105 protein-coding genes, 8 pseudogenes and 1 riboswitch (2 of these 114 only partly in view) are annotated in these 115343 nt (G+C 54.6%); of the genes and pseudogenes, 51 read left to right on the top strand and 62 right to left on the bottom strand.

From position 1 onward, the window contains the following. Positions 1-382 carry the 3' portion of an alpha/beta hydrolase gene (locus tag ABKW30_RS10595; RefSeq protein ID WP_348599007.1) on the top strand. Its footprint begins 359 nt before the window's first position, so only the last 382 of its 741 coding nucleotides appear in the window; its start codon lies off the left edge, out of view; its stop codon occupies positions 380-382. 321 nt (positions 383-703) lie between these two features. On the opposite strand, the gene ABKW30_RS10590 is transcribed toward ABKW30_RS10595, so the two are convergent. The 5 genes from ABKW30_RS10590 to ABKW30_RS10570 all read right to left on the bottom strand — a co-directional run bounded on the left by ABKW30_RS10590 (position 704) and on the right by ABKW30_RS10570 (position 6090). Beyond that, the gene (locus tag ABKW30_RS10590) at positions 704-919 is read right to left on the bottom strand and encodes a DUF3311 domain-containing protein (RefSeq protein WP_348598854.1); all 216 of its coding nucleotides are present in this window, start codon (positions 917-919) and stop codon (positions 704-706) included. 109 nt (positions 920-1028) lie between these two features. Next, positions 1029-2318: an epoxide hydrolase family protein gene (locus tag ABKW30_RS10585; protein ID WP_348598853.1), complete on the bottom strand. Its 1290-nt coding sequence runs from the start codon at positions 2316-2318 to the stop codon at positions 1029-1031. Between the two features lie 565 nt (positions 2319-2883). Then, positions 2884-3063 carry a twin-arginine translocase TatA/TatE family subunit gene (locus ABKW30_RS10580; RefSeq protein WP_348598852.1) on the bottom strand — a complete coding sequence of 60 codons (180 nt, stop codon included), beginning with the start codon at positions 3061-3063 and terminating at the stop codon, positions 2884-2886. Positions 3064-3211: 148 nt separating this feature from the next. After that, complete coding sequence (locus ABKW30_RS10575; RefSeq protein WP_348598851.1) at positions 3212-4252, bottom strand: alpha/beta hydrolase; 1041 nt, start codon at positions 4250-4252, stop codon at positions 3212-3214. Between the two features lie 371 nt (positions 4253-4623). Continuing rightward, positions 4624-6090, bottom strand: a complete 1467-nt coding sequence (locus ABKW30_RS10570; RefSeq protein ID WP_348598850.1) for a sodium:solute symporter family protein — start codon at positions 6088-6090, stop codon at positions 4624-4626. A gap of 1255 nt (positions 6091-7345) precedes the next feature. Here ABKW30_RS10570 and ABKW30_RS10565 point away from each other — a divergent pair. From ABKW30_RS10565 to ABKW30_RS10555, 3 genes are all read left to right on the top strand, one after another. Then, positions 7346-8065 (top strand): response regulator, encoded by a 720-nt coding sequence (locus ABKW30_RS10565; protein WP_348598849.1) that lies wholly within the window; start codon positions 7346-7348, stop codon positions 8063-8065. An 80-nt stretch (positions 8066-8145) separates the two neighbouring features. Continuing rightward, positions 8146-9105, top strand: coding sequence for a cytochrome c peroxidase (locus tag ABKW30_RS10560; RefSeq protein WP_348598848.1), 960 nt, complete (start codon positions 8146-8148; stop codon positions 9103-9105). Between the two features lie 13 nt (positions 9106-9118). Beyond that, positions 9119-11620, top strand: a complete 2502-nt coding sequence (locus ABKW30_RS10555) for a two-component system VirA-like sensor kinase (protein ID WP_348598847.1) — start codon at positions 9119-9121, stop codon at positions 11618-11620. Between the two features lie 286 nt (positions 11621-11906). Here the strand turns inward: ABKW30_RS10555 and ABKW30_RS10550 are convergent, their stop codons facing one another. The 3 genes from ABKW30_RS10550 to ABKW30_RS10540 form a co-directional block, all read right to left on the bottom strand. Then, positions 11907-13226, bottom strand: a complete 1320-nt coding sequence (locus tag ABKW30_RS10550) for an MFS transporter (protein WP_348598846.1) — start codon at positions 13224-13226, stop codon at positions 11907-11909. A gap of 61 nt (positions 13227-13287) precedes the next feature. Further along, positions 13288-14118, bottom strand: a complete 831-nt coding sequence (locus tag ABKW30_RS10545; RefSeq protein WP_348598845.1) for a HAMP domain-containing sensor histidine kinase — start codon at positions 14116-14118, stop codon at positions 13288-13290. A 799-nt stretch (positions 14119-14917) separates the two neighbouring features. After that, positions 14918-16135, bottom strand: a complete 1218-nt coding sequence (locus ABKW30_RS10540) for an acyl-CoA dehydrogenase family protein (protein WP_348598844.1) — start codon at positions 16133-16135, stop codon at positions 14918-14920. Between the two features lie 578 nt (positions 16136-16713). On the opposite strand from ABKW30_RS10540, the gene ABKW30_RS10535 reads away from it, so the two are divergent. The 3 genes and pseudogenes from ABKW30_RS10535 to ABKW30_RS10525 all read left to right on the top strand — a co-directional run bounded on the left by ABKW30_RS10535 (position 16714) and on the right by ABKW30_RS10525 (position 19311). After that, complete coding sequence (locus ABKW30_RS10535) at positions 16714-17454, top strand: response regulator (RefSeq protein ID WP_348598843.1); 741 nt, start codon at positions 16714-16716, stop codon at positions 17452-17454. Next, a complete protein-coding gene (locus tag ABKW30_RS10530) occupies positions 17451-18773 on the top strand; it encodes a HAMP domain-containing sensor histidine kinase (protein ID WP_348598842.1) in 1323 nt (440 codons plus the stop codon). Before ABKW30_RS10535 ends, ABKW30_RS10530 begins: the two co-directional genes overlap by 4 nt. A gap of 161 nt (positions 18774-18934) precedes the next feature. Beyond that, positions 18935-19311: pseudogene (locus tag ABKW30_RS10525) on the top strand (peroxiredoxin). A gap of 287 nt (positions 19312-19598) precedes the next feature. Here ABKW30_RS10525 and ABKW30_RS10520 read toward each other — a convergent pair. Beyond that, positions 19599-20612: a 2-dehydropantoate 2-reductase gene (locus ABKW30_RS10520; RefSeq protein ID WP_348598841.1), complete on the bottom strand. Its 1014-nt coding sequence runs from the start codon at positions 20610-20612 to the stop codon at positions 19599-19601. Positions 20613-21232: 620 nt separating this feature from the next. Here ABKW30_RS10520 and ABKW30_RS10515 point away from each other — a divergent pair. The 6 genes from ABKW30_RS10515 to ABKW30_RS10490 all read left to right on the top strand — a co-directional run bounded on the left by ABKW30_RS10515 (position 21233) and on the right by ABKW30_RS10490 (position 26920). Further along, entirely contained in the window at positions 21233-21421 is a 189-nt protein-coding gene (locus ABKW30_RS10515) for a cupin domain-containing protein (RefSeq protein WP_348598840.1), read from the top strand. A 103-nt stretch (positions 21422-21524) separates the two neighbouring features. Further along, positions 21525-22424 (top strand): AraC family transcriptional regulator, encoded by a 900-nt coding sequence (locus ABKW30_RS10510; RefSeq protein ID WP_348598839.1) that lies wholly within the window; start codon positions 21525-21527, stop codon positions 22422-22424. 148 nt (positions 22425-22572) lie between these two features. Next, positions 22573-24042, top strand: a complete 1470-nt coding sequence (locus ABKW30_RS10505; RefSeq protein WP_348598838.1) for an aldehyde dehydrogenase — start codon at positions 22573-22575, stop codon at positions 24040-24042. A gap of 588 nt (positions 24043-24630) precedes the next feature. Further along, complete coding sequence (locus ABKW30_RS10500; RefSeq protein WP_348598837.1) at positions 24631-25068, top strand: nuclear transport factor 2 family protein; 438 nt, start codon at positions 24631-24633, stop codon at positions 25066-25068. A 64-nt stretch (positions 25069-25132) separates the two neighbouring features. Further along, positions 25133-26596 carry an aldehyde dehydrogenase family protein gene (locus ABKW30_RS10495; RefSeq protein WP_348598836.1) on the top strand — a complete coding sequence of 488 codons (1464 nt, stop codon included), beginning with the start codon at positions 25133-25135 and terminating at the stop codon, positions 26594-26596. Between the two features lie 42 nt (positions 26597-26638). Continuing rightward, a complete protein-coding gene (locus ABKW30_RS10490; protein WP_348598835.1) occupies positions 26639-26920 on the top strand; it encodes a hypothetical protein in 282 nt (93 codons plus the stop codon). Here the strand turns inward: ABKW30_RS10490 and ABKW30_RS10485 are convergent. The 7 genes from ABKW30_RS10485 to ABKW30_RS10455 all read right to left on the bottom strand — a co-directional run bounded on the left by ABKW30_RS10485 (position 26901) and on the right by ABKW30_RS10455 (position 34116). Next, positions 26901-27410: a cytochrome P460 family protein gene (locus ABKW30_RS10485; protein WP_348598834.1), complete on the bottom strand. Its 510-nt coding sequence runs from the start codon at positions 27408-27410 to the stop codon at positions 26901-26903. The genes ABKW30_RS10490 and ABKW30_RS10485 overlap by 20 nt on opposite strands. 354 nt (positions 27411-27764) lie before the next feature. Further along, on the bottom strand, positions 27765-30959 hold the full coding sequence (locus ABKW30_RS10480) for a multidrug efflux RND transporter permease subunit (RefSeq protein WP_348598833.1): 3195 nt from the start codon (positions 30957-30959) through the stop codon (positions 27765-27767). Positions 30960-31074: 115 nt separating this feature from the next. Beyond that, positions 31075-32259, bottom strand: a complete 1185-nt coding sequence (locus ABKW30_RS10475; protein WP_348598832.1) for an efflux RND transporter periplasmic adaptor subunit — start codon at positions 32257-32259, stop codon at positions 31075-31077. 584 nt (positions 32260-32843) lie between these two features. Beyond that, positions 32844-33143 (bottom strand): hypothetical protein, encoded by a 300-nt coding sequence (locus ABKW30_RS10470; protein WP_348598831.1) that lies wholly within the window; start codon positions 33141-33143, stop codon positions 32844-32846. Next, positions 33140-33361: an ATP-binding cassette domain-containing protein gene (locus ABKW30_RS10465; protein WP_348598830.1), complete on the bottom strand. Its 222-nt coding sequence runs from the start codon at positions 33359-33361 to the stop codon at positions 33140-33142. Before ABKW30_RS10465 ends, ABKW30_RS10470 begins: the two co-directional genes overlap by 4 nt. A 37-nt stretch (positions 33362-33398) precedes the next feature. After that, a complete protein-coding gene (locus tag ABKW30_RS10460) occupies positions 33399-33623 on the bottom strand; it encodes an ATP-binding cassette domain-containing protein (RefSeq protein WP_348598829.1) in 225 nt (74 codons plus the stop codon). Positions 33624-33633: 10 nt separating this feature from the next. Then, positions 33634-34116, bottom strand: coding sequence for a MarR family transcriptional regulator (locus tag ABKW30_RS10455; protein WP_348598828.1), 483 nt, complete (start codon positions 34114-34116; stop codon positions 33634-33636). Between the two features lie 127 nt (positions 34117-34243). On the opposite strand from ABKW30_RS10455, the gene ABKW30_RS10450 reads away from it, so the two are divergent. Further along, on the top strand, positions 34244-35590 hold the full coding sequence (locus ABKW30_RS10450; RefSeq protein ID WP_348598827.1) for an MFS transporter: 1347 nt from the start codon (positions 34244-34246) through the stop codon (positions 35588-35590). A 34-nt stretch (positions 35591-35624) separates the two neighbouring features. Continuing rightward, positions 35625-36137, top strand: a complete 513-nt coding sequence (locus ABKW30_RS10445; protein WP_348598826.1) for a PHB depolymerase family esterase — start codon at positions 35625-35627, stop codon at positions 36135-36137. Positions 36138-36229: 92 nt separating this feature from the next. Here the strand turns inward: ABKW30_RS10445 and ABKW30_RS10440 are convergent, their stop codons facing one another. From ABKW30_RS10440 to ABKW30_RS10410, 7 genes are all read right to left on the bottom strand, one after another. After that, a complete protein-coding gene (locus tag ABKW30_RS10440) occupies positions 36230-36403 on the bottom strand; it encodes a hypothetical protein (protein ID WP_348598825.1) in 174 nt (57 codons plus the stop codon). A 96-nt stretch (positions 36404-36499) separates the two neighbouring features. After that, a complete protein-coding gene (locus tag ABKW30_RS10435) occupies positions 36500-37903 on the bottom strand; it encodes a trehalose-6-phosphate synthase (RefSeq protein ID WP_348598824.1) in 1404 nt (467 codons plus the stop codon). A gap of 37 nt (positions 37904-37940) precedes the next feature. Continuing rightward, positions 37941-38243, bottom strand: a complete 303-nt coding sequence (locus ABKW30_RS10430; RefSeq protein WP_348598823.1) for a hypothetical protein — start codon at positions 38241-38243, stop codon at positions 37941-37943. 1959 nt (positions 38244-40202) lie between these two features. Beyond that, positions 40203-40382 (bottom strand): hypothetical protein, encoded by a 180-nt coding sequence (locus ABKW30_RS10425; RefSeq protein ID WP_348598822.1) that lies wholly within the window; start codon positions 40380-40382, stop codon positions 40203-40205. Positions 40383-41157: 775 nt separating this feature from the next. Continuing rightward, on the bottom strand, positions 41158-41454 hold the full coding sequence (locus ABKW30_RS10420) for an addiction module antidote protein (protein WP_348598820.1): 297 nt from the start codon (positions 41452-41454) through the stop codon (positions 41158-41160). Position 41455: 1 nt separating this feature from the next. After that, positions 41456-41746, bottom strand: a complete 291-nt coding sequence (locus ABKW30_RS10415; protein WP_348598819.1) for a type II toxin-antitoxin system RelE/ParE family toxin — start codon at positions 41744-41746, stop codon at positions 41456-41458. A 135-nt stretch (positions 41747-41881) separates the two neighbouring features. Next, positions 41882-42151 carry a hypothetical protein gene (locus ABKW30_RS10410; protein WP_348598818.1) on the bottom strand — a complete coding sequence of 90 codons (270 nt, stop codon included), beginning with the start codon at positions 42149-42151 and terminating at the stop codon, positions 41882-41884. A 494-nt stretch (positions 42152-42645) separates the two neighbouring features. Between ABKW30_RS10410 and ABKW30_RS10405 the strand changes: the two genes are divergently transcribed. The 5 genes from ABKW30_RS10405 (at position 42646) to ABKW30_RS10385 (ending at position 47941) form a co-directional block, all read left to right on the top strand. Further along, positions 42646-43989, top strand: coding sequence for an extracellular solute-binding protein (locus ABKW30_RS10405; RefSeq protein ID WP_348598817.1), 1344 nt, complete (start codon positions 42646-42648; stop codon positions 43987-43989). An 84-nt stretch (positions 43990-44073) separates the two neighbouring features. Continuing rightward, positions 44074-44970: a sugar ABC transporter permease gene (locus tag ABKW30_RS10400; protein ID WP_348598816.1), complete on the top strand. Its 897-nt coding sequence runs from the start codon at positions 44074-44076 to the stop codon at positions 44968-44970. A 9-nt stretch (positions 44971-44979) separates the two neighbouring features. Continuing rightward, entirely contained in the window at positions 44980-45867 is an 888-nt protein-coding gene (ugpE, locus tag ABKW30_RS10395) for a sn-glycerol-3-phosphate ABC transporter permease UgpE (RefSeq protein ID WP_348598815.1), read from the top strand. A 10-nt stretch (positions 45868-45877) separates the two neighbouring features. Then, positions 45878-46999 (top strand): sn-glycerol-3-phosphate ABC transporter ATP-binding protein UgpC, encoded by a 1122-nt coding sequence (gene ugpC, locus ABKW30_RS10390; protein WP_348598814.1) that lies wholly within the window; start codon positions 45878-45880, stop codon positions 46997-46999. 21 nt (positions 47000-47020) lie between these two features. Beyond that, complete coding sequence (locus ABKW30_RS10385) at positions 47021-47941, top strand: sugar phosphate isomerase/epimerase (protein WP_348598813.1); 921 nt, start codon at positions 47021-47023, stop codon at positions 47939-47941. A 1201-nt stretch (positions 47942-49142) separates the two neighbouring features. Here the strand turns inward: ABKW30_RS10385 and ABKW30_RS10380 are convergent. Together ABKW30_RS10380 and ABKW30_RS10375 are read right to left on the bottom strand one after the other, a co-directional pair. Further along, positions 49143-49539 (bottom strand): annotated as a pseudogene (locus tag ABKW30_RS10380) (type II toxin-antitoxin system VapC family toxin). Continuing rightward, positions 49539-49775, bottom strand: a pseudogene (locus ABKW30_RS10375) (AbrB/MazE/SpoVT family DNA-binding domain-containing protein); the annotation flags it as partial. The pseudogenes ABKW30_RS10375 and ABKW30_RS10380, both read right to left, overlap by 1 nt. A 282-nt stretch (positions 49776-50057) precedes the next feature. Here ABKW30_RS10375 and dcm point away from each other — a divergent pair. The 6 genes from dcm to ABKW30_RS10345 all read left to right on the top strand — a co-directional run bounded on the left by dcm (position 50058) and on the right by ABKW30_RS10345 (position 55454). Beyond that, positions 50058-51320, top strand: a complete 1263-nt coding sequence (dcm, locus tag ABKW30_RS10370; protein ID WP_348598812.1) for a DNA (cytosine-5-)-methyltransferase — start codon at positions 50058-50060, stop codon at positions 51318-51320. Next, positions 51313-51768 carry a very short patch repair endonuclease gene (locus ABKW30_RS10365; protein WP_348598811.1) on the top strand — a complete coding sequence of 152 codons (456 nt, stop codon included), beginning with the start codon at positions 51313-51315 and terminating at the stop codon, positions 51766-51768. The genes dcm and ABKW30_RS10365 overlap by 8 nt, the downstream gene beginning before the upstream one ends. Beyond that, complete coding sequence (locus ABKW30_RS10360) at positions 51769-52992, top strand: type II restriction endonuclease (protein ID WP_348598810.1); 1224 nt, start codon at positions 51769-51771, stop codon at positions 52990-52992. Between the two features lie 283 nt (positions 52993-53275). Further along, positions 53276-53378, top strand: a riboswitch (TPP riboswitch). 140 nt (positions 53379-53518) lie between these two features. Beyond that, positions 53519-54298, top strand: a complete 780-nt coding sequence (locus ABKW30_RS10355; protein WP_348598809.1) for an ABC transporter permease — start codon at positions 53519-53521, stop codon at positions 54296-54298. Beyond that, positions 54295-55236, top strand: a complete 942-nt coding sequence (locus ABKW30_RS10350; protein WP_348598808.1) for an ABC transporter substrate-binding protein — start codon at positions 54295-54297, stop codon at positions 55234-55236. Before ABKW30_RS10355 ends, ABKW30_RS10350 begins: the two co-directional genes overlap by 4 nt. A gap of 68 nt (positions 55237-55304) precedes the next feature. Further along, positions 55305-55454, top strand: a complete 150-nt coding sequence (locus tag ABKW30_RS10345; RefSeq protein WP_348598807.1) for a hypothetical protein — start codon at positions 55305-55307, stop codon at positions 55452-55454. Between the two features lie 473 nt (positions 55455-55927). Here ABKW30_RS10345 and ABKW30_RS10340 read toward each other — a convergent pair whose 3' ends face one another. Beyond that, a complete protein-coding gene (locus tag ABKW30_RS10340; protein WP_348598806.1) occupies positions 55928-56539 on the bottom strand; it encodes a helix-turn-helix domain-containing protein in 612 nt (203 codons plus the stop codon). A 151-nt stretch (positions 56540-56690) separates the two neighbouring features. On the opposite strand from ABKW30_RS10340, the gene ABKW30_RS10335 reads away from it, so the two are divergent. Beyond that, positions 56691-56966, top strand: a complete 276-nt coding sequence (locus tag ABKW30_RS10335) for an NAD(P)-binding domain-containing protein (protein WP_348598805.1) — start codon at positions 56691-56693, stop codon at positions 56964-56966. Here the strand turns inward: ABKW30_RS10335 and ABKW30_RS10330 are convergent. Next, positions 56953-57552: an NADPH-dependent F420 reductase gene (locus ABKW30_RS10330; protein WP_348598804.1), complete on the bottom strand. Its 600-nt coding sequence runs from the start codon at positions 57550-57552 to the stop codon at positions 56953-56955. The two genes, ABKW30_RS10335 and ABKW30_RS10330, sit on opposite strands and share 14 nt — an antisense overlap. Before the next feature lie 75 nt (positions 57553-57627). After that, positions 57628-58362 carry an SDR family oxidoreductase gene (locus ABKW30_RS10325; protein ID WP_348598802.1) on the bottom strand — a complete coding sequence of 245 codons (735 nt, stop codon included), beginning with the start codon at positions 58360-58362 and terminating at the stop codon, positions 57628-57630. 192 nt (positions 58363-58554) lie between these two features. On the opposite strand from ABKW30_RS10325, the gene ABKW30_RS10320 reads away from it, so the two are divergent. Beyond that, a complete protein-coding gene (locus ABKW30_RS10320; RefSeq protein WP_348599006.1) occupies positions 58555-59448 on the top strand; it encodes a LysR family transcriptional regulator in 894 nt (297 codons plus the stop codon). Between the two features lie 735 nt (positions 59449-60183). On the opposite strand, the gene ABKW30_RS10315 is transcribed toward ABKW30_RS10320, so the two are convergent. Then, positions 60184-61158 (bottom strand): alpha/beta hydrolase, encoded by a 975-nt coding sequence (locus ABKW30_RS10315; RefSeq protein WP_348598801.1) that lies wholly within the window; start codon positions 61156-61158, stop codon positions 60184-60186. Between the two features lie 78 nt (positions 61159-61236). Between ABKW30_RS10315 and ABKW30_RS10310 the strand changes: the two genes are divergently transcribed. The 4 genes from ABKW30_RS10310 to ABKW30_RS10295 all read left to right on the top strand — a co-directional run bounded on the left by ABKW30_RS10310 (position 61237) and on the right by ABKW30_RS10295 (position 63718). Next, the gene (locus ABKW30_RS10310; RefSeq protein ID WP_348598800.1) at positions 61237-61854 is read left to right on the top strand and encodes a TetR/AcrR family transcriptional regulator; all 618 of its coding nucleotides are present in this window, start codon (positions 61237-61239) and stop codon (positions 61852-61854) included. Positions 61855-61868: 14 nt separating this feature from the next. Further along, positions 61869-62363: a hypothetical protein gene (locus ABKW30_RS10305; protein WP_348598799.1), complete on the top strand. Its 495-nt coding sequence runs from the start codon at positions 61869-61871 to the stop codon at positions 62361-62363. A gap of 417 nt (positions 62364-62780) precedes the next feature. After that, positions 62781-63209: a BA14K family protein gene (locus ABKW30_RS10300; protein WP_348598798.1), complete on the top strand. Its 429-nt coding sequence runs from the start codon at positions 62781-62783 to the stop codon at positions 63207-63209. Positions 63210-63583: 374 nt separating this feature from the next. Further along, positions 63584-63718 (top strand): hypothetical protein, encoded by a 135-nt coding sequence (locus ABKW30_RS10295; protein ID WP_348598797.1) that lies wholly within the window; start codon positions 63584-63586, stop codon positions 63716-63718. A 12-nt stretch (positions 63719-63730) separates the two neighbouring features. Here ABKW30_RS10295 and ABKW30_RS10290 read toward each other — a convergent pair whose 3' ends face one another. Then, on the bottom strand, positions 63731-63976 hold the full coding sequence (locus ABKW30_RS10290; RefSeq protein ID WP_348598796.1) for a hypothetical protein: 246 nt from the start codon (positions 63974-63976) through the stop codon (positions 63731-63733). Between the two features lie 272 nt (positions 63977-64248). On the opposite strand from ABKW30_RS10290, the gene ABKW30_RS10285 reads away from it, so the two are divergent. After that, positions 64249-64419 (top strand): hypothetical protein, encoded by a 171-nt coding sequence (locus tag ABKW30_RS10285; protein WP_348598795.1) that lies wholly within the window; start codon positions 64249-64251, stop codon positions 64417-64419. A gap of 667 nt (positions 64420-65086) precedes the next feature. Here ABKW30_RS10285 and ABKW30_RS10280 read toward each other — a convergent pair. The 8 genes and pseudogenes from ABKW30_RS10280 to ABKW30_RS10245 all read right to left on the bottom strand — a co-directional run bounded on the left by ABKW30_RS10280 (position 65087) and on the right by ABKW30_RS10245 (position 73054). After that, entirely contained in the window at positions 65087-65419 is a 333-nt protein-coding gene (locus ABKW30_RS10280; protein ID WP_348598794.1) for a hypothetical protein, read from the bottom strand. A gap of 621 nt (positions 65420-66040) precedes the next feature. Next, a pseudogene (locus ABKW30_RS10275) lies at positions 66041-66199 on the bottom strand (IS6 family transposase); the annotation flags it as partial. A gap of 84 nt (positions 66200-66283) precedes the next feature. After that, on the bottom strand, positions 66284-67114 hold the full coding sequence (locus ABKW30_RS10270) for a carbohydrate ABC transporter permease (RefSeq protein WP_348598793.1): 831 nt from the start codon (positions 67112-67114) through the stop codon (positions 66284-66286). After that, on the bottom strand, positions 67111-67989 hold the full coding sequence (locus tag ABKW30_RS10265) for a sugar ABC transporter permease (protein ID WP_348599005.1): 879 nt from the start codon (positions 67987-67989) through the stop codon (positions 67111-67113). Before ABKW30_RS10265 ends, ABKW30_RS10270 begins: the two co-directional genes overlap by 4 nt. A 67-nt stretch (positions 67990-68056) precedes the next feature. Next, positions 68057-69325: an extracellular solute-binding protein gene (locus tag ABKW30_RS10260; protein ID WP_348598792.1), complete on the bottom strand. Its 1269-nt coding sequence runs from the start codon at positions 69323-69325 to the stop codon at positions 68057-68059. Between the two features lie 68 nt (positions 69326-69393). Further along, positions 69394-70464: a sn-glycerol-3-phosphate ABC transporter ATP-binding protein UgpC gene (ugpC, locus tag ABKW30_RS10255; protein WP_348598791.1), complete on the bottom strand. Its 1071-nt coding sequence runs from the start codon at positions 70462-70464 to the stop codon at positions 69394-69396. A 9-nt stretch (positions 70465-70473) separates the two neighbouring features. Then, positions 70474-71985: an alpha-N-arabinofuranosidase gene (locus tag ABKW30_RS10250; RefSeq protein ID WP_348598790.1), complete on the bottom strand. Its 1512-nt coding sequence runs from the start codon at positions 71983-71985 to the stop codon at positions 70474-70476. A gap of 142 nt (positions 71986-72127) precedes the next feature. Beyond that, the gene (locus ABKW30_RS10245; protein WP_348598789.1) at positions 72128-73054 is read right to left on the bottom strand and encodes an ArsR family transcriptional regulator; all 927 of its coding nucleotides are present in this window, start codon (positions 73052-73054) and stop codon (positions 72128-72130) included. Between the two features lie 282 nt (positions 73055-73336). Here ABKW30_RS10245 and ABKW30_RS10240 point away from each other — a divergent pair. Continuing rightward, positions 73337-73720: pseudogene (locus ABKW30_RS10240) on the top strand (IS6 family transposase); the annotation flags it as partial. A gap of 319 nt (positions 73721-74039) precedes the next feature. Then, positions 74040-74708: a DUF4166 domain-containing protein gene (locus ABKW30_RS10235; RefSeq protein ID WP_348598788.1), complete on the top strand. Its 669-nt coding sequence runs from the start codon at positions 74040-74042 to the stop codon at positions 74706-74708. On the opposite strand, the gene ABKW30_RS10230 is transcribed toward ABKW30_RS10235, so the two are convergent. From ABKW30_RS10230 to ABKW30_RS10220, 3 genes are read right to left on the bottom strand one after another with little or no spacing between them, the layout of a single operon-like run. Next, complete coding sequence (locus ABKW30_RS10230; RefSeq protein ID WP_348598787.1) at positions 74663-76366, bottom strand: DUF4166 domain-containing protein; 1704 nt, start codon at positions 76364-76366, stop codon at positions 74663-74665. The two genes, ABKW30_RS10235 and ABKW30_RS10230, sit on opposite strands and share 46 nt — an antisense overlap. After that, positions 76363-76767 (bottom strand): DCC1-like thiol-disulfide oxidoreductase family protein, encoded by a 405-nt coding sequence (locus ABKW30_RS10225; RefSeq protein WP_348598786.1) that lies wholly within the window; start codon positions 76765-76767, stop codon positions 76363-76365. The genes ABKW30_RS10230 and ABKW30_RS10225 overlap by 4 nt, the downstream gene beginning before the upstream one ends. A 50-nt stretch (positions 76768-76817) precedes the next feature. Further along, positions 76818-77162: a hypothetical protein gene (locus ABKW30_RS10220; RefSeq protein ID WP_348598785.1), complete on the bottom strand. Its 345-nt coding sequence runs from the start codon at positions 77160-77162 to the stop codon at positions 76818-76820. Between the two features lie 54 nt (positions 77163-77216). Here ABKW30_RS10220 and ABKW30_RS10215 point away from each other — a divergent pair, with 54 nt between their 5' ends. Next, positions 77217-78152: a helix-turn-helix domain-containing protein gene (locus tag ABKW30_RS10215; RefSeq protein WP_348598784.1), complete on the top strand. Its 936-nt coding sequence runs from the start codon at positions 77217-77219 to the stop codon at positions 78150-78152. A gap of 61 nt (positions 78153-78213) precedes the next feature. Next, positions 78214-78720: pseudogene (locus ABKW30_RS10210) on the top strand (DDE-type integrase/transposase/recombinase). On the opposite strand, the gene ABKW30_RS10205 reads toward ABKW30_RS10210, so the two are convergent. The 5 genes from ABKW30_RS10205 to ABKW30_RS10185 are packed head-to-tail and all read right to left on the bottom strand — an operon-like array spanning position 78611 to position 83520. Continuing rightward, on the bottom strand, positions 78611-79417 hold the full coding sequence (locus tag ABKW30_RS10205) for an ABC transporter ATP-binding protein (RefSeq protein WP_348598783.1): 807 nt from the start codon (positions 79415-79417) through the stop codon (positions 78611-78613). The pseudogene ABKW30_RS10210 and the gene ABKW30_RS10205 sit on opposite strands and share 110 nt — an antisense overlap. Continuing rightward, complete coding sequence (locus tag ABKW30_RS10200; RefSeq protein ID WP_348598782.1) at positions 79414-80220, bottom strand: ABC transporter permease; 807 nt, start codon at positions 80218-80220, stop codon at positions 79414-79416. The genes ABKW30_RS10205 and ABKW30_RS10200 overlap by 4 nt, the downstream gene beginning before the upstream one ends. Before the next feature lie 10 nt (positions 80221-80230). After that, on the bottom strand, positions 80231-81106 hold the full coding sequence (locus tag ABKW30_RS10195; RefSeq protein WP_348598781.1) for a sulfurtransferase: 876 nt from the start codon (positions 81104-81106) through the stop codon (positions 80231-80233). A gap of 1 nt (position 81107) precedes the next feature. Then, the gene (locus tag ABKW30_RS10190) at positions 81108-82463 is read right to left on the bottom strand and encodes an NtaA/DmoA family FMN-dependent monooxygenase (RefSeq protein ID WP_348598780.1); all 1356 of its coding nucleotides are present in this window, start codon (positions 82461-82463) and stop codon (positions 81108-81110) included. 46 nt (positions 82464-82509) lie between these two features. Beyond that, positions 82510-83520, bottom strand: a complete 1011-nt coding sequence (locus tag ABKW30_RS10185) for an ABC transporter substrate-binding protein (RefSeq protein WP_348598779.1) — start codon at positions 83518-83520, stop codon at positions 82510-82512. A 226-nt stretch (positions 83521-83746) separates the two neighbouring features. Here ABKW30_RS10185 and ABKW30_RS10180 point away from each other — a divergent pair, with 226 nt between their 5' ends. After that, positions 83747-84499, top strand: coding sequence for an ABC transporter substrate-binding protein (locus ABKW30_RS10180; RefSeq protein ID WP_348598778.1), 753 nt, complete (start codon positions 83747-83749; stop codon positions 84497-84499). A 454-nt stretch (positions 84500-84953) separates the two neighbouring features. Here ABKW30_RS10180 and ABKW30_RS10175 read toward each other — a convergent pair. Then, a pseudogene (locus ABKW30_RS10175) lies at positions 84954-85410 on the bottom strand (glutathione-dependent disulfide-bond oxidoreductase); the annotation flags it as partial. 155 nt (positions 85411-85565) lie between these two features. Here ABKW30_RS10175 and ABKW30_RS10170 point away from each other — a divergent pair. The 8 genes and pseudogenes from ABKW30_RS10170 to ABKW30_RS10135 all read left to right on the top strand — a co-directional run. Beyond that, positions 85566-85769 (top strand): annotated as a pseudogene (locus tag ABKW30_RS10170) (IS110 family transposase); the annotation flags it as partial. A gap of 602 nt (positions 85770-86371) precedes the next feature. Beyond that, positions 86372-87439, top strand: a complete 1068-nt coding sequence (locus ABKW30_RS10165) for an ABC transporter ATP-binding protein (RefSeq protein ID WP_348598777.1) — start codon at positions 86372-86374, stop codon at positions 87437-87439. A 14-nt stretch (positions 87440-87453) separates the two neighbouring features. Continuing rightward, complete coding sequence (locus ABKW30_RS10160; RefSeq protein WP_348598776.1) at positions 87454-88500, top strand: extracellular solute-binding protein; 1047 nt, start codon at positions 87454-87456, stop codon at positions 88498-88500. A gap of 6 nt (positions 88501-88506) precedes the next feature. Then, positions 88507-90225, top strand: coding sequence for an iron ABC transporter permease (locus tag ABKW30_RS10155; protein WP_348598775.1), 1719 nt, complete (start codon positions 88507-88509; stop codon positions 90223-90225). Positions 90226-90374: 149 nt separating this feature from the next. Next, on the top strand, positions 90375-91133 hold the full coding sequence (locus ABKW30_RS10150) for an FCD domain-containing protein (RefSeq protein WP_348598774.1): 759 nt from the start codon (positions 90375-90377) through the stop codon (positions 91131-91133). A 124-nt stretch (positions 91134-91257) separates the two neighbouring features. After that, complete coding sequence (locus ABKW30_RS10145; protein ID WP_348598773.1) at positions 91258-92673, top strand: MmgE/PrpD family protein; 1416 nt, start codon at positions 91258-91260, stop codon at positions 92671-92673. Positions 92674-92683: 10 nt separating this feature from the next. After that, positions 92684-93781: an AbrB family transcriptional regulator gene (locus ABKW30_RS10140; RefSeq protein ID WP_348598772.1), complete on the top strand. Its 1098-nt coding sequence runs from the start codon at positions 92684-92686 to the stop codon at positions 93779-93781. Between the two features lie 11 nt (positions 93782-93792). Next, complete coding sequence (locus ABKW30_RS10135) at positions 93793-94863, top strand: isocitrate/isopropylmalate dehydrogenase family protein (RefSeq protein WP_348598771.1); 1071 nt, start codon at positions 93793-93795, stop codon at positions 94861-94863. Positions 94864-94923: 60 nt separating this feature from the next. Here the strand turns inward: ABKW30_RS10135 and ABKW30_RS10130 are convergent, their stop codons facing one another. Continuing rightward, complete coding sequence (locus ABKW30_RS10130; protein ID WP_348598770.1) at positions 94924-95883, bottom strand: alpha/beta hydrolase; 960 nt, start codon at positions 95881-95883, stop codon at positions 94924-94926. 163 nt (positions 95884-96046) lie between these two features. Between ABKW30_RS10130 and ABKW30_RS10125 the strand changes: the two genes are divergently transcribed. Genes ABKW30_RS10125 through ABKW30_RS10115 form a run of 3 tightly spaced genes read left to right on the top strand, consistent with a single transcriptional unit; the run spans position 96047 to position 99243 of the window. Further along, positions 96047-97123, top strand: coding sequence for a tartrate dehydrogenase (locus ABKW30_RS10125; RefSeq protein ID WP_348598769.1), 1077 nt, complete (start codon positions 96047-96049; stop codon positions 97121-97123). A 12-nt stretch (positions 97124-97135) separates the two neighbouring features. Continuing rightward, on the top strand, positions 97136-98242 hold the full coding sequence (locus ABKW30_RS10120) for a tartrate dehydrogenase (protein WP_348598768.1): 1107 nt from the start codon (positions 97136-97138) through the stop codon (positions 98240-98242). Continuing rightward, positions 98239-99243, top strand: coding sequence for a 4-hydroxythreonine-4-phosphate dehydrogenase PdxA (locus ABKW30_RS10115; RefSeq protein ID WP_348598767.1), 1005 nt, complete (start codon positions 98239-98241; stop codon positions 99241-99243). The genes ABKW30_RS10120 and ABKW30_RS10115 overlap by 4 nt, the downstream gene beginning before the upstream one ends. 34 nt (positions 99244-99277) lie before the next feature. Here the strand turns inward: ABKW30_RS10115 and ABKW30_RS10110 are convergent, their stop codons facing one another. The 9 genes from ABKW30_RS10110 to ABKW30_RS10070 all read right to left on the bottom strand — a co-directional run bounded on the left by ABKW30_RS10110 (position 99278) and on the right by ABKW30_RS10070 (position 107794). Next, entirely contained in the window at positions 99278-99820 is a 543-nt protein-coding gene (locus ABKW30_RS10110; protein WP_348598766.1) for a chromate transporter, read from the bottom strand. A 1-nt stretch (position 99821) separates the two neighbouring features. After that, on the bottom strand, positions 99822-100382 hold the full coding sequence (locus tag ABKW30_RS10105; RefSeq protein ID WP_348598765.1) for a chromate transporter: 561 nt from the start codon (positions 100380-100382) through the stop codon (positions 99822-99824). Positions 100383-100488: 106 nt separating this feature from the next. Further along, the gene (locus ABKW30_RS10100; protein ID WP_348598764.1) at positions 100489-101253 is read right to left on the bottom strand and encodes an SDR family oxidoreductase; all 765 of its coding nucleotides are present in this window, start codon (positions 101251-101253) and stop codon (positions 100489-100491) included. Further along, complete coding sequence (locus tag ABKW30_RS10095) at positions 101250-102620, bottom strand: MmgE/PrpD family protein (RefSeq protein ID WP_348598763.1); 1371 nt, start codon at positions 102618-102620, stop codon at positions 101250-101252. Before ABKW30_RS10095 ends, ABKW30_RS10100 begins: the two co-directional genes overlap by 4 nt. Beyond that, entirely contained in the window at positions 102617-104113 is a 1497-nt protein-coding gene (locus tag ABKW30_RS10090) for a tripartite tricarboxylate transporter permease (RefSeq protein WP_348598762.1), read from the bottom strand. The genes ABKW30_RS10095 and ABKW30_RS10090 overlap by 4 nt, the downstream gene beginning before the upstream one ends. Beyond that, positions 104110-104595 carry a tripartite tricarboxylate transporter TctB family protein gene (locus ABKW30_RS10085; protein WP_348598761.1) on the bottom strand — a complete coding sequence of 162 codons (486 nt, stop codon included), beginning with the start codon at positions 104593-104595 and terminating at the stop codon, positions 104110-104112. The genes ABKW30_RS10090 and ABKW30_RS10085 overlap by 4 nt, the downstream gene beginning before the upstream one ends. Before the next feature lie 62 nt (positions 104596-104657). Further along, on the bottom strand, positions 104658-105626 hold the full coding sequence (locus ABKW30_RS10080) for a tripartite tricarboxylate transporter substrate binding protein (RefSeq protein WP_348598760.1): 969 nt from the start codon (positions 105624-105626) through the stop codon (positions 104658-104660). A 56-nt stretch (positions 105627-105682) separates the two neighbouring features. Then, positions 105683-107104 (bottom strand): MmgE/PrpD family protein, encoded by a 1422-nt coding sequence (locus tag ABKW30_RS10075; RefSeq protein ID WP_348598759.1) that lies wholly within the window; start codon positions 107102-107104, stop codon positions 105683-105685. 3 nt (positions 107105-107107) lie between these two features. After that, complete coding sequence (locus tag ABKW30_RS10070) at positions 107108-107794, bottom strand: GntR family transcriptional regulator (protein ID WP_348598758.1); 687 nt, start codon at positions 107792-107794, stop codon at positions 107108-107110. 741 nt (positions 107795-108535) lie between these two features. On the opposite strand from ABKW30_RS10070, the gene ABKW30_RS10065 reads away from it, so the two are divergent. Together ABKW30_RS10065 and ABKW30_RS10060 are read left to right on the top strand one after the other, a co-directional pair. Then, positions 108536-108700, top strand: coding sequence for a sugar-binding domain-containing protein (locus ABKW30_RS10065; RefSeq protein ID WP_348598757.1), 165 nt, complete (start codon positions 108536-108538; stop codon positions 108698-108700). Positions 108701-109075: 375 nt separating this feature from the next. Then, complete coding sequence (locus tag ABKW30_RS10060; RefSeq protein WP_348598756.1) at positions 109076-109642, top strand: hypothetical protein; 567 nt, start codon at positions 109076-109078, stop codon at positions 109640-109642. Positions 109643-109758: 116 nt separating this feature from the next. On the opposite strand, the gene ABKW30_RS10055 is transcribed toward ABKW30_RS10060, so the two are convergent. The 5 genes in view from ABKW30_RS10055 to nirB are tightly spaced (at most 4 nt apart) and all read right to left on the bottom strand, a layout consistent with a single transcriptional unit that may run on beyond the window. Then, a complete protein-coding gene (locus ABKW30_RS10055; protein WP_348598755.1) occupies positions 109759-110073 on the bottom strand; it encodes a hypothetical protein in 315 nt (104 codons plus the stop codon). After that, entirely contained in the window at positions 110063-111247 is a 1185-nt protein-coding gene (locus ABKW30_RS10050) for an SAM-dependent methyltransferase (protein ID WP_348598754.1), read from the bottom strand. Before ABKW30_RS10050 ends, ABKW30_RS10055 begins: the two co-directional genes overlap by 11 nt. Then, a complete protein-coding gene (locus ABKW30_RS10045; protein WP_348598753.1) occupies positions 111219-113879 on the bottom strand; it encodes a molybdopterin-dependent oxidoreductase in 2661 nt (886 codons plus the stop codon). The genes ABKW30_RS10050 and ABKW30_RS10045 overlap by 29 nt, the downstream gene beginning before the upstream one ends. Before the next feature lie 4 nt (positions 113880-113883). After that, positions 113884-114216, bottom strand: coding sequence for a nitrite reductase small subunit NirD (gene nirD, locus ABKW30_RS10040; protein WP_348598752.1), 333 nt, complete (start codon positions 114214-114216; stop codon positions 113884-113886). 4 nt (positions 114217-114220) lie between these two features. Continuing rightward, on the bottom strand, positions 114221-115343 hold the end of the coding sequence (gene nirB / locus ABKW30_RS10035) for a nitrite reductase large subunit NirB (protein WP_348598751.1). It continues 1337 nt past the right edge of the window; the window shows 1123 of its 2460 coding nt (coding positions 1338-2460); the start codon falls outside the window, past its right edge; its stop codon occupies positions 114221-114223.

Here is a 115343-nt window from a genome sequence, read left to right as displayed (position 1 = left end):
ACTTGGGCCGACTCTGGCCTCACCTGTGGATCTGCCAGACGGCGACCACGACCTTTATATCGATCAGGCGAAGTTTCCTGATCAATTCGCGGCGGATGTCCCCCATGACGAAGCCAAGCTGATGGCCACCGGCCAGCGCCCAATCACTGAATCGGCCCTCAACGAACCAGCAGGCGACCCCGCCTGGAAAAAGATTCCTTCATGGTTTGTCTATGGCGATGCGGACAAAAATATTCCGGCGGCGGCAATGGCCTGGATGGCAACGCGAGCGAAGGCCAAAGAATCGGTCGTCGTGAAGGGCGGGTCGCACGTGCTGATGGTCTCCCATCCCGACGCCGTTGCGCATCTCATTGAAAAAGCGGCGGAGAGAAGCGGTAAGTAGTCCCTTCCAGCCCCGGCAGGAGTGACTTGTCGGGGTATATCCTTTCAATGAAGCGATGCATGAGACGGATATTCTCTGCATGTTTCGGGATCAATTGACCGGACGGAATTCACTAGCGCAATGCTCCTAAAGGGCGCGCGAAAGTTCCTTGCTATCGAGAAGATGCCTGCAAGGGTAGCAACCGATGCGTGGAGCCGCTTTGTTGGCGGCAACATTTCTATAACGACGGCCTCCGCATGACCTGGCCACACCGCTCATAGATGCACTCCAACGGCTTGCTTCCAGGACGACGTCGAACGGCCGTTCGAAATATTCGATTGACTACGAATTCAAAAACTTTTCGTCGTCCAAATCTGTCTGCCGATTTTGTGGATCAAAGTGGAATATCAACCACATTCCCGCCGAGATCAGAAAAACGCTGAAAAGGTGCCAGGCAAAAAACAATGGAAGCCCGAACACAAGCGGTGTTACACGGTTGCAGAGGATGCTGCCAAGGAACACAAGAGCTACAAGGATAGCAGGAGCTGCATACTTCATATTCGGTTCACTTTCATAGTCACTCGGTACGGGCGGGCGAAAATGACACGATACCGTAACATTTTACGCAAGGAAAACGGTCGCCGCAATAGGCGGCAACCGCCAAGATCTAACTCTGGCGCAGGGAACGGAATGCTGCCCGCACTTCATTGGTGAAGATGGCGGGCTGCTCCCAGGCAGCAAAATGTCCGCCATTATCAGTCTCGTTGAAGTAGATCAGGTTTTTGTAGCAACGCTCGGTCCATGTCTTGGGCGCTTGGTAGATTTCGCCGGGGAACACGCTCACCGCGACTGGCAGCGTCGGGATGTTGATTGCGTTGAAGTTATTGGAGTGGTCTTCCCAGTAAATCTGGGCAGCAGACGTTCCCGTTTCGGTGAACCAGTAGAGTGAGATATCGTCCAGCATCTCATCTTGCGTAAGTACCTTTTCCGGGTGCTTTTCGCTATAGGTCCAGGTGGCGAACTTGTCGTAGATCCAGGCTGCAAGTCCGACAGGAGAGTCGATGAGTGAGTAACCGATGGTCTGCGGACGCGTCACCATCATGTTCGCGTAGCCGGCGCTGTCGCGATAGAAAACCGCGAGTTTGTCAAAGCATGCGCGCTCCTTGTCAGTAAGGTCCGTCGGGGCCGGATCACCAGCAGCCAGTATATGCGCAATTTCCTTCGGGACGATCCCTGGCATGTTGAGGTGGATTCCAAGCAAGCCGGGTACGTTCTGCAGCGCCATACGCTGCGAGATTACCGAGCCGCAGTCTCCTCCCTGCGAGACGAACTTCTCGTATCCAAGCCGATGCATGAGCGTACCCCAGGCCAGACCGATATGGTCCGATCCCCAACCCTTCATATTGGGCTTCCCGGAAAAGCCGAAGCCGGGAATGGAAGGCACGACGAGATGAAAGGCATCTTCCGCCTTGCCGCCATGAGCCGTCGGATTCGTTAGCGGATCGATGACCTTCAGCATCTCCAGAATAGAACCCGGCCAGCCGTGCGTCATGATCAGAGGCATAGCATCTGCATGCTTCGAACGCACATGGATGAAGTGAATATCAAGGCCATCGATTTCTGTGATGAACATCGGCAATGCGTTGAGCTTCTGCTCTACCTTCCGCCAATCATACCCATTTGCCCAGTAGTCAACGAGGCCTCGGAGGCGCTCGAGCTGAACACCCTGCGAGTCGTCGGCAACGTTTTCCTTCGCGGGCCAGCGTGCTGTGGAGAGACGCTGCTTCAACTCTTTGATGGCAGTGTCCGGAACGCTCACCTTGAAAGGGCGGATATCCTCAGACAACGCTCCGGCAGCGGCAAAGGATACCGCAGGCTTGAGCATCGTTGCGGCACCTGCGATTGCTGCCGCAGTCATAAAGTTGCGGCGGTTCATATCGAGAGAGAACGGCGTCATTAGAAAACCTCATCATAGGGGAAAAAGACGCACAAGCCCTGCACCCGGGATGTATCTGCGGTATGTCCTGGACAATGCTAAATTGTATCGGCGAATGTCCGCGGGCGCCGTTACTACAGTTCGTTACACAAATAGACTCGCTTTTAGGGAAGTGTTGACATTGATGAACGGCGGAATCGCCAATGGCGCACCCGTAAAATGCGAACGCTATCAGATGCAAAGTTTGGTGCCTCTGAGGATGTTCGGGATTCGCATCGAACACTGTCAGACAATTCTGGGTGTTTCGTCGAAAGAAGGCTCTACCGAAACGACATCGACACGATTATACAACCCGGCAGTGAATCTCTGTGCATCATCGGGCCAGGGCCCTTGCCTCCAGTGTCGCGGTTATGCGGTTCTCGAGTCGAAAAACAGCTGCATGAGACATGACCTCTCGCGCTTTTTTTGAGGCATCGGATACCAATTCGAGCATGGTCTACGTCAGGACGTGATCGACATGCCCAATTCCAAACCTCGGACCGTATCACTGCTTTGCGCGCAAGGACCTACCCGCTTTCCTGGAGAGTCAGTCGCGATCCAATCTGCCGAGAGTCTGCGAACGAGGATCTTCGTCAGCTATCCCTTTTTTGAAATTCCTGATACCTGCTGCGACATCACCCATCAAGGCCGGAATTTTGCCGCGACCGAATAGCAGCATAACGATAGCGAGCACAATCAACCAATGCCAAGCGCTGAAAGATCCCATGATTGTACTCCTTGACAGCAATGGAAGGACGGCTATCCAGGCGGGAGGGATGGACCGTGGATAGCCGACCGGCACCAAACGTCAGACACGTCGGACCGGATTTATTCAACAGCACCTCAATCCGGGATTGCCAAACTTATAAACACAATTAGAGGCGATCTGCGTCGATGACAGCTTTTGCGAACTCGGCGGGAGCTTCTTGCGGCGGATTGTGACCAATCCCTCCTGTGAAGTTCCGATGTTCGTACTTGCCCCTGAACCTGCTTGCGTAGGCAGCCGGTTCAGGGTGTGGCGCACCGTTCGCATCGCCCTCGATTGTTATGGTAGGAACCTCGATTGAAGGCAATTTCGCGAGCTTCTCCTCCAAAGCATCATACTTCGTCTCGCCCTTCGCCAAATCCAATCGCCAACGATAGTTATGAATAACAATCGCGACATGATCAGGATTTTCGAATGATGCGGCCGACCTGTCGTAAGTGGCGTCGCTGAATTTCCACTTGGGTGACGCGAGCTGCCAGATCAACTTGTTGAAGTCGTGCCGGTTAGCGTCATAGCCTTCCTGGCCTCTCTCCGTGGTGAAATAAAACTGGTACCACCAGGCCAGCTCGGCCTTTGGCGGCAGCGGCTTCTTGTTAATTTCCTGGCTTCCGATAAGATAGCCGCTAACAGAAACCAGCGCTTTGCATCGATCTGGCCTCAATGCCGCTACGATGTCAGCGGTGCGAGCACCCCAGTCATATCCAGCTATTACTGCGCGTTCTATCTTCAGGGCGTCCATCAGGTCAATAATGTCTTGTGCGAGTGCTGCCTGCTGGCCGTTGCGGGGGGTTTTCCCCGAAAGAAAACGGGTACCGCCATAGCCCCGAAAAAAAGGAGCAATCACTCTATAGCCGGCAGCGGCAAGAATCGGCGCAACTTCCACATAACTGTAAATGTCGTACGGCCAGCCGTGAAGCAGGATGACGGGCGGCCCATCCCGGGGACCATCTTCGGCATACTGTACATTGAGCACCCCGGCCTTGATTTCTTTAAGTGCCGAAAATTTTACAGGCGCACTGCCCGCGGGCGTTTCGTTTGCGGTGGTGCCTTGAGCAAAGGCGCCCTCCAAACCGCCCAGTTGAACGGCGGCCACCGCCGCAGCGGCAACAGCAAAAAAGCTTCTGCGTTTGATTTCCATGGGCTCGGACATAATTGGCTCCTTGATTCAATCATGCGATGGAGCACTCGCGATGTATCGACCGTATGTCCGGAATTCTGTGTTTTGAAAGATGATGTATCTGCCCGCCCCCCGGATACATTTGGATACACGGCGAAGCTCTCGAATTTGCGCCCGCCTCGCCTGAATGTCCTCAACGGCTCGCATATCGTTGAAGTAGATAGTTGAACTGCGATCATTCGCACTGAGACCTCCGGAAGTTCAATGTTACAAAATCTCGGCAACGGACATGCGGTCTCTGGCAAGCACGATCCAATTCCATGCGTTTAAGGTTAAAAACTGACGGGTAGCAGCTTCATCGATGTCAACCCGCCTTGCCCTGCACAAACGCCGGCAAGTTTCTCCTAACGGATTCGGTTGGATGGTGAAGGCCATTGCTCCGTGGCGATGCTCACCAGCAGCCCGACCATAACGTTGAGCGTAAGCGCTATGAAACCCGTATTCACTTCCTTAATAAACATTGGAGCATCAGGGAAGAACGTCGCGATGTTTAACCCAGTCGCGCTGACTATCCCCACAGTTCCCAAGCCGACAACTATGCCTGCCAAAGCGCCTTCCTTTGTGAATGGATTACGCCTTAGCAGGCTGCCGAAAAGCGACGGAAATAGCTGTGTAACAATGCTGTAACCCATGATCAAAATCGCGACAATACTCTCGCCAACGGCGAGAGTGAAATAGACAGCAATTGAAGTAATGAGGATCACCGACACGCGCGCGCAGTTGGTCAGCTGATAGGTGGACAAAGAAGGATAGAATTTCCAGCAGATGTTGTTAGAGATCACGGTCGCTCCGGTTATCAAGATGGTCGCCCCGGGTACGAGGGCAGCCAGAACGCCTGCAGCACCAATGATTCCGACATTCCAGGGGTCGAACGTTGCCATGGAAAGTTTGAGAAGTGAAAGATCGATCTGCTGTCCCTCGAGCCCAGGCACACGTAGAACCGCCGCAAAACCAACCAGCATCGCGAACATCATTACAAGGGAGTAAATTGGCATCAAGATCGCATTTTTGCGAAAGGCAATCGCTGATTTTGACGTATAGGCTGCGCAAAACGTGTGCGGCCACATGTAGAGGCCGAGCGCCGACAGAAAGATCGTGCTGCAGTACCAAACGATCGTGTGGCCTGAACCGGGTAATGCAGCGAAACCAGGCCGGGCGATTTCGATTTCCTGGAACATTTTCCCGATGCCACCGTAGTAATGATAGGGAAGGTAGATACCCAAAAAACCGCAGACTATCCATGTCGTGCCGTCTTTCACTACGGCAGCCCATGCCGATCCCTTCATTCCGGATATGATGACATAGAGTGCCATCGCCACCGCCCCGATCGCTACGGCAACGGGAGTTTTTATGCGGCCCTGTGACAACGTCTCGGTAATGATTCCGAGGCCTTTGAGCTGTAGGATGAGGTACGGAATCAAGGCGATCAATCCCACGATCGCAACCGCCGTTCCCAACATGGGACTGTTATATTTCTTCTCGAAGAAGTCCGGCTGAGTAACCAGCCGCATCTCTGTTGCAAAGCGCCACACGGGTGGTAGCAGCCAGTAAGACATCATGAAGCCGAGACAGGTGTAGGAGAGGATGTAGAAAACGACACCGCCTCTGCCATACGCGAAGCCGCTCGCACCTAGAAAGGTAAAGCTCGTATAGATTTCGCCTGCCATCAAGACGAACACCAGAACGGCACCGAACTTCCGTCCGCCAAGAGCCCATTGGTCAACCGTTAAGGCACGTTTATCTTTTTCAAAGAAGCCAGCGATTAGTGCGGCCAAAACCACAATCGCGATTAAAGACATCGCTATCAGCATCCGATTCTCCTGCCTCAGTTGCGCGCTGATGGACGGATGCGCCGTGGATATTCACCGGACAAAGGCAGGAATGCATCTTCTCTTACTGAATATTGGATTATGATGTATATCCACGCTTCGAAAGCCCTCTCTCCGAAATTCAGTTCATTGCGGCCTTATATAATTACGAAGTAATGACAGTTACCCATAACCGAGTGACATTTGTAACATTTCGAGCAGTTGTCGCAGTCGGCTCGCTTATCCCGAGCTTGGTCAACCACAATACCAACTGTAGAGCTGGGCAATGACTTGGTCTCAGGTCGGATTCCCCGCCGGATGGCAATTTCGGATAGAAGTTGGTGGTGCAGCGCCATCAGATGACGGTTAACGCGTCGCACCCCAGACTTTTGGGATAGCCAGGGAAGGTTCTGATTTATTTCATCGATCTTCGCCGATATCGCGCTTTTCGTGGCATCAAGCAGAAAAAGTGGACCCAAACTATGTACTGGACTCGCTATCAGCTCGCATCAGCAACAGACCGGAGTTTTTGACAGCACCAGCTGATGGGCCGCTGCTGTGTGATAATTGAACTCACACTGCCCTACAAGTGTAACCAATGCCAGGTTTTGTAAAACTCGCTTGTCATCTTCGATCGCTATCACTCGGTTCAACCAATTCTGTCTCAGTGGCGGTGACGCCGGACAAGGCAACCCGATGAATGAACGATCACCCGAAAAAATCTTCCATTACGTCACGCGTGCCTCTCTTGATGGTATCGTTCTTTTTGACAGCGGAAGCGCAAGTGGACAAGAACCAGCTCTGAACGCGTCCATGCTGTACAGACTGTCTCGGAATTTACTATGCAACATGCTCATTGATTGGAATCCCGGGTCCAAAATGCGAGCCTTCTCTCCGGCCCATCCAACAGATGGTGTTGGTAAGTCGGCCTGAAGACGTTCAATACTGAAGTTGCCACCGACCTTATCGGGGTTGATTGGCACAATCGATTTGTCACGTTGGGTGGCATTGTATGTAAATGCGTCCGAATACCTGGTCGATACATTGGGATACAAATCTCCCGTTTCTCAAAACATGCAGGACATGTTCAAGGTGGAATACGGGAGGGAACTCGGGCGTTTCGTGTGTGTGCGTACGTACCTTCCTTCTTCCGCAACCACATTGCTCTCGAAGCCGATCGAGGATTCTGCTCGAAAGCCTAGCTGCGCTATTTGCAACTCGACCTGTACCCAACTGTTCGACCGTGGTGGATTAACCTGTGAAACATATTCTTATCGTAGATGACGACAGTAAACTTCGCGCCCTCCTGATTGATTATCTGTCTCAGCATGCGTTCAGGGTGACGGGCGTAAAAGACAGCCATCAACTGGGCCAGATTCTTGCTGCGGAAACCGTCGATCTGGTTGTAGTTGATCTCAACCTTGGCCACGAAGATGGCCTGGAAATTGTAAGAACGCTATCAACGAAATCTGATGCGCCGATAATTATTATCAGCGGGGATCGTATGGAGGAGACAGACAAGGTGGTTGGACTGGAACTCGGCGCCGGCGACTATATGACGAAGCCATTTGGCTTAAGGGAGTTTCTAGCCCGTGTCCGAGCTTCCCTTCGAGTACGCCCCCAATTGCCCGAGCGACGGGATCAAAAAATCTATTCGTTTGCTAACTGGAAACTAAACGTGAAAAGGCGGAAACTGCTGCGCGACGGTGCAGAAGAAATCAAGCTCACCGCAGCGGAGTTCAATTTATTGACCGCGTTCCTCGATACGCCTACGCAGGTCCTGTCCCGTGAACAGCTTTTGAATGCCAGTCGAGTCCATGACGAAGAAATTTTTGACCGAAGCATCGACGTTCTCATCCTGCGTCTTAGAAGGAAGCTGGAGGCGGATCCGTCCAATCCTACGTTGATCCTAACTGAACGGGGTGCTGGATACGTTTTCGATGCCGAAGTAGCAGTCGAGGAACAAAGGCGAGGTTGAGACCTGTGAACAGAATCGGAGGTTCCGACAAGCTCTGCTACTGTTTGGTTCGACATATTGCGCTTTGGGGTATGGGCCTTTTGTTTGCACTGGTTGTCGAAGCGGTCGCCGCAAACGTCAGCCTCGACGAAAGGGAGCCTCTTGCCGCGTTGAAACCCATTCCCTCGTTAGACAAATCGGCCGTCTCGCTAGGTGAACGACTTTTTTCCGATAACATTCTGTCGGCAAAGCAGGATCAATCCTGTCAGACGTGCCACGACCTTTCCTCCGGCGGTACCGTTGATACTCCCAGGCCGGTCGGTCAACACGGGAAGGCGTACCGTTTCAACGCGCCAACCGTCTACAATGTCGGGAGCAACTATCGCTTGGGTTGGCGAGGCGATTTCACATCGTTGGAGCAGCAGAGCGAAAAGATCCTCCTCGACGAGGACTTGATGGGCGTGAGCTGGTCGATACTCACAGAAAGACTCGGACGCAGTAGAATCTATTCACACTGGTTTGAGCAAGTCTATGGCCATCCACCCGATAAGATGAGTATTCTGGATGCTCTTTCCTCATTCCAACGATCGTTAGCGACCCCCAATTCGGCATTTGACCGGTATTTGGAGGGTGATGCGGGTGCGCTGTCCAGAGTAGAGCTTGAAGGATACCAACTATTTAAAGACTATGGTTGCGCTTCCTGCCATCAAGGCGCGAACGTCGGCGGCAACATGTTTCAGAAATTTGGCATCTTCGCAGCGCCCCCCGGCAGAAACATGTCTGGGGATGGTGACCTCGGACGATTTATGCTCACCGGAAAGCTATCCGACAAAGGAGTTTTTCGTGTTCCGAGCCTACGCAATGTCGAGGTTACAGCACCATATTTTCATGACGGTCGCGCCGCTACGCTTGGTCAAGCTGTCGAGATCATGGGAGTAAGCCAGCTTGGTCGCAAGCTTACCATGAATGAGATCGAAGCCTTGGTCTCGTTCCTGAAAACTCTCACCGGCGAATACAATGGACACAAACTCCAAGCGTCCTCCTCGGCGACGCACGATTGAACTTTGGAGAATTATGGTTCTCGTCGCAGGAGCTTTCTGCTTTGCGGCATTTGCGTTTGGACGCGTACCGTCGCGGGAAATTCATGAGGATATCCTGACATCCTTGCGTGCGGTCGATATAAATCACGCATCGCTGCAGAGAGATGTTTTGCAGGCAAGAGCGGGGTTATTGAGAGATTACGATCCACTCGTTGAGTCAGTGAGAACCCTCCATGCCACGGTTGCGCACTTGAGTGATCTATTTCCAGAAAGTGGTATCGAAGCGCGCGCTGCTCTTGCTGCAGAGCTTTCGAAGCTCTCTTCCTCCATTGACCGAGATGAGGAACTGGTCGAAGAGTTCAAGACTGGCAATGCGCTGCTGCAAAACTCTTTGTCCATCGCAAACCGAATGCTTAGCAAGCTCCACGAAGGAGCCTCATTGGACACATCTCGATCTTTAGACACCCCGAACGATCTGGGTAACCTGATGATGCGCTTTGCAACACAGCCGAATGCGGCCCTGGGTGACACCATTCGAACCCAGCTCGATGATATGCTTGATACTCCGTATGGAGTCATGCCGGACGTTCGAGCTTATGCGGTTCATGCCAAAATGATTCTCGACACACTGCCGGCCGTAGACAGCATTATCCAAGCAATTCAAGCGTCGCGGACATCCGGGGATGCCCAAACGCTACAGAAGGTTTATCTGGATGCCTATGGCGAGTTGAGTGTCCGATCATCCTGGAGCAGAGTCCTGCTTGGCTCAATAGCATTGCTTCTTTGTGGCTATGTGGCGTGGCTCATCTATCGATTGAAGCTTCAGACCCAAAAGCTCACGCAGCAGCTGGACCTCGAAACGCTTGTGGCGGACATAAAAAAAAGATTCAACGAGAGCTTTGACGATCTTGCCGAAGCCATCAACGACTCTCTTGCAATGCTGACGCACTTTTTCGATGCAAGGACTTATGCGTTCGCAATCTTCAACAACGAGACCGGAGTTGCTGAGGTCACGTTCAAAGGGGGCGATATGCTGGGCTCAGATGCGCTGCAAGAAACATTCCGGCATTGGATCCAGCAGAACCTCAAGGCAACGCCATCGCTCTGGAGGCCGTTCCTATACGAGAACCTTCAGCACCTGGAGTTCGACCATTTTCCCGAAGGTTCTTTGAGCGCCGGCTCCGTAGTTGCAACCGAAATGGGAGGCGATTCAGTGTGTCTTCTCTTCCTCGAGCACAATGAAATTCGCAGGAAACCGGATCCCGACGAAGTAAGGCTGCTTGGTCATGCCCTTATAGCTTTGACACAATGCATCAGGGCGCAGCGGGACAAGGACGAGCGTGAGACACTGGAAGCACGACTTGAGCATGCGCAGAGGCTTGAAGCACTGGGAACGCTGGCGGGCGGCATAGCTCATGAATTCAACAATTCGCTCGGAGCCATTCTCGGGTATGGAGAAATGGCTCTACAGCTCGATCGCGACCCCGCGACAACTAGACAATACGTTCAGGAGATGGTGTCGAGCGGGCATCGTGCAAAGTTTATCATCGATCAGATTTTAACATTCAGTCGGAAGCGTGACCGGGTCAGCAGACCGTTTGATGTGTCGGAGTCCGTCCGAGACATATTGCCAATGATCAGAATGTCGATTTCAGATAGCTTCATCGTCGCGGTTGAGCTCGAGGAAAAGCTCCCCCCCATTTTGGGAAATCCAATCGAGCTACAGCAAATCATCACGAATCTCTGCATGAACGCTGCTCAAGCTTCGATCGGCCCATCCGAGATCAAAGTGATGGTGAGTAAAAGTGACGAGCGTTCCAGAATCACGCTATCGCATGGAGAACTAACCCCCGGAAGCTATGTGCTCGTACAAGTCGAGGACCATGGGGCGGGTATTCCGGACAGCATACTGCCACACATCTTCGAGCCGTTCTTCACGACGAAGTCCAAACGGGGCGGGACTGGTCTCGGACTGGCGGCTGTCCACGGTCTCGTTGTTGGAATGAATGGGCGGATCAGTGTGCGAAGTGAAATCAACGTCGGCACAAGGTTCGACCTCTATTTTCCGGCGTCTTACCGAAAGCCCATTCCTCTGGCGGAGTTCTTTAATGAGCGAACCGTACCACTGGGTGCGGGAGAAACCGTTCTCATTGCACAGCGCGACGCGTCACTTAGGCCGCTCTTCGAGGAAAAGATAGCTGCCTTGGGATATGAGGCAATCGGCTTTTCGTCTATGTCAGCTTTGAAAATCTGGCTATCGACCAATCACAGTCCGCCTCATCTTATCCTGCTCGATATGGATCTTTGGGAGGAACCGCCAGATTGCAGCGCAGTAAAGGCTCAGTTTACACCGGTACCGACCATATTCATGACGGACCACCAAACAACTTTGGCCGGAGCCCGTTCCTTTAAAGACATCTCCACTCTAAGAAAGCCCGTCAGTTCGATAAATTTGGCGACGACGTTGTACAATATGGTCCGCGGGCAAGGCAGCGCCATTGATGTACTGTCCACGTCTGTTGAGGAGCAGCAGTAGCCTGTTGTTGCGGGTTCTTTGATAGCGGATTTCAAGAATTTCCTCTATCGCATTTTGAATCTGAGGTTCCAGGGACAAATTCGACAATGCGTCCGTTCTCGACCGAATGGCCGCGAAATCTATGCGCTTGCCTCCCGCTACTCCAATACTACTACTCGCAGTTGGTGCGGAGCTGTCCAGGCAAGCATGCTCCTGTCCGAACGATGCGATTGGCTAACCTTTTGCCAACTTCTAACCTGAGTTCTTGAAACTGGCGTCTGCATCACTGCCAAGATCGACGGGCTATTTACTCTGGCACGAGCGGGCTTGAACGGAACATTAATACAAGCCCCATACCCAGCGCGGAAATGCTCAGGGCGACAAAAAACAAAACCGGAGCTATTACACCCAGGGGGGAGACAGCGTTGATTAAAACCGGCATCACCCCTCCCAAGAATGCGTACGACATATTGTAAGCAAAAGAAACGCCAGTGTAGCGGATTCTGGCGGGGAAAGATGCAACCATCACGTAAGGAGTCCCGGCAGTGACCCCTCCCGACAATCCTACAATAGCGCATAAGGCCAGAAGTTCGAGTGAATGAGAGTTGGCTATTTTCGCATATGAAACCGCTCCGATGGATAAAACCAATGTGAATAATAAATAAAACTTTGCGGCACCGATCCTGTCGAGAAGCGCGCCCCCGAAGACAACACCCAATCCTTGAAACAAAGTACTGACGCTTGCCGCGACGAGCGCCTCCTCCTTTCTGTAGCCGTACCCATTACGAAGGATGATAGGCATCATCAATGTCAGAACGACTACAATCGAAAGTACCCACGTAACCGTTATAGATCGGATTATTCCGTAGCCTCCAGTTTGCAGAACCACACGAAGGGGAAGTTCCGGCACGAGCATTTTGCGTTTCCGGAGGCTGCTGAAGACTGGTGTTTCTTTGAGCATCCGTCGAAGCTTCATACCAGCCAGACCGAAAAAGCCACCAAGAAGAAATGGCAGTCGCCAGCCGAATTGATGCACCTCATCGGAGTGAAGAAGTGAGGTCACGGCGGTGGCTACCGAAGACGCCAACAAGATTCCGAGGGTGAGGCCACCACATACAATTCCACAGGCCCGGCCAACATTTTTTGACGGCACATGTTCAGCGACGAAGGTCCATGCGCCGGGGACCTCTCCGCCAATGGCAATGCCCTGCAAGACACGCATGAACAGGAGCAAGAATGGCGCAGCCACTCCAATTGTTGCGTATGTTGGAAGGAATCCGATACCCAATGTCGAGGTAGCCATCAACAATATTGAAAAAGCAAATACCCGCTTACGTCCAAATAAGTCTCCGAAGTGAGCGAGTACTACCCCACCCAAGGGTCGAAACACGTATCCTGCAGCGAAAAACCCCCATGTTTGGGCTGAGGTTAACCAGGATGGCATACCGACTGGAAAGAACGCTTGTCCGATCACATCTGCGAAGAAAACGAAAATCGCGAAGTCATAAAACTCGAGGCATCCGCCTAGCGACACAATGCCAACGACGCGATATTGTTCTTTCCGCAGCAGGCATCTATTGCCAGGATTGGCGACTGTCCCTGGCGGAGATAGTTCTGAACTCGACATTTTACAGCTACCGCATGTCGCTCTGGTATATATTGGGTTACAGTTGCCAACCACTGCCGGATCATTGCAAGGCGAATACAATCTGAGCCGATAAGCCACCACTTACCCTGTTTTCAAGCAAGACAGATGCATTCATCTCCCGAGCGAGCTGTTGACAAATCGCCAGACCTAACCCGAAACCAGTCACCGGGCCGCCAGAGCATTCGTGGAGTTTAACAAAAGGCTTCATCGCAACACAGAGTTTGGCTGGGGCTATACCGGGTCCACGGTCCATCACTGCGATCACCAGCTCACGGGCAATATTTCTTGAGACGCTAATTTGCGCTCCGCCGCCAAATTTAAGAGCATTATCGATGAAATTTGACAGGATGCGACGTAAAGCTGCGGGCTTCACCGTCCAGACTCCTTGGATAACGCCATTAATAAACACGTCGCGCCCCGTATCTTCATAGTCGCAAACGATACCCTCGATAAAAACACGCAGGTCGACGGAACAGCTGTCTTCGCAGGTAACATGAGAATCTCTGGCGTAGGCAATTCCGTCCCTTGCGAGACACTCGACCTCACGAAGGTCCCTCAGTAGTTTGTCCCGTTCCGGAATTTGTTTCGCAAGTTCTACACGGAGTTGCATCCGTGTTATCGGTGTTTGCAAGTCATGTGAGAAGGCTGTCAGAACCCTGATGCGCTCTTCTCCCTGCCGCTTCACCCGCTCCGACATGGCGTTGAGCGCTCTGGCAGCCATAGAAGCTCCATATGGGCCGCTTGTCGTCAACCGCCGTTGGATGCCGCCATCAATTCCAAATCTACTGGCCGCCGTTGCAAGATCGCTGAACGGCTGTAATATTTTTCGAACGACTACGCCGATTAGCGCAAGACTGAACAAGGTCGCCAACGCAAAGGTTCCGCACACCCACTCAACTGCGTACTGGCCCCCGATCGTCACGAGCGCTGAGCACCCAAAAATCGGGCCGGCGATCGATCCCAACAATAACTGCCATAGGAGTGAATTTGGCACCAGTCTTTCGGACGGCCGGCGGACACGCCGTGGCATGGTGTGAAGAACCCGGAGAGTGTACCGGGAAAGCGATGGACTCTGGAAGCGAGACACAGGCGACGTAAAGCGTTCATCGCCTTCCCACGACCCTGAACCCCAGTGCTCGTCTTTAACCAGTGACATAGATGCTTCCATCCCTAAAAACGTGACCAATCTCAAGGGAGCCGAGCGCGCTCGTCAACAAGACCGTTTGTCTGGTCAAATTGGTTTGTTCTCAACTCCTGCAAGCTTTATGCGGAACAGCTTGTTCGCCTGCTCCGGGCATCCGGGCATGCATCTACCACTTGACACGACCTGCCCTTTACATACCGACATACGGCAAGCTGCTGCGGATACCTGCAGCAAACCTGTTTGCATTGCAAAGCGCTTTCCACATCAGTTTTTACTATTCACTTCCAGCAATGTATTCCATTATTACATTACTACATTCTGACGTTTACACTGCAGATCTTCTATGGTGAGATTAAATCAGGATAATATTGCTTTAAAATTTCAGTATCCTCTGCAATTTATTTCAACTGTAATCATCAGGCATGCTCCGGCACAAGTTTTACCCTTAGAATTCACTTTCCCTCTTCGGGCGGAAGTTGGAGGAGAGGGTTTCAGAACATTCTCCCGGTTACGCAGCACTTGAGCTTCAGGCTCCGAATCGGGACATCGCGATATTCGCCGGACCTGCATCCGTTCGAACAGGACTTTCCCCAAACTGATCGCGCGAGCTGTCAAGCAGCGCTTTGCCTCCAGCAGTGAAATTTGCTCTTTTTATAAGCCCATGTTGGGTGGCTACGTGGATGTCTCTCAGGCGTCTTTCAAGAGACAGGCCCTCATATATGGCCGCACTTCCGGCCAATTGAAAACACCGCCGAACAATATCAAGCGTTTCCTGGGCGACATGCACGCCTGTCTGAATCGTGGCAGTCAACTTCGTTGGCTCGGGCGGCAACCCGGCGCAGGTGTCAGACCAATTCACGTCGACCTGGCGTTCAAACACTGCCTCGGCCGCCTTCAGTTTAGCAACACATTTCCCCAATTCGAAGTGAACCAGCTCGTGGTGACCGGACGGATCATCGATTGGTCGAACACGCTGCAAGCCAAGCAAGTCTTCCATAGCTGCTCGAGCAATGCCGAGCTGAACCGCCCCGTGCGTCAATGCGATAAGATGGGGAGGATGTCTGTAGAGTGGTTTGTCGATCGAAAGCGTACCAAGCCCCAACGAAATTACATAGTCGCCGGGCACGAATGCCTTGTCGATCGATATGTGGTGGCTTCCGGTGCCTCGCAGCCCCATTGCATGCCATGTATCCTCAATCACAAACCTGTTTGCCGGCAGTAACATCGCCCGTACGATTGTTCGCTCTTCTGGACCGCCGGCCAGGTCGGCCTTGAATGCTGCAATAATCCAATCGGCCGCGTTGCAACCACTCGCGAGCGGCCATCGTCCTGTAACCTGCCAGCCGCCAGGAACGCGCGTTCCGATACCGTGCGCTTGAGCCGAGCCGGCAATGATTTGATCCGGTCCACCTTTGTAGATGACCTCCAGGGAGCCAATTGGCAGTTTCGCCAACATGAGACATGCACCACTATTAATTGCCGAAACCCATCCGATCGAAGCATCTATGGCCGAAATGTGCTTGATTCGCTCCAGCGCCAGGGGAAAGTCAAGCTCCTGCCCTCCAAACCGATTTGGCGCAAGCATCCGAAAGATACCGCGCGCCTTGAGCTCATCAACAACAGCCTTGGGGAGCCGCCGAATTTTTTCCATCTCTCGGATATGTGATTCAAAAAATGGTCGGAGATTTTTTGCCAACAGATCCGTATTGTTTGTGAGAGTGTCCGAGTTTGTTTTAATGGCCATCTGCCACCGCCTTTTCACAGAATGTCTTGTGCGATCTACCGAGCTGACTTGGCTACGCGCCCGCGGCGACCCAAGCGGCCGACAATCGCAAATTAAAGCGTAGAATCGTATCGATGATTTCGTACGGAGGGCCGTGGATTACAGTTGAAACGAAAGGAGAGGATCATCAAGGCAGCGAATGCTACAATTGCATCATTGCGTGTCTTTCCGCACTATATTGTCACTCCGCGTATACCCCACACAGAATCGTCCCGTCGTGATTAACCACCAACAGCGGCCAGCGCCGCTACGAGCGGAACCGTAAACGCCATACCGAAGCGCTTCGGCAATGGCTGTCCCGCTCGTACGCTGCCGCAGCTCGAATAATTTGGTACCGCTTGTATCAAAGTGTATCTGCCCGGCTAAACAATACACTAGCATTCATAACCGACAATGAGCGACACACGCGGGATACATCGGGACTGTTGGATGGAAATATTGGACTTTGGTTCAAATGGAAAGGTACAGTGAGTACAACCACCATAGGTTCAAGTTCGTCGAAACTAACCGGATTTCGGACTTCTGAAGGAAACAGAGCTATGGACCATGTCGATCACATTCTGATCGTCGATGACGACAGCGAAATCCGTGAGATGGTATCGGGTTATTTGAAGAAAAACGGCTTGCGGGCGTCCGTCGCAGCTGACGGCCGCCATTTGCGCAGATTCCTCGAAACGAACGCTGTTGACCTCATCGTATTGGACGTCATGATGCCGGGAGATGATGGGCTGGTACTCTGCCGTGAAATTCGGGCTGGAAAACATAAAGCGACACCCATCCTGATGTTAACGGCGCGCACCGACGAGATGGACCGTATTCTTGGACTTGAAATGGGCGCTGACGACTATCTGCCGAAACCATTTGCCGCAAGAGAGCTTTTGGCGCGCATAAAATCGGTGCTTCGGCGGACACGGATGTTGCCTCCCAATTTTCAAGTAACTGATGCCGGGAAGATATTGAGTTTCGGCGAATGGCGTCTCGATACGGTCGCGCGGATTCTGCTCGACAAGGACGGAACGACCATCGCGCTCAGCGGGGCTGAATTCCGGCTGCTTCGTGTGTTTATCGATCACCCGCAGCGTATTCTCAATCGTGACCAACTCCTCAACCTCACCCAAAGCCGCGACGCGGAAATCTTCGACAGGTCAATCGATCTACTTGTAAGTCGCCTGCGCCAGCGTCTAGGTGACGATGCGCGCGAACCGATCTATATCAAAACAGTTCGTAGCGAAGGGTATGTCTTTTCCGTCCCGGTTGAGGTGTCGGAGCCGCATCAATGACTGTGGCAGCCAGCTTCATTCGCGGGCGAATGTTGCCGAGCAGCCTAAGGTCACGGATGTTTCTGATCCTGCTGGTCGGTCTTGCCATCGCCTACGGACTCTCCTTCAGCGTGCTATATGCCGAGCGTTACATCTCTGCCAAGGCCATGATGCTGGGGACGCTACAGAGCGATGTTGCCGCATCCGTAGCCGTGTTCGACCGGATTCCAGCGGATCAACGGGCTAATCTGACTGATCCTTTGAGCAGGGGCAATTTTCGCTTCATACTAGGACCGGGCCAGCCGGGAGTGGTGGACACAAGTGTTCGGGGTGCTGAAATTGCAGATACCATCAGTAAAGCAATCGAGCATCGCTTGCCGATCCGGATGGAAGCCATACCAGGTGAGGCTCAAAGATTGCAAGCCCACCTCGCATTGACAGACGGAACTCCGCTGACAATCGACATCACTCCACGGAGCATCATGCCTCTGGCAGTATGGTTGCCCTATGTGTTTGTACTGCAGATGCTGCTTATCGGGATTCTCGCCTGGCTAGCAGTTCGGCAAGCATCACATCCCCTCGCTGCACTTGCGGCAGCAGCCGATGCGCTTGATCCGAGCAAGAACGGGCCTGCGCTAAGTGACACCGGGCCGACGGAAGTCGCGCATGCGGCGAGAGCGTTCAATGCAATGCGGGATCGCATAGCGCAGTACCTGGAAGAGCGCGAGCAGATTCTCGCGGCGATTTCGCACGACCTGCAAACGCCGATCACCCGAATGCGACTCCGGGCGGAGCTAGCCGACGACACGCCGGAACGGGCCAAGCTCCTCCATGACATCGGCGAGCTTGAACGCCTTGTTCAGGACGGCATTGCCTATTTCCGCAGTTCGCATGGAAACGGAGAAAAGTTCTCCCGAATTGATCTCGCGTCGTTCATCGAGAGCATTTGCTACGATTATCAGGACACCGTCAAAGCGGTTTCCGTGAGCGGGACTATTACCGGAACCGTAACGACCAAGCCGCTTGCCCTGCGGCGTATCCTTTCCAATTTCATCGACAACGCATTGAAATTCGGAGGAGCGGCAGAAGTGAGGGTTGAACGCAAGCAGGGAGGCGAGATCACCATAACGGTCCTTGACCGCGGGCCAGGCATTCCCGACGATCAAATCGAAGCGGCGATGCAACCGTTTTTCCGGCTCGAGCCGTCGCGAAATCGGGAAACCGGTGGTTCGGGGCTGGGCCTTGCAATCTCCCAGCAGCTCACAGCAGCGCTTGGTGGCGCAATCCGTCTCTATAATCGAGATGGCGGCGGTCTGGCGGCTGAAGTTACTATTCGCTAATGGTAAGGGGTACCGCTTGCCCCGCAATAGAGTATCGACATGTCGGATCGCTACGGTTCGTTACAAATAGCCCAGGACACAAACATATACCGGATACGTTGCTGCTTCAGAACATTCCTTGTCCCCAAATGCTGCGAGGCGGGTGAACGGAGGAGTGTTCCATGATTAAGATCGACAACGTTCTTTACACAGGCAAGACATACAACAGGTGGTCGCAAAGGATTCGCTCAGAGCGAAGATGACCCACTCGACATCAAGCTCTCGCCTCCAGGCAGTGGGCGGATCGGCACCAATCCGGAACAGCTCTTTACGGCCGGCAGGCGAAAGGTCGCCCTACCCACCCCTATGGCAGTTGATGCCGAAGTCGACCTTGGCCTGACCGACGGCGCTTATTTCCTCCAGTCACGTCCAAACGTCAGTCTGCCCGGTATGAACCAGACCTGGCCAATGTTCTCGTCGAGGAGGCACATCGGACCTGCCCTGCTGCAAGGCCGTCCGCGGCAACATCAATGTTGAGTTGAGCGTCGCGTGGGAGTGACAAAGCCATTCTGCAACTCGAGATACGCGACGAGGCTAAACTCATCCCTTGGGGCCTGTGGACCCCTTTCGCATTCAAATAGCGCGATGGAGCCCTCTGTGAACCTGTACCTGAACGAAATTCCGTCAGGGGAGTCGGGGGCATTGCCCTGGAGGGCAGACGATCGAAAGCAATTCGTCACATTCTTGGGCAAAGTCCTCAGTGCTGAAGAAAATCCCGGTTCCGCTTATTTAATGTACAAGGCGGTTACGCTCTCAGTTGATCATTTCTGCTTGAGCGCACAGCCTCTACGCTGCAAACACATCGCCATCAGGAGAGCTTTTAAAATGTGCAAGGTTGCTGATCGCCTGAGTCACAGGCATTACGATGCGGTGAAATTTTGCGAGTTCAATCACCGCGTCACAGATTGAGGCAAGCTCCAGTGGACTGCCTCGTTCCAGGTCCTGCAGCATGGACGTCTTTACATCCCCCAACTTCCAACCACTTTCCAATATCATCTCCGGATCGACTTCGAGCTTCGCGTCGTACGTGGCAATCACCGGAAGCACTTCATGAAGCATCAGCTTGCTTATATCGACCAGATACGAGTTTCCAAAGTTTTGACGAAGGGTTGCGCCGGTGATAGCTGTCACTGGATTAGATACAAGATTGCGGACAACCTTGGTCCAGATGGCGTCACGGATATGCAGTGGTTTGCGAACAGTGAACCCGGACTTACCCAGAATAGAAGCGAGATCATCCAGTCGATCTGATGCGCGATCATCGAGCTCGCCTATTGTCATCTGTAGTGGATTAAAAGTTCTCGCTGTACCGGGATGTATCCGTTCTGCCGTGATCATCGTGGTAACACCGATGATCTGCCTGGAAGGAATGATCTGCTTGAGGACTCCATCTGGATCGACTGCTACGATTTGCTGGCCATCCCAGATGTCGTCCTTCCCGTCAAAATACCACCACGGTATTCCGTTGATCACGGGTACGACTATTGTATTTGACGTTATGAGCGATTTTATTGAGGCTGCGAGCGTCGGCATGTCGTGCGATTTCGGGCAAAGGAACAAGATGTCCGCCGGCGGGAAATCTGTCGCGTGGCCGACTTCGGCCGGCATCCGGTGATCACCCTCCTTGTCTATCAACCGGATTCCGTTTTCTTTGATAAAGGAAAGGCTCTCGCCTCTGGCTACAAGACCTACACGGAAGCCGCCTATAAGAAGGCGTGATGCAATCGTAAGCCCGATTGCGCCAGCTCCCGCAACACAAATACGCGGGTTTTCGAGTTCGCTATTAAAAGGTTCGACCATTTTCTTTTCCCATGCAATTGGCAAGGGAATGTTGTCGCTTCACGGTTTCAGATATATTACAACTCCACCGGGATGCGCTACAGTTATAATGCCATCTACCCACCTGGAACAGCACCGACGTACCGCGACAGATAGTCGGTGGAGACGAGCCTGCTGGACAACTTTGCAGCGCTCAATCTCGTTTTGTGTCCTGGCGCAACATCGAACAACGGCGGCATGATCGCTCCGCGGCCCGGAGTGTCGCACGTAAGGGCAATGGCCAGTCGATCTGATCCAGGTCGGCGTTGCGCGACACGCATCATCGCTTTCCTTTGCGTGTTACATTTGAAGTAAAATTCATCCGTCGAGAAAGTATAATGTAACATGGGAAACGGAGTATTTTGAGGTGCACAGCGACCCGCATATTATCTCGTGAATAATTAAAGGATAAGGCATTGACGTTTCAAAGATCAGGTCAAAACGACGCTGTAAACTTGATGCAGATCCCCGCTCCAGGCCCTGGCGCCAGGGGCCGGGTCCATTCGTCGGATAGCGATGGGTTATTTTGTTTTATCGATACGGTAAACCAGCCTGGATACGGCCCTCCTCGCCACTGTCATGTGGAAACGGAGGTTTTCAGAGTGGTAGAGGGCACGTACTTTTTTGACGTCGATGGCGATCAATTCTACGCTGAGGAAGGTGACGTCATCACGGTGCCTGGTGTTAGCGCTCATGCTTTCGTCAATGTTTCGACAGGGCCCGCGCGACGACATATCATGATTTCACCAGGCATGGATGCAATCGCGTTTTCACTGCTCTCGGGGATATGATGAAGAACGGTCGACGCGATTCCACTATTCTCAACGCCTTCGGAACGCTATGGGGAGCGGAATTTATTGTTCCTGCGATTTCAGTTCCAAATAGTATTAGTCCATGATGGATGAAGCGCTCCCGACTGAAGCCGTGTCGATAAAAAATGCGGTATTTGATATTCTTCTGAAGGGCTCGCGCGTCATTGGGCCTCAAACCGATAATCTTTGGACTGGCATTGGCGTCGAACGGCGGTCGGTCGATGCGATTGAACGGGAAGAAGAGGAAATCGACTACCACTATATCCTGCTTTGGGGTAACCGGCCGACGATCGCCGAGCGGGCTTACAAGACTGGGCGGTTCAAACGCGTCGTGAAGCCGCCTCATACGTTATCGCTCGGCTGTGCAGGGCGTCTTCCCGCAGTACGTGCTTTAACTTCTTACGAAGTGACCGCGTGCGTGATTAATACCAAAGCTGCGCAAAATCTTGTCGAGGAGATGGAATGCAAGGATTCGTTTCCGTTGCATGAGCACCTCGGAGTTGAAGATCAGCCTCTCGCTCACCTTATTACTCTGGCGGCACTCGAGGTCGAGAATGGCGGGGCAAGCGGCAAACTCTACCGCGACTCTATCGAACAGGCACTGATCAGCCGCTTTTTAGCAGTTGCTCGTGCGGAGGTTAAGCACTCCCCCGACGTCTCCGCCCTTCCGAAGCATGCGCTCAAGCGGATATTGGATCGCTTGCAGAGCGAGTTCGATCGCAATTTCACGCTGTCGGATCTGGCACATGACTGTGGTTACAGCCGCTCGCACTTTCTAAAAATGTTTCAGATGGCCACAGGTAAGACGCCATTCGAATATCTGCGGGATGTCAGATTAGAAGAAGCACGCCGGGCGTTGGTTGAAAGCGACGAGACTATTGTTTCGATAGCGCTGCGTGTCGGATTCTCGAGCCACTCCCATCTCTCAAGACTTTTCAGCCAAAAATATGGTCTAGCGCCCAGCAGCTATCGTCGCAGGTAGATCATCGTTTACGCTGATCGGGAATACGCTTTCAATAACAATCGCAACCACATGCCAGTTCCAGAATGCAGGGAAAGCACACCCTTGCATCTTCGACTATCGTCGGACCCAGTCATTCACGGCAATTCCCACAAAAGGATTTCGAACGATGAACAATTGGAAAGCCAGCGTTCCGAACCACCTGTTCGATAGCTTCTACGTCGATGGATTATGGGTTCGAGCAGCATCCGGTATCTCAAAGGAAATCATCAACCCGTCCACTGAAAAACTGTCGGTTTCCATGCCAATGGCATCTGAAGCCGAAATGGACAACGCGATACAGGCAGCAAAACATGCTTTCGAACAGGGGGCATGGCCGAGGACCACTCCCCGAAACCGCTGCATCCTGATGCACCGGCTGGCCGACCGGCTAAGCGAGCGCATTGAGTTGGCAGCCCAGCTGTGGACAGCTCAAGTCGGAGCTCCGATATCCCTTACCAGAAAACTCGCGCCACTTGCCACGCTACGACTGCGTTACTTCGCAGACTTGGCTGCATCCTTCGAGTTTGAATCGGAACGTTCGACTCAGCACGGTCATGCAAAGATTCTTTCCGAGCCGATTGGCGCTTGCGCGATCATCATACCGTGGAATGCTCCCTTGCCGATCTTGATGACCAAACTTGGCGCTGCATTGGCAGCCGGATGTACTTGCGTCATCAAGAGTTCACCTGAAAGCCCCCTCGACGCCATGCTGCTTGCACAATGCGTTCATGAGATTGGATTTCCGCCTGGCGTCATCAACGTCTTGATGGCGGGTGCGGGGGTAAGCTCACACCTTGTAAAGTCGAACGATATCCCGAAAGTCAGCTTCACCGGCAGCGTCAGAACAGGTAGTGAGATCGCTTCAATAGTGGCGGGCCGCATGGGTCGACTTACACTGGAGCTTGGTGGAAAATCAGCCGCCATTCTCCTGGAAAACGCCGATTTCGACAAGGCAATGCCGACACTGGAACAATACACTATGCCGTTCTCCGGTCAGTTCTGCTTCTCACAATCGCGTGTGTTGGTTCCAAAATCTCGCGAAGGAGAATTCCTGGATGCGTTTGCAACGATGGTTCGCGCCCGAAAAGTCGGGGACCCATGGGATACCTCTACTCAGGTCGGTCCTGTCCTGAATAGCTCGCAATTCGAGCGTGTAATGGCGTACATCAACGAGGGCATCGACGAAGGTGCAGAGATTGTGTGCGGGGGAAAGAGGAGTTCGTTTTCCGAGCGAGGATACTACATCGAGCCCACTGTAATCCGCAATGTCGATCGCCAAATGTCCATTGCAAGGGAAGAGATCTTCGGGCCTGTCGTGACCGTTCAAACCTACGAAACAGTCGACGAGGCCATTGAAATCGCCAACGATACAGATTTCGGACTTAGCGGTTCTATTTTTGGAGATAGCGAAACAGCAATGGCGGTTGCCAGGTGTCTCCGCACGGGCCAAGTGGGCATAAATGGCATGGAGTTAACCCCATCCGCACCCTTCGGTGGTTACAAGATGTCCGGTGTGGGAAGAGAAGGTGGCCCAGAGGGACTTCAGGCCTTTCTCGAGACGAAAGCAGTGATATTCCCCGACCAAATGGTATATTGAAGGGGCTGCGCCCCGATAGATGTAGCCCTTCAACGCTTGTGATCAGCGCTTTAGGCCATCCGTCGTTACAGTATCATTTCAAGCGACCACAGTTGGTTACACCCGCAACCATCGCACGCTTTGCGCCTCGGCGTTTGGCAACCTGTGCAGCCCAGCTTCTGAGTCATGTTGAGCGACCCCGATGTATCATTATGGTAGCCGCTTGGCATGGCATTGGTTGTCGCAGACGACAAACGCGCCGATGTCGTGGACTACCAAGGAATGGTTGGCAACCAAATGTCCAACATCAACGTCTGCTCAACGAGCCAACTTAAAACAATTATATCCGGCACTTAAAGGCATGACTGTAGCAAAATGCAGAGCGAAATCCGAGAAAACTCTCGGCTATCTCTTGTGTCCTTTCGCGAAGTTGCCAAGGACCTGTTCAACCTCTCCGATTTCTCGCCTCGACTTCATCGTGTCACAATTGTAACGAGCTTTGGGTAAATTGAAATCCAGGGATAGGTCATTACAAATACAGTGTCGCGAGTTTGGGACGTATGGCCGTGGCAACGAGCCAGCAGTTCCGATCGCGGAGGGTAACGTTGAATGAGCCAGACTGCCCAAGATGAACTAGAGATCCTCAGGCTCGTTGCGCGTCTGGCTCAGGCGTCGGACGATCGCGATGAGGCCACCTATAAAGCCTGTCTTGCCACCAGAATCTCAAGCGGCACACCCGGTTTAGACGAGGTAACCGTTAGCGCCGACGTGTACTCCAGTGCCTCAATTGCCAGGCTCTCGCTCACAGACTGGACGCATCACAAGTTGATGAATGCGATAATCAATGTCGGCGAAATCCGCGCGTCTGCGAGTATCGACTGTGTAGTGGAAGTTGCGCGATCCACACAGGGAGGGCAGATACTCAGAACCACCATAGGTGGTCGCTATCAGCTGGAGTTTGTTCGAACCGACGGGAAGTGGCTCATCAATCGTCGATTGATGCACCGTCGCTACATTGATGGTCACGGCCCCGCGGTCGATGCATGACGATGGCATCCTGGGCCCCCAATCCTGGAGGAGTTGTTCACACACCAAATCGCAGGAGAATTCCATGCACAGAATAGACCAAGTCTACATTAATGGGGCGTTTTGCACAACGCATGGCCGGGAGGAACTGGCACTCATCAACCCAACCACAGAGGAACCGATGGGCGTGTTGATCATGGCCGACGAAGAAGATGCGCAAAAAGCCGTCGCAAGTGCCAAACGTGCCTTTTCCACCTATTCGCGAACCAGCAGAAAGGAGCGGATCGACCTGCTTAACGCCCTGAGCGAAGCCGTTCGCGTCCGTTCCAGCGATCTGACAGAAGCCACAATCATCGAATATGGCGGGCCCGTCGAGCAAGCAAGGTGGCGGGCCGATCTAGCGGCTAACAACTTCCTTAGCGCCGCCAAACTGCTCGATGACTTTCCTTTTTCGCGCTGGATCAACGATGCTGAGGTGGTCGCGCAAGCCGCAGGTGTGGCCGTGCATATCGTACCTTGGAACAGCCTTTACAACTCTATCAGCGTTAAGATGGCGGGTGCGTTGGCTGCCGGATGCCCGGTGATCATCAAACCGAGCGAGTACAGTGCATGGCAGAACCAGCTATTTACAGAATGTCTGCACGCGGCCGGAGCACCAGCTGGTGTGATAAATGTTGTAGCAGGTCGGGGCGATGTGGTGGGCGCGGCACTGACGACACATCCAGATGTACGGAAAATTTCGTTTACGGGATCGACACCCGTCGGAAAATCCATCATGCGGGCTGCCGCCGACCGCATGACGCGAGTAACGCTTGAACTGGGCGGCAAGGCACCGACAGTTATCATGGAGGATGCGGACCTGGAAGAAGCAGCAGCGGCAGCGCTCTCAATAGGCTTCACAAACAATGGCCAGGCGTGCATTGCCGGGACGCGTATCCTCGTACACAAGAGTAAAGTCCGTGACTTTTGTGACTCCATCAAGCTATCGGCAAGCAAAATCGTGCCGGGAGACCCGCAAAAACCCCAGACGACCATGGGGCCGCTCGTGAACCGGAAGCAATTCGACCGGGTACAGGGCTATATAAGGCGAGGCGTCCAAGAAGGTGCTCGAATAAGAATTGGTGGCGAGGGTCGACCGGAAGGAATGCACCGGGGCTTTTTTACCAAGCCGACCGTCTTTGCAGATGTCGCAAACACAATGACGATCGCGCGTGAAGAGATATTCGGACCGGTTCTGTGCGTGATCACATATGAGAACGATGCTGAGGCAATTGAGATCGCCAACGACACGCCTTTCGGGTTGCACGCTTATGTCATCGGCAAGAACCTTGATCGCGCACGCGACATTGCCGCCCATATCGACGCTGGTCGCGTAGCAATCAACGCTATGATACATGAGCCTCTCGCGCCATTCGGCGGCATGAAAGAATCAGGGATCGGCCGTGAATATGGGACATATGGCATCGAAGATCATCTTGAACTAAAGGCTATTATGGGTCGCAAGTGCGACCATCGCCCCGTCAGAGCGTCTGAGATAAAAGCGGGTTAACTGAGAAGGCAGGTTTTCCAAGGCCATTCAAAGGAAATGACGATGAGACAGAGCCTTGGCGTATCGCCGACGAACTGGGCGAATGGCCGGGAACAACAAGTCTGTCAAAACGGTCTGGGACGGCTCGCAATAGGATTGGACAAGGGTGGAGAGCGAACTTCAGAAATTGTATCACTGATCGAAACGGCGAAGCTCAACTGGCTCTCGCGAGGCCGATCTTCGCGGCGTCCTCACGCGTCGGATACACAGGCGCTCGGGCGACGTCGTATCAATATACGAAGCCTGCCAACACACATGACTTTTCTCAAGGTGCATAGCGCGTGAAAACGTAGTCGTGATCTTTCACATTATTCACATGACAGGCAAGGCAGGTTTCGTGCTGAGCGACATCGACCGGCTTGCCATTCACGAATCGACCAAAGCCCCAACCATGGCTGTCCGGATATTTTTTCGAGTCCTTCACCATCACCTGCACGGTCGTGGCAGCGCCCGGAACCGTTGCGGGTGAGAATTCCGTCGACTGTTTGCGTTTGTATGCAAGTTTCACAAGGATCGAACCATCCGGAAAAGGCAGGGAGCCCTTCTTGTACGCATCGATAGCGATATCGTTGGCGAGAACCGCACGCAATTCGTCAAGAGGAGGAGCTTCCTGCGCTGGGGCGATGAACTTCCAGTCCCGGTATCCTTCCGGAATAGTGACACCGTAGATCGGCGAGGCGTTTTCCGGGAGAGTTTCCGTCGCCGCTGAATATGAGATTACAACACCGAGAACAGCGCTTGAGAGGGCGAACCCGGCAAGATGAGCGACCTTCATTAGATACTCCTGACTTTGATTGCTTGGTGTCAACCCAAGATCATTGCGGATTGTATCTGTGAGATTTCATCAAACGCCTTTTATGTATCGCACTGTATATTCGCTGCTATGAATGCGGCAGCTCTTTTACGCCACGTCCATTGAGCGATCCGTCCTACGGAAAGATCCGTATCCTTTAGCTTGAGAGTTCCCGCTAAAATGCTCTTCGGCCGGAGAAGAAGCCGTTTCCGTCGTGAAATTGCCTATCGTTCTTCTTATTTCCAGGATCTAGCGCAAATATCAGCCACATGCCGACGGTTATGTAAAACACACTGAATACATTCCATACGAAGAAAAGTGGAACGCCTCGCACTCTTATTCCGATGTAAGCGGCGGCTTAAGCATTGGCCGCTCATCTTCGGCCGCGTGGTGCTGAACCAGCGGAGAATCCCCGGTGATTTTGCGAACGAGAACGTAAAAGACTGGCGTCATGAATATTCCGAACAGAGTCACACCAAGCATGCCGGAGAAGACCGCGATACCCATGGCAGACCGCACTTCCGCACCGGCCCCGGTCGAAAGTACGAGGGGCACTACCCCCATGATGAAAGCCATCGAGGTCATTAGGATCGGGCGCAGGCGGAGACGACTGGCTTCGATCGCAGCCTGACGCGGCGTGCGGCCGTCGAGTTCCAGTTCCCGAGCGAACTCCACGATCAGGATCGCGTTCTTCGCCGAGAGCCCCACCAGCACAGCCAGGCCGATCTGTGTGAAAATATTGTTGTCTCCACCCGTCAACCAGATACCTGTCAGCGCCGCCAACACACCCATCGGCACTATCATGATGATCGCCAAAGGCAGTATCAGGCTTTCATACTGCGCAGCCAGCACCAGGAAAACCAGAAGCAGGGCCAGCGGAAACACTATGTAGTTTGAATTGCCAGCGAGAATCTGTTGATAGGTCAGATCCGTCCACTCGTAGCCAATGCCCTTTGGCAAAGTCTCGTGGGCGATCCTTTCGATCGCCGCCTGAGCTTGGCCGGACGAGAAACCGAGTGCCGGACCACCGTTGATATCGGCGGAAAGGAAACCGTTATAGCGGTTCGTCCGCTCCGGACCGGGGATGGCATCGACCTTCAGCAGTGCCGACAGCGGGATCATTCGACCTGAGGCCGACCGCACTTTCAGCTGACCGATATCGTCTGCTTTCGCCCTGAACTTCGCGTCCGCCTGGACGCGCACACTGTACGTCCGCCCGAAGGCGTTGAAGTCGTTTACATAGAACGAACCTAGATAAATCTGCAACGTTTCGAAGACATCGGTGACGGAGACTCCGAGCTGCTCGGCCTCAGTTCGATCGAGATCGGCGTAGAGTTGCGGTACGTTGATCTCGTAGCTTGAAAACAGCCCGGTCAGTTCCGGTGCCCGCGTTGCATTAGCAAGGAATGCCTTATTGGCCTCGTCGAGCGCCTGGTAGCCGAGGCCTGCCTGGTCTTCGAGCTGCAGCTTGAACCCACCCGTTGTGCCAAGGCCGTTGACCGGCGGCGGCGGCAATATGGCCATAAAGGCGTCTTGGATCGTGCCAAATTTTTGATTTAGAGATGCGGCAATGGCGCTGCCTGAAAGATTGGACGCTCTGCGGTCCTTAAAGTCCTTCAACGTCAGGAAAACCAAGCCAGCATTGGACGCGTGTGTAAAACCGTTGATGGACAATCCTGGAAATGCGACTACGTGAGCCACGCCAGGCTGGTTCAGCGCGATCTCCGTCATGCGCTTGATCACATCTTCGGTACGGTCGAGACCAGACGCATTGGGCAGTTGTGCGAAACCGATCAGATACTGCTTGTCTTGTGCCGGAACGAAGCCGCTCGGAACCGTGGTGAATAACCCGTAGGTCGCCCCGGCCAGCGCTAGATAGACCACCATGACGATGCTCTTATACGACAGAAGCCCGCCCACACCCTTTCCGTAGACATCCGAACCCGTACCAAAAGTGTGGTTGAAACCGCGGAAGAACCAACCCAACATGAAGTTGATGCCTCGCGTCAACCAATCCTTCGGCGCTTGGTGATCCTTCAGGAGAAGAGCTGCCAGCGCTGGCGATAAAGTCAGTGAGTTGAAGGCTGAGATAACCGTCGAAATCGCGATCGTCAACGCGAACTGACGATAAAACTGACCGGAAAGGCCGGAAATGAAAGCCAGCGGCACGAACACCGCCACCAGCACCAGCGCAATCGCGACTATGGGGCCAGAAACTTCGCGCATCGCCTTGTAGGTCGCGGCTCGCGGACTGAAGCCGTTTTCGATGTTGCGTTCCACATTTTCGACAACGACGATCGCATCGTCCACCACGATGCCAATCGCCAGCACCAACCCGAACAGGCTGAGTGTGTTCAGGGAGAAACCGCAAACATACATTACCGCAAAGGTGCCGATGATCGAGACGGGAACGGCGATCAACGGAATGATCGAGGCCCGCCATGTCTGCAGGAACAGGATCACGACAAGGACGACGAGCGCCACGGCTTCGAGCAGCGTGTCAACGACCTTTTCGATCGAGGCCTGCACGAACTTCGTGGTATCATAGTCAATCGAGTACTTAACGCCCTCCGGCATGGACTGTTGTAGTTCGTCCATCGTTTCGCGAATCGCGCTGGCAATCTGGAGCGCGTTAGACCCCGGTGCCTGGAATATCGGGATGGCGACCGCCGGTTTGCCGTCGAGGAGGGACCTGAGTGAGTAGTCGGCAGCTCCAAGTTCAACCCGGGCGACATCACGCAGGCGTGTGATTTCACCATTGTCCCCAGTCTTTACGATGATGTTGCCGAACTGCTCGGGCGTCTGCAGGCGGCCTTGGGCATTGATGTTTAGTTGAAGATCGGTATCGTGACTTGGTGGAGCACCGATCGTGCCGGCCGCCACCTGTACGTTCTGACCTTGAATCGCATTGGTTACGTCGCTGGCAGCAAGGTTATGCCCGGCGGCTTTTTGCGGATCGATCCATACGCGCATAGAATAGTCACCAGCACCAAAGATCTGTACGTCCCCTACCCCTTCTATCCGCGCGAGCCGATCTTTGATGTTCAAAACAGCATAGTTCCGCAAATAGGTAATGTCATAACGGTCGTTTGTGGAAATCAAGTCGACGGCCAGTGTCAAATCCGGAGAGCTTTTGACCGTTGTGATGCCGATTGACTTCACTTCTTCCGGCAGTCGTGGTTCCGCCTGCGCAACGCGATTCTGCACCAGCTCCTGCGCCTTGTCCGGATCGGTGCCGAGTTTGAAGGTGACCGTCAGCGTCATTGCGCCGTCCGAGGTTGACTGGCTTGACATGTAAAGCAAGTCCTCGACACCGTTGATTTGCTCCTCGAGCGGTGTGGCGACGGTTTCAGCGACAACGCGTGGATTTGCACCCGGATAGGTCGCCCGCACAACGATCGAGGGTGGCACGACCTCCGGATATTCTGAAATCGGAAGCGTACGGAGGCCAATCAACCCGGCAACCACTATGAGAGCTGAAATCACGCCGGCGAAAATTGGCCGATCGATGAAAAACCTGGAAATATTCATATCAAGGCCTCTGTGGGAAAAATGGTATGCTCAAACCCTGTTGCAGTCGATGAGGCTTGCCGACGGGCCGGTGTTGAAGATTGTCGCACCGGTAGCGGCGGGATTACCGCTTTGACTATTTAACCGTGGCGACTTTCTCTTCCGGCTCTGCGACTACTACCGCACCGGGACGAATATGTTGCAAACCGTTGACAACGACGGTCTCCCCCGGCTTGAGCCCCTCCTTGACTATGCGAAAGCCATCGGCAAGGTCACCAAGTTGAACGGCTCGGTAGCTGACTTTGTTTTGGCTATTGACGACAAAGACGAACTTCTTGTCCTGATCAGTGCCAATTGCCCGGTCAGCAATTAGAATTCGTTTTTGTGCTCTGGGCTCTCCCATGCGGATTCTGATGAATTGACCAGGTATTAGCTTACCCTTCGGGTTGTCGAAGACAGCGCGAACGGTGATCGTTCCGTTTGAGGCGTCGACCTCGTTGTCGACAAACTGCAGCTTGCCTTTAATCGGCGTGCCGCCGTCTTCAAGCGTGCCTACTTCAACCGGGATTTTCTCGATGGGCGGAAGGATGCCTGCGCGTGCCGGCAGTTCCGAAAGCGCTTTCGTCACCATTTCTTCGCTGGCGTCGAAAGTAGCATAAACGGGATCAACGGAAACAAGTGTCGTCAGCTCGGGAGACGCAGTGCCTGCCGCCACGACGTTACCAACGGTCACTTCGATCTTGCCTATGCGTCCCGAAACGGGTGCACGTACCTGCGTATAATCGAGGTTGAGTTGAGTGGACTGGAGAGTTGCCTGTGCTGACCGAAGCCCGGCCTGTGCTTCTGCCAGGGCATTCTGTCGGTGATCAAGATCGCTCTGCGATATCGTGCGATTGTCCAAAAGCTTACGACCTCTATCGAGCTCAGTCTGCGCCAAACTGACTTTTGCTTTCGCCAAAGCAACCTGTGCCTGGGCTTGCGCGACCTTGGCCTCGTACGGAGCTGGGTCAAGGGTGAAGAGAAGATCGCCCATCCCAACCAAGCCCCCTTCGCGAAAATGCACTGACTCGATTGCTCCGGCTACGCGGGGTCGGACCTGCACACGATCTACGGCCTCAAGTCGACCTGAGAACTCTTCCCAGGTCGCGACATCCCGGCTCGTTACGATGGCAACAGTAACCGGCACCGCGGGTGTGGCTGATGGTTGCAAGGCTGCGGCTGCTTCAGGTGGCCGCTCCAGAAACACGGCCGCAGCCGATAAAGACGCTGCCAGACCCAGGCCGGTTATTGCGAGAGTCCAACCCTTTCTTTTCAAAGCCATAGATATCTCCATTGCGGAATGCCGTTAAGGAGACACAGCGGCTCCAAGCTGGCTATGGGCAGTTTCTTTCAGGCGCGTCATTTTGGTGACGACCAAGCTCTCCATTGCCGTTCTCAAGAGCGTTCCATGTTTGGCTCTGATGAAGTCATCTACAGAACGCTGCCGCCAATACTGGCAAACTTCGGACGTGCGAGTTTCGCCTCGATTGCAGATTTTCGCGATTGTATTTCACTCGTAAGCAATTGAAACACGCGGCAGCCACGGCACCCTACCTCATCGCTTGATCAAAGGCCGGGATCGGTGCGAAGCGACGTCAGCGACTGGTGAAGGATGCGCAACTTCGATTTGGACCGTGTGCCGTCGCCAACCTCTTTCACATTCCTCGCCAAGCCCATTATCTCGTACCGCGAGATGCTGCCGTGCAAAGCTGGTGTGAAATCGCACGCGTCAATGCTGTTTGATCAGCGTAGAGGCCGATCTCCGTGGATACAGCCTGCAAAATACCGACCGGAACGATTGTCCCTAAGCCGGACTGCTTCCGGGCTGACACCGCAACCCCTCGACGCGAGGTATAAAGGCAGTCCTCAAACGGAAAGCATTTCCAATGGCCCATCAACGCGCCGCCAGGAGTCTTCGTCTATAGTCATGCCGCGGTTGCTCAAATACAGTGCCCTTTGTCCGCTTTCGACAATTTCGCCGGCACACATCACCACGATGCAATCAGCGACAGCTTCCACCACACCCAGGTCGTGGCTTATGAACAGACATGAGAACCCATGTTGCTGCTGCAGCCGGTTGAACAGGTCGAGCACCTGCGCACGAACGGTCACGTCGAGTGCCGAGACCGGCTCATCGGCGACGATGAATTTCGGATTGCCGATCAATGCCTCGCGATCGCAACGGGCTGGCGCTGACCACCGGAGAGCTGGTGCGGAAAGCGGTCGGCAAACCCGGTCGTCAGGCCACCCTCGTTCAGCATCGCCAGCACACGTTTCCGCTTTTCCGCTGAACTCAGACTGTTTGCCACTCGAAGCGGCTCGGCGACAATCGCAGCGATCGTCATCCGAGGGTCGAGCAAAGAATACAGGTCTTGAAAAACCATCTGGCAGTTACGGCGATACGTGCTGTAATTCCCGCTATCAGACTATCGACCGACGGTTGGAGAAGGCGACGGCCGTCCTGCCGACCGTCGCCTTTCCGGAACCGGATTCTCCGACGACCGTAACCACCTCTCCGGGATAAACGCAGATATCGATGTTCTCGACCGCCCGTTTGGCTGGCAGAGCGAGAGAAAGCAACAGGCTTGTGCCAAAGGCCAGAGTGTTTGGGGTGAAGCTGGTTACGCGAAAGAACAGCCCTGCCAAGAAAAGAGCATCACGATGTTGGCAGGGCCTCGCTTTTGGGCGGCTCCTCAACGCCTTGGCTGTTACTGCTGCGGTCAAACGCAGCCAGTACCCGCATGGCCGCATCCAGATCTTCCCTGCTGACATCTGCGAGCACCTGTTCGCGCAGCGCCACGAGCATTTTTTCCAGCTTGGCGGCAAATGCTTCGCCCTTTTCCGTCAACCTGAGTGTTTTTGCCCGGCGGTCCAGCTTGTCTTCCTTGCGGACGACAAGCCCGGATGCCTCAAGCTGGTCGAGCAGCCGGACAAGGGATGGATTTTCGATACCCACATAGGATGCCAGTGTTGTCTGCCGCACGCCTTCGCCGAGGCGGCTTATCCAAAGCAGTGGCGCGGCACATGCTTCCGAAATATCCGAGGCGAGCAGTGCCTGATCGACAATCTTGCGCCATTGCCGGCCCGTTTGCAGCAGGCTGGTGGTAAAATCACGTCGAAGCGCCTCAATATGTTTCATTGGTAATAATTAGGATGCAATCTATTTGTAATCAAGCCGGTTCTGTATTAAAGGCATGCGGTGTTTGGGCGCGGCTTGTCTTTTCCGCACCTTGTTGCCCCGATTTTTGATGTTTTGGAGTCGTTCAATGTCCAGTACTGCCGCCTTGTCCGCCAGCGTTCCCGCAAACACGCGCTCGCGTGTTATTCTGGCGAGCCTGATCGGGACAACGATCGAGTTTTACGACTTCTACGTTTATGCTACGGCCGCCGTGCTGGTTTTCCCTCACCTGTTTTTCCCCGCCGGCAACGAGACAACAGCCCTGCTGTCATCTTTCGCGATTTTCGGCGCGGCCATGGTTGCGCGTCCGCTTGGTGCAGTATTTTTTGGCCATCTCGGCGACAGGCGCGGCCGCAAGATCACGTTGGTTGGTGCCCTGCTCACTATGGGTATAGCGACGTTCCTTATCGGATTTCTGCCTACCTTCCCGGTGGCAGGCTGGCTGGCTCCGGCGCTTCTGGTTGTTCTGCGGCTTGCGCAAGGGTTTGCCCTGGGGGGTGAGTGGAGCGGCGCAGCTCTGGTTGCAACCGAGAATGCGCCGGCGGGCAAACGTGCAATATTCGGAACATTCCCTCAGCTGGGCGCTCCCATCGGGTTTATCATCGCCAATGGCCTGTTCCTCATCATTGCCGCGATTCTGCCCTCGGATGATCCATCCCGACCGTCGCAGGCATTTCTCGACTGGGGTTGGCGTATTCCGTTCCTGTTTTCAGCCGTCATGGTGATTGTCGGCCTGTGGGTTCGCCTTCACCTTGTTGAAAGCGCTGCCTTCGAGAAAACCTTAAATGATGGCAAGGTGAAGAAGATTCCGCTATTTGCCGCTGCTAAATCTCATTGGCGTGAGTTGATCCTCGGCACATTCTACATGCTTGCGACCTACGTTTTGTTCTATCTAATGACGACGTTCTCGCTAAGCTACGGCCGGGCATCCATAACGGCTCCGGTGAGCGGCCTCGGTTACGAATATACGACGTTCGTTCTGATGATGATCATTGGCGTGGTATTCTTCGGTATCTTCACCTTGGTTTCGGGCCCTTGGGCCGACAGGTGGGGGCGTCGCAAAACCCTGATCTGGGTGACGCTCGGTATCATAGCGTTCGGACTGCTATGGGTTCCCATGCTTGCTCTTGGCACCTTTGGCGTTATGGCCTGGCTGATTCTGGGCTTCACCTTGATGGGTATGACCTTCGGACCGATGGGAGCTTTGCTGCCTGAATTGTTCCCGGCAAATATCCGGTACACCGGCTCCGGCATCGCTTATAATGTGTCATCTATTCTGGGTGCCGCAGTTGCGCCGTTTATCGCAATCGCCCTTTGGACTGCAGGTGACGGCAGCCCTTTCTGGGTAGGATGCTATCTGTCGGCAATGGGGGTATTGACACTTGTCTCACTCCTGCTTGGCAAAGAGACAAAAGGTATCGATATCGAAGCCTGAGGCCTGGCGTAAAGGCTGCGTAAAGTCAGCCATAATGCCGAAGCTGAAGGAAACTATCGATGAAACGGACAATCGCCCCAGCCATAGGCATTGCTCCAGGTTTTGCCGTGACTCCCGCAATCAGCGATGCCGACGAAGTCATTCGCATCCTGGAATCGAGAGCCGACAGCGACCTGGTGTTCACCGACCCGATCCTGACCACATCTTCATCCCTGGAATGTCTCCCGGCGGAACAATGACATCCGTGATACTCGCAATCTATCCGGTGGTATTCGCGGGCGGCGCCATCATTACCGGTCTGCCGTACCGAAGCGCCAATACCCTCATGCAGGCCTTCTATCGCGTGAAGGGATATGGAGGGCCTTCGGACCGGAAACTCGACGCGTTGGTACGAGGTGCATCATCCAATGTGGATCACTGGCCGACGATCTCCGTTTGGCACGGGAGTTGGATCATACCGTCGCTCCCTCCAATGGTCATGCAATCGTCCGGCAGTGGCAGGTTCTTCACCATGTGGAGGGTCCGCCGACGCAAACCGAACTGGTGACGCCGGCGGCCGTGAAGTCATCGAGGAATACAGCATCACCAAAATGGGCCATGGTACGCCCCTCGAGACCGGCGGGACCGAGGGCTACGGCGCTAGCAAGCCAGTCCAACTTCGAAAATGGTCATGTCGTTGATGGCCTGGGCGTTGCTTTTTTCAGCCAGCGTGTAGGTTGTCATGAGTGACGTCGTGCCTCCGGCATAGAGGAAGTTCCAACCGACACCGAGCAGGACGAGGGCGCCGGACCTCTCAGCTCCAATCGAGCCCAAAGCTTCCAAGTAACTGCTTGAGGATCGACCAAACCTACCATGCACCTTCATATTCTCGATTTCGGGATGGTTCGATCCGGCAGAATAGCTCGAATGCTATCGTCTGCTCTTCGGCAACCTCGATGTCTCCTCGCCGCTGTCTTCCAGGACTTTCAGGAATTCGACCAGCCAGGCTTTGGCATCAAAGCGTTTGATCTTTCCAAGCAGGGCGCCATGTCGTTCCTTGCGTTCGTTGAGAGGCATGGTCAGCGCCGCATAGAGTTTGTCGGCCATCTCGTCGATGTCATAGGGATTGACGATAAGCGCCTCCTGCATCTCCTCCGCTGCTCCCGCAAACTGGGAAAGTACCAGGACACCTGGGTCTTCCGGATTTTGCGCCGCAACGTACTCCTTGGCTACCAGATTCATACCATCGCGCAGCGGTGTCACAAAACCGGCCTGACTGGCGCGAAAAAGCGCGGCAAGCTTGTTGCGCGGCACACTGCGATGGATATAGCGGATCGGAGTCCAGTTAAAGTCTGAGTACTTGCCATTGATTGATCCTGTCAGCGCTTCCATTTCATCGCGAATGTCGGAATAGGCATTCACCGCTGCGCGAGTCGGTGGCGCGATTTGCAGGAAGGTCACGGCTTTTTCCATCTCCGGGTACTTGGCAAGCATCCGGCCGAATGCTTTGACGCGTGACGGCAAACCTTTGGAGTAATCGAGACGATCAACACCGATAACCTGCTTTCGCCCCAACACCTCGCGGCGCTTGGTGTCGACTGCGACATCTTCTGTTATGCGCTGCGACATTTCTCCGAATGCTTCGACGTCCATGCCGATCGGGAAACGCTCGACCTTGATCGTTCTCTGGCCAATACGGACATCTCCATTTTCAAGAACGTCAGCGTCGGTATGATCTGTCAGATATCGTTTGAAATTGTTGACGTCCAAAAATGTTTGCATACCGATGACGTCATAAGCCGTGAGTGCCTCGACCAGCTCTGCATGGTTGGAGGAGGCTGCGAGAATATCGGGCGGCGGAAACGGGATGTGCAGAAAAAATCCGACCCGTTGCCGACAGCCAAGATTTCTCAGACTCCTGGCAAATGTGATGAGATGGTAATCTTGCACCCAAATGGTGTCATCGAGCTTCAGATAGGGCATCAGCGCGGCGGCAAACTTGCGATTGACGCGATTATAACCGGAAAAATGCGAAGACCGATACTGAACCAGATCAAGCCGGTAGTGAAAAAGCGGCCACAGCACACCATTGGCGTATCCGAGATAATACTCGGAATAGTCCTTCTTGGTCAGGGAAAGCGAGAGCGTGGTAATTGATCCATGCTGCCCGACATGGGCTTCCTCCTTTCGGTCGACGATTTCGCCGCTCCAGCCGAACCAGACACCGCCCCGCTCGCGCAAGGCATCGACCAAAGCCACTGCCAGTCCGCCCTGTTGTACCGGCTCGTGGTGCAGATCCGCAATGCGGTTGGAGACGACAACCAATCTGCTCATGATGGAACCTCTTTGGTGCTCTTCGCCAGCGAAGCCATCATGGTTCCTCCTTTAAGTTTGAGCAGTACGGCGTTACCTGCCTGTCTTCTGCTCCGTGATCAGCCCGGGCGCGAACGAATGAATTCATCAAGCGGTCCTGCAACATTGACGTGCAAGTGGTCATTATCGGGATCTGTCCGGACACATGGCCCACACGCCATTGCACCCGCTTCCACACGGTCAACACCTGACGAACCCTGACTGGCGCGTCTACGAGAACTGGTCCACCGACGATCGACAGGAACGTTCCATTGACGTCCTGGAACGGGATGACGTTTCTGATCTCCAGCGGCGGAGACATTTGGGCAAACATTCTGGTTCAAGGCCTTTCTTGCCTATGATGGACCAAAGTGTCAGATGTTGCAAAAAACGAAAGAAACTTTCCACGGCGATGTCGGTCCGCGTATCGTGTGAATACACCTTTGACCGAGGGTATTGACGCTATCTGCCCGCTGACTCGGGAAGCATATTCCAAAAAAGTGCAGCTGATTGGACGTGAGTCTCGGCCCATGGCAACCGCCCCTCTTCTCAGCGAGAATGTGCAGCCCTACCAGAAATTGGGCTAGCGGATTGACCGTGAAGAAGCGTGGACAGACTGCATTATTGTCCACCTGAGCAAGCCGACTTCCGGCTCATAAAATTTGGCGGTGTTCTTGTCATGTCTCTATAGGATGCAAGACTGAGTTCTGCCCGACTCCTGTCCCGCGCTCAACATCGTTGTTTAGCTGGATCGCTTGAAACCCCGGCAATCGGCAATTACTGCGGTTCCAAGCATATCTAGTTTCTAGAACCTGACCCAGACCCAAACGCGCCTTCGATAGCAGCGGACGCGCCTCCGGCCACGGCGCCAATAGCGACGGCAGACCCTTCTCCAGACGCGCCGCCGTCGGCGCCGCCGATATTGGACCGGTTCTAACTCTGCCTGTGTTTCTTTGCCCTCGAAGAAATCTGCAGCCGGCGCGTCCAGCTCATCAAGGATCCCCTCCCTGGCGTTTGGAACAGCGGCTAGCGCGGCGTCGGGCCGAGCCATACCTGCAAGGGCAGCTGCCCCTGCGATACCAAGCATCCCGGTCAGAAATAATCGTCGATCCATTGAACCCTCCCGATCTGTTGTGACCAACAGGATGAGTTCACCATGAAGTCCTGGCGGAGTCGATCTAAAACCTCGGCACAAAGCCGGAAGCCGTTGAATGTTTTGGTTGAGGGGCACGCGTCGATTGGAACTCCGGCCCCAAATTACGTGGCGCCCTCACCTACTGATACTTCAACACAACAGCCGCAATATCCCGCGATGAACACTCCGGCAACACCGAGGACCCTCCACGGAAACACTGAAACATTCAAGGAAATAGTACAGGACGTACAATTCGCTATGCTGGCATTCGGATACTTTAATGGACCGATTGACGGTGTTTTCAGTGATCAACTTCGGGTTAGCCTTCGAAAACTCCAAGAAGACTACGAATTGAAGATAACAGATACAATACCACCTCAAACTCTGGATGCACTTAAAATTGTAGCTCGTTGAGGGCGGATAACTTTGGGAAACAATAAGGTACTTATGTCTTGAAGGGGATATGAACTACGGACCTGAGCGGCCAAACGAACAACGACTGTTTTGCGCCCTTCGAGTAGCTGGCGCCGCGCAAGACGCTGAATAAACCTGGTGAATAGCTTTCCATCGCGGAAGCCGTGGAATCTGTGCTCACGCGCTAGTGATTATCCCTAACTTACATCTTTGTGCTTTGTTGAGAACTGTCAAAGAGGTCACCCTGATGATAAAGCTCTCAATTATCGGTTCGATTGGACTATTTGCTCTCGTTGCAACAGGTTGCATGAACATGAGCTACTACCAGGATCAACAATCTGGTCCCAAAATCTATAAGTCTTACTCGCCTAATCCGGGCACCGTTGGCCGGGGTCGAGCATAACGTTTGCGAATCTGGTTAATAGCTTTCCATGGCGGGAAGCTCTTCCGGCTTGATCAATGGGTTGGGATCGGTTCTCATTTAAGCCGCCCGTCTTTTCGACGCTGCAGCCCGTTTCTGCCGCCGTATCTCATTCCGCTTTGCCGGAATGGCCTTTGAGAAGGCATTGTCTGCCATCCAGGCTCGCTTGTTAAATTTCGGCGCGTTGGCAACAAAGATAAAGAGAAATTATCATTATTTTGCAATGCGTTGCGAACGATCTGGCCTCAATTGAGGAAGACCCCGATTAAGTGCCCGCCGACAGCCTGTTCGATCTGCTCTTGCGGTTCCGGCTATTCAGACTCTTGCGGCACATCCTTCTTGACCGGCCTGGCCTGCCCGGACGATGTATCTTTCGAGACACTCGCGGTCGTCGTTTCCTTGTCAACCGAGGCGGTGTGGCCAACGCATTCGGCCGAAGCGGCGGATACCGAGAAACCAAGGGCGGCAGCAAGTACGAGGATTGTCTTCATGGTTCAACTCCTGAGCTGTTGCACGGATAAGGTTAGCGACTAACGCTCCACGCGCAAAATCACAGTTTTGTTGGCCCGGTCGGAAACACGATAAAACACCGGGTGAAAGCCAGGTGCCGTCATTGCGTCTTCCACCTATTTTTCAATTCCGGACGTCGTCTATCATTTTGATCGCTTCATCCTTTACCGCTTGATAAACATGCTGCGCGAGTGAGATAGCACGGGGCGGTCTGGAATGGGGCGGAGAGAGTATCCAGTCATTGCCGGGATTCCTGTGGAGAGTCCAGCCGCGGATGACCACAAGCGGCAGGACGAGGTCAAATCTGGCAGACCCGTCCAATTGGATTTGAAAGTTCTCGATGCAAATCTCGTCAGTATCCAATACTCAACCTTGGGGCGTTAGGTGAGACCAACGACAAGCGCCGGCACGGTCGGTTGCACATTCAGCAGTATGCTATCGGTATCATATCATCTGGACAGTCTATTTCTACAACGTCTTTTCCAAAGGCAAGATGAACCCGCCGGCGAATTGCCCGTGGGGCCTTGCGAGTATCGGCGAACGGACAGGTGCGACGCCGATCGCCTCGTCACCGGGCAAGAGATCAAATACCGTCAATCTTGATAAAGATTCGAACCGCAGACCCAGTTAATGCAGTGTTCAGAGGTAGGGTTCCAGACGAGCCATTATGCGATTTTGGAAGTACAATTCAGGATGGGGTGCTCGAGGGGCAGAACTTCCCCTCGCCCGATTGCTAGTATTCACAAGGTGACGTGTTTACCGCGATATTGGAGCTGGCGCCAGAGACAGGCGTAATCCGAGAGCTTTAACCGCTTTGCTCATCGTATCAAGTGTCGGGTTTCCCCCAGGGCGTAGCGCTGTATAGATTGTCTCGCGACTAAGTCCTGTTTCCTTGGCAAATTGCGTTGCGCCGTGAGCGCGCGCTATATCGCCAAGTGCAGCAGCGATCAATTCAGAGTCACCATCTTCAAGAACGGCCTCAAGATAGGCCACTTGATCCTCACGGGTTTTGAGGTGATCCTGAATATCAAAGCGGGTTGTTTCGATTGTCATTTCAGGTTTCCTTTGCCATTTTTTTGGCGCATAGAATATCGTTCTTCTGGCTCTTCTTGTCGCCGCCGCAAAGCATGATTACGATGACATCACCACGTTGGACGAAATAGAGTCGGTATCCCGGCCCGTAATCAATGCGCAGTTCACTGACACCTTCACCTACTGGTTTGACGTCTCCGAAGTTTCCCAACTCGATACGACGAAGACGGGTAACAATCCTGCTATGTGCATTTCTGTCGCGTAGATCAGATAACCAACCAGAAAATACGGTAGTAAGACGGACTTCAATCATGTGTATTTTAATACACTCATCTACGCGTGGTGTCAATCATAGTACACAGAACCTTGACGCTGCCAGCCATTCCACGGCACTAAAAAACCATGTCAGACGGAGTTTTACATACATGGACGTGCCGACAGTTCGCGGTCAACCGAGCAGGTTGGCGTCTTCAAATCGACTTACGTTGGGACAGACCAATTGGTGGTTGTGGGTGACAATAAGCAGGAAAATATTGGCAAGAGCCTGAATTACTTCGCTGGAGAAAATATTTCTATTGAGGCGGGTGAAGTTTTTGAGATCAAGGCTGGAGATACGTTTCGCGTGAAGGTGGGCGAAGCCCGACTTGAAATGGACAAGAGCGGCATCATCGTAATTGCAGCACCACAGACTACAATAGCTAAAGGTGGTGGTGCGCAACTAACGATCGGTCCGGGGCCTGCCCTTTACTCCCCCGCCCTCGTACCCGGAAAGTCTCCTCCGCCTCCCTCGCAGTGTCTGTGTAACATATTTCACACTGGCTGCGCCCGCATTTTCTATAAATGTGGCTGGTGGATACGGTGGTTTGCAGGAAACTCATAACGAAACTTGTAAACGCCTTAAGTAGAATCGAACCGGCAACCTCCCGTTTTCTCGGCCGAAGCTCTTGATCCAATTGGTTCAGAGGCCTTGCCATTCTTCTTATTTGAAATTTCTTTGTCTTCATCGCTTCCCCAAGGCGTGCAGCCACGCATTGACAAGGCGCATGTCATGATGACCAACGGACCAGATTTGGACATTTGTCACAATACTTTCGTCTAAGTACGATCAAACTTTCACACTGCCCGTCCACAGTCGAAATGTGAGCGAGGCAGCTGGATTTCTTCAGAACTGCCCGGGTTCATTTTCTCATTTGCTGTATTCAGAGGGCTTTAATGCAAGGTTTTGGTTTGAAAATAGGATTGGCTGCAGGGTTGTTGCTGTCCGGTCTTAACGTCACCCCGGCGTGGGCTGAAAAGGTTAAGTTCGAGTTCTGGCACGGCCTTAGCGGTGACCTTGGTGAGCGCGTGCAGGATACCTGCAAGAAGTTCAATGACTCGCAGGACAATTTCGAAATCGTCTGCACCAGCCAGAATGGCTATCCCGAAACAGTCCAGAATGCGATTGCTGCCTACCGCGCCAAGAAACATCCGGCTGTGGTACAGGTGTTCGATGGCGGTACGCTTGATCTGATGCTGTCAGGTGCTTTCGTTCCAGCCAAAAAACTGATGGAAGACAATGGCTACAAGATCGATTGGAGCAACTATTTCCCCGGTATCGCCAACTATTATGCGACTGCCAGGGGTGAGCTGAATTCCTTCCCGTTCAATTCCTCGACAGCAATGTTCTATTATAATGTCGATGCGTTCAACAAAGCCGGTATCGAAGGCGCTCCGCAAACGTGGGAAGACGTTGAAGCAGCATCACGCAAGCTGAAGGCGGCCGGTTATGCCTGCCCGTTTGGCTTCAGCTTTGATAGTTGGGCGACGGTTGAACAATTCTCGGCAATCCACAATCAGCCCATCGCCTCGAAGAATAATGGTTATGATGGGCTTGATACTGAACTCATGATTAACAAGACCAAACTGGTAGATCATCTGGCCTTCTTCAAGAAGATGACTGATGAAGGCCTGTTTGTCGTCAAGACCAAGCAGCTTGGCATGGACGTTGTTCCTGCCTTCACTTCCGAGACTTGCCAGATGATCCAGTCGTCGATTGCCGATCACGGCACGATTGGCAAGACTATCAAGCAGGGTGCAAAGTGGGATGTAACCCTGCTTCCGGTCTGGAAAGGTACCGAGCGTCAGAACTCCATGGTTGGTGGTGCATCGCTCTGGGTTCTCAACAATCGCCCCGAAGCCGAATACAAGGGCGCTGCAGCATTCCTGAACTTCATCGCGCAGCCCGATATGGTTGAATGGTGGTCGACAGTGACGGGTTATATTCCTGTTACCAAGACAGGCTTTGAAGCCATGAAAGCCAAGGGCTTCTACGATCAGCCGGGCTTCAAGGGTCGCGAAAGAGCCATCACCAGCCTGACCTTCACCCCGACATCTGCCAACACACGCGGCATCCGCCTTGGCGGCTTCCCGCAGATTCGCAAGGAACTTTCCGATGCGATGGAAGGCATTTTCTTTGGCAAGATGACCGTGCAGGCTGGCCTGGACCAGGCAGTCGAGCGTGGCAACCTTGTCCTGCGGCGCTTTGAAAAGACCTATGCCGGCAAAGCCTTGAACTGATCCAGCCTGTCAAAACGGCCCGGCGCAAAACAATGCCGGGCCATTTCATTTGATCTGACTCTTAAGACAGAACTGAATAAATCAATGAACAAGCGTGCCGTTTTCAAAAGCTGGTGGTTGCCTATCCTGTTCGCCTTGCCGCAACTCCTGCTTATCATGTTCTTTTTCTACTGGCCGGCCATTTCCGTTTTCAACTGGGCGTTTTCGCTGGAGCCTGCCTTTGGCGGCGCGGGTGAACGCCTGTTCGTCGGTTTTGATAATTTTCGTGAGGTCTTCGCCGATGGTGAATACTGGCGGTCTGTATCTCTTAGCCTGTTCTTTGCATTCATGGCCACCGGATTATCGATGCTTATCGCCTTTGTACTGGCAATCTGCGTCGATCGGCAGTTGAAGGGATCAGGCCTGTTCCGTTTCTTCTATATATGGCCCTACGCCATTGCCGCGCCGGCTGTCGGTCTTTCCTTTCGCTTTATTTTTGCGCCGGAAAGCGGTTTGATCGCAGTAGTCAATACATGGTCGCCCGACCTGTGGAATCCTGCCAAATATGGCAGCCATGCGATGATTCTTGTGATCATCTGTTTTGCGTGGAAATGGGTCGGTTATAACTTCATCTTCATGACGGCCGGCCTGCAATCGATCCCCCGCAGCTTGCTTGAAGCATCATCGATGGATGGATCCGGCCCCATACGCCGCGCCCTTGATATTCAAGTGCCGCTTCTCGCGCCGACCCTGTTCTTTCTGCTTGTGCTCAATCTGACCGAGAGTTTTGTCGGTCCCGATACGTACGGCATTGTCGATCTGACGACCGAAGGAGGCCCCAACAAGGCCACCGATGTCATGGTCTATCGCATCGTCAGCGAAGCATTCCGTGGACTGAATTACTCAGGAGCCGCAGCACAAAGCCTCGTCCTCATAGCCCTTATCATGGTGTTCACCTTCATCCAGTTCCGCTTCGTCGAGCGACGCGTGCATTATAAGTAGGATTTGGTGATGATCGAACGCACCCCCATTCTCAATGCCGTTACCTATTTCATCATGATCTTGGGATTGATCCTTATTCTTGGACCATTCTGGATGATCTTTACCGCTTCCACACAGTCGTTGCAGCAGGTCAATACGGTTCCGTTCAATCTGGTGCCGGGAAGTGATTTCCTCAAAAACATTCATGCTGCATGGGACCGGGCCAATCTTGGGCCGGCTCTGCTCAACAGTCTGATCACCTCGCTGCTGGTCATGGTGGGCAAGATCACTGTCGCTGCGCTCAGCGCATTCGCCATTGTCTATTTCAAGAGCCCGTTGCGTCATGTCTTCTTCTGGATGGTGTTCCTGACCTTGATGCTGCCACTCGAAGTGCGCGTTATTCCCACCTACAATATTGCCGCTGATGTGTTCGAGCCGGTGCGCTGGATCATCAATGCCCTCACGGGCATTGAGCTTTCGCTGCAATGGAACCTTCTGAATTCCTATTCGGGTCTGGTCTTGCCGCTGATTGCGACCGCGACAGGTACGTTCCTTTACCGGCAATTCTACATGACACTTCCCGATGAACTGGCTGAGGCAGCCAAGATGGATGGTGCCCGTCCGCTGCGGTTTTTCATTGATATCCTGTTGCCGCTGTCACGCACCAATATGCTGGCGCTTGCCACAATCATGTTTGTTTACGCATGGAACCAGTATCTCTGGCCCAAGCTGATGACAACGGATGCGGGTTATCAGACAGCCATGGTGGCGATGCGCTCACTGGTTCCATCCATCAATTCCTTGCCCGAGTGGAATGTCTCCATGGCAGGGGCTCTTGTCATCATGATGCCACCCCTGATCGTCGTCGCTGTTCTGCAGCGCTGGTTCGTTCGTGGTCTGGTTTCGACAGATAAATAAAGGAAAAGCGATGGCCGAGATTGGCATCAAAAATGTGCGCAAATCCTATGGACAGACCCAGATTTTGCACGGCGTCGACCTGAGTTTCAAATCCGGCGAATTCGTCGTCATACTCGGCCCGTCCGGATGTGGCAAGTCGACATTGCTGCGCATGATTGCCGGCCTAGAGGAGATCAGTGCGGGCGAGATATCAATCGATAATAAAGTGGTCAATGATCTTGAGCCCCGCGACCGCGGATGCTCGATGGTTTTCCAGAACTATGCACTGTACCCGCACATGAATGTGGCAGCAAATATTGGTTATGCTCTGAAAGTAGCTGGTGTGCCGCGTGCCGAACGTGACCGGCGCATTGTTGAGACGGCCAGGATCGTTGGGCTGGAAGAACTGCTTGATCGCAAACCGGCGCAGCTTTCCGGCGGACAGAGGCAGCGCGTTGCCATGGGCCGGGCAATCATTCGCGAACCCAAAGTGTTTCTGTTCGACGAGCCATTGTCCAATCTTGATGCCAAGCTGCGCGTGCAGATGCGCGTGGAAATCCGCCGTTTGCACAAGCGGCTGTCGGCAACATCAGTTTTTGTGACCCATGATCAGGTTGAAGCCATGACGCTTGCCGACAAGCTTATCGTTATGAACAGGGGACATGTCGAACAGGTCGGAACGCCGCTTGAAATCTATCACCGGCCCCGCACACGCTTTGTCGGTTCGTTCATCGGTTCGCCAGCCATGAATTTCTTCGAGACCAGAATTGCGCCAAGCGGCGACCATGTGTTGCTGGATGGCATTGTGCAGGCAATTGACCCGGCACTAGGCGGCAGGAATGCCGGTACGACAGTTGCAGCCGGCATAAGGCCGGAACATTGCCGTCTCGTTCCGGCGGGCACAGTCAACAGCGTTCCCGCCGGTGTCGACTTTGTTGAAGAGCTTGGTTCAGAACGTATTGTCCATGTCGAAATCGATGGCCTCGGTTTTGCAGTCTCCGTCGAGGAAGACCAGTTTTTCGACCAGGGCGCTATTACCGGACTGCAATTGCCCGCCGAACATATTCACTTGTTTTCCCGGGAAACAGGTTTGCGCCTTGACGATGCTCCGGTCGCAATGCGTCAATTCGCAACAAAGACAGTAGCTGCCTAATTCGTCTTGAAAGGACCAGACATGAGCTCGGAAGCGCCTATTTCTGCCGTTGGTTTTTGCACTTACACCGGCAAGGGTAACTTTGAAACACTCGAAAAATCACTGCACACCATTGCTGATCTTGGAGCCAATGCTGCCGAACTTTCGCTTTATGGCGAAGAAATCATTTCCGGCGGCCGGATTATACCGGGCCGCGCCGAGCGCCTGGTACAGATCACAGATCAGTTTGACCTGCGCTACAGCGTGCATGGCCAGATCGTTTCCAATTTTATGGATCACGAGCACCTGGACTACCAGAAGGCCGTCGTCCGCGCGATGCTGGAACTGTGCAATCGCGTTGAGGCTGGAATTCTCGTTCATCATAGTGGCAATGCTCCGATGCCGGCGTTCTCGCGCATCCCCGATCTTGACCGGATGGAGCGCGATGCGCTTGCCGAAATGGCTGAGGTCGCCAAGGGTTATGGTGTACGTATTGCGCTGGAAAACATTTTTGCTGTCGCCGACACTGAATATCGCCAAACCCCGGAACAGGTGGGCGAGACCGTGCGTGCGATTGCCAATCCCAATGTTTGCGGCCTGATTGATTTCAGCCATGCCTATATTGAAAGCACGCGTCTTGGTCTTGATTGGCGCGAGCAGATCCGCGCCATGGCACCCGTTACCGGTCACCTGCATGTCCACGACAGTTTTGGGCGTCCTTACAGCATGTCAAAGTTCTATCATCCGGCGGAAGCGACCGCACTTGGCATAGGCGATCTGCACCTGCCGATTGGCTGGGGAGATATCCCGTGGGAAGAGATTTTTGAAGAGTTGGCGTTTCTGCCCGATACCATGCTGATCATGGAAATCACCGGCGAGCGTTTTGTCAATGAACAGGCAGATTGTCTTGCCCGCGCCTTGAAGCTGGTCGAACATGCCAACAGCCGCCGTCTGGCAGCCTGAGACCAAAGAGACGCGTCACTTTGCTGATCGCGCCTCTTTTCCTCTCTTGGCAACGGCGATTAAGCTGGGTTGAATCCGCTTTGACATTGACGACGATATTCTGATTGTGACGATTGACAGCATCGTGTGGGACCTGGCCATGCTGCCCGATCCCGCATTTTCATCCCTATCCGGTTAATTTTATGGTGCCGACAATGATCTTAATGTCAGAATTATTTTTCAGGTAACTGCGGCCACAGTCTTGCCAATGTCGAGAAAGGGGATGTCGAGTATCGGTAAGGCTCCTTGGTGACAGGGATTCTCTTATAGTGCATTGCACTGGCGGGGCGAGATACCGTCTGAAAATGCGCGCATCCTCTACCGGGCAACGCGCCTGGATCAAGATAGCGGTCAAGATCAACATCCAAAAAACTGTGGCGGCGGAAAAGCCGTTGCTGAATGGACCCGTGTCAATGACACGATGCTTTGGCTTTATGCGGCACCCTATGACGATACCCGTCTTTTCGATGATGAAGGTGAACTGGTAGGACACGGGCATCCAGTTCACCATCCGCCGCGCCAATCCGCTCGGGGCAACGCGGCGTGGCCGCTTCTCTCCCAACAGCAGCACGCGGAGAGGTCGAACTGCAAGATCTCGGCTGTGCGCCCAAACAGTCCATAACTCTTTCGCTGACACATGGCAGCGTGATTCCACGGCTGCCTTAGTCTTGAAAGGAATTGAACCGCAGGCCACTCATTGGGATGTCTAACGTGTATTTCCAGCTATCCGCACCGTCAAAACAATGAACGTCCCGATCTGGGAGCCTCATGTGCTCCAAAGCGTGACGAATGCTATCGGGAAAGCTCCGAACCGAGGCTGAAGATATGGAAGCGGTAGACGCGAATAGCGCCCGGAAAAGAAGTTGACGAGCTATTGTCTTCGGTGATCAGGACTTACTCTCACCTGCGAGCAAGCAAGCCTATAGTCAATCCTCGGGGATGCCGGTTGCGCCAGCTGCCTTCCGATAATTGACGAGATGACGGAGTTAAGCCGCAAGTGTGGTGGTCCATGCTGTGGCGTCGCCGTCATAATCCGGAATATCGAAGGGGCAGTGGGCTCTGTCGACCGTATTGCCCTGCACTCCTTGCCATCGAAAGCCCCCTCAAACCGGTCCGGACTTTCACACTGGTGGCAACAGGGAGTAAGGATAAAGGCAATCATTCAGGACAAGAGCCTCGTCGCCTGTCCTTGTTGGGTTAACAGTTCGATCGCCTGTTTATCGAATGAGACGAAAGTTTCGCCCCAACCAATTGCCCTCATAGGCCATGATGCCGTCCGCGAAATCACCACCAGCTTCGTGGATCGCAAGCCCGGCCTCAACAACGGGCCGGTTCATCGTGACATTTTCAGTATCCAGCAAATCGCGGATGGTCACGGCTACATCTTCTTTCCGCAACTTCGCGCCCCGACGCAATATCCAAACCAGCTCACACAGGCAGGGCAAGGAAGCCGCGATCAGGGAAGCCTCTTTCAGGAGCTTGCGGGCAGCGCGGCCTTGCTTTGCGTTGTCCTGCAAAACCGCTCGAGCCAGTACGTTTGTATCGACGGAAATTTTAATTCTTCCCCTGCCCAACCGGAGGCGGCAATCTCGTTCATTTCTTTAATCGTCATCGGCTTCTTGATCTTGCCGGCGTGCCGACCGATGAAACTGTCAATGGTGCCCGTGCGCCTTGCCGCCTTCAACCGAAGTTCCCCGCCCGGCAGCTTGTCAAAGTCGATCCGTTCGCCCGGCTTGATGCCAAGGTGTTGTACAGTCGTCTCGTGGCGACCAAATTTTCCTTTGAAAAGGTTGATAACAGCGACCTTCCGATGTTCGTGACTGTTGTGTCAATGTCTACAGTTCCAGCTAAAGTCCCGTCGCCGGTTGCCTGTTATGCGGTAGACGGCCTGTCGCTATGTCGAGAAAGGCGGTTATTCGCCGGCTTTGGCCCGCGCCCACTCGGGCTTAAGGATTGGCCGCGATTTCACGAAGACCTCTTCCACAAAATCTTCCGGAACATAGAAGGAACGGATTGTAAGGCGGGAAGCATTATGTCAGCGTGTCAGAAAATGACACAGTGATGATTCGGAGTTGTGATGCGAAACGACGATCGCCCGGAATTTGCAAGAATCCGGGAGCAGGCAGCTCTGACACTGGATGAGGCGGCAGAACTTCTCGAAGTCTCCCCGCGGACGATTTACCGGTATGAAAGCGGCGAGTGCCAGCCCAGCAAGCTTGCACTCCGCACACTCCGGGACAAGGCAGAAGAGCGTGCCCCGGATACAAACTGTGCAAGATTTCGCTTCATCGATCTCTTCGCCGGCATCGGCGGGCTGCGGCTCGGTTTCGAGAGTATCGGCGGACACTGCGCCTTCACCTCGGAATGGGATGCGAACAGTCAAAAAACCTATGCGCTGAACTTCCGCGACAATCATCCGATCGGCGGCGACATCCGCGAATTTTCCGAACAGCCTGACAAGGTGCCGGAACACGACGTCCTTCTGGCCGGATTTCCCTGCCAGCCGTTCTCCATTGCCGGTGTCTCGAAGAAGAATGCACTAGGACGTCCCCACGGTTTTCTCTGCGATACGCAAGGGACACTGTTTTTCGACACCGCGCAGATCATTGCCCACCATCGTCCGGCGGCCTTTGTGCTGGAGAACGTCAAAAACCTGCAGCGCCATGACAAGGGACGCACCTTTGCGACCATCATAAATGTTTTGGAAAACGAGCTTGGCTACAAGGTCCAGTACCGGGTCATCAGCTCGGAGCCGTGGGTACCGCAGAAGCGTGAGCGGATTTTCATTGTCGGCTTCCGTGATCCGACCACGTTCGATTTCGAAAACCTGAAGATACCGGATGCAAAGTCAGGTCCGAAACTTGGCAGTATCCTGCAGCCGCATGACGAGGTGGATCCGAAGTACACACTTACTCCCCGCCTGTGGGAATATCTGCAGCAGTACAAGGCCAAGCATCAGGCCAAGGGCAACGGTTTCGGTTTCAGCCTGTTCGGCCCTGACGATGTCGCGCGCACTCTTTCGGCGCGATACTACAAGGATGGCTCCGAGGTCCTGATCGACCAGCCGGGCAAGCGCCCCCGCCGCCTGACGCCGCTTGAATGCGCGAGGCTTATGGGATTTGACCGTGGCGAGCGACGTTTCCGCATCAGTGTGTCGGATACGCAGGCCTATCGCCAGTTCGGCAATGCTGTTGTCGTGCCTGTGGTTGAATTCATTGCGCAGGCAATGCAGCCGCATATCGAAACGGCAATCCGGCGTGCCGAGGCATTGCCCGAAGTTGCCTATGATGTTCCCGTCGTAACAAGGCCGGAACGCGTGCCTGCAGCCGTCAATGCCTGACACTGTCACCCCTGAAGTCAGAAGCCGGATGATGGGGGGCATCAGGGGAAAGAACACGCGCCCGGAAATGCTTTTGCGCCAGGGACTGCATGCAGCAGGGTTCCGGTTCAGGCTGCATGACCGCAAGCTGCCGGGCTCCCCGGATCTGGTCTTTCCGCGCTATCGCGCCGTGATCTTTGCCAATGGCTGCTTCTGGCACGGTCACGACTGCCATCTGTTCAAGATTCCATCAACGCGGCCGGAGTTCTGGCTGCCGAAGATCGAAGGCAATCGCAGGAGAGACGGGGTCGCTGCGGTTGCGCTTGCCGGCGCCGGATGGAGGCAGGCAGTCATCTGGGAGTGTGCGCTCAAGGGGAGAACGCGGCGCCCACTTGCAGAAATACTGGAAAGCTGCGCGGCATGGCTCATTTCGGACCTGCCGCATCTTGAAATCAGGGGAATGGAATAGATGCGCCGCGGACAGCTGTCAGACTGCTTTGAGGGGATCGTCGTCAAGCGTCTCAGTGCCGTGGAGACGTCCCCCGCCATATCGCACCAGCATGAATTCAACGGCACGATGGAACTGCGCCGTCTCTTTGGCGATGATGATCGCAGGAATATCCCTGCCCGCTTCATCTGGCTTGGCCATGAACAGGAGGCAATTACGGTCGAGGGCAGCCTCAGCTGGTACGATGCAAGACGCCGGCATCCGACCCGCACCGAATACCGTCTCTATTATTATGAGAACGAAATCACCGGCATGATGCGGCAGGGGGACGTATTCTTCCTCGCCGTTTGCCGCGATAGGTCCGCCATGGTGATCATTACTCCGGCCGAGAGCACCATCCAGAACCAGCTCCTGTGGCTCTTCGATCTGGATGAGCAACCGGAATTCCGGTTTACCTACCAGGAGATCGAGGGGTCGCATGATGCGGAGCTGGATTTCACAGCCCGCTATATCCTGGATGAACTCGGCATCGAGCCTGCGGAACCGGAAGCCAATACGCTTGATACACTGATCGAGAAGTTCGGCCTGGTATTTCCGACAACCCGGGTCTTTTCGGAGCTGGCCCGGTCATCCCTCCCCGAGGTTTCGGCAAAGGACGATCCCGACGCAGCGCTTGTTGCCTGGATCGACAGAGAGGAGCAGCTGTTTCGAAGGCTCGAGCGGCGCATCGTGGCTGAACGGATCAGCAACGGTTTCGGCTCGGCTGATGATGCCGATGTCGACGGCTTCCTCAGCTTTTCGCTCAGCGTCCAGAACCGGCGAAAATCTCGCGCCGGCTCTGCCCTTGAAAACCATCTTGAGGCAATCTTTATTGCGCATGGCATTCGCTATGCCCGTGGTGTCGAGACAGAAAACCGCAACAAGCCGGACTTCCTGTTCCCGGGACAGGTCGAGTATCGCGATCCGGAGTATCCGGCCGAACGCCTGTTCATGCTCGGTTCAAAGTCGACGCTCAAGGATCGCTGGCGGCAGGTATTGTCGGAAGCCGAGCGCATAGACAACAAGCATCTTCTGACACTGGAACCCGGCATATCCGAAAACCAGACCGACGAGATGCAGACCAAGAAGCTGCAACTGGTACTGCCAAGAAAAATCCACACGACCTACAAGCCGTCGCAGCAAAACTGGGTGATCGATGTGTCCATGTTCCTCTCCCTTGTAACCGGGCCTCAAGACAAAACCTGACGTTGCCCATTCAATCTTTGGTTCATATTTACCAGCAAAAGTTCGTCATTCAGACAGATGGTTGCTTACTTCGATCAGCAATACCCGGCCAGGCTGAAACGTCAGGCTTATATTTGAATCAGAGGTTTCCTGTCCGGGCTGTGGCGTTGTCCGGATCTGATTTGAAGTTATTATGAGCACTAGTTGGATAAACTTTTACAACCAAGTGTTTCTGGCTTCACCTGCATCCAGCAGACAATATCCGTCGCGCCATTGACAGGACCTCCAAAACACGACACGTTCGTTCCATTCCGAGGGGAGCATCGTACGATGCTGAGATGGCGTTGAGCTGGACCCTTGAACCTGATCCGGGTCATGCCGGCGTAGGAACGGAAACCGGCGCTATCCGGCCACCCCTTTCTCTTCTTCGCTTTGCCTGGATTTCCTGTGATCATCGTCTGGAGATCGATCTGTGATGTACAAGTTTTTCAATTTCGTCGGCATGTGTCGAATTCGTTCCGCCCCTATCGGTTCCACATAAGCCATCATGCGCGCCTCTCACGCGGGCTCTGCTCTCATTATACTTGTTGTTTCCTGGCAGGTGGGCATCTGGCTGTTTGCGCCTCCCCATTACATTCTTCCCGCGCCGATCGCGGTCGCAACGACTTTCCTGCGCCAGCCCGGCCTTTTGATTGAGAATAGTTTGATCACGTGTACGGAAATTGTGTTGGGTCTGATACTGGGAACGTGTTTTGGCGCAGCCACCGCCTTCGCAATTGCGGCATGGCCGCGCTTCGGTCAGATGGTCTGGCCGATGGTGATCGTGCTGCAAGCCCTTCCCGTCTTTGTGCTGGCGCCGATCCTCGTTCTTTGGCTCGGCTTCGGCATAGCCTCCAAGGTTGCAATGACGACAATCATCATCTTCTTTCCCGTCGCCTCCGCATTTACCGACGGCCTGCATCGCACCAATCGCGACATTTTCGATGCCGTTTCGTTGACCGATGCGACGCACTGGCAGTCTCTGGTTCAAGTACGTATGCCGCTTGCCCTTCCCAGCCTCGTATCCGGTCTTCGGGTCGCAGCACCATTGGCCCCGCTTGGCGCTGTTATCGGCGAATGGGTCGGGGCATCCGCCGGGCTCGGGTTTGTCATGGTTCAGGCCAATGCGCGCATGCAAACCGATATTGTATTTGCAGCAATGGCAGTCCTCGCCCTGCTTACCCTTCTTCTCAGATTTATGGTCGATGCACTGACGAGGGGGCTGACCCCTTGGGCGCATGAGACTTCCCCTAAATCCCCGTCCTTCAGGAGAAACGTCCAGATATGAACCGCTTCGTTCTTGCAAGCTTTATCACTCTCGCCAGTTTGCTGCCAGTGCCAGTGCAGGCCGCTGACAAGCTCACCGTGCTATTGGAATGGTTTGTCAATCCGGACCATGCGCCCATGATCATCGCAAAGGAGCGTGGGTTGTTTGCAGATGCGGGCCTCGACGTCGAGTTTATCCCGCCGGCCGATCCGTCTGCCGTACCGCGGCTGGTCTCAGCCAAGCAGGCTGATATTGGCATTCACTATCAGCCCAGCCTTTATCTCGACCATGAGGCCGGTTTGCCCCTCGTGCGGTTCGGCACACTGGTGGAAACGCCCCTCAACACGGTGACAGTGCTGGCGAATGGTCCTATCAAGAGCCTTGGAGACCTCAAGGGCAAGAAGATCGGCTTTTCCGTCTCTGGCTTCGAAGACGCGATGCTGAGGCGTATGCTCGCGGCGGAAGGGCTTACGAAGGACGATGTGGAATTGATCAATGTCAACTTTTCGCTTTCGCCTTCGCTGATTGGCGGCAAGGTGGATGCGACGCTTGGCGGGTTCCGCAATTTCGAATTAACGCAAATGAAGCTTGCCGGCCATGAAGGACGATCCTTCTTTCCGGAAGAATATGGCGTTCCGCCATATGATGAACTGATCTACGTAACACATCGGGACGCTGCCAAAGACAGCAGGCTACGCCGTTTTCTCGGCGCCGTCGAGCAAGCCTCCATTTTCATGACCAACCACCCGCAGGAGGCCTGGGAGCTGTTTGTGAGAGCCTATCCAAATCTTGATGATGAACTAAACCGGACAGCCTTCTTCGATACGCTGCCGCGTTTTGCCAAGCGCCCTGCAGCTGTCGACCATCTGCGCTATGCACGCTTTGGTGCTTTCATGCAGGAAACCGGCCTGATTAAAACGGCCCCTGCCGTTGAAGATATCACTATTGAAGTCCGTTGAATGAAGAACCGGAATTCAATCGCTTCCAGACAGACTCCAATCGATGTCTATAGTCCGGATTATGGGTCTTGGATCGCTTCACCAAACTGGACATTCTTGCAGAAGCAACGACAGAACATGACCGGCCTTATCTTCAGGATCAGATCGCGTTCGACAATTGGCAGCTGACCCTCAATGGTCGTCAAGACCGGCCGATAGCAAGACCACCAATCGCCTGACAGGCGGTGCAACAGACACCGATGACATTGCATTTGCTGGCCGCATCGGATTGGCCTGTCTGTTTGATAACGGCATCGCGCCTTATGTCAGCTATGCGACATCATTTCAGCCTGCCACTGGAACTGCCTGGAACGGGTGACACCTCAAGCCAACGGAAGGCGAGCAATATGAAGTCGGCATCAAATACGAACCGCCCTGCTTCAATGGCTTTTTTGCTATCTCGGCATTCCATCTGACGCAGCAGAATGTTCTGACCACCGATCTCGGCCATCAATGTGAGAGCTGGGTGATCCTCAGTGCGGAAACTTCAACACCCAGACCAGCGAGGTTCGGGTCCATGGACGAATTTGAGGCCAAGGTTGGGATTATCGATACCTTCGATCTGATTGGCTCATACACCTATCCCGACGCTGAAGTCACCAGGAGCAATGGCCCGTATCTTGGCAAAAACGCCTTCGGATACGCCGCGCCATCATTCATCCAGACTTTGTGGAGGATGCCCTGCTGAACACGTTGCCTGCTTTACATCGTTGCCAAACTTATTTGTCAGGATAGCGCTGGCGATGATGTGAAAAAGATGATCGGCCCTTGGTGTGAACGAGGGTAGGTCGACGAGCCAGCCGAGCGCCGACATCAGGCCGAACAGGTCGTCCCCATTCATATCGGGGCGCGCCGTACCTTCGGCCTGAGCACGAAGCAGTAATCTCGCGCTCGCTGAGTGCACCGCTGCGTATGAAGCATAAAGAGCGGAGTCCGGATTTGTGTGGGCGGCGGCCATCAGGGCGACAACGCCTCTATTGCTTTGGGCGAATACCAGCCATTCGCGAAACCAGGACACGAGCGCCTTGTCAGGTGAATCCGACGTTTCGAGTTCGTCTGCCTTCTGCGTCAATGCGTCCAGACTTGTACACAGCAATGCTTCGAACAAGGCTTCTCGTGTCGGGAAATGACGAAGCAGCGTGGCCAACCCGACACCGGCACGGCGAGCGATATCGCGCATGGACGCATCGATGCCGTGCTCGGTAACGACGTCACGCGCGACCGAAAGTATGTGGCTATAATTTTTTCTCGCGTCGGCGCGCATGGAGTACCTGTTGACAAGTGGATCACCGATCCATATATCTGGACCAGTGATCCGCTAGATACCCCGCATGTCCGCAAATGGCAACAGGGGCACTGCCCTGCCCCACTAAACAAGAATTCATGGGGAACCTGCAAGGAACACGAACACGAACATGAGCAGTATCAGCATTATCGGATCAGGCGGTATGGCGGCAGCGATCGGCGGCCTTGCCGTCAGGGCCGGACACACCGTCGAAGTGATGGCTCGCGACGCCGCCAAGGCACGGGGGCTGGCCGAGCAGATCGGACCCGGCGCATCGACAGGGATATTCGGCGCCGCCCCGACCGGGGACTTACGTTGGATTGTGTCCGATCCAGTCCGATACGTTGTGGACCACGCGGCAGGATCGCATCGAAAATTGCGATCACGATTCATCAGTCGAACTTGACCAAGTCCTTAAAGATCAGGTGACCCCAGGTCTTTCCGCGCGCCTGGACCAGCAGCCCACCTTCCGAAAGCCCGCCAAGTTTGATCGGCGCAAAACCGAGATTATCCGCGAGCGCACCGATCTCCGTTGCTGCGCCGTCATCATCGCTCGCCAGAAACACGACTCTCCTGCCACCATGCGCGGCCGGATCCTGGGCAATGACCGCGGCGACCAAATGGTTGAAGCCCTTAACCAGTCTACTGCCAGTAAAGGCCTGCGCGACGGCCCTGGAAGAAGCCTGTCCCCCCAGTTCCTCTGGGGGTACGCCGTAGGCATTCGTCACGTCGACGATCGTTTTCCCCTGCCACGTGGACAGCGCCTTCGCGACATCCTGATGCGACTCGAAACGGACGGCCAAAAAGATGATGTCGGCCTTGACCGCTTCCGCCAGGTTTTCGGGAATGATCGTGGGTCCGATTGCGGCCGCGACGGATGCAAAGCTTTCCGGGTCGCGCGTGGTTGCAACGGATACTTCGATACCGTTTCGGGCAAACGCCCTGGCCAAGGCTTGGCCGATATTGCCGAAACCGATAATTGCGTAGCTCATATATAATCTCCTTGGGTTTATTACGCCTACGACGCTCCGGACTATCGAATGGAGCGCCCGACCGGGCGTAGTGCGTCAGAGTTGTGCCAGGCCGCCGTCGACGGCGACTTCGCTGGCGGTCATGAAGCTGCTGTCCGACGACGCGAGAAAGGCAGCTACCGCTCCAATCTCCGCGGGTTCCGCCATCCGCCGGAGCGGGGTCATCGCGCCGTACGCCTTCTGGCCCTCCTCGCCAAGCGCTTCCTTTGCGAGTTCGGTGGCCGTCGCCCCGGGCGACAGCACGTTTACCCGGATGCCGGTGCCCTTCAGGTCCTCTGCCCAGGTCCGGGCGAGGTTGCGCACTGCCGCCTTGCTCGCACTGTAGGCGGTGAATGCAGGGGCGCCCGTGGTGCCGGCGCTCGATCCGGTCAGGATGATCGAACCACCTTTGCCCATCAACGGCAGCGCCTTCTGGACCGTGAAGATTGTACCCTTCACATTGGTGTCGAAGGTTTCGTCAATATGCTCGGCGGTAATGTTGCCGAGTGCAAGTGGACTTCCCGCCCCGGCATTGGCGAAGACGATGTCGAGGGTTTCGCGCTCGGCCTTCACCGTCGCGTAGAGCCGGTCGAGGTCGGCTTCATCGGAGACCGAGCCCTTCACCGCCCGGGCGTTGGAACCGAGGTTGGCCACAGCGGCGTCAAGCGCGTCCTGCCGGCGGCCGTAGATGAAGACGAAGGCGCCCTCTTCGATGAAGCGCTTTGCAGCAGCGAGGCCTATACCGGTAGCGCCGCCAGTGATCACGGCGGTCTTTCCATTCAGTCTAGTCATATCATGCATCCTTCTTTGGTAAGGTCAGCGCGCCGACCTGCCTTGTTTACGCCATGGAGGTAAGGTGCCGCATGCGGCGCCAGCAGTGTGGAAACTTGCACAAGCATGGTGCAAAATAACACCACCTGCATTATAGGATCTGTGCCAACTGCACCGCGTTCGGCGCCAGCATTGGAATTTGGCTTGGGAACAATGACAATCGATTGGGATGATGTTCGATATTTTCTCGCGGTGGCACGACACGGTTCTGTCCGCGCGGCCGCGGCCCGGCTCGACGTTAATCACACAACGGTACTGAGGCGTATCGCGCAGCTTGAGGCTTTGCTGCATTCGCAGTTGTTCGAAAAACTGCCGGCGGGCTATCGCCTCACCGAAGCTGGTAAACAGGTGCAAGAGCTGGCAGAACAGATGGAGGCTTCCTCTCATCTGCTGGTGAGCCGCGTGTCCGGCCGCGATCAAGCCGTGCGTGGGCCCCTGCGGGTCACTATGGCGCCCACCTTGGCCACACACCTGTTGATGCCTGACTTTGCTGCTTTTACTCGACAGCACCCCGACATCGAAATGGAGATCCACTCCTCTTTAGAGAATGTTAACCTGACTAATCGCGAAGCCGACGTGGCCCTCAGAGTCGTTTTTAACCGTAACTCTCTGCCGCAGAACCTTCACGGCGCGAAAGGCCCGGACCTTTCCGTAGGTGTCTATATGTCTCGCGACCTCTTCGCGGCCTGGAAGGACGGCACTTCAGGGCCCGTCAGGTGGATATCGAAAAATCTAGAGGGTGTGCCTGACTGGGCCCATGGCGATGCCGTCGAAATTGCCGGAGCCCCGTTCCGAATTCCCGAAGATGCAGCGCATCTCGAGGCGTTGCGCCTGGGCTTAGGGATATCGGCGCTTCCCAGCTTCGTTGGAGATGCCGAGCCGCTGCTCGTCAGAGTTCCTGGCACAGGTCTCGGGCCCCATGGAACGCTCTGGGTGCTTACACAGGGCGAGACGCGAAAGACCAAGCGTGTCCGCCTGTTCACCGAATTCATATCAGAAAGACTGCGTGCTCACACGGGGGTTCTTGCAGGCGGCAAATCTCGCTAAGATCAATCGTACAAACTCTATAATCAGCGACGAACTGCGGTCACTTTGCCCAATGTTTGAGGCTGTTCGTTACCTTCCGCCCTCGCTTGATAGCAGCTGGTCCGTTAAACAGGCACGCAAGTTTCTACAATACCGGATGCCGGCTTCCTCAAGGACTTCGCGCTCCGCTGCGGCAGCGAGTTCCTCGTTATCTTCTACAACGCCGCCAGGTGGTTCCCGAAAATCGTACCGCCCGGGTTTTTGGCATCTAACCAAAAGAATGCGGCTATCCCTTACGACCAGAGCGGCAGCCGATATACGATGCTTCACAAAAGATCTCCGACCATGGTTGAGTAGCCCCCATCTCTCTGCCGAATGATGATTTTGCTGAAGGAGGGTGGGGCCGCCCAGAGCCGATAGAAGTGATGACTGTGACCTCTACGTTGAGTTCATCACTCGCGGCGAGGCATCATACATAAAGGCCTTGGCCATATTTCCAAGCGCCAGGTCGTTCGGATGCTGACGAGTTATCTGGAGCAGTTTATCGAGGAAGATACAGCCGTCCTGCATGCCAGGGACTCATCGGATCCGGGAAGATTGCGGAGGCCGATATCAGCTTTCTCGGACGACTGCCATTTAATTTTAAAGCCTGTTGTTCCGTTCAGACTGTAACTATCCCCGAACCCGGTCAACTGATGTTGACCGAAACTTCGCCATAGAGTTTGCCAATCCGTCAGCCTGCTCTCGCCAACATCTTCAGCGGGTTGAAACAGATGCCCGAAAATCGGCCAGGTCGCGGTTGAACCGCTGCGCTTCCTCCAGGAATGGCGCGTGTCCGGAATCGGCATAAACCTGCGAGCGAACTGCCGGGTTGAGTGCCCTTGCACGCTCAAGGCTCGGGCGCGGCATCACCAGCGCATCCTTTTCGCCGTAAAGCATCAGCACAGGAGCCTTGACCTTGGGCAGCCCCTCCTCTGCAAAGACCGTCATGGAAGGCACCGTTCGGGTCATGATCCATGATGCCATAGCCGCATTGGACAACAGCCGCTCGAACGTCGCCTGATCTGGCCGTGTCGCAAAGCACAGCGCCAGAAATTTGCGCATTGCATCGAGGTGAACCTTCAGGTCTTCCGAAGCAAGGCCCGCATAGACTTCGGGATGCGACGTTATAAGCTCAGCTTTCAGTTCGACGACACCGCCCACATAGACCAAGCCCTCGATCTCGTCATCGCCGTAAGCTGCAACATAGTTGGAAACGACTGCTCCGCCCAGCGACCAGCCGACAAGAACCGGATTTTCAGCCTTCGTCGCCTCAAGCACAGCGCGCAGATCGTCGGCCCAGCGGCGTCCATCGCTATAGGCCTGCACATCCTGTGGCTTTCCCGAAAGTCCGTGGCCGCGAAGATCAAATGTGATCAGCCGGTAACGCGAAAGGTCGGGGCTGTCCAATTGGCTCTCCCAGTTGAGATGGCTCCCGAGCAATCCGTGGATGAAGACAATTGGAAGCCCGGCGGGATCACCCGCTTCCTGAACCGCGATGTCGACACCGTCCGGTGACTTCACCGTATAGTCCTTCTGCCCCGCCATAGTGACCGAGGACATAATCATCATCAGGACGGCTACCCATAGCGCGCGCATCACCGAGACGTGGCCGCTGCTGTAACTCGACCCTCTTCCGCCTGGCTCCGTAGGCGGTTCCTTGCTCTGCATCATCGACATCAGATATTTCACAGCATTCATCCTTATATTTAGTGATCACTACACAATAAACACTTGCTTTATGCTGTCAAGCTGTCTTTAGTGGTCGCTATGGATAAGCTTGTGAAGAAACGTCGGAGTGGACCTCGGACCTTCAATAGGGACCAGGCGGTCGATACTGCCATGCGTCTGTTCTGGCGCCATGGATATGAAGGCGTTTCATTGAACGATCTGACGGCAGCGATCGGCATTGCGCCGCCGAGCCTCTATGCAGCGTTCGGCAGCAAAGCAGGCCTCTACCGCGAGGCACTCGATCGATATTCTGGCCTGCCGAGGGCCGTGAGCAATCTCGGCCAGACGACCAGTCTTTACGGAGCGGTCGAAACCCTGCTCAATCGCGCCATTGATGCCGTCACTGAGCCTGACGGAGAACGCGGCTGCATGATTTCGAGTGGCATGATCCAGTGCGCCGAAGACCACGTCGACCTTGCCCGCGAACTGGCGGAGCGCCGAAGCTTGATGCGCGACACCATCACTCTCAAACTCGAGCCGTGGCTGGATCGGGATCGTGCCGCGTCCTTGTCACGCTACCTCGTCACCCTCCTGCAGGGTCTTTCAGTCCAGGCACGCGACGGTACCTCCCGCGAAGACCTCAAGCAGATAGCCAGTGAGGTCGTTGCCGGCATCAGGGCTCGGGACCTCTCCGATTGCAAAAGAGCAACGCCGTAGGGGATTTGGCATAGATGGGAGCTGCATCCGATTTACGGTTTAACCGGCTGGCCTTTTCGTACCCGGCAGGTGCGGGTGGGGAGATCACCGGTGATCGAAACCTCTTGTCGACAGAAGCACCGTTTCAGAAATTCCTCTGGACGCATTTTCCATATCAGCCGGCCGATGGCATCAACACCTACCGGGCTGCGAAGCAGTACATGCCCCGCGACGGACGTTGGATGGCCGGAACAAGTTCCAAGCTCGATATTCAGCACGCAGCGGTCACCTATGAGGTGTCTGCTCGATGTCGGGCCCACGCGCAACCTCGTTTCTTCACAGGCATACAAGGAGCAATTTGCGGCAGGCAAGACATCATTCCAGGAAAAGCCAAGGATGGATTGGATTTCGCCAAACCTGACGCCCGAAACGCCCGCGGACAGAGCATCTATGAATGGTTTGGGTTTGAAGCCCGAGACCTTTTCTTCGACTTCATCGAGAAGGCAAGGTGGCCATCTCTTAATCTTTGAAAGCGGCAACATAGTAATTTGTTGGAAACTGCAAAAGAATCTGGGCCATGCAAGACAAATCGCGGGATTTCGACGTGCTATGGCAACATAGTTTAACTTATACTTTTATCGAGAATTATTAAAAAAATTTAATGGCGCCTCTCGTTGACAATATAGGCCTCTAAACTACTGTTTATTCTCTGCTGAAACTCCATGTTTGGCAAGGCCCAGCCTTATCCTTCACAATATATAAGGTTGGGCCAATTAAATTGGTGGTTTATATTTTCTACACCCGGATGAGACTGGAAATCTTCTATGTTTCGACGTCAACAGGCCGTTGGGCAGACGCGATCAGGAACAAATTCTATGTCAGTGACGTTCAGGCAGTCTCGGGTATCATTGAAAGCGATCATTGCATTTTCGTTGAAAGGAACCGTTATGACAAAGATACTCTCAAGGATCTGTGTTGCCGGGCTGTGCCTGGCAGTAAGCTTTACGCCGATCATACCGGCCTTCGCAGCACCACCAATGCTGCCTCAGATCGAGACGCCATCCAATGTAGAGCAAATCCAGCATCGACGGGACAGGCGTTCGCCGCGCGTCATTCACAGAGCGGGCCGTTGGAATGGCCATCGTGGCTATAGACATTCAAGGCCCGGTTATCGCAGACACAGTGATGGCTGGTGGTATCCCCTTGCAGCGTTTGGTGCAGGTGCAATCATCGGAGGTACAATTGCCAGACAACCGTCCAGGAGCAGCAATCATGTGAACTGGTGCGCCAACAGGTGGCGGTCATATCGGAGCTCCGACAACACCTATCAGCCTTATAGCGGGCCGCGGCAACTGTGCGTATCGCCTTACCGCTGATTCCAATCTTTCATGAAGCAGCTTTGACAGGCTGTCTCGATTAGGCGGGCGCTGCTCCCGGGATCGGATCGATTTACCGTCCGGGTGACTTTCCCGAAAGCCGGTGTGGCAGTGATACCGGCTGCCGGCATGCACTGTGCTCACGGAGGCTCGGTCTGGGTGGAAATTTGATAATGCTCCGACGTTCATCATCGAGAACGACGCCTGTCATCCTGTGAATGGTGAACACGCCGGACCAAGCGCTAACCGGCGTTTGAGACGTCTCCAATCGAGTTCAGAGCGGATCGAATATTCACGTCTACGTGAGGCACGGCGAAAAGTGTCTGTTAACTTGCGCATAGAATCCCTGAAATATCGCGTGAAGTCAAACCAGAATGACAGGAAGAGGCGATGGGCACAGTGGCAACTCCACGACCGGCAATGCCGGTGCTCGGTGGTCAAAAGGTCAGGGTGCGCTCACGCAGATCGAATTGGGAGCGGCAGGCGGACTTGCCAGGCTCCTGCGATAAAAGCTCCCATTGCTAAACAGGCAAACCATTGAAAGTTGATTCAAAAATAATGTGCATCGATCCGTTTCTGACCAGACTTGCAAGTGCCGACGGACGGGGCGCCTCGAACAACAGGCCTGTCAAGCTTGTGAAGCGTGTGACGTCAGGATGCCAGAGGAACAGGAACGCCAAAATAGCGGTGACCAGGGCAATGCCGAATGCCAGCAAATAAATCCAGAGAGGCACCGAAGAACGTTCTGGTTCCTTGCGATTGTTCATGTACGAGGCCTTTAAATCAAAGAAGCGAAACCAAGGGATTGTCTGCGCTGGAGTTGCAGATGGTCCAGTATGCCAGTCAACTGGCTCGCTGCCAAATGGCTGAGGCTGGGTGATTGTGATGAATCCGCTCGAGAGAGTGCGCCAGCAGGATCAATTATGTTTTACCGGCGGTTGTTTCATTTGATGCAGCTGGCAATAGAGGTTACGCTTTAGATGCGCTGTCGGTCAGCTTCACGAATGACCGCCTTTGATAAAGCGTCGGGAGGCACGGAATGTTTGAAAAACGGCACTCCTCGGCCGTTCAGGTGATTGAACGCAAGGGCCTCATCTACGTCATTGTTCTGGAGCATGGCCAGAAACGCGAACCCATCGGCCCTTTCGTGACAGTTGAACAGGCGAAAAGTGAGAAAGCGCTCTGGAAAGAACGCTTGGGGCTGGGATGAAAGGTCAGTTGCAAGGCAGTCAGAGACATTTGCGGCGGTGGGATGCAGCTCTACTCATTCGAGTCGTTCGGCACCGCTGAGTGGCGTGGTCAACCGTTCTGGCCTGTGAGCCGGGCGTCCGGTAATACGCACGTTCTGTTATTTCAACACATCCCGTATCGGGTGCGCCTTCACGACGCTGTAACGATGCGACGTTGTTGTACCGGGTATGGCTGACTTCGAGAACGACATATATAACCTCTCCATTCTGCGACGTAGCCGTATCTCGAGGCTTCCCCTCCCCTCGTACAATTTGGTTCACCGTTACAGGCTGTGACGCATCCTGTCACCGGGGCGATCCAAGCCCGTACACTCAACACCATTTGCTCTGGCCACCTCCAACCTTCGCGAGGGAGGGAGGTATCTGACCTTCGGTATAAAGAAAAAGCCAAGATGTTCAGGCAAGTAGTTCTTTCCCCTATTCGGCAGCTTGCCAGTCTCTGCGCCCGCGGTCGATAGCCCCTTACCACTCGTTGTCTGCCGGACAACATCGACAATGTCATGCGACGTACAATCAACAACATGAGAGGCACCGAGCGATCGCAACCGGTTTCCTCGTCTCTCGCCGCTCGCAACGGCAAGGCGCCACGAGGTACCGGCGTCCGGCAACTCAAGTGACGGTCGGACTTTATCGCCGGCACTCACGCCGGTCAGGATCGCGCCTGCAGCGGTCCCAGCGCGCGCGATCGGCCATAACCTGAGCGTTTCTTGCAATCTCTTGCGTCATTCGGGTCTGCTCGAGCGACTCCAGTTGCGCGTTGTCGCGCCGGCGCTGTTGTTCCAGCATGCAGTCCGTATAAGCGCGAGAGCCATAGGGAGCTCCAAAGCTCTGGCAGGTATCCGAGTCCCTGTATTGCCGTTCTTCGGCTGACACACACCCTGTTGCGGCAATGCCAAGCAGCGTGACTGAGAATAAGGTTACCGCGGACCGGCGATGTTCGGCGGAAAGACGTTGCAGCATTCTGTTGATATCCTTTAGGAATTAGCGTTGGCATTTTTTTGGCGACACGAGCAAGGCAGAGCGGTGCTCCGCAAGCCCGCGATGACCGTACAAAGCGCCAAAGAGCAGGCGAACATTGCGGTAACATTGTCTGGGTTGGAAACTGCTCACTGAACAGCCGATCGCTGTTTGCATCGACTTTGTTGCGTGGATCGACGCGGATCTGCTATCAGGCGACCGTTTTTGGTCCCGGGATGTTTTGATGCCGAATAAATTCAACGAGACCGTCGGCACAAGATACCTAAACAGAAATTTACTGATATTAGCTCTGTAGAGCGGCGGTATGAATCCGATCACTGGACATATTGATTTGTCCAGTTGCCAACGGGGCAACTCGTCAGGTAAATACTTCATTGGTCCTGTCCGACGTTGGTGTACAGGGATGCCCGGAATGTTATTGCTGTTCACAAATCGATTATGCAAAGTCCTTATGTTCGCTATTCTGGCGGTATTCCCAATACCTGTGTGAGCAGCGTGACGCTGCGGCAAAAGCACGAATGCATGGCTTGCCAGATATCACTGGCTGAAGGCATCTTGCGGCGGCAATCGCGCCTTGAGCAACGAACCGTGTGACCGACACCGTCGGCGGATCGTTTCGTAGGAAACCACCACGCCAGGCTCAAGCATCATTTCCTCAACTTCACGCAGACTGAGATTGAAGCGGAAATACAGCCAGATGGCACGAGCCACTATTGAGATTGGAAAGCGATGGTTTTTATACGTCAGGCACTGCTTTTTCATGGACATCAACTATCGAAATTGCGTTGATGACAAAACAATGTAACAGCACCCTTCTGTGATATACACGCGCTGCGGTTGAGGTTCTTACCCTTTAACTCCTGACGAGATCATAACCGCCTCAGTGACTTTCTTTTGAAAGATCAGATAGGCAACAGCGACGGGCATCGCTCCGAGAAGCGCAACCGACATCAACCTTGCGTAGAACACGCCAAACGCATCCTTGACCTGGGTAATTCCTACGGGGATCGTCATCATGTCCTCCGTCGTCACAGCAAGGAAGGGCCAAAAAAACTGATTCCATGCCATAATAAAGGTGATGATGGCCAACGCTGTTGTGATACCCCAGTTTAGCGGCAGGTATATCTTGAACAGCAACGTATAGTCGCCTCCCCCGTCGAGCACCACAGCCTCGCGCAACTCCTTCGGCACGGCATCGAAAAACTGTTTGTAGACGATGATGACAACCGGAACGATAAGCTGCGGCAGAATAATACCCGCCCAGGTATTGATGAGGCCCATGTCGTTGATCAGGATAAATTGGGTTACCACCAGAGCCTGTGAGGGCACCATGAAGCTCGCCAGCACTACGCCATAAAGTATGCGCCGCCCAGGAAACCGCATCTGGGAAATGGCGTAAGCACACATCATTCCGGACACGATTACTACTATCGTGATGATAAGAGCGGTGCCGATTGAGTTTATGTACCAGTTGACCAAATTGGTATTCCAGAGAATATCGACATAAGAGGCCAGGTTGATCTCGTCCGGGACAATACCGGCCCCATCTGAAACCACACGTTCCTCTGAGCGGAGCGAGGTTATGAAGGCCCAATAAAGCGGGAAAATCCACAGCGCCGCAGCGAGAAAAGTGCAGACCGTCAACACCCAGCCTTCGATTTTCCTGACTGATTTCATCGACGTCCTCCTGCCCGAAAGAGCTGGAACTGGAGAACCGAGAGCATTGCAATAATAATGAACAGGACAAGCGCTATCGCTGAGGCATAGCCGCCGTGATTTAGCTGGAATGCCTCTCTGTAAACCATCAAGAGCAGCACGTACGACGAATTGAATGGTCCGCCACTGCTGAGCAAATAGACCTGATCGAAAATCTTCAACTGCAGTATCAGCTGAAGGGTCAACACCAAGGCAGTAACGGGCCAGAGAAGCGGCCACGTCACTCTTGTGAACAGCTGCCGACGCGTTGCGCCGTCGAGTTGTGCGGCCTCATAATAGTCCTTTGAGATATTACGCAGACCAGCGATGAAAAGCAGGACATTGAACCCGTTTGTCCACCAGATCGTCACGGCAGCGACCGTCGGCATGACCCAATAGGGATTCTTGAAAACCGGTACAGGCTTTCCCGTGAAAAATTCTATTACCGGCTGCAGAACACCGAATTGAAAGTCGAGCATCCATGTCCATATCTGCGTCACGACAGACACCGGCAATATGTAAGGCAGGAAGAAAATTGCAAGAGCCAACGCCTGCAAAGAGCCACGCAGGCGCGTGATCATCAATGCAAAGCCCAGCGCAAGGGCGGTGGTCGGAACGACCGTCAAGAGCACGAAATATCCATTGTTTTTCAACGACGTCAGAAATAGCTTGTCGGACAAAAGCCGTGTGAAGTTATCAAATCCTATCCATTCTCCCGAGCCAATGAGAGGCGAGTTGGTGAAGCTCAATTGCACAAGCCGGATTGTCGGATAAAGAAATACCACCACGAACGTCAGTACGAATGGTGCAACAAGCGAAGCGGCAACAACGACCTCCTTGCGCCGGTTTGTAAGCATAGCCACGTCAGGAACCTCCCAGAATTATTGATAACCGCGCAATAACGCGCAGCCACCGGCACGCTCGTTATTGCAGTTTGTCCTGAAGGTCCTGTTTGATCTGTTCAGCGGCTTGCATTGGCTCAGCATAGCCATGAATGGCCGGAGAGATCACGTTGATGGCCGCATCGTAGGCAGGCGATGCCACACCGGCGATTGGTGAACGCGGATCATAGGAGGCAGTGTTTGCGAGCGCCGCATAGGTGGCATTTGGCTCCAACTTTTTGAACGCCTCGCCTCCCGCCACTTCCTTGTAGGCCGGGATATGTCCAGCCTCTGCCCAGGCGAGCGAATTTTTCTCCATCCAGCCGATAACCGTCATGACAGCCTTGCGCTTTTCGGGTGACATCTTGTTGTTGGCCGGTATCGCAAAGGAATGGGAATCCGCCCAAGTCGTCTGGGTTCCCATCAGATTTGGCACCTGAACCGCGCCCCATTGATAGCCAAGCGTTCCCTTCTTCTCCAAATCGATCATGGTGGGAACTTCCCAAACGCCGTTCAAAGAAAATGCAGACTTTCCGGAGGTGAACAGCGCAACCGAGGCTTCGTACTCTGCCTGTTCTGGCTGCCAGCCCTTCGTGGCCCAATTGGTCATGACCTCAATCGCTTTGGCTGCTTTCTGAAGATTGTCTCCGGCAAGCACTTCCTTGCCCGTGATCAACTCGCCGCCCTGTTGACGCAACAATGTGTAAAATACGCGGTAGGTACCACCGTCATCCCCGGTGGCATAAGAGACTGGCGCTTCTGCACCTTTGTCTTTCGCCAGAGCCAGAGCTTCCTCAAAGTCCGTGAGGTTGTTGATGCCTGTCAGCTTGCCATCGGCGTCGAGAAATTTCGAACCTTCTAAATATGACTTGTTGTAATAGAGAACGATGGAATGAATATCAAACGGCACGGCGTGGAGCTTGCCATCATCGGAGCTCGCGGCCTTTATCGACGCAGGGAAAAAGCTATCCTTCGTGACGCCAGCATTCTTGAGATCGTCCTCGGTGATTTCGTCAAGCACCCCCTCTTCCAGTCCTAGTGGCATACGGGAAAGGTGGTACGTCATAACGTCGGGCCCCTGCCCGACGGCTACCGCGGTGCGGACCTTGGTATAGAAGGGAATACCCCATTCGAGGGTCGTGCCGGTGACTTTGATATCAGGGTGTTCTTCATTGAAGCGCGTGATCAACGCCTTCATGCGGACACCATCACCGCCGCTCAGAAAATCCCACCATGTGACGTTTTCCTGAGCCATGGCAGGTAAAGCCATAAAGGCCATCGCCGTCGCAGCAAGCAAAGCTTTATATCGCATAAGAATTCCTCCCTGATCTGATGCCACCCTTCTCCCGTTGGTGGCGGTTGAACCTTACTCAAAGGCGTTCAGCGCAGCCGACGCCCGTCTTCCGCAAAAACAAGGACGTCTTCAGCCGACGCTCCGAGGGATATCATTTGTCCATCGAGACTTTTGCGACGTTCGCGGGTCTCGACAACGATTGCCTGTCCTCCGGCTAAACGCGCATGCAAATAGGATACGCCTCCGAGGTCTTCCTCCAGCTCGACGGTCGCCAGAATGCCATTATCAACTGGCTGTAAGTATTCCGGCCGGAGCCCGATCCTGACACCGGTGCCATCGCTCAAATCTGCCGACACCTTTGCCAGCAGTTCTTTTCCAGTTCCGTCAATGCCGATTCGTATCAATTCGTCTTGTCGTCCGATGACTTTGCCCGGCAAAAAGTTCATGGCGGGCGAACCTATAAAGCCGCCGACAAACTGGTTGTCGGGATTGTCGTAAAGCTCCAATGGCTTACCCGCCTGCTGGATCACACCGCTTTTCAGCACGAAGATGCGGTCGGCAAGCGTCATCGCTTCAACCTGATCGTGTGTGACGTAAATCATCGTTGCGCCAATCTGTTTGTGTAACTTGGCCAATTCGAGTCGCATCTGCACACGCAACTCGGCATCGAGATTGGACAACGGTTCATCGAAAAGAAATACTTTCGGTTGCCGGACAATAGCTCGACCAATGGCAACACGCTGGCGCTGGCCGCCTGACAATTCTGAAGGCCGTTTCTGTAAATGGTCTTCAAGATGAAGAATGCGGGCCGCTTCATGCACCATTTCATTGGTGCGCGATTTTGCGATCCTCTTCAGCCTCAGCGAGAAGGCCATATTTTCGAAGACTGTCAGATGTGGATAGAGCGCGTAGGACTGGAACACCATCGCAACCTCGCGCTGAGCTGGCTCGACATTCGTTACATCGCGCCCTTCGATGGAGATCGTGCCGCTGGTCGTGTCCTCGAGTCCGGCAATCATTCGCAAAAGCGTTGACTTGCCGCAGCCCGAAGGCCCGACGAAAACCGCAAAGTCTCCCGTAGGGATTTCCATACTTACATTGTGGATGACACCAACCGGCCCAAAACTCTTTCTGACATTGTGTAAACTGATCCCCATCTCGGCGTCTCAATTCGTCTTGAGGCGGAAGACATGGTATGATAGCGGTGCAATAGATCCCTTCAAATTGCCGTCCTCGAGACCCACGCCCGCGCCTTGTCTCGGAACGACGTGATCCGGGCGATCCGGACCATTCGTCTCGTTAAGTCCGTAACCTTCCATCGCATGGTGCTCGAAAAGTGCGGGCTTGGCGAAACCGGTGAGGCTGACGTCCAGTTCGGCTCTCTCGGTCAGATGTCTGTTCACGACAAACAAGGTCAGAACGCCCTCGTTTCGGTCGTAAACTGCGGCAACGTCGAGATAGGAAACATCATCGGCGACATGGCAATTATATGTCGGCGCGTCGACGGCAACATTGAGTGCTTCGCCACGTCCGTAAATCGATGCAAAACGATAAGGGTGATAGATCGTCTGACGCCAGGCAGGCCCGTTCTTTTCGGCGCGGATCGGTGCAATGACATTCACCAACTGTGCGATGCAGGCAATGCGCACGCGGTCAGAGCGGCGGATGAACTCGTTCAGAAGACCAGCAACGAAAAGCGTGTCTTCGAAGTTGTAGGTTTCTTCCAGCAATGCCGGTGCTTCCGGCCAATCCCAGGTTCTCCAGCGATGGCTATCCTCTTCACGGATATGATACCAAACGTTCCACTCGTCAAAGCAGATGTGCACATCATTTTTTGCGCGCTTTTTGGATTTCACATAATCTATCGTGCCAGCAATGGTCTGGATGTAACGGCCGGTTTCCTCGATCTTGCCAAAATAGTTTAGCGTGTCCTTGCTCTTGTTACCGAAGTATTTGTGCAGAGAAATATAGTCGACGTTCTCGTAGCACTCCTCCAACACCTCCCTCTCCCATTCGGGATAGGTCGCCATGCCATCATTGGAACTGCCACAGACAATCGCCTCGATATCCCGGTCAAAGGCCTTGAACGCCTTTGCTGTTTCATTGGCGAGGCGACCATATTCCGTCGCGACCTTGTGGCCGATCTGCCAAGGACCATCCATCTCGTTGCCAAGGCACCACATCTTGACTTGATATGGATCGGCCTTGCCATGCGAACGTCGCAGATCACTCCAGGACGTGCCGGATGGAAAGTTGGCATACTCCAGAAAATTGCGCGCCTCCTCAAGCCCGCGAGAACCAAGATTGACTGCCAGCATCATTTCAATACCCGCCAGGCTCGCCCAATCAGCAAACTCGTTGATCCCGACCTGATTTGTCTCTTTCGAGCGCCAGGCGAGATCCAGTCGAACCGGACGTTGGTCTTTTGGCCCGATGCCATCTTCCCACCGATAGGCTGAAACGAAGTTGCCACCCGGGTAGCGGATGGCCGGAATCTTCAGATCCTGAACAAACTTGAGCACGTCCTTGCGAAAACCCTGAGCATCTGCCTGCGGGTGACCCGGCTCGTAGATCCCGCCATAGATCGCACGACCCATGTGCTCAATGAAGGCCGAATAAAGCCGTTCATCAATATCACTGATCTTAAAATCTATATGGACGGCTATGCGTGCCTTCATTCTGCGTTACTCCCTGATAACCCAATAAAACGATACTCATCGTATTTTTAAATATAGTCGGAGGAGTATACCGGACTTGTCAATGGCTAGAATGTGCTGCAGCGCACAAGATGGGCGGGAATTCCTTGCAAGAATCCGACCACTACTTTGTTTTCAAACGCAAAATGATGTCTTGATCATAATTGCCAAAACCCCGTCCGAAAATGTTGATCCCTCCTGGATGTCGGCCTTCTGCTTTTACCTCCACGCGCAACCGTATGGATCGGTGGGCATCCAAGGCAAGGTCTTCCGTACTTACATCGGAAATCTTGTGACCATCGACGAAGGTACCCGCGGATCCCACGGACCAAGTCTTCAACATACCGTACTGAGACCCCTTCAGTTTCCACCAATCCGGAGTGTAAGTACCGCGACGATCACCATAGTCTCCGGGTGAGGTCCAAACGCCGATTTCCGTGCCATTGATTGACAAGACGATATCCGAAGGCCAGTTGGCCAGCGTTCCTGGAACTTCCGAACTAACTTCCATAACGATTTCAATGGCTTCTATACCACTGCCCCGAAGCTTTGCATTATTGGGGAACTGATATTCGACAAAGCCGCTGGTAAACCACAGCAGGCTCGTCTTCATCCGCTCCGGATCAATAAACGTCTCCGGCACATCGAGAAGACCGATAATTCCATGTACGGAGCAGATGCCGCAAGGACCGGTCACTGCGTTATTCGTGTAGAGCCCGAGGGGCATCGAGACCTCGATAAGATCGGAAGACAGAGCAGGCCTGGTCGGATTAAACGTTACGACAAGTTCATCATAAACGGCAAAACAGATTTTCTGATTGCCCTTGCGCGCCTTTTGCATCTCGGTGCGGATCAGTCCCGCCTTTTCAAGCACCTGAAGATGAGCCGACACAGACGACTGCGGTAGCCCCGAAATGCTCGCGAGATCGTTCACATTCATACCGGACTGCTTTGACAGTTCTTTCAACAGCTTGATCCGGGGTAACGAGGACACCGCCTTGACGGCGACCAAGTCTTTTTCCGGGTCTATAACGAGAAAGTTCGAATCCATGTGCTCTACCGAATGAACCAATATTCTGGCTTCATATCGGAATTATCGATTTAAATAAATAAAAATCGTGAAATTTTGTGTTTTAGGGGCATTGTCACGTTGCTTTTCTATAAAGCCGGTGTGCGGTAGTTGTGGCTCTGTTGCATATGTGAACGTATATGGACACCGCCCGATTGCAACAGGTTGGAATCTGGATCTATAATCACGGTTACTGACGTATATCCGGCTTCTGAATGCGGTTTCATAGTCTTCACCGCAAGCCCGATGGTTTTCGCCCGCTTCCGCAATCTGAAGGAGATGATGGCCGAGCGTGGCATTGCGATGGATCATTCGACTGTGCATCGCTGGTCTTGCATTTCAGTCCAAAAATGCTTGAACGCTTCATCCACAAGGCTTTAGCCCGTCACGGCAAGCCAGAACGCATTACCATTGATGGCAGCCAGACCAATCGGTATGGCAATCCTGCAATGCGACGCAGAAAGCCGTCTGCAACAAGCCGGAAATCCCATTACGATCCGCTCCATGCCTGGCTTCAAGTCTGAAGCCACTGCCAACGTCACACTCGCCGGTATCGAGTCGATTCACATGATGCGCAAGCAGCAGGGCCTGTTTGCTTCAACAAAGACCCCCGTGCTCAGGCGGCAATTCGTGGAGCTCGCAGCATAATTGCGTCCAGAGTTCGCGCGTATTCCGTTCAAATCAGATTCTTGCAACAGAATCTGAAAGGTCATCCTCAATTTCCGGGATTCAGCGGCAGCATTCTCACCCTCATCAGTTCTGGGCCCTGCCGCTGACCGCAACACTTTCTTCTCACGCTTGCCGGGGCTGACGACCTATGATTTGATCAGCGCAAAACTTATAAGACCGATGACGGAGAATCGTTAGCTGCCATGTCTGAGTCGGTTTCCGCCTTCCTTAAGTTTCACATGTCTCGCGAAAACCTTGTACGCCCGGACGCGACAGTAAATATAGGTGATGGCTTGGCATGACGAACATGGCACAGAACCAGCCTGTTGAGGCATCTCCACCGAACGGCACAGTCCGTAATCCGGTCTTTCAGGACGTGCTCGGCGAGGATTGGCACCACCTCGGCGAGGTCGTCAGGCGTCACTACTTCCTGCGCGCCTTCAGCGACGACTATATCTGCGTCAAGGGCACAATGCATGAGGTTTGGCACAGTGCTGTGGCGAGGCTGCTGATCCCATTCGCGCGGATATTTGGTGCGCTGGTGCCCTATCGCGGCACGGATGTGCCGATCGACGTCCACTACAATGCCCGGCCCGACGACGGCACCATCCATTGGGATCGTGTGTTCCACTTCGCCGGACGTCCACCTTTCCATTTCCTCTCCCATATGGAGCAGGCCGGCGGCAACCGCGTGATCGAATTCGTGCGTTTCGGGGTGGGTATGCGACTGAAAGTGACCGCGGAGGACGGTGCGCTCGTATTCCGCGACGAGGGCTATATCTGGCGGCTGTTCGGTATCGATGTGCCCTTGCCGATGGGACTCTTGCTCGGTCGTGCCTACATCGAGGAACGACCGGTGGATGCCGAGCGCTTCAGCATGCGCATGACATTGACCCATCCACTGTACGGTGAACTGTTCCGCTACAGCGGCAGCTTCACGCTGGGCGACGAAAGCGCTGCACCGTGAGGTGTTCCAGAGGCCGCGGGAAAGAGCATTCCGCGATAGGCAAAAAGCAGGCCGATCCATCGGTGGGCAACCACGACACGAAAGCGATAGAGGCCACCCGCATCCTCGGCACCGGCTCTGATGCGCGGCGCCAGCCATCCAGGTAGTGGCAAGCCCCCGACGCTCCAGCCGCAAAGTTCCCAGCTGACGCCGGCGGGCGTTGGCTGCAGATCAAAAGTGAACCGCAGCGGACCAAAGCGCTCCTCGAACAGCCCGAGCGGTCCCGCGTCGATCAGGCGTGAGGTGAATTGCGCGCTGCCAAATCGGCGTGTCCACCTCTCTCCATCGGGGGCAGGTTCCAGCGTGACAGAAGCCTCATGCCTTCCCGAATACGGCAGGCCGAGCAGCCGGCGCAGAAGCCGGGCGGGGAGGTTCGCACCAATGCGAGCGATAACACGACCGGAGCCAGAGAGATAACCGCCGCCATGCACCGCCCTGACGGACGCCGGCAGCCCACTCCACCTGCGGCCGAGAAGGCGCTCGAACAAAATGGGGCTTTCCAGCAAACCGTCATCGGCGCGAGTATGGATCGGTAAGTGTGCAAGTTCGTCCAGGATGTCGCCGAGCTCCAGCATCCCGGCACAGGTCATGGCGCCACGCCGGGTCTCGCGCCCCTCGAGTAGGGCGCGAACCGTGGCGGCGGCGGGCGCGGCGGGCGTATACGGCCCGGCATTTGCTTCCGCCCATAGTGCCCATCGCTTACGCGCCGGGCGATCCTCGGCATCGCGGCCGATGGCCTCTATGGTCATGCCGCCGCGGTCGGTTCCAAGCAGTGCAAGAATGCCGGAGAGCGCCCGCAAGGGCTTGGCGAGCGGGTGCAGGGAAGACAAAAGCCCCCAGCGCACCGGAAGGCCGAGCAGTGCGAGGCCGAGATGCATGACAGGCACCTCGAGTCCGGCCGTGAAAAGCGCACTGCCGCGAATGGGGAAACGCTCTGGCAGCAGATCAAGGTCAGGCGTATCGCAAATCGAGACGAGTCGCTTGCCGAGGCCCGGCATATGCAGGGTGCGCAGGCCCGACCAGCCGGGCACGGTTCGCCAAGCAGCACTATCGAAGACGCGCACCGGTCGACCGACATAGGACAGGATCGCTTCCACCACGGACAGGCCGCGCGGCGCGCGCGCGCCGGGCGATATCGCCACCACGACATCGTCGATGCGGCGCCAGCCCTCGACCAGCGGCTCAAGTGCCGCGTGAGACAGCGCGGGGGTTGAACTGGCAGCGGTAATCGCAAGCACGCCGGCTCTGCGTGTGGCATCATCCAGTGCGCTCACGAAGCCGGCAACATAGTCGCGTCCATCGGCGAGATCGACATAGTGGGCGCCCAGCCGTACGGCCGTGAACGCGAGGCGATAGTCGCTGTCCTGAAACGGACCCGCCGCGTCGACTACGAGCCAGGGCGAAAGCTCCGCCAGTTTCTCGGGCTGCGATCTGTCGAACGGCCGTGCCACGATATGTGCCGCCGCTCCTTGTTGCTCGAGCGACCTGCGTAGCGTCTCCAACCCGCCTTCTCGCCGCGCTGCGAGCACCAGCTCGATCCCGGGGAAATTGGCCAGCATGACGGCCAGCCGGCTACCGAACGTGCCGGTCGCGCCGATAAGGACGACGCGCCGCCTCACGGTTCGCCCGGCGGGATGTCATTGATGAAGCGCGTCCGCACATGCGGCGGCGGGACCATGCAAGCCTCCCGCTTTCCAAGCAGGCGATACCGGTTGCGCGCGACCAGTCGATAGGCCGCATCCCGAAGCGGACGAGGGATAAAGCGCAGCACCCTCAGCCATCGCCATGGGCACGGCAGGCGTCGCACCATCGCGATCACCGCATCGCTTGCCTCGAGTGGCTGGCCGCGATCGAAGAAAAGAAAGGTGGAGGGATCGTCCGGGTCGAGGCCGAAACGCGCCGCCAGGTGCCTGCCATAGGGGGACTGGATCGAGGTAAACCGGACCACACCGACCTTGTCCATGCGCAGGATGAGCTGCACCTGCGCGGAACAGAAATTGCACAGGCCGTCGAACACCATCAAGCCGTCCGGGCTGCCTTCCGCTTTTGGGTGGGGTGGGAGAGCTGGCTTCATTTCAACAGCATGAGCACGCCCGCGGCGGAGGCCATGAAGGTCGCGAGCAATATCCGGGGAACGACGAAGGCGGCGCGATCGAAGCCCTTCCTATACGGCACGATCGCAGTCATCGGTCCGAAAACCACGAGCGGGATGCCGGCGTAGAAGGACAGGTCATACAGGATCGCGGTCCGATATTTCTCCACGGGATCGGTCGGCCATTGCGCGAACCCGAGCGCCAACGGCGACATATACCAGCATAAACCCAGAACGACCCCTGCCAGGGTCATTCCGACCAAGTAGACACTTAAAAGGAAGCGACGTGTTGAACTATCGAAGGCTTCAGTGTTCTGTTTCATAGGACGATTGAAGCATGCGTCAATAGGCTCTGCAATAGTGTAGCGGAGTATCGCGTGCAGCGCACAATTGTAAAAGCAAACAGATTGAAGATAGGCTTCATACTCGCAAGATCGTTCACGTTATCTGCCTTCGCACTGTTTACGGATACGCTACGGCTGGCGAGTGATGAGCTGGATCGCTCAGGTCGAATATCGGCCGATTGGCAAGTCCTGGCGAGCACGCAACACCTCATCACTGCAAGTTGCGGAATCCAGGTTGCGCCGACATCTGATCTCACGAACCCCGCAAAATTTGACTGCATTGTCGTGGTTGGAGGCCTGTTGTCGGTTGAGAACCCTGTCGACCACAAGACAATTGCCTTTCTCAAGGATGCTAATGCCAAGAAGGTATGTTTAATTGGTCTGTGTACTGGCTCATTCATCCTGGCAGAGGCCGGACTTATGAAGAATCACGAAACTTGCGTGAGCTGGCTACACTATCAGGAATTTCATGAGCGATTTCCAGATCACGCAGTGCGAGCGGACAGGATCTTTGCGTTAGACAGGCACACAGGATCCTGTGCCGGCGGAACCAGCAGCGCAGATTTGGCTGCTTCGCTCGTCAGGCAATACATAGGCAAAGCGGCCGAACGCAACGCATTCGAGGTTCTGCAGATCGAGAATGTCCGTACAGGGCGTGACATTCAACCCCGTCGGCCCCTTCAACACGATTGCGATGACGCCCGGGTTAAAGCAGCGCTTATCATGATGGAGCAGAAGCTTGATCGTGAGATGTCTCTTGACGGCCTCGCGGTCTCCCTTGGCCTGTCACGTCGCCAATTGGAACGCCTTTTTAGCCAGAAAGCGGGAATGTCCCCGGGGCAGGCGCATAACAGAATTCGAATGGAACGGGCAAAAAGGCTGCTGACGCGGACGAGCTTACCCATGATCGCACATGATGCGACTACCATCGATCATCCGGACAGAGGTTACCCAAGTTTTCGCTATTAGGTGCCGCAAGGAGGATATCACTTTGTTTTGGCTTAAGGAATAATCTATATTGACCGAAGGCATGAACCAACCGCGCGTCGCCAATTACAAGAACCATCGTTTCCCACCAGAAATCATCACCCGCGCTGTCTGGCTTTATCACCGGTTTCTACTCAGCCGGCGCCCTGTTGAGGAAATGTTGCTGGAACGCGGCATTGTGGCGGGCGGTTGATCAAGATGGTTATGTTCTTGACGAAATCGTGCATAATCGCAGGAATACCAAGGCCGCCAGACGTTTGCTGATGCACCTGCTAAAGAAGCAGAGCGTGGCTCCCAAGCGGATAATAACCGATAAACTTCGCTCCTGTGGAGCAGCAAAATCAGATCATGTCAGCTGTCGAGCATCGTTCACACAAGGGTTTGAATAATCGGAAGCTTACAGCATTTCATTTCGATATTCTCCGCCGTCCGCAACCTTTTCATTCCAGAGCCGACCAAATCTGATCGATATAGGCACCGAATTGTAAATTCTTTCGCAATTGTTGCGGGTCGCGCGGGCGTTCAAGATCAATCTTCAAATCCAGTTTAATTGTCCCGGGTCTGGCTGAAAACACTACCACGCGATCTGACAATGTTACTGCCTCGTCAATATCGTGCGTTACAAAGAGCACCGACCTCCTATGCAGCGACCATATGCGCAACACTTCCCGGCCCATGGCTATTTTTGTTTGGGAATCCAGCGCTCCGAAAGGCTCGTCCATAAGATAAATCTCTGGCTCGAACGCCAAGAGGCGGCCAAGGGAAACGCGTTGACGCATGCCACCGGAAAGCTGATGCGGCCTGCGGTTTTCGAAACCCGCAAGTCGCAGGAGATCTATGAGCTTTTCAAGCTTCTCTCCGATTTGATTCCTGGGCACCCCTGCAAGTTCCGCTCCAACTCTGATATTCTGCTCGACTGTGGCCCACGGCAGCAGAGTATCTCGTTGGAACATAAAGCCGACGCGTTCCCGGTTGTCGGAAAGTGATTTTCCATCGATTCGAATTCGTCCTGAAGTGGGCTCGACCAGTCCGGCAAGAATTCGCAGCAGGGTCGATTTCCCGCAGCCACTGGGGCCGACAATCGAAACGAATTCGCCGGGCGAAACTGCCAGATTAACGTCCTTCAGGACTTCAACAGAATCGCCGCCCGCAGCGTCGAACGTAACGTTGATGCGTTCAAAGTCTACCTTTTCTGCGTTCGCTGTTGCCTGGTTTCTCACATCTGGAGGTTTTGAAACAAACGTCATGAGGGCCTCCATGCCGAAAAGTGCTTCTCAAGCCTGGCAACGACCAGATTGCCCGCGACCGCGATCAGGGTAAGAGAGACCAGGCCAGCGAAAACACCTGTTGTATCCAATCGCCCGGCAGAGTGCTCGATGTACCAGCCGACACCGGAGCTCGAACCGATGAGTTCTGCCACGACTGCGCCCACCAATGAAAGACCAATGCCAATTCTTAAAGATGCGATCAACCACGGAACCAGCCAAGGGAGAAGAACTTTTCGCAAGACATATGTTTTGGGGGCACGCATCGTACGGAAGAGATCGACCAGATCGCGGTCGATCGTCTTGAGGCCCTCATGGATGTTCAGCATGAATATAAAAAGTACGGTCGAGAACGCCATCATCACTTTGGAGAAAAGATCGATTCCGAACCAAATGATGAATAACGGCGCGAGTGCAACCCGCGGGAGACTATAGAGAGCCATGACAAAAGGTTCAGCTACAGAATTTGCGTATTTGAACCGCGCCATTGCCATACCGATCGGAACGCCAACCACAAAGGCCAGAAGGAGTCCAAGTCCTGCTTCCGTCAAGGTCCTGCTCACATGTTTAACCAGCTGGCCTGATAGCGCTAGTTGCCACAGGCGCTCACCCACTAAAGACGGACTCGATATCCAGAGCGGGTCAACGCCCAGTCGCACCGCAGACTCCCAAAACAGGATGACGGCAAAAAACACTATCAATCTGTCTCGTGTCAGTCTTACACCGCCTGGTGTCCCGCTTTTCGATGAGGCGGGACGTGCAGTTATCTCATCCTTGACGGCCATTTGTACTCGCTTATGCCGGGTCTTTGCCGACAGCAACCGGGCGTGACGGATCAGAACTCCATGCCGACCAGGATCCGGGAAAAAGGGCTGATTCAATGCCAAGGGATGCCAAAACTGCTATCTCATGGGCAGCGGCAACCCCGCCCCCGCAATAGACTCCGACCTGTGTCGATCCATCGATTCCGCGATCTGCAAATCGTTTACGCAAATCGTCAGCATGGATCAGACGCCCGGATTCATCGAGATTAGCCGACGTGGGTAGATTGATCGCTCCAGGAATATGCCCTTCGGGAGTCTCGCCGGGTTTTGTGTCTTTGCCGCGATAAGCTGGCTCGCCCCGGGCGTCGACCAGAATCGCATTCGTCGCCAGATTGTATGCATCATCCACAGAAAGGACGGGCAGATGACCTTCGCTGAGAATGATATCTCCGGAATCGGGCAGGCTCATTGCGGTTGTGAGGGGAAACGCCGCTTGGGTCCATGCATCCAGGCCACCGTCAAGAATGCGTACTCTTTTCACACCTGCCCAGCGCAGCACCCACCATGCCCGTCCTGACTGCAAGCCCTTGTTGTCATCGTAGATCACGACGTCACTTGCCTCGTTGAGACCCCAGCGCCTTGCATCACGTTGCAGATCATGGATCGATGGCAGCGGTCGTCGTCCACTGAACCCCGTCTGTTCACCCGCCAGCTCTGTCGGCAAATCCACATAAACTGCATTTTCAATGTGGCCGGTGCGGAATGCAGGTCGACCATCCGGACGGTCGGGCCGAAAGCGCACATCAAGAAGCACTACATTGGAGCGTTGTGGCAATAATTCCGAAAGTTCCTTGACGCTGATGAATATTGCTGACCGCGCCACAGCATCTTCTTTTGGTGTTGCCATTTCAAGCCAACTTTCGATTAGACGCAGCAGTATGAATGTTTGCAGGTCGCGGCAAGTTGAAGTGGTCGCGGAATGTCGTTCCCTCATACTCCGTCCTGAACAATCCGCGCCGTTGCAGTTCAGGAATAACCAGTTCGACGAAGAGCTCAGCTGTTCCCGGCAGATATGGCGGAAACAGAATGAAGCCGTCGGCAGCCCGCTCTTCAAACCATTCCTCGAAAACATCGACGACCTTTTTTGCATCTCCAACGATTTCTGCACCGCCTCCGCTCCTGCGGAAATAGAGAAACAGTTCGCGCAGCTTTATTTTGTCATCTCCGAAGCTGGATTTCGCCTGCTCGATGATGCGTTGTGCATTGACTGAAGCGGCCGCCAGTTCTTCAATCTCTGCAACGGGTGTATCCAGTGCATATGATGCAAGATTGACGCCGAGTGCTGTAGCAAGATTACCAAGATCATAGTTCGTTACAGAAAGATTCTGTATCTCGCGGTATTTATAATGCGCTTCCCGAGACGTATGCCCGACATAAACGGCTATACCCGTCACAAGTGCTTGTTCGTCATGCGCACGACCATACTTTGCAAGGCGCGACTTTATATCGGCGTAGTAGGCTTTTGCCGGTTCGATGTGCAATGCGGTGCCGAACCTGACGTCAGCGTACTGCGCACCAAACTCTTTCGAACGATCTGATGCGCCGGCCGTCAAAAGGGGTATTTGCCCCTGCACGGGACGGGCTATGTTCAATGGACCGGCAACGGAATAATGTTCTCCCGTGAAGTTCAGCCGATGAACTTTCGAAGGGTTGATAAAGAGGCCGTTGGCTTTGTCACCAACAAGAGCATCGTCCTCCCAGCTGTCCCATAGACCTTTAACAACATCAATGAATTCTGCAGCGTTGTCGAAACGGTGGTCCGTTGCCCAATGTTCCGAACGGCCAAAATTGGCAGCAGCCTCGGGATCACGTCCTGTTACGATGTTGAACGCAAGACGACCGTTGCTCAGGTGATCAACGGTCGCCGTTGCGCGGGCGACATTAAACGGATCGGAATAGGTGGTGTTGACCGTGGTGACGATACCGATACGCTCGGTGACGCCTGCAACATATCCTGCAAGGGTCAAAGCTTCGGGCCTGAGAACCAGATTTGGATGCTCCGCCTGCGTCTCGGGAAGTCCAACGACGCGATCGCCTATGAAAAAGAAATCTAGCTTCCCTTTTTCAGAAAGACGCGCCATTTGAGTAAGAAAACGCGGGTCGAAGGTTCCATCGAAACGAGCCTCGGGCAGACGCCAGCCTGCAGGATGGAACCCTGTCGCCCAAATCGAAAACCCAAGCCGGATATGTTTTCTCTCAACCATAAACGATACTTCCGTTCCATCCTCGCGTAGCGAAAATTTGTGCGTTCTAGTTCAGGAATTGACCGGGGAATGCGACGGCATATTCCACTTTGGGAAGATTCGGTTCGATCTCCACCAGATCTTTCTGAAGATCATCGAACTCGCTCTGCGAAAAGCGGCCGTCGGTGCTGAGACTTGTCTGGAGACCATCGGCGACTTTCTCGATGATTTGCGGATCGAGATCGGGATAGAGTTTTTTCAACCCATTTATCGACGTTTCCCTGTCGCTCAGGATTAATTTTTGGGCTTTCAGCGTAGCTTGCACAATCCCTTTTGCCACTTCCGGGTGCTCGTCCTGCCACGAGGCCAAAGTCAGCAACCCTAGACCGGGTATTCTTTGTTCTCGCCAATCGAAAACCACGTGATAACCACTATCGATCAATTGAAGGGCATCAATGTTCCCGAACATGCCAGCATCGATCCGATCGGAGTCGATTGCCGCTTTTTGTGCCGCACCTACACCAGCGCCTACCACATCAATATCACTGTCATAATCAAGGCCGGAACGTTTGGCCTGAAGCCTTATGAGGTTTTCTGTGAGGCTTCCAGCGGACGTAATTCCAACTCGCTTTCCTTTTAAGTCCTCGAAGGATTTCACCGGCGAACTGTCTTTTGCAAGAAGAACATAGGTATGGGTATTTTGCAGTGCGAAAGATGCGACACCGTCCACGCCTCTCTGCCGCAACCTAACAACGTGTTCCGGTGCGGCGATAACATATTGAACTCCGCCGCCGACAAGCGCCTGAATGCTTGGGGCACCTCCCTTGAAGTCCACCAATTCTACATCAAGCCCGGCTGCTTTGTAATATCCCTTGTCTATGGCCACACTCACCGCAAGCGAGTTGTCGCTTACTCTGCCGGGCGTTCCGATGACGACCCGCGTCTCCGCGGCCGCCGGGTTAATCAATGCGAACACGGAGAGCAAGGCTGATACGATCGCAAATCTACCAAGGCGCAACAATGGTGTTCCCGAGGCAAAATATCGATGTGCGTGATGAAGTTGAAAATTCAACGGCATTTCGGGACGCTCCATGGGAAAATATCATTCGGCGCATAAGGGCCGCTTGCGCTGATACAATCGCGCAGGAGGCCTCTTAAGTGAACGAATGATATTCCAATTATACACGACTGAAGTAGTATAGATTTGCGTGTTTCCGCCGGAAACCTGCCTTAAGTTTACGCAGCTTTCTCGTGACTAGAAATACTGCCATTACGTTGTCATGCGATTGGACATGGAGTGTCCTGTGAACCAGCAATCTGATTTGACTACTATCGACAACAGCCGAGTTCTGTCCGAGCTGGCACCGTCCGGTACACTGAGGGTCGCAATAAATCTGGGAAATCCAGTTCTCGTACAGCGAGATCTGGATACAGGAGTGTTGGGTGGTGTCGCACCGGAGATTGCACGTAATCTCGCCGCCCGGCTCGGTGTAGAGTTGAACTTCCTCCCCTTCGACACACCGGGATTGATCACAGACTCAGCCAATATGGACACTTGGGATGTCGCATTGCTCGCGATCGAACCGGCAAGACAAGAGGTAATTGATTTCACTTCACCATATCTGGCGATTGAGGGGGCCTATATTGTCAGAACCGACTCTACCGTGGTTAATCTCGCCGCCGTTGATCAGAAAAATGTACGCATAGCCGTAGGCATGAAAACAGCATATGAGTTATTCCTTTCACGAAACATCAGGTTTGCCGAGCTTGTCCACGCGCCGGATTCTGAAACCGCTTTTCAATACTTCCTGGACCAGAATCTGGAAGCGGCTGCAGGCATCAGACCAGCGCTCGATAAACTTGCTGCGGAGCATTCAGAATTGCGAATTGTCAAAGAGCCTTTCATGACAATCAATCAGGCGATGGGTGTACCAAAGGGTCGCCGTGCCGCAGCAGCTTACCTGCGCAAGTTTGTCGAGGAGATAAAAGAGAATGGCTTCGTCGCTTCTCAACTGGAAAAGAGCGGGCAAAGTTCCAGCATGGCCATACGCCAGTAATAAGCAATGTTATCGCGAAAGTTGCAGGTGATGTCGATGTATTCCGCGGTTTCTTCTGCATCGCGCGAGTTCAAAGTGCAGAGATGGGTACTTTTTCAAAACAAGTTTCCTGAGTATAAGCGAGAGAATCCCCGTCTTCATTAATTCGGCTTCAGCGGCTGTTTTTGTTGCTGCTTTAACAACAACGAGTTTACTTGTTCATCAAATCTCCATCGCACAGAAGTAGCCGACCTTCATCGCACCAAACTGGTGTGCAGCAATAAACAAGGTGGCGAGCGCAACGCTTTCCGGTTGACCATAGAACCGCACAGAAGGCCACGCCAACAGTTCAGGTGACCCTCGCTGCTCATAGTTTCGTGTGCCTTTTCACCTTGAAAGGGCGCATTTCTTATCGGATGCCAGAAGAAAGCACTACGCTTGTTCGTTTCGGGAGAGCTGGTCTCTACAGAATTGATCAGCTCGCTCTGACCACTTTGTCTAGTGTCTTAATTTCGAAATCGTCAACATCATGACGCTCATGCAGCTCTGTCGAAGGTTCGCCAAATGTACGATTGACCATTCGGCCTCGCTGGGCAGCTGGACGCTTGCCAATCTGGTCGCCCATCGCAAGAAGTTTTTTTGTATTCCTGAACCTGCAGAAATTCTGCGCCTTCGTAGAGCCAGCCCTTGATGAAGCCACCGTACCATGCGGTCAAGCACGTCGAGCTGGCGGTTTGTTTCCATTGCAAACCGGTCAATGGCATATTCGATCTTGGTCGGCGCGCAGGCATATAAATGACCGAACCGCCACCCAGATAAGGTGCGCTTCCCATCTGCCAAAACAATCAGGACAGACATTCGGCGCGAGCACCTGATTCTGCTGGCAGAAACGGACCAAATTTCTCGGCGAGATACGTGAGAATCGCGCACGAAAAATCGCATGGCCTTGAGCCACATCCCAAGCCGCCTCATCAAGCGTTCGCCGGGGTGGCCACCCGTATTATGGTCAAGCAGGCCGACTATTTCGGCAACCTTCGTTGTCCTGCGAGCATAGGGGGAGGCTATCGCCGGGACCCAGCCAGCTCTGCTTTACGAAGCAGCCCAGGTAATGCTGTCTCGTGTGAAGAAATGGTCCTGTTTGAAAGCCTGGGCGATGAACGTCGCCAAGCGGCGCGGGCGCCAGAAAGCCATCGTTGCACTCGCACGCCAACTGGCGGTGATCATGCATCGCATGTGGAGCGACGGAACGGAACTCCGCTGGACAAAAGATAACGCGTCCGCAGTCGTCTGAACCGGGAGCAAACAACAAAGTTCCACCTGCCGGTGGAAAGACGTCCTTCGCAGAACGATGGATGAGATGAGTACGCCTGGGGTCTTGTGCCGGTCACACTATCATGATCAGGACGCGAGGAAGATTGGACCACTTCTACTGATCCCATGCCGGGAGGGCCACAGAGCCGATCTCGAAGAGAAGCGCGGGCCTGCGAAAGACGTCAGATGTTGGCACAACGGAACGGCTTTTAAGCCCCGACTTCAAACCGCCGAATAGAGAAGAGCCCGATTAAGTGCCCGCCGACAGCGGCAGCAACCCGTCAAACGGCGAAACCGCTAGTCGGGTACAGCAATTGTCGACTAAAGATCCAACTTTGGTGTTTGTGTGAAAAGTTGATCGTTCCCATCAAAATCCACGCAAGATGCGAGAAAAATCATCCCGTATACTATCGGCAGGTGCATCACCCGACGTTGGGATACCTCGAATGATTGCTCACAATCAGACCAGCAGCTATCACTATAAATAGTAATCTGTTGACAGTCTTCAATTTACTACATACGTTTGACCAAGCCAGTTTCGACAGACGATGTCTCGGCTTTGATGAACACTCGGGAGGTGGAATGTCATTTCTGGAATTAGACAGTCTGACTAAAAGCTATGGCTCTCTCACCGTTGTGAAAGAGGTCAATCTGTCCGTGGAGAAAGGCAAACTCGTCTGCCTGCTTGGACCTTCGGGCTGCGGTAAGACGACAACCCTCAGACTGGTCGCCGGTTTCGTGCCTGCCAATGCCGGCGAAATCCGCGTCGGCGGAAACACCATATCCTCGGCTCATTCGACAGTGCCGCCGGAAGGGCGCAACATGTCCATGATCTTCCAGAGCTATGCACTCTGGCCGCATATGACCGTATTCGAAAATGTCGCCTACGGGTTAAAACTGCGCCGGCTTGCCAATACGGACGTGACCAAGAGCGTCCGGACCATTCTTTCGGCGACGCAGCTTCTGGCATTGGAGAACCGCTACCCGGGAGAGCTTTCCGGCGGCCAGCAGCAGCGCGTTTCGCTGGCTCGGGCGCTGGTCATCAAACCCGAAATCCTGCTTCTAGACGAGCCGCTGTCTAATCTTGACGCCAATCTGCGTGAAGAGATGCGATTTGAAATTCGCCGATTGCACGATGAGTTCCGCTATACGACCGTCTATGTAACACACGACCAGGCGGAAGCCATGACCACGGCCGATATCATCGTCGTCATGAATGACGGGCGGATCGAGCAGGCCGGATCGCCCGAAGATATCTATGAGCGTCCCGAAACTGAATTTGTCGCGCGGTTCATTGGTGGAACAAACATTCTGTCGGGCACCCGCCGCGATAGTGACGATGTTGTTTGCGAAGGTGGACTGGTCCTTCGCTGTGGCAGCGGAACTGCCGCAACGACAGGCAAGACGGCGGTTTCCATACGTCATCATGATATCGAGCTGTCAGCGACCAAGCCCAGAAATTCCGACACGAATGTGGTCCTCGGCACAGTCACACGGCAAATCTATCTCGGTTCGCACCGGGACTATCTCGTTTCAATCGCTGGTGGAGAAACGGTGCGCACAGTCGCGCCAGTAAACGTCGCGATCCCGGTTGGCCAGGAGGTATGGCTGCATTTTCCGCCAGAGAAATGCCGGGCGCTCGCGCAATAAGGGAGGAACTACGCATGTGGAAGAAAGCCTTATCCGCCGCACTCTTTGCTACAGGACTGGCGGCATCGCCTGCCGCTTGGGCAGAAGCACCGGAACCATACCAGATCACCCCGGAACTCGAAGCCGCAGCCAAGGCTGAAGGCAAGGTAGTCTTCTATACGGCGACTGACGTCGCCGTCGCGGAAAAGCTGGCCGAGCATTTCAAGACAAAATATCCGGAGATTTCAGTACAGGTGGAGCGGGCCGGTTCGGAACGTGTCTTCCAGCGGATTGGTCAGGAATATTCCACCGGCATCTATAATGCCGACGTTATCGAGACATCCGACGCAGTGCATTTCGAATACTTCAAGCGCGAAGGCTGGCTGGAGCCGATGGTCCCGCAAGAAGTTGCGGACAAGTGGCCGGCTGACGAGCGCGATCCGGATGGCAATTTCGCAGCCTATCGCGCCCATCTTTCCGTCATGGCCTATCGCACGGACCTGATGCAGGAAGCCGATGCACCCAAGACCTGGGAAGATCTGCTCGATCCGCGTTTCAAGGACAAGATGGTCAAAGCGCATCCCGGCTATAGCGGGACTGTGATGACATCGACTTTCGTGCTGAGTCAGTTGCTTGGCTGGGAATATTTCGAGAAGCTCGGCAAGCAGAACATCATGCAGGTCCAATCGTCGACCGAGCCTCCGAAGAAGCTGGCGCAGGGCGAAAGGGCTCTCGAGATTGACGGAAACGAGTATAATGTTTTCCGTCTGATCGACGAGGGCAAGCCCATCAAGATCATCTACCCGGAACAGGGTACACCTCTTGCAGTCGGCAATGCGGCGGTACTCAAGCAAGCACCCAATCCGAATGCTGCCAAGCTTTTCTACGCCTTCCTGTTTTCTGCAGATGCCCAGCAGCTCAACAGCGACTTTGGCGGATTGAGGTCATTCCATCCGGACGTAAAGGAAAAAGCAGGGCGCACTCCGCTCGCGCAAATCAAGATTCTGCACTCAGACCCGGCAAAACTCGAGCCTGAAATCCCCACAATCAAATCCAATTATGAAAAGTATTTCGGGACATAAATGATCATGACCAGCAACGTTCAGGTTCAAGGTCGGCGCCGCGGCATCGACCTCTCATGGCCGACCTTCGCTCTGTTGACGCTTGTATTGAGCGTTCTGGTTCTCCTGCCATTGTTCTGGCTGGCCTTTTACAGTTTCCGCAGCGACACGGGCGGCGGCGTTACCTTCGACAATTTCATCGCCCTTGTTGCTGATCCCACCCTCGTTCGCGCCTATGGCCTAGCGATCGGCATGGCATTGGCGGTGGGATTGCTTTCTTGTCTCGTCGCCACGCCAATGGCATGGCTCGTCGCAAGAACGGACCTGCCAGGACGGCGGATGATCCGCATGCTGGTAACGGCATCCTTCGTGACGCCGCCATTTCTTGGTGCCATAGCCTACGAGATTCTGGCTGCACCCAACAGCGGCATCGTCAACATCATCTACAGATATTTGTTCCGTCTCGATTCATCCGCATATCTTGTGAACATCTACACATTCACGGGCCTGATCTTTGCTATTGCCTGTTTTACTTTTCCTTACGTGTTCACCCTGGTAGCAAATGCACTCGACAAGGTTCCATCGGATCTGGAGGATGCATCTTCAATCCTTGGCGGCAAAGCCATGACCACTTTGCGGAAAGTAACCATTCCGCTGGTGCTGCCGGCCATGCTCGCTGGAACGCTGATCGCCATTCTTCAGGCCCTGACGATGTTCGGTTCGCCGGCCATTCTTGCCTTGCCTGCCGGTTTTCACGTCATAACCACAAAAATCTGGAGCCTTTTCCAGTTTCCGCCACGTCTTGGGCTGGCAGCAGCAGCGGCATTGCCCCTTCTGATCATCACAGTCATTCTGCTGCGCGCACAGAAGTCCATTCTCGGCCGGAAGGGTTATACCGTTCTTGGAGGCAAGAGCGGAACACCACGGATCACCGAACTCGGTCCATGGAAATGGGTTGCCATCGCTTTCGTGTTTTGCGTTTTAAGCCTGACAATCCTGCTTCCCTATCTTGCCATCCTGAAAACTGCCTTTACCGGAACTGTTGGCGATCCGATCAATCTCAGTACATTGACGTTGCGCCACTGGAAATTCGTGCTGTTCGAATTCTCGGCGACGCAGCTTGCCCTGCGCAACACATTCCTTCTCGGGTTCCTGACAGCAACCGCAGTCACCGCAATAGCCCTGATCGTTTCCTATCTGGTTACGCGCCGTTCCGTCCCTGGCTCCGGCTTTCTCGGATTGCTGGCGACGGCGCCCGTTGCGATCCCCGGCATCGTCCTCGGCGTCGGCCTGTTCCTCAGCTACGCCAATCCGACATTCCAGCTCTACGGAACGATCTGGATCCTGCTCATAGCCTTCATGACGATCGAACTTCCGGCAGGATATCAGCAAATGTCTTCGGCGTTTTCCGGCGTTCATCCGGAATTGGAGGAGGCCGGACGTATTATGGGCGCATCGAGGCTGAGGACGCTTTGGGACATTACAGCGCCGCTGCTGCGCACAAGCGTTGTCGCCGCCTGGTGCTTCGTATTCGTGGGGACAATCCGCGAACTTTCTGCGACAATCCTCTTGACGACTGCCAACACGAAGCTTGTCTCGGTTATCATTTACGACCTCAATGAAAGCGGTGATCTCGGGGCGATCTGCGTGCTCGGCATGATCCTGCTGGCCGCGTCCTTTGCCGTGGTCTTTGTAGCCAACCGTGTTCCCGTGCTTGGAGGCTCGCAGATGAATGCGCGCGGCTGACATTTTGCCGACTTCATCAAACGCGTGGGCCCTGTTCGACGGCAGGGTCGCCAATCACCGGAATTGCTGCTAAATGAGGCAGAAGGAATGAGAACAGGCAGATTCGAATTCCGATCAATTGATAACTACGATCTTACAATGGCTTGCTCATGTCAGACATAACGAATGCGCCGCACAATATATCCGCGATCGATTTTCTGCGCACACGGTCGCTTGCGAACGTCGTTCAGGCTGAAATCGAGCGAATGATTATCGATGGCGAGCTGAAGCCGAATGAACGGGTGAACGAAAACGGTCTTTCGCAGCTCCTCGGGGTTAGCCGGGGACCGATCCGCGAGGCCTGCAGCGCGCTGGCCGCAATGGGTCTTATCGAGATCATTCCCAATCGCGGATTTTTTATCCGGGCGCTTTCCAATGATGAAGCCCTGGACTTATCGGAGGCGCGCGCCGGCGTCTTTGGCTGCATGGCGATGATGCTGGCCGAGCGCATCACCGACGCGCAAATCGCCATTTTACGCGCCTTGCTGCAACGCATGGACGAGATTGTTGCATTGGGCGATGTGCATATCTACTACCCGGTCAATCTCGAATTTCATAAGCAGCTGACGCTCATGGCGGGTAACAACCGCTTGGCGCTCATCTATCAAAGCTTCGTACGGGAGCTTCACATCCAGCGTTACAGGGCGCTTTCCAGCCGTGACGTCCTGCATATTTCCAACGAAGAACATCGCGCCATTGTCGATGCCCTGGAGGCACGCGATCCCGTGCGCAGCCTTACCGCAGCGCGGGCCCATATTCTCAACGGCATCGTCCGTACCCGCCAAGCAGGCCAGCCGGGCGATACGGAACTGGCGGAGAAGACGCCGCGCGTAATACCCACGGGTAAAGAACCGGTCGACGACACCTAGTCTTCCGTTGGTCTGTGTAGCCATGCGTTTTTGCAAACACAAAACTGTTGACAATTAACAATCCTCCTCGCACAGTCGAAATTGAGACACTACTCAAGATTGATGCGACATAAGAGGAATTTGCATGAACCACCACAAAACAGTCGACGTCGAGCTGACGAAGTACGTCGCAGAATTCGTAGTCAGAACAAATTATAACGATCTTTCCGCTGAGGTCGTCGAACTTGGCAAAAAATCGATACTCGACGGATTTGGCTTGGCTCTTTCCGGTTCTGTCGCCAAAAGTGGCGAACTGGTCCGCCAGCACCTTGACGATCTGGGCCTGGGGGACGGCGCTGCGACAGTTATCGGAGGCGGCCGCAAGGTGGCACCCCGCTTTGCAGCTTTCGCCAACGGTGTCGGTATTCACGCGGATGACTATGACGACACACAACTTGCAGTTGCGAAGGATCGCGTCTACGGCCTGCTGACCCATCCCACCGCGCCGGCACTTCCCGCTGCATTTGCCATCAGCGAGCTCGTCAAGGCTTCCGGCAAGGATTTCATGCTGGCCTACCATCTCGGTGTTGAGGTTGAATGCAAGATTGCCGAAGCGATCGCACCGCGCCATTACCAGACAGGCTTCCATGCAACCGCAACCTGCGGAACATTTGCAGCTGCATCGGCAGCGGCCAAATTAATGCGTCTTGATGTGGCGACAACCCTGCGCGCGCTATCGATTGCAGGAAGCCAGTCGGCCGGTCTACGCGAAAACTTCGGAACCATGACCAAGCCGTTCCATGCGGGACGTTCGTCCGAAAGCGGTATCGCCGCCGCGCAGTTCGCGTCCTATGGCTGGACTGCAACGCCGCGTATCCTCGAGGCCCCACGCGGGTTCTTCTCCGCCGCAGGCGGAGGTTATGACCAGGATTCGATCCTTCACAAGCTTGGCGCACCATGGACTTTTGCCAATCCCGGCATCTCGATCAAGCCGCATCCATCGGGTTCGCTCACTCATCCGGGCATGACCGAGATGCTGCGCCTGATCAAGGACAACGGCATTCGCGCCGGGGATGTGAAACATGTACGCATCGGCACAAATTCCAACATGCCAAACGCATTGATCCATCACCGGCCCAAGGACGAACTCCAGGCCAAATTCTCGATGGAGTTTTGCATGGCGATCCTGCTTCTCGAAGGCCGTGCCGGACTTAATGAGTTTACCGATGCCGCCGTCGAACGCGAGGATGTCAAGGCAATGATCGAGCGGGTGGACTTCGTCGTTGATGACGAGGCGGAAGCTGCCGGTTATCATCTGATGACCACATTGATCGATATCGAACTCAAGGATGGCCGCAAGATTTCGGGGCGTGCCGATTTCGGCAAGGGCAGCCCTGCATTCCCGATGACCTATGACGAGGTCGCAGACAAGTTCCGCGAGAATGCGGAGTTTGCAGGTATGGCGAAAAACAAGGCGAACGAGATCGTCGAGCTGGTTCGAAAGCTTGAGAGCCTGAGCTCTCTGGACGATCTGACAGCGCGTCTGATCTCCGTCTCCTGACTGCATTGCGATGCCGGATCCGGGAAAGCTGGGCATAAAAGGCGGACGGAGTGTCTTCGACCGTCCCGTGGCCAAGATCGGCCTGGCATTTCTCATCGGGATCGCGGGTGCTGTCATCGCAAGAATTGTTGCAATGCCCCTTCCCTATCTGCTGGGACCTCTTCTCGCCTGCGGCGCTGCATCCATCATGGGCGCGCCCGTCGCCGTATTGCCTTACGGGCGTGAACTCGGACAGGCGGCAGTGGGGTTGGCGATAGGATTGCGGTTCACTCCCGTGGTCTTGATCGCCATTATAAAACTATTTCCCCTGATGCTGCTTTCCACCCTGTTGATGATCGCGGCAACGATGATTGCGGGATTGCTCCTGAGCAAACTTGCCAATATCGACCGCAGGACTGCGTTTTTCGCCACCGCTGCCGCCGGTCTTGCGGAGATGGCGGTGGTCGCCCACCAAAAGAATTCAGACAGTGACACGGTAGCGGTTGTTCATCTTATACGCGTCGCCCTGATTGTAACGACAGTGCCGTTTCTCGTGACATTTTTTGGTGAGGATGGTGGCATCCAACCCGCCCATATACCGCTTCGCGGCGAAGTGCTGCCGCTCATTGGGCTGTTTGGAGCAGGTGTAATCGCTGCTTGCCTGGTGCGACGATGGAAACTGCCCAATATATGGCTGCTGATCCCGGCTGTCATCGGCGGCACTGCCTCGGGGCTTGGCTTCGGCCCCTTTGCCGTACCATCCGTCGTCATCACCATTGCGCAGGTCGTCATCGGCATCTGGCTGGGTTGCAGGTTCCGCCGGTCGCTGCTTGGCCGGCTATGGCGCGTAACCACGTCGGCATTGGTTACAACAGTTTTCCTTCTCGCCGTTGCCACGGCAATAGCCGGGATATTATCGACAATAACCGGGCTTTCCTTCGTCACCAGCCTTCTGGCCGTTGCTCCGGCGGGCGTAACAGAAATGGCGCTCACCGCCACAGCCATGCATCTCGATGCAACTGCAGTTACCGCATTCCAGATCACGCGGATTGCCGTTGTGATGACGACAATTCTTTTCACCCTCCGGGTATTTGAAACTTTTTCGCGCCGCTTCGCCGCCGCCGACTGAAAGGACTTCTCATGACAAGCCATCTCGTGATCGGGATATTGAACGGCGACGATATCGGGCATGAGATCGTGCCCGCTGCGGTCGAGGTTACCCGCGCTGCTGCTGCAAAAACGGGTCTGAAGATCGACTGGCGGCCGATGCCCATCGGCCGTTCCGCGCTTGACACCCACGGCTCGACCTTTCCCGACGGCACAATGGAAACACTTTCCAAAATGGATGGTTTCATACTTGGCCCTATCGGCCATCAGGCTTACCCCAAGGTTCATGGCGCGATTAACCCGCATCCGATCATGCGCAAGGGCTTCAACCTTTTCGCCAATGTGCGTCCGACAAAATCCTTCCCCGGCCTCGGTGCCGTCCATGAAGGTATCGATTTGGTGATCGTACGCGAGAACAACGAAGGTTTTCAGCCTGACCGCAATGTCGTTGCCGGTTCCGGTGAATTCAGGCCCACAGAGGACGTGACCATTTCCGTGCGGGTTATCACCCGGGTCGGATCATCCCGTGTTGCCCGGGCGGCATTCGAGATCGCCCGGCAGCGCAAGAAGCGCTTGACCGTAGTTCACAAGAACACCGTCTTCAAGCTCGGTTGCGGCATGTTCGTTGAAGAATGTCACCGTGTCGCCAAGGAATTTCCAGACGTCACTGTCGATGAAGTCATCGTCGATACAATGGCAATGCGCCTGATCCGCGACCCCCAGAGTTTCGACGTGATCGTCACCACCAACATGTTTGGCGATATCCTGACGGACGAGGCTGCCGGGCTTGTAGGCGGTCTTGGCATGGCACCTGGCCTGTGCATCGGCGAAGGCAACCTTGCCATGGCCCAGGCAACCCATGGTTCGGCACCGGATATTGCCGGCAAGGGCATAGCCAATCCATTTGCCATGATCGAATCTGCCCGCATGATGATCGAATGGCTCGGACACAACCGCAAGATTGTACAGGCGATGGATGCGGCAAAGATCATGGAGAAAGCCATAGCAACCGCACTTGCCGATCCTACCAAGCGCACCCGGGATATCAAGGGAACCACAGACACTGCCGGAATGACACGCGGTATTATTGCAGCACTGGGCTGACGGCTGCTAACTTCGGTGCTCCGTCGAGCAAGGGGCTGAGGGAGCACCGCTGATCCTATATCAAACCACGGGCGGCGTCAGTTGCTGGCCCCTGAAGAATTTCCAGAACGCATCATAGATGAGATCCGGCCTCTGCTCCGCGGGATAATGGCCGGTGGGTACTGCCCAGCCTCGCATGTCGGGAGCCCAAGGCTTCCAGGCTTCGAGTGGCGAGAAATGGCGGCCGCAATGACTGTTGGAGCCCCATAATACCAGTACGGGACAGTTGATGGTCTTCTTGCCGAAATCGGCCGTGTCCAGCGCCAGATCAACAGTGACAGTCGCGCGGTAGTCTTCGCACACCGCATGAATCTGTTCGGGCGTGGTGCAGCGTTTATACTCGGTCATGGCTTCAGGACTGAAAATCTCAAGCCCGACGCCTTTCTTGTTCAACTTGTAATCGATGTAATAGCCCAGATCGGCAGTCAGCAATTTTTCCGGAAACGGCGCTTTCTGCGCCATGAAGAACCAATGATAGGCCTCGAGCCCCCAACCAAGCGTTACATTGGTCAGCACATGGTGCGTTGGCACGATATCGAGTGAGGCCAGACGTTCGATCTTATCGGGATAATCCAGCGCCATGCGAAAAGCACATCGCGCTCCGCGATCATGCCCCGCCACCTGAAAGCTGTCGAACCCAAAATGCGACATGACCGCCACATTGTCCTCACCCATGGCCCGGAACGAGTAAGCAGCATGGTCCTTACCTCCATCCGGTTTCGAGCTATCCCCGTAACCGCGTAGATCCGGAGCCACCACTGTGAAACTCCTGGCAAGCGCCGGGGCTATCCTGTGCCAGCTGACATGCGTCAGCGGATTGCCGTGCAGCAGCAGCAGAGGCGGCCCCTCGCCCCCTATGGCTACGTTGATATCGGCACCTGCCGTGCGTACAGTCTCGTAGCGAAAGCCCTCCATCAGCTTGCCTTTCTCTTCAAAGAATGGCGGCATTTCGGGTTTCGGCCCGTTTGCTGTCTGCGACATGGAATATCTCCTTCTTTCTGGCATCTAACACGAAGCGTATGGTAAAAGACGTCATGCCCATTTCAGTAAATTGTCAACAGTTTATAATTGACAATTGTTGAAAAGTTGGGCATCCGGGTAACAGCGCTTAGAATTGCTACTGTGGTCCTTGAGGAAGCAACCGATGAAGACATATGAAATCGCAGCCATCCCTGGCGATGGAATCGGCAAGGAAGTGATCGCCGCCGGGCTTCGCGTCCTCGCGGCCTCCGCGACCCGCGACGGAAATTTCAGTTTGAAGGTGCAGGATTTTCCCTGGGGCTCGGATTATTACAAGGCGCACAGCGCGTTCATGCCGGAAGGCGGTATAGACACGCTTAAGAACTTCGACGCGATCTATTTTGGTGCGGTCGGTGCACCGGACGTGCCTGACCACCTGACTCTCTGGGGGCTGAGGCTCGCCATATGCCAGCCATTTGACCAGTATGCCAATGTGCGTCCGACACGTATTCTGCCGGGCATCGAGAGTCCACTGCGCGGTGTAACCGCCAAGGATCTTGATTGGATCATCGTTCGTGAGAATTCAGAAGGTGAGTATGCCGGGCAGGGGGGGCGTTCGCATCGCGGTCTCCCGGAAGAAGTAGCCACAGAGGTTTCGATTTTTACCCGTGCCGGTGTTACCCGCATCATGCGCTTCGCATTCCAGCTGGCCCGGAAGCGGCCACGGAAGTTTCTCACCGTAGTAACCAAATCAAATGCCCAACGTTACGGCATGGTTCTGTGGGATGAGATCGCGCGTGAGGTCGCATCTGATTTTCCCGACGTAACCTGGGACAAGATGCTGGTTGACGCCATGACTGTGCGCATGACGCTTTACCCGCAATCGCTCGATACCATTGTCGCGACCAATCTGCATGCCGATATTCTCTCCGACCTTGCTGCCGCGCTGGCCGGATCGATCGGCATTGCACCGACAGCGAATCTCAATCCGGAAGGGAGATTTCCATCCATGTTCGAACCGATCCACGGATCGGCCTTCGACATCACTGGGAAAGGCATCGCTAATCCGGTTGGCACATTCTGGTCAGCGGTGATGATGCTGGACCATTTGGGCGAACCTGCAGCTGCAGCGCGACTGATGCGTGCGATTGAGAGGGTCACCGCAGACCCCGCACTGCATACACCTGATCTTCGCGGCGATGCCACGACCGATATGGTCACGGACGCAGTCTGCAACACCATAATTGGCGACAACGAATAGAAGGGAAACGCTATGCCGGCCAACAGTCTCAAGGTAGCAGTCATTCCCGGTGACGGCATCGGAAAGGAAGTAGTCCCGGAAGGACTGCGTGTATTGAAAACGGCTGCTGAAAATTTCGATATCGATCTGCAATTCGACAGCTTTGACTTTGCTTCCTGCGACTATTACGCCGAACATGGCCGCATGATGCCGGAAGATTGGAAGGCGCAGATCGGCGGCCATGATGCAATTTTCTTCGGCGCAGTTGGCTGGCCAGAAACCGTACCGGATCACATCTCGCTATGGGGCTCACTTTTACAGTTCCGCCGCGAGTTCGATCAATATGTAAACCTGCGCCCGGTTCGCCTCATGCCGGGCGTGCCGTCGCCGCTGGCTGGACGCGAGCCCGGCGATATCGATTTCTTCGTGGTGCGTGAAAACACCGAAGGTGAGTATTCCTCCATCGGGGGCAGGATGTATCCCGGTACGGATCGCGAGATCGTCGTGCAGGAAACCATAATGAGCCGTATCGGGGTCGACCGCATATTGCGGTTTGCCTTCGAACTTGCTCAAAGCCGCGACAAGAAGCACCTGACATCGGCCACCAAGTCGAATGGAATTTCCATCACCATGCCCTATTGGGACGAGCGGGTGGTGGAGATGGCCAAATCATACTCTGACGTGCGCTGGGACAAGTACCATATCGATATCCTTTGTGCACATTTCGTACTCAACCCCGATCGCTTCGACGTTGTTGTGGCCTCCAACCTCTTCGGCGACATCCTCTCGGATCTGGGGCCCGCATGTACGGGCACGATCGGGATAGCCCCGTCAGGCAATATCAATCCCGAGCGCAATTTTCCTTCACTCTTCGAACCCGTACACGGGTCCGCTCCTGATATTGCCGGGAAGGGCATTGCCAACCCGATTGGCCAGATTTGGGCAGGCGCCATGATGCTCGACCATCTTGGTTACCCGCATGCGGCAGCCGCAATCGTCTCGGCCATCGAAACAGTACTTGCCGATCCGGCATTGCGGACCGGTGATCTGGGCGGTAGCGCCAACACTGCCGCTTGCGGCATGGCCATCAGTGACGCTCTCAAAACTGCACCCACTTCCAGCTCACCGAGGCAATCATGAACGCCGCCAGTCCCATTATCGCCCTGACCCCTGGTGATTGCACCGGCATCGGACCTGAACAAATCGCGCGCATCCTGCATGATCGCAGGCTGGCAAGAACAGCGCGTATCGTTGTAGTGGGCGATGCGCGCGTCCTCGATCTCGGCATGCAGCAGGCCGGTGTAGTGTTTGAATATCGCCGTTATGAAACCCCGGCGGCGATTGATTGGTCAGATGCCCGGATACCGCTGGTAGACCTTGCCAATACGGACCCCATGCTATACGCCCCCGGCGCCGCCAGCCCGGAGTCCGGCCGACTGACTGGTGAGACCCTTTCGCGCTGCATCGATTTCGCCAAGGCCGGAGAGGTAGAAGCCATTTCCTTCGCACCGTTGAACAAACGGGCAATGTATGATGGCGGCTGGAAATATCCGGACGAACACAAGATGTTCGCGCATCTTCTCGGCCACAAGGGCTATTTCAGCGAGATGAACGTGCTCGACAATCAATGGATGTCCCGCGTGACTTCACACGTCTCGCTGAGACAGGCCATCGAGCAGATCAACGGGCCAGCAATCAAAAATGCAATCGTCCTGGCAACGACCATGATGCAGAAGGCAGGCATTGCAGAGCCAAGGCTTGCCGTAGCAGCGCTCAATCCGCATGGCGGCGAAGGCGGTCTGTTCGGCATGGAAGAGATCGAGACCATCAAGCCGGCGATTCAAGCCATGGCCGACAAGGGCATCAATTGCCATGGACCGTTTCCTTCCGATACGATCTACCTCAAGGCCTTCGCCGGAGAATATGACGGCGTGCTCGCTATGTATCACGACCAAGGCCAGATAGCGACGAAGATGCGCGGATTCGGTCGCGGCGTAACCGTAACAGCAGGCCTCGATACGGTTTTCACCACACCGGCCCACGGGACGGCATTCGATATCGTCGGCAAAGGTGTGGCGGATACGGGAGCCATCGAGAATGCCATAAAATTGGCCTGCGAGCTGGTCCGGTTCAAACGGTAATATCGTATTTGCCGCGGGACGCTGACGATGCTCTTTAGCCTGGCAGCGATATCGAAACGACTGTAGCAACAAGGGCACCTAAAACCAGCACGCCCAGAACGGGAAATCTCGGACACCATAACAGGCTGGCAGCCGCGAGGCTGGCAATCACGACAGCGAGGTTTCCGCCATCGGCCAGCCGGAACAGTGCAATAATGCCAGCGATGATCAATCCCACGCCGACCGGAGCCAGACCTTCGCGCATTGCACGGTGCCATTTCTTCTCGCGATGCATGTTGGTCAGCTTGAAAAGTGAATAACAAAGCAGCGAGGACGGGATAAAAAGGGCGAGTGTGGCAATCAGTGCTCCAAGCCAACCAGCGACCTTCCATCCGATCACTGTTGCCAGCATCATGCCGGGCCCCGGTGCGGCGCGCGACACCGCAAAGACATCCAGAAACTCGCGTGAATTCAACCAGGCATGGACCACAACCGTCTCATGTTGAATACCTGCTACAATCGCTCCGCCACCTCCGATGGAGGTCAGCGAGAACGGTATGAACACCAAGGCAATTGCAGTCAGCGTTTCAAGCCGCATGTCAGATTCTCCGCCATGCGAGAGCAACACTGACCGGGGCCAGCGCGACGACTACAGGTATCAGTGGCACTTGAAACAGTCCGACCAAAATAGCGGTGATGGCAATGATGAAAACAGACGGTGGAAACTTCATCGCCCGGCGCACACCATGAATACACATGACGATGAGCAGTCCCATGGCTGCGAAAGCAACACCGTCGGAAATGATCGGAACCAGAGGGAAACCCGCCAGCGCGTCGAAAAGCGTACAAAGTGCGATGGTGGCAAAGAACGGGCCGGTCAAAAAGCCGAAAACACAGATGAGAGCGCCCGAAGGTCCGCGCAACTGCTCTCCTATGCAGATTACCAGATTGACTACATTTGCTCCCGGCAGCATCTGCGAAATCGCAAGACTGCTGGCAAAATCTTCCTCGCTGATCCAGTGCTTCCTTAAAACAAACTCCTGATAGAGCCATCCGGAGAGCCCCCCGCCAAAACTGAGAACCCCAACCCTGAAGCAAAGAAGAAAAAGCGCCCGCAAATCTGGCGTCTGCGGCAAAGGAACAGGAGTTGGGAGAGACATTTGTAATGCCCATTCTTATGCTGGATCAGAACCAGATATCACTTGCTTCATCGTTGTCCGCCACTTTTTCCCTCAGCCGGCATCGCCACATATCAGCAATTGTTGCTCAAGGCAGGAACGCACCTCCATTAACGTGGAGCGTTTGGCCGGTTACGAAACGAGCCATCGGCCCGGCGAAGTAACGTACGGCTGCAGCAACCTCTTCCGGCGTCCCTCGCCTCCCGACGAGCGTGCGCGTCGTACTGTGGTGTGTCGGCTCACCGCCCGTGGATGCATGAATGCGGCTGGTATTGATCATTCCGGGAGAAACCAGATTAACGGTCACGCCACGCGGACCTAGCTCATGCGCAAGCGCCTTCGTCAATCCGTCCAAGCCTGCTTTTGCGGTGATCACATGCGCCCGATGCAGCGCGCCCGTATAGGCTGTGAGGCCGCCAATATTGACGATCCCGCCCTGCGTGGCGGCGAGCAAATGCGGTATTGCCGCGCGGCTCATCAGGAAGGCGCCATCGAGTGTCACGCCCATGACTTCGCGCCAGTCCTCAAGCGACAATGTCTCGATCGGCGCTTCGCGCCGGATTGCCGCATTGTTGACGAGAAGGCTCAGGCCGCCAAAGGCCCCGACCGTCTGTTCAACAAGCCGCGACGCATCGGCTTCCTTTGCCACATCACCCAGAAGCACGGTGGCCCGTGCGCCTTTGGCCTCGACCTCGCGCGCCACAGCCTCAGCCGCAGCCCGATCCAGCCTTGCCACGATGGCTATCGAGGCACCGGCATCTGCCAGGGCCAGGGCGATAGCGCGGCCGATGTTGCGCGATGCGCCGGTGACGAGAGCTATGTGTCCGTCCAATTCGCGCGTATCAATATTCATGTCCGTGCCACCGATAAGTTGATAGTGCCGCCATCTGCAAGCTGATCAAGAGCCTTGCGCAACGCAATGATTGCATCAATGCCCCAACCGCCAAAGCGCAAATTGGCATCGAATTTCGCGGCGAGTTCCGCGTCCGTCAATGGCTCCTGCGCACCGCCGCGCATATAGGGCTGATGAAATTCGCGTACCGACCCGTCTTTGAGCGTCGCCTTGAGATGTCCGGTGAAATTGCGCGGATAAGGATCATTCGGGTCGATCTCATACGAGATCCTGGCGGCTAGCGCCCGCACCGCCGGATCCTTGACCCGTTCATCGGTGAACTGACCGAGCCCCGCCTCTCCATCGATGAAGCCGACCGCCATGCAGAACGGTGTGGAGAATTTTCCGGCATAACCGTTGGGCGGCCGATGCTTGTCGGCAAGCGGTGCCCAGAGGCGGTGTACGGTCCCCTCGCCGACTTTGCAGGTGATGGAAGCGATCTCATCGGCCTTTATCCCTTCCGCCGCGAGTCTCCTCGAGCAATCGATGAAAGGCTGCGTCATGGTTCCGCAGGCATAGGGCTTGAAGGCCAGGGTTTCGACAATCCAAGTCTCGCCGAGGTCTTCAACAAGAGGCGTGAAATCGGGCACTCTCGAGGGCCCGAACGCCTTGTACAGACCATGCGGGCCCTCGAAAACAGTGAGTGGTCCGGTAAAGCCGCCTTCGGCAAGAAGCGCTGCGCGGATACCGGCCTGAGCGGCAGCTCCGGCATGCAGGCGTTTGGTCGAACTGCCATCGGCCAGATATTCGATGATCCCCGAAGCAAGGCTTCCGGAAACACCCAGCGCCCGGCCGATTGCCGCCGCGTCAAGGCCAAGGGCAGCACCGACGGCAGCGGCAGCAGCGGGTGCACCGAAAATGGCGGTCGGATGAAAGCCGGCCTTGTGCAGCGCCTGTGGTGTCACGAGGCTTAAACGGCACATGAGTTCGGTGCCGACTGCAATACCCCGCATGACCGCCTTGCCGTCGAGACCACGTTTTTCGGCAATGGCGAGAACAGCCGAAACAACAACGGCACCGGCATGGATGGGACCGCCTTCGAACGTATCGTCATAATCCTCGCCGTGGGCAGCCGTGCCGTTGACCATGGCTGCATCATAGATGCCGAGCAGCCGCCCGTGGCCATAGGCTGTGCACATGCCGTCATCGACAGCGCTGGCCAGAACAGCCTGGACGTAATCGGTATGACGAGCCGCGATGGCCAAGCCGATCATATCGAAGAGGAGACGGCGGCAAACGGCGGCAACCGCAGGTGTCGGAACGGCATTGGCGGCAAAAGCAGCGAGTTTGACCGCAACTGGCGTCGATATCGGGGCTGCCTGGTTCATGAACTTGCTTCCTTCAATTTTGTCTTGCGGGCATCGCGGAATTCCCGTCTGAGCGAGAACCCGACGAAGATGAGGGCGATACCCAGCAGGCAGACACCGATGGGATCCTGCAGGAAGATCACATGGTCGCCGCCCGACAGGACAAGCGAGCGCCGATAGCTCGATTCCACCATGTGGCCGAGGACGACGCCGAGAATCATCGGCAGGACGGGAAAGCGGGTAAGCCGCATCAGATAACCGACAAGACCCAGTCCAAGTGCGATACCGAGATCGAACAGACTATTGTTCAGCGTAAATATGCCCGACAGGATCAGTGCGAAAATGAACCCGGTGCGATATGGCCGTGGTCTGTTCACCAGCCATATGCAGGCGGGCAAGATGATGATGCCCACGCCGATCTGTGCGATGATTGCAATGAATGAACCTACATAGATACTGTCGATAACCTGGGCGCTCTGTTCGAACAGACGCGGCCCGGGAATAAGTCCGTGCATCAGCAACCCGCCAAGTAGGACAGCCGTGGAATTAGAGCTTGGAATACCGAAGCTGAGCAGCGGGATGAGCGCAGTACTGGCAACCGTATTGTTGGCTGTCTCAGGGGCTGCAACCCCCTCCTCCGATCCCTTTCCAAAGAGTTCGGGCGTCTTGGACCAGCGCTTGGCTTCATTGTAGGACATGAAAGCAGCGATCGATCCGCCGCCGCCCGGAGTAAGGCCCTCGAACAATCCAAGGACGCATCCGATCGCCTGTGAACGCCTGAGCCTGTTCATCATGGCAAAGCTGGGCAATTTGATCTTGATCGTTTCATTCAACAGCTTCGTATTGGATGAACCTGACTGGCTCATCAATTCAGTCAGCGCGAACAGACCGACCATGACGAGGACGGGATCTATGCCGCTGAGAAGATCGGGAATATCCAGTGTGAAACGTGTTACGCCGGATATGGGATCAGTGCCCACAGTGGCGATCATCAAGCCGACGATTGCGGCCGCCAAACCCTTGATCAGCGATCCTCCGCTCATGGAAGCAATCACGCTAAGACCGAGAATACCGAGGCCGAAATAGGAGGCCGGTGTAAAGGCGAGCGCCAGCCAGGACAAAGGCTCGGTCAGCAAGATCAACATTGCGAGACCGAAAAGACTGCCTATGACACCCGACATCAGGGAAATGCCAAGCGCCTCGCCCGCGCGTCCCTGCCGGTTGAGTTCATATCCGTCGATTACGGTGGCCGCCGATGAGTTCGTGCCGGGCGTCCTGATAAGGATAGCGGGTATCGAGCCGCCATATTCAGCGCCGATATACACGCAGGCCAGCAGCGCGATCGCCTGAGCCGGGTCCATTGTATAGGTGAAAGGCAGGACAAGAGCCATGGTAATCGAGGCAGATATCCCCGGCAATGCACCGCCAAGAATGCCCCATGTCAGCCCGCCAATCGCGACAAAGACAAGCGGTGTTGCTGTCAGGAGATGCAGAATATCCCAGAAAGTCGTCATGGGAGCAATCCCTGGAAGATCGTACCGGCAGGCTGGTGGACCCCGAGCAACTTGACGAAAATTGCCCAGTACAACAGGCCGCCGCCGATTGCCGCGACCGGAACGGTCCAGTTGCGCGGAGCTCCCTCATAGATCGCGACAGCTGCAATCAGGAGCGCGACACCCGTTATGTATCCAGTAAACGGAAGTATAAAAACATACAGCGCACCCAACAGGAGAAAACCTATTGCGCGCGGTAGTCCGGCGTTGTTGTGGTCATCATCATCCGAACCCGATGCAGAGGCGGTGCGGGCAGCACTTGCCAATAATGCCCGCACAATCAAAAGAGCTCCCAAAATGGCAAGAAGGATAGCAAGCACGTGCGGCAGACCTGCAGCTCCGACTTCGTCCGACAAGGTACTCTCGGCAATCTGGTTGGACCACGCATAGTAAATACCGGAAACGGCAATGAGAATTGCACCGCTGACAACATCTTTATTCATGAGTTAGTCCTCATGGGTGAATATGGATTGTGAAGAACCTGCCGTGTTCACCGGCCCGAAGATTACTTGATGGCACCCGTAGACTTCAGAAACTCTTCCGTCGTGGAGCCAAAATTATTGACGAATGCCGGATAGTCCTTGTGTGCGATAAATTGCGGTACAAGAACTTCTGCCGTGTAGGCCTTCTTGTAGTCCGGATCTTCCAGCAGCTTCTTTATGGCCTCGTCCCAGATCGCTGTTGTGCTCTCCGGAATACCGTTGGGACCTGCGAGACCACGAAATTTAACGAGGCTGACATCAAAGCCGGATTCCTTTACCGTTGGAACGTCCGGCTTTTCAGAAATGCGCTCCGGATTGAACGTTGCAAGAAGTGTGATTTTACCGGCATCCAGCTGCGAGCGCAGCTCCTGGATTTCGCCTATACCGATGTCCAGTGTCCCATTCAGCACATTTAGCATCATATCGCCGCCGCCTTCGTGGGTAACGATGGCAGGTGTCACACCGGCTGCACGTTTCAGCTGTTCAGCCGCCTGCCGCTCAAGCGAGGCAGGATTGGCTGCACCCCAGCGACCACGCTCCTTCTTGGCATGCTCTATAACGTCCTTGAGGGATTTGTACGGGCCATCGGTGCGGGTATAAATCACCTCGCTATCGGCAAAGATATTCACAAGCGGATCCATATCCTTGTAAGTACTCTGCGGCTTGCTCATCAATGACGTGTAAATATAGGTGGGAGTTGTGGCGTAGAATACGCTGCCGTCAGCGGCTCCCGTTGCGACCCGGGCCATGGCTTTTGCACCACTGCCACCTTGAACGTTTTCGATGATGAAAGTGGCATCGATATACTTGCTCAAATATTTTGACATTTCGCGCAGGAATACGTCACTGCCGCCTCCGGGACTTGAATGCGTCACCAGAGTCACGACTTTGCCTGGATATGGAAGCGGGTCTGCACTTGCCGATGTGCTTGACAGAATAGCTGCAGCGGCAAGGCCGAACGCGGCAGGGCCTATCGATTTCATGAAAGTCATTTTCTCTCTCCCTTTTAGCGCCGCTTCTCCTCTGCGGCTTTTTAGTGGCTTTCAAATCATGCGTTTGCGGGTTCCGTTTCTCCGCTGACAAGCTTGATAAGATTTCGAATATCAGCGACCCCATCAACGTCGCGAACAAGCGCCAGCAATTCCTCCTGATGCGTATCGCCTATGACGCCTTCGGCACACATGCGGAACTTCTCCACCAATCCGACATCGCTGATCGGATTGGATGGCCCGCCGCGATAACGCTCGTCCGCCCACTGGACCAGTGTCCGTCCATCCGTCGTAGTCACTTCGATACGCGAGCGAATCTTGTCATAGCCGAGCGCATCGATCTCAAGATCGTTGATGACGTCCGTGCGTGCCTGCAAATCCTGCATTGCATCGCCTGCAACAAATGCATCTTCGAACTCGTGATGGCTCGCGCGCCGGCACAGAACGATCATGGCAAGCAAGGCCGGCATTGAGAACTTTGCCTGCAAATGATTTCGCGCGACAGGATAGCGGATCGGCTCGATAATATTCTTGCCGGCAAAAAAACGGATACGTTCGACCTGTTCAGGCTTCAAATCGTTATCCAGAACCAGTTTCAGCATCGCATCCATGGATTGATGGGTCAGAATGCCTGATGGATAAGGCTTGATGCTGACCCCTGGTGTGACGATTGTCAGCGGCGCTCCAAAGCCTTCCCTGGCTTTCTCTGCATCGAGACCCTCGCCCATCACCGAGAAGAACCCCCAGGTCCCATCCAGCGCTGCAGGATCGGCCTCAAATCCGCGTCCTGCAAGCAGCGCCGCTATAACGCCGTTCTCGCAGGCCCGCCCGACATGAAGCGGTTTCGTCATGGTGCCGAAATTGACCCGGATACCGGCTGCAAAACTGGCAGCCAACCCGAGCGCATGTGCAAGTTTCTCGCCTTCAAGCCGCAGGAGTTTGGCGGCAGCTGCGGCAGCGCCAAACGTGCCGACGGTGCCGCTTGTATGATGCCCCCGGCGATAGTGAAGTGGCTTCATCCACTCGGAGATCTTGCACTCCACCTCGAAACCAATCTGAAAAGCCAGCATAAGATCGCGCCCGCTCACCTTGCCCAGCATACTGGCGACAACGAGCGCGGCGGTAAGGGGTGGAACAGAGGGGTGGGTCAGAAGTCCATATACATGCGCCGGATCATGTGAGACCTGTGTATCATCCCAGTCATGGGCGTGACCGGCCGTACCCCATACACGGGCCGCCAGCGAGGCTGGTACTTTCTGCGATCCTGCGCCTGGCAGAGGCGCATCGGCGCTACCGCCCTGATCAAGGGCGTCGTCAATCAAGATACGCACCGATCCTTCACGGCTGCCCGCAAGATAGAGCCCGACCGTGTCTATCATGCAGCGGCGGCCCACGATGAGCGCTTCGCCCGGCAAATCCTCATAGGTCGTGCGTTCGATAAAACGTACGGCCTGGGCCGTTATGTCGGAAGGGATACTCACGCGTCATTTCTCCTGGTGTTCGCTGATGATGGGGGTGGCGGACATGAGCCGCTGTTTCGCCGTTTCGACATGATGGACATGGGCGGCATAGGCCTTGGCTGGATCGCGTGCGGCGACCGCATCGACCATAATGTGATGCTCGGCATGAGAAGCGTGCATGCTGTCACCAAACATCAGACTGCGAGCGCGATAGAGTCTGAGGTGTTTGATCAATGCCAGATATTGCTGGGCAAGAGCGGTATTCCCGGTCCCCCTCACGATAAACTCGTGGAAGGCAAAATTGAGCGTCACATAACGTGAGAAATCATCCGCAGCGACCGCCGTATCCATGTCGGAGACGAAATTCTTAAGTTTTGTAATGCCGTCGTCAGTGATACGTTCGGCCAGCAATTTGCCGGCAAGGCCAAAGAGTGCTGCGCGCACGTCATAGACGTCAGCTGCCTGCTTGGCGCTCAGACGGCGGACAAAAAACCCACGCTTGGGTACCTGCTCGATGAGTCCGGACGATTCCAACCCGCGGAGCGCTTCACGCACCGGTCCACGGCTGGTGCCAAAGCGCAATGCGATTTCCATTTCGATAATTCGATCGCCAGGCGAGAACTCACCGCTCAGGATGACATGCTCTATCTCCTGCTCCAGCAGCATTGGTAAAGAACTTGTTCGCAGAATTTGAATGGCGTGCAGTGTCACTGGGAAATCCTTGTCACCCAACGCATATTCTGTTGAATGTCGATTGTCAACAATCTACAAGAATCTGTCCTGGCACTCGACTGCCAGCGGACGGTAATGCCAATATCCATGAGATGACAGTTCGGTTGACGTCGGATCACCCCTGACAATCTATGCGATCTGCTTGTTTTGGTAGGCCCTATCATCGTTGATAGCAAAAAACATATGCGCGCTGAGATCAGGCGCTGGCAGCTTTCTGGAGCCAATAGCCGCAACCGGCGTCCCTCTCGTCACGGGCAGGAAATTGTCATGTTTAGTCTTTGATTTTATTATGCCATTGCCCGCTGCGGCACACAGCGAGCGAAGTCGAGGTGGTCTGGTTCTGATCAGGCCATGCTTTCGCGCATCTTTGTTGTCAATCTGCGACAGTGCTATCGGCCTATCCTGTTCACTCGTAGTCCCAACTGCGTTATCGAGAGCTCGATGCATCTGTTGGAAGAAGATGACCCGTCGCCGAAGCAGAAACTGAAAGCACTGTCACCGCCGTCAATTCAAGCATGACTTATGCTCGGTTGGGATTCATTGCGCCGCTTGAGATTCCACATCGCGATCGTTTGACGGAAGTGGCCGTGAAAACTGACTTGGCGGATTCGATAGATCAACGGAGTATGCGACGTAATTGCCCGTGCGTTCCGTCAGAACCGGTCAAAACCCCGCTCGCGGCTAAGTGCCGGTGCGTCGAGACGCCGAACAGCGCGGTGGTTGCCTCCAGTATCTGGGTCACTGCAGCACCCTGCGGAAAAGCCGACGATCATCATTGCATCCGGCGGAACACGCGTCGCTCCAATCAAGGCCGCGTTGAAGGGCCAGTTGGCCAATGGCCTTATAACCGATGAAAACACCGCTTGGCTTATTCTGGGGGAATAGCCGCGTTCGGTTCCCGCTTACATCGCGCGTTTACAGATTAATTTGCCTATAGATTTGGCAGGCATCGCCAATCGCGCTTGTGATCAACATTGTGCTTGACACGGTGGTATCTCGATTTGCGAAAACTGTTCCGACCTCTACTGTAAGGGACTTGTCGAAAACACGCCCATCGAGCACATAGCGTTCCCCTTCCCGTATTGGTTGAAATATTCAAAGGCAACGAAACAAAACGTCACCGCAGCTGAAAACTGTCAAACGTGCCAAGTACGGCAGAGGTGACGTCACATTGGACAGAGCTCGATTGGAGGTGCGACATGCTTTAAGCGGCTGTTGACGCCAGCCGCTGGCTTTGCAAATTTGCATTAGGGGGAGATCATGGCCATCGATTGGATATCTACGCTTCAAGATCAAGCGAAGTTCGTAAAACAGATCGCGGCTGAAGTTTCGCAAACGCTCGATCTTCCTAAATTGAGCCCAGCCCAGGCATCCCTGCTTTATCATGTCGTGGAACAAGGCGCTCAGACCTTCGATCGCGTCATGGAGGAAATGGAAAACCAAGACGACGTCGACAATGATCTTACTGATGGCGGCCGAAACCATCGCCGATGCGTGGATGAACCTTTCTGTTGCTGCTGCGAACAAGCTTCGAATCATGCAAGGCTTGATACCAATAGAGAAGATGACGAAACCGGAGTTCGGAGTTGTACATTCCAATGCGCACTCCACCGCAAGCGGATCATTACTGAAACGGTCGAGAAGGACTGGAGCCAGAATTCGTCGCAGAAGCGGTATTCATATTCTGCCCGGCACTATCTAAATCTCGGCATCGGTCGTTTTGTTCAAACTGGCTGCTTATCGATAAATGTTTCTTTGAAAATGCCGATAATGGCTGTTCTCGGGTCTAATGTAACTGGTTCCCAAAAGTCTGTAAGCCAGCTTTGATTCCAGTCCAAAGGCCAATTGTGAGACCTTGCCGCGGAGCTTGATTTGAGGTGGTCTCCTGTGCCTTGAAACCCCATTGGTCACAAAACGTCGCCCAAAACCTTGCCCGTTTGGCTTCATATTTTCTCCAACCGAAGATACAAAAGGAACAACAAAAACGATGAGGTGATCCGGTAGATAGAATGTTGCGTCAGTCGGTTCGTAAGCGGGGTTATTAAGATTCCCAGCGCAACCAATGTGCAGCCTGCTACGGCGCCAAATTGGGTCAGAGCAAGTCCGACACTTGATACGCCCAATGCGCTGGCAACGGTAATTTCGACAGGACTTGACCTTGTATTGCCGTCAACATCCAAGAGCAACGTTTGAAAAGTCGGGCAACCGAACGAAATGATAACGCTGAGCAGAAATGGTGCGTAAAAATCAGCGCTCATTGGATAATTCCGATCTTGTTCTGATAGGCTCAGCAACGCGTTTCGCATGGCTCACCGGCCTACTTCGCTCCTGCCGAAACAGCTGGACCATTTGAGAGACCGAGCCTCGATATTCCATTTCCTCCACAGATACACCCGGGATGATTTTCACGCACGCACCAGTTCCGGTAAGCACTGCAATTTCGTCAGCAAACATTTTCCCTTGTGGGATGCTCCCCAGCTCAAGCCGCACCACATTCATGCCTTGTCTGGCCAGTGTTGCGAGTTCTTGCCGAATCGTGTCGTCGTACTGGAAGTATCGGACAGGTCGAGCTTCGCGACGGGCAAGTTCCATGATCGCGGCAGGCACATGATCGCGGACAAAAATCACGTCGGCCGCCTGCAAGGCCCTAACTGCTTTCAAAGTGAGCAGCTCGGGATCTCCCGGCCCAGCACCAACAAAAGTGACCCGACCTTTTGCATAGCCGTGCTCACAGTTTTCAACTGATGCAAGCAGAGACATTGCATCTGCTTGGTCAGGAGTATCCGTGAAAACACGATCAACAAATCTTTCCCAAAAATCGCGTCTCGCACGACCGGATTTAAGCCGGAGATTGACCTTGCCGCGTAACAATTGTGCAAGCTCTGCCCATGACCGTAGCGATGTCGGAAGAATGGCTTCAATCCGACGACGGATTGCCTGTGTGAGGATCGGAGCCGCTCCATCCGATGATATTGCGACAATGACGGGCGACCGATTGACAATGGAGCCGAACTGAAACTGGCAAAAGACAGGCTTGTCTATAATGTTTACCGGAACCCCGGCCGAAACAGCCGCTTGCAATACCGCCTTTGCCAACACATCCGTCTGACAGTCGGCAATAATTAAAGCTGCTCCGCGCAATGCCGTAACGGTCCACTCTTCTTTATGTAGGGTATACCTTACAGGCGATCCGGTTGCGCCCTTGGCGACAAGACTGGCGAAAGCGTGTGTAAGGCCGGATGCGTAAATATGGACGTCTGCACCGCAGGCGGCCAGTAACCCGGCTTTCCATGCAGCCGCATCAGTGCCGCCAAGGACTATCGCACGACGGCCTTTCAGCTCCCAGAATACCGGCAGCTTTGCAAGTCGCGACATGCGGACTTGCGCGGTGTTTTCGCGAGGCTCACTCAGCGGCAACGACATTGCATCCATCAATCAATCCTTTGATCTCGCTACGACAGGAACCGCAATTCATTCCGGCTTGTGTGGCCGCCCCTATCGCTTCCACACTGCTGCAGCCACTGCGGATGGCAGAAACGATCTGATTAACACCGACTCCGAAACACGAGCAGATCGTTGCACCGGAATCGGGTTTGTCCGCTCCCGGCCGACCCGCAATAACGGCAAAGCGCTTCGAGATATCTGTATGTTGCGTTGCGAGTTGAGAGATCATCCAGCTTCGTGAAACGGCCACTGGCTGCCTGCTCAGGAATATGGCTGCAAGCAATGTTTCACCATCGAAAATTGCCAGCCGCAAATCACCGGATTTTGTGTCATGATAACCCAGCGGCTCGATATCAGCAGGAGCATCGAACATTGTCAGCGCCAGTTGAGTCCAATCTTCGACGTTGTCACCAGCAAACTCCATTCGCCAACCACCTTCGGCTTTAGCGAGCGCCCAGTAAGCAGCGTTCATGTGCCTGGGTTTCTGCACTGAAACTGCAAACCCATAAGCTGCAGCCGCAAACTTGCGCGCGTTAATTGCACTGTTCTTTGAAGCAGGCTGTCCGGACAATGGATCGGTTACAGCCGGTACAAGTGCATTGACAAGCCCTTGCGAGGCGAAACTCTCACTCCAATGCATAGGCACAAAGACGCTGCCTCGCGCCTGCCGTTCTGATACCTGCGCGCGAACTATTACTTTCCCATGCGTGCTTTTCAGCTCTACGAGATCAGCGCTTTTCACCCCGATTTCGTCTGCGTCATTCGGATGAAATTCAGCGAAAGGCTCGGCGATATGTACCGAAAGCCGTGCGCTCTTGCCGGTCCGTGTCATCGTATGCCACTGGTCCCGGATGCGTCCCGTGTTGAGCGTCAGCGGAAAGTGATCCGTCGTGCGTTTGGGGGTGACGATATCCAGCCCGATAAAGCGCGCTTTGCCGTCTGGATGGAAGAAGTTGCCTTCGCCAAAAAGCCGCACCTGCTCTGTTATTTCGCCCGGTCGTTGCGGCCACTGCACTGGCTCGAATTGGTCGTATTCTTCCGGGGCTATTTGCGCATAACGGCCGATGTCAAAATCGCGGGTACCTGAATTTTCAAAGGCGGAAAGCCCAGCATGTTCAGCGAAAATGTCAGCCGGAGAACTAAACCCGAACGCAGGGCCGAAGCCCATCCTTCGGCCCACCTCAACCAGTTGCCACCAATCAGCCATGGCTTCGCCGGGGCGCTGCAAGAATGGTCTTTGCCGGGAAATCCGCCTCTCGGAATTGGTAACTGTTCCATCCTTTTCCCCCCAGCCAAGCGACGGCAGCAGAACATGCGCGCAGGAAGCCGTAGCTGTCCGGGTGATGTCAGACACAACGACGAAGGGACATTTCTGCAAAGCTGCCCGCACGACATTGGCATCAGGCATGGAAACAACCGGATTTGTCGCCATTATCCATATGGCCTTGATCCTGCCATCAGCCACGGCGTCGAACATGTCGACGGCCTTCAGACCGGCCTTTGATGCAATTGCCGGTGACGCCCAATAGCGCTGCACCCTGTCCCGATCGCGCTCATTGGTGATGGACATATGCGCCGCGAGCATGTTGGCGAGTCCACCCACTTCGCGGCCGCCCATGGCATTTGGCTGACCCGTGAGCGAGAACGGACCCATTCCAGGTTTGCCTATCCGGCCGGTCGCCAGATGACAGTTGATAATTGCGTTGACCTTGTCGGTTCCCGAGGAAGACTGGTTTACGCCCTGACTGTAGCAGGTGACGGTTTTCGGGGTTGTTGCGAAAAGCTGGAAGAATGCACCAATCTGAGAGGGGGCGAGGCCGGTCAACTCACACAGACCATCGAGATGCTGTTTCCGCGCGGCTGCCAGAGAGGCATCGAAGCCAGTTGTATACGTATCTATATATCCGTGATCCAGCACCCCTTTTTCCGCCAGATAGGCGAACAACCCCGAAAAGAGTGCAAGATCTCCATCGGGCCGGACGGCAAGGTGCATATCTGCAATGTCGGCGGTCATCGTCCTGCGGGGGTCAATGACAATAATTTTCATGCCCGGGCGTGCAGCTTTCGCTGCAACAAGGCGCTGAAAAAGCACTGGATGGCACCATGCGAGATTTGAGCCCGTCAGGATAACGAGATCGGCTAGTTCCAAGTCCTCATAAGTTCCAGGAACCGTATCGGAACCGAAAGCGCGTATATGACCCGCCACCGAAGAAGACATACACAGCCGTGAATTGGTGTCGATGTTGGCGGAACCTATGAAGCCTTTCATCAATTTATTTGCCACATAATAATCTTCGGTCAGCAACTGTCCGGAGAGGTAGAATGCTACGCTGTCGGGACCGTGATGCTTGACAGCGTCAGCAAAACGTCTTGCAACAAGATTCAATGCGGTATCCCAACTTGCGGATTGACCGTGAACCTCCGGCCCCAGCAACCGTCCATCCAGATCGACGGTTTCCTCAAGAGCGGAGCCTTTCGAACACAGCCGTCCGAAATTGGCAGGATGCAAAGGATCACCCTTGATGCCGATGATTCCATTCTCTTCTTTTGTAGCGAGAACCCCGCACCCCACACCGCAGTAGGGGCACGTGGTGCGAACGGGAGTAATCGCGTGATCCATGCGGTTACTCCGCCGCTACCGTAACGGGTTCCACCCACGCCAGAACAAGTTCGCCATCGAATTTAACGGGAATAGTCCGGACGATACCTTCGTCCGCACCGAGCGCCTTGCCCGTCTCAAGTGAAATGACCCAGTTGTGCAAAGGACACGTGACCGCGGCACCATGCACTATCCCCTGACTTAACGGCCCGCCCTTGTGCGGACAATGATCATCAATGGCAAATATCTGATCCTCCATTGTGCGGAATACGGCGATCTTGCCTTGAGGTGTCATGACGCAGCGCGCGCCGCGGCGCGGGATATCGTTGATCGAACCTATCGCGATCCAGTTATCCATCGCCCTACTCCGCCGCTTGCTGGTAATTGATCGTCGCCATTGGCAGGAATTCGTGCTTGTCGACGCCTGATACCCGCTCGGACCAGGGATCCACCTGTGCAAACTTCTGGCTGAAAACAAAGCGTTCGAAAAACGCCCTGCGTTTGCTCGTATCCATCAGAATCTGGTTGCGTATTTCATCTAGCCCGATGCGCTTGGCCCATTTGTATATACGCTCAAGGTAGCGAGCCTGTTCACGATACATCTGCGCCAACGCCACGACGTGTTCGAGCGCCTCGTCTTCGGTTCTGACGAGTCCCAGTATTTCAGTTCCCTTGATGTCCAGACCTGCCGCTCCGGCGAAATGAATCTCATAGCCGGAATCGACACAGACAATGCCAATGTCCTTGCAGGTCGCCTCGGCACAATTTCGCGGACAGCCGGACACGCCCATTTTCAGTTTTGCGGGTGTCCAGGAACCCCACATGAATTTTTCGATGCGAATACCAAGACCGGTTGAGTCCTGTGTGCCAAAGCGGCACCAGTCTGTCCCTACACAAGTTTTAACCGTGCGCAGTCCTTTGGCGTAGGCCTGGCCGGATACAAACCCGGCCTTGCCAAGATCCGCCCAAACTGCTGGCAGGTCTTCCTTCTTGATGCCCAGCATATCGATGCGCTGGCCACCGGTAACTTTCACCGCAGGGATGGCGAATTTGTCGACTACATCCGCAATTGCCCGAAGTTCACCCGAAGTTGTCATGCCGCCCCACATACGTGGTACGACCGAGTAAGTGCCGTCCTTTTGTATATTGGCGTGAACCCGCTCATTGATGAATCGGGACTGATAATCATCAGCATATTCATCAGGCCAATCGCACACGAGGTAGTAATTCAACGCGGGACGACATTTGGCGCAGCCGCAAGAGGTCTTCCATTGAAGCTCCTGCATGACCGCGGGAATTGTTTTCAGACCCTTGGCCTTAATCAGCCGGCGTACATCATCATGACCAAGGTCTGTACAGCCACACATTGGCGTTACCGAGGATGGATTATACTTATCGCCAAGCGTGAGTGTCAGTAATTGCTCCACGAGACCTGTACAGCTTCCGCACGATGCTGACGCCTTGGTGTGAGCACGCACATCATCG

The sequence above is a fragment of the Phyllobacterium sp. SB3 genome (genome assembly GCF_040009165.1).
GTDB lineage: Bacteria > Pseudomonadota > Alphaproteobacteria > Rhizobiales > Rhizobiaceae > Phyllobacterium.
This window is presented reverse-complemented; position numbering and strand designations above follow the sequence as displayed.

Coding starts and splice junctions, on each gene's coding strand:
- ABKW30_RS10590 (WP_348598854.1), bottom strand. CDS start 919: ATGAAGTATGCAGCTCCTGCTATCCTTGTAGCTCTTGTGTTCCTTGGC.
- ABKW30_RS10585 (WP_348598853.1), bottom strand. CDS start 2,318: ATGACGCCGTTCTCTCTCGATATGAACCGCCGCAACTTTATGACTGCG.
- ABKW30_RS10580 (WP_348598852.1), bottom strand. CDS start 3,063: ATGGGATCTTTCAGCGCTTGGCATTGGTTGATTGTGCTCGCTATCGTT.
- ABKW30_RS10575 (WP_348598851.1), bottom strand. CDS start 4,252: ATGTCCGAGCCCATGGAAATCAAACGCAGAAGCTTTTTTGCTGTTGCC.
- ABKW30_RS10570 (WP_348598850.1), bottom strand. CDS start 6,090: ATGCTGATAGCGATGTCTTTAATCGCGATTGTGGTTTTGGCCGCACTA.
- ABKW30_RS10555 (WP_348598847.1), top strand. CDS start 9,119: ATGGTTCTCGTCGCAGGAGCTTTCTGCTTTGCGGCATTTGCGTTTGGA.
- ABKW30_RS10550 (WP_348598846.1), bottom strand. CDS start 13,226: ATGTCGAGTTCAGAACTATCTCCGCCAGGGACAGTCGCCAATCCTGGC.
- ABKW30_RS10540 (WP_348598844.1), bottom strand. CDS start 16,135: ATGGCCATTAAAACAAACTCGGACACTCTCACAAACAATACGGATCTG.
- ABKW30_RS10535 (WP_348598843.1), top strand. CDS start 16,714: ATGGACCATGTCGATCACATTCTGATCGTCGATGACGACAGCGAAATC.
- ABKW30_RS10530 (WP_348598842.1), top strand. CDS start 17,451: ATGACTGTGGCAGCCAGCTTCATTCGCGGGCGAATGTTGCCGAGCAGC.
- ABKW30_RS10520 (WP_348598841.1), bottom strand. CDS start 20,612: ATGGTCGAACCTTTTAATAGCGAACTCGAAAACCCGCGTATTTGTGTT.
- ABKW30_RS10510 (WP_348598839.1), top strand. CDS start 21,525: ATGATGGATGAAGCGCTCCCGACTGAAGCCGTGTCGATAAAAAATGCG.
- ABKW30_RS10505 (WP_348598838.1), top strand. CDS start 22,573: ATGAACAATTGGAAAGCCAGCGTTCCGAACCACCTGTTCGATAGCTTC.
- ABKW30_RS10500 (WP_348598837.1), top strand. CDS start 24,631: ATGAGCCAGACTGCCCAAGATGAACTAGAGATCCTCAGGCTCGTTGCG.
- ABKW30_RS10495 (WP_348598836.1), top strand. CDS start 25,133: ATGCACAGAATAGACCAAGTCTACATTAATGGGGCGTTTTGCACAACG.
- ABKW30_RS10490 (WP_348598835.1), top strand. CDS start 26,639: ATGAGACAGAGCCTTGGCGTATCGCCGACGAACTGGGCGAATGGCCGG.
- ABKW30_RS10485 (WP_348598834.1), bottom strand. CDS start 27,410: ATGAAGGTCGCTCATCTTGCCGGGTTCGCCCTCTCAAGCGCTGTTCTC.
- ABKW30_RS10480 (WP_348598833.1), bottom strand. CDS start 30,959: ATGAATATTTCCAGGTTTTTCATCGATCGGCCAATTTTCGCCGGCGTG.
- ABKW30_RS10475 (WP_348598832.1), bottom strand. CDS start 32,259: ATGGCTTTGAAAAGAAAGGGTTGGACTCTCGCAATAACCGGCCTGGGT.
- ABKW30_RS10465 (WP_348598830.1), bottom strand. CDS start 33,361: ATGGTTTTTCAAGACCTGTATTCTTTGCTCGACCCTCGGATGACGATC.
- ABKW30_RS10455 (WP_348598828.1), bottom strand. CDS start 34,116: ATGAAACATATTGAGGCGCTTCGACGTGATTTTACCACCAGCCTGCTG.
- ABKW30_RS10450 (WP_348598827.1), top strand. CDS start 34,244: ATGTCCAGTACTGCCGCCTTGTCCGCCAGCGTTCCCGCAAACACGCGC.
- ABKW30_RS10445 (WP_348598826.1), top strand. CDS start 35,625: ATGCCGAAGCTGAAGGAAACTATCGATGAAACGGACAATCGCCCCAGC.
- ABKW30_RS10435 (WP_348598824.1), bottom strand. CDS start 37,903: ATGAGCAGATTGGTTGTCGTCTCCAACCGCATTGCGGATCTGCACCAC.
- ABKW30_RS10430 (WP_348598823.1), bottom strand. CDS start 38,243: ATGTCTCCGCCGCTGGAGATCAGAAACGTCATCCCGTTCCAGGACGTC.
- ABKW30_RS10425 (WP_348598822.1), bottom strand. CDS start 40,382: ATGAAGACAATCCTCGTACTTGCTGCCGCCCTTGGTTTCTCGGTATCC.
- ABKW30_RS10420 (WP_348598820.1), bottom strand. CDS start 41,454: ATGACAATCGAAACAACCCGCTTTGATATTCAGGATCACCTCAAAACC.
- ABKW30_RS10415 (WP_348598819.1), bottom strand. CDS start 41,746: ATGATTGAAGTCCGTCTTACTACCGTATTTTCTGGTTGGTTATCTGAT.
- ABKW30_RS10405 (WP_348598817.1), top strand. CDS start 42,646: ATGCAAGGTTTTGGTTTGAAAATAGGATTGGCTGCAGGGTTGTTGCTG.
- ABKW30_RS10400 (WP_348598816.1), top strand. CDS start 44,074: ATGAACAAGCGTGCCGTTTTCAAAAGCTGGTGGTTGCCTATCCTGTTC.
- ugpE (WP_348598815.1), top strand. CDS start 44,980: ATGATCGAACGCACCCCCATTCTCAATGCCGTTACCTATTTCATCATG.
- ugpC (WP_348598814.1), top strand. CDS start 45,878: ATGGCCGAGATTGGCATCAAAAATGTGCGCAAATCCTATGGACAGACC.
- ABKW30_RS10385 (WP_348598813.1), top strand. CDS start 47,021: ATGAGCTCGGAAGCGCCTATTTCTGCCGTTGGTTTTTGCACTTACACC.
- dcm (WP_348598812.1), top strand. CDS start 50,058: ATGCGAAACGACGATCGCCCGGAATTTGCAAGAATCCGGGAGCAGGCA.
- ABKW30_RS10365 (WP_348598811.1), top strand. CDS start 51,313: ATGCCTGACACTGTCACCCCTGAAGTCAGAAGCCGGATGATGGGGGGC.
- ABKW30_RS10360 (WP_348598810.1), top strand. CDS start 51,769: ATGCGCCGCGGACAGCTGTCAGACTGCTTTGAGGGGATCGTCGTCAAG.
- ABKW30_RS10355 (WP_348598809.1), top strand. CDS start 53,519: ATGCGCGCCTCTCACGCGGGCTCTGCTCTCATTATACTTGTTGTTTCC.
- ABKW30_RS10350 (WP_348598808.1), top strand. CDS start 54,295: ATGAACCGCTTCGTTCTTGCAAGCTTTATCACTCTCGCCAGTTTGCTG.
- ABKW30_RS10340 (WP_348598806.1), bottom strand. CDS start 56,539: ATGCGCGCCGACGCGAGAAAAAATTATAGCCACATACTTTCGGTCGCG.
- ABKW30_RS10335 (WP_348598805.1), top strand. CDS start 56,691: ATGAGCAGTATCAGCATTATCGGATCAGGCGGTATGGCGGCAGCGATC.
- ABKW30_RS10330 (WP_348598804.1), bottom strand. CDS start 57,552: ATGAGCTACGCAATTATCGGTTTCGGCAATATCGGCCAAGCCTTGGCC.
- ABKW30_RS10325 (WP_348598802.1), bottom strand. CDS start 58,362: ATGACTAGACTGAATGGAAAGACCGCCGTGATCACTGGCGGCGCTACC.
- ABKW30_RS10320 (WP_348599006.1), top strand. CDS start 58,555: ATGACAATCGATTGGGATGATGTTCGATATTTTCTCGCGGTGGCACGA.
- ABKW30_RS10310 (WP_348598800.1), top strand. CDS start 61,237: ATGGATAAGCTTGTGAAGAAACGTCGGAGTGGACCTCGGACCTTCAAT.
- ABKW30_RS10305 (WP_348598799.1), top strand. CDS start 61,869: ATGGGAGCTGCATCCGATTTACGGTTTAACCGGCTGGCCTTTTCGTAC.
- ABKW30_RS10300 (WP_348598798.1), top strand. CDS start 62,781: ATGACAAAGATACTCTCAAGGATCTGTGTTGCCGGGCTGTGCCTGGCA.
- ABKW30_RS10295 (WP_348598797.1), top strand. CDS start 63,584: ATGACAGGAAGAGGCGATGGGCACAGTGGCAACTCCACGACCGGCAAT.
- ABKW30_RS10290 (WP_348598796.1), bottom strand. CDS start 63,976: ATGAACAATCGCAAGGAACCAGAACGTTCTTCGGTGCCTCTCTGGATT.
- ABKW30_RS10285 (WP_348598795.1), top strand. CDS start 64,249: ATGTTTGAAAAACGGCACTCCTCGGCCGTTCAGGTGATTGAACGCAAG.
- ABKW30_RS10280 (WP_348598794.1), bottom strand. CDS start 65,419: ATGCTGCAACGTCTTTCCGCCGAACATCGCCGGTCCGCGGTAACCTTA.
- ABKW30_RS10270 (WP_348598793.1), bottom strand. CDS start 67,114: ATGAAATCAGTCAGGAAAATCGAAGGCTGGGTGTTGACGGTCTGCACT.
- ABKW30_RS10265 (WP_348599005.1), bottom strand. CDS start 67,989: ATGCTTACAAACCGGCGCAAGGAGGTCGTTGTTGCCGCTTCGCTTGTT.
- ABKW30_RS10260 (WP_348598792.1), bottom strand. CDS start 69,325: ATGCGATATAAAGCTTTGCTTGCTGCGACGGCGATGGCCTTTATGGCT.
- ugpC (WP_348598791.1), bottom strand. CDS start 70,464: ATGGGGATCAGTTTACACAATGTCAGAAAGAGTTTTGGGCCGGTTGGT.
- ABKW30_RS10250 (WP_348598790.1), bottom strand. CDS start 71,985: ATGAAGGCACGCATAGCCGTCCATATAGATTTTAAGATCAGTGATATT.
- ABKW30_RS10245 (WP_348598789.1), bottom strand. CDS start 73,054: ATGGATTCGAACTTTCTCGTTATAGACCCGGAAAAAGACTTGGTCGCC.
- ABKW30_RS10235 (WP_348598788.1), top strand. CDS start 74,040: ATGACGAACATGGCACAGAACCAGCCTGTTGAGGCATCTCCACCGAAC.
- ABKW30_RS10225 (WP_348598786.1), bottom strand. CDS start 76,767: ATGGTGTTCGACGGCCTGTGCAATTTCTGTTCCGCGCAGGTGCAGCTC.
- ABKW30_RS10220 (WP_348598785.1), bottom strand. CDS start 77,162: ATGAAACAGAACACTGAAGCCTTCGATAGTTCAACACGTCGCTTCCTT.
- ABKW30_RS10205 (WP_348598783.1), bottom strand. CDS start 79,417: ATGACGTTTGTTTCAAAACCTCCAGATGTGAGAAACCAGGCAACAGCG.
- ABKW30_RS10200 (WP_348598782.1), bottom strand. CDS start 80,220: ATGGCCGTCAAGGATGAGATAACTGCACGTCCCGCCTCATCGAAAAGC.
- ABKW30_RS10195 (WP_348598781.1), bottom strand. CDS start 81,106: ATGGCAACACCAAAAGAAGATGCTGTGGCGCGGTCAGCAATATTCATC.
- ABKW30_RS10190 (WP_348598780.1), bottom strand. CDS start 82,463: ATGGTTGAGAGAAAACATATCCGGCTTGGGTTTTCGATTTGGGCGACA.
- ABKW30_RS10185 (WP_348598779.1), bottom strand. CDS start 83,520: ATGCCGTTGAATTTTCAACTTCATCACGCACATCGATATTTTGCCTCG.
- ABKW30_RS10165 (WP_348598777.1), top strand. CDS start 86,372: ATGTCATTTCTGGAATTAGACAGTCTGACTAAAAGCTATGGCTCTCTC.
- ABKW30_RS10160 (WP_348598776.1), top strand. CDS start 87,454: ATGTGGAAGAAAGCCTTATCCGCCGCACTCTTTGCTACAGGACTGGCG.
- ABKW30_RS10155 (WP_348598775.1), top strand. CDS start 88,507: ATGACCAGCAACGTTCAGGTTCAAGGTCGGCGCCGCGGCATCGACCTC.
- ABKW30_RS10150 (WP_348598774.1), top strand. CDS start 90,375: ATGTCAGACATAACGAATGCGCCGCACAATATATCCGCGATCGATTTT.
- ABKW30_RS10145 (WP_348598773.1), top strand. CDS start 91,258: ATGAACCACCACAAAACAGTCGACGTCGAGCTGACGAAGTACGTCGCA.
- ABKW30_RS10140 (WP_348598772.1), top strand. CDS start 92,684: ATGCCGGATCCGGGAAAGCTGGGCATAAAAGGCGGACGGAGTGTCTTC.
- ABKW30_RS10135 (WP_348598771.1), top strand. CDS start 93,793: ATGACAAGCCATCTCGTGATCGGGATATTGAACGGCGACGATATCGGG.
- ABKW30_RS10130 (WP_348598770.1), bottom strand. CDS start 95,883: ATGTCGCAGACAGCAAACGGGCCGAAACCCGAAATGCCGCCATTCTTT.
- ABKW30_RS10125 (WP_348598769.1), top strand. CDS start 96,047: ATGAAGACATATGAAATCGCAGCCATCCCTGGCGATGGAATCGGCAAG.
- ABKW30_RS10120 (WP_348598768.1), top strand. CDS start 97,136: ATGCCGGCCAACAGTCTCAAGGTAGCAGTCATTCCCGGTGACGGCATC.
- ABKW30_RS10115 (WP_348598767.1), top strand. CDS start 98,239: ATGAACGCCGCCAGTCCCATTATCGCCCTGACCCCTGGTGATTGCACC.
- ABKW30_RS10110 (WP_348598766.1), bottom strand. CDS start 99,820: ATGCGGCTTGAAACGCTGACTGCAATTGCCTTGGTGTTCATACCGTTC.
- ABKW30_RS10105 (WP_348598765.1), bottom strand. CDS start 100,382: ATGTCTCTCCCAACTCCTGTTCCTTTGCCGCAGACGCCAGATTTGCGG.
- ABKW30_RS10100 (WP_348598764.1), bottom strand. CDS start 101,253: ATGAATATTGATACGCGCGAATTGGACGGACACATAGCTCTCGTCACC.
- ABKW30_RS10095 (WP_348598763.1), bottom strand. CDS start 102,620: ATGAACCAGGCAGCCCCGATATCGACGCCAGTTGCGGTCAAACTCGCT.
- ABKW30_RS10090 (WP_348598762.1), bottom strand. CDS start 104,113: ATGACGACTTTCTGGGATATTCTGCATCTCCTGACAGCAACACCGCTT.
- ABKW30_RS10085 (WP_348598761.1), bottom strand. CDS start 104,595: ATGAATAAAGATGTTGTCAGCGGTGCAATTCTCATTGCCGTTTCCGGT.
- ABKW30_RS10080 (WP_348598760.1), bottom strand. CDS start 105,626: ATGACTTTCATGAAATCGATAGGCCCTGCCGCGTTCGGCCTTGCCGCT.
- ABKW30_RS10060 (WP_348598756.1), top strand. CDS start 109,076: ATGGCCATCGATTGGATATCTACGCTTCAAGATCAAGCGAAGTTCGTA.
- ABKW30_RS10055 (WP_348598755.1), bottom strand. CDS start 110,073: ATGAGCGCTGATTTTTACGCACCATTTCTGCTCAGCGTTATCATTTCG.
- ABKW30_RS10050 (WP_348598754.1), bottom strand. CDS start 111,247: ATGGATGCAATGTCGTTGCCGCTGAGTGAGCCTCGCGAAAACACCGCG.
- ABKW30_RS10045 (WP_348598753.1), bottom strand. CDS start 113,879: ATGGATCACGCGATTACTCCCGTTCGCACCACGTGCCCCTACTGCGGT.
- nirD (WP_348598752.1), bottom strand. CDS start 114,216: ATGGATAACTGGATCGCGATAGGTTCGATCAACGATATCCCGCGCCGC.